The organism is Geofilum rhodophaeum (assembly GCF_002210225.1).
In the GTDB taxonomy this organism is placed as follows: Bacteria; Bacteroidota; Bacteroidia; order Bacteroidales; family Marinilabiliaceae; genus Geofilum; species Geofilum rhodophaeum.
The window spans coordinates 1-115,343 of record NZ_MWUJ01000011.1 but is presented as its reverse complement, the minus strand read 5'-3'; the positions used below and the strand labels follow the sequence as shown (position 1 = coordinate 115,343).

Here is a 115,343-nt window from a genome sequence, read left to right as displayed (position 1 = left end):
TGGTTGTGGCTACCTTTTTAAAAGTGGGGACCACCTATTTGGCTTCGTATACGAGTGTGGGACTGCGAAATGGGGTGGTACGCGATTTACGTCGCTTGTTGTACGATAAAATTTTGGCCCTTCCGATGGCTTTTTTCAGTTCGGAGCGCAAGGGGGATATCATCTCGCGGTCGACCGGAGACGTGCAGGAGGTGGAAAATTCCATTATGGCCTCACTCGATTTGGTGTTGAAGAATCCGGTACTGATTGTGGTATATCTGGTTACTCTGTTGATCTTTAGTGTGGAGCTTACCCTTTTTGTGATGGTCATGTTGCCGATAGCCGGCTTTATTATTGGTCGCATTGGTAAGAGTTTGAAAAAGAAGTCAAAACGCGGTCAGGAGAAAATGGGGGTAATTCTGGGTGTGCTGGAAGAAACCCTTTCGGGTTTGCGGATTATTAAAGCTTTTAATGCCGAAAAGCGGATGAACGAACGCTATTCGCATGAAATTGAGGATTACCGCCATATTATGAATCGTTTGATGCGCCGAAGGGAGTTGGCCCATCCGGTGAGCGAATTGCTGGGTACCATAGTTATGGTGATGGTGGTTTGGTTTGGTGGCACACTTATTTTGAGTACGGATAATCACCTTGACCCGGCTACCTTTATGTCCTATGTGGGTGTTTTTTACTTGATCATTCAACCCGCTAAGGCCTTTTCGCAGGGTTTTTTTAGTATTCAGAAAGGTTTGGCCGCCTACGACCGCATTGATATGGTGCTGAAAGCCGATGTGAGTATTAAGGAAAAGGAGGATGCCCGGACGGTGAATACCCTGGAGCACAGCATCGAATACCGCGACGTAACTTTCGCTTATCACGATAGGCCTGTTTTGAAGAAGGTGCGCCTCGAGATTCCCAAAGGCAAGACCATTGCACTGGTGGGGCAGTCGGGCAGCGGCAAATCGACCTTTGTCGATTTGCTGCCGCGCTTGTACGACATTCAGCAGGGCAGCATCTGTATCGACGGGGTGGATATTCGTGATTTGAAAATTCATGACCTGCGGGATTTGATGGGCAATGTGAATCAGGAGGCCATTCTTTTCAACGATACGATTTACAATAATATTGTTTTTGGGGTGGACAGTGCTGCTCCGGAGGAAGTGGAGGCTGCGGCCAAGGTGGCCAATGCGCACGATTTCATTATGGAAACGGAAGACGGGTATCAAACGCTAATTGGTGATCGGGGCGGAAAGCTTTCCGGTGGTCAGCGTCAACGCCTGAGTATTGCCCGGGCAGTGCTTAAGAATCCGCCCATCTTAATTCTGGATGAGGCTACTTCGGCCCTCGATACCGAATCGGAACTTCTGGTTCAGCAAGCCTTGGAAAATTTGATGGCCAATCGTACGTCGATTGTCATTGCGCACCGTTTGTCCACCGTCCGAAATGCAGATTTGATTTGCGTATTTCATGAGGGCGAGATTGTGGAAAGGGGAACGCATGAGGCGCTGCTGGCTGCTGATGGGGTTTATAAGAAATTGCACGGTTTGCAAATGCGTGATTAGGAAACTTTTAGCTTGAGGGCGACGTATAGGTTTTACAATATGTTGCTATGCGGAAAATTTGGACAACAGCTGCTTTGTTTTTGGGTTTGAGGACTTTTATGTGGGCTGCGGAGCCGACTGAAGTTGCAATGACCGACTTCTGTGGTGCCTTGCCGACTTCGTGGGAGGTACCTGAGGCCTATTGTTCACTTTTTGCTGCAGCGGCTGAATTGGTTCCCGATTTGCAGCAAGAACGCATCTGTGTAAGAGAACGGTCGTTGTCGACCACCATGGCGGCGCGCCCTGTTTTGGGAAGTATGCTTTTCCGAAGTCGTGATCAACGCAGTTATGTTATCGAAATTAATACCAATGTAAATTTTGATGGCGTTCTTTTACAGGAGGTGCCGGTAGGAGCCAGATTGGGCTTGGTTTTGCATGAGTTGATGCACATTAAGGATTATCGTGGGCGTAATGTTTTGGGGGTGGCACAAAGAGGCTGGCAGTATTTGTCGCAACGCGGAAAGACGCGTTTCGAATGGGAGATTGATCGTATGGTGCTGAAGGCTGGACTGGAAACCTATCTCTTACTGTGGGCGCATTTTGTTATGGAAGAGTCTGAGGCCAGTGAGGCTTACAAAGAGTTTAAGCGCGAGGTGTACATGACGCCTGTCGAGATTTTTTTAGATTTGGAGGAGGACGGGGTGTTGCAGGATCACCGTTTGGTTATTTGAGCGGCACGATTTCTGTTGGAAAGATACGAGGACCTTTTGGGTAGATAATACTAGATTTATGGGAGGGGAGTTATGAAGCAAGTTTTTACCGCAGTTCGTAAGCTTTTGTTTTTTTGTGTACTGTTGGGACTTTGGGAGTTTTTTGCACTGGACGTTCAAGCCGGCAATAGTATAGAGGAAAATCAGGTAAAGGTTTTTACTGATCCCTATACCGGAGAGTTGGTGATGCAAAACCCTATAGAGGGAGCCTGGCAGGTGCAATTGTTTGATCTTACAGGCAGGGAGGTCTTGAATCAAAAAGTGGCGGAAGGCACCAGCATTTATCGAATGGAGCGCAGCGCCCTGCGAAAGGGTATTTATCTTTTTCGTTTTACACCGGCTCCAGGGGCTGAAGCTGCTACCATTAAAGTGATGCTGCCTTAGTCTTCTTTATCGGGTATAAATATTAGTGAGATGCTGTTGACGCAGTGTCTGGTGTCTTTTTGGGTAAACCGTTCTCCGGTAAACACATGCCCCAAATGTCCTTTACAACGGGCACAAATGATCTCTGTTCTTCTTCCGTCGGCATCGGGAATCCTCTCTACGGCTCCTTCAATGGTATCGTCGAAGGAGGGCCACCCGCAGTGGGCATCAAATTTGTCGTTGCTCCTGTAGAGGTGTGCCCCGCATTGTTTACAGGCATAGGTTCCTTGTTCACTATGCAGGTAGTATTCTCCTGAAAAAGGTCTTTCTGTTCCCTTGTCTATAATTACCCGCTCTTCTTCGGGACTGAGCATGCGAAATTCAAATTTTTGCATGGTGGTATCGTTTTGGTGAGTTACATGCTTATTCTGTGCCGCTAAGGGCACAAGCGACAAAAGCGCACCCAGCAAAAGTGTTGTTTTTTTCCACATATCGTTCCTTTTTTCGGCACAAGTCAATATTATATAACAATTCTAAGGTGGTTTTGTTTGTCGTCTCCTTCTTAACTTTTGTTATATTTGTTGATGCAAAAATCTAAAATCTACTAAACTTTATAAAATGGGATTAAAAATCATTGTCCTTGCCAAGCAGGTACCCGATACGCGCAATGTGGGTAAGGACGCTATGAAAGCCGATGGCACGGTTAACCGTGCTGCGCTTGCGGCCATTTTCAATCCGGAGGATTTGAATGCGCTGGAACAGGCCTTGCGTTTGAAGGATAAGTATAAGGACAGCACCGTAACTTTGTTAACCATGGGACCGGGCCGGGCAGCAGACATCATACGCGAAGGTCTGTTTCGCGGTGCCGATAACGGGTTCTTGTTGACCGATAGGGCTTTTGCCGGTTCGGATACCCTGGCCACCTCTTATGCCCTGGCTTGTGCCATACGAAAAATCGCTGATTACGATTTAATCATTGCCGGTCGTCAGGCCATTGACGGGGATACCGCTCAGGTGGGACCGCAGGTGGCCGAAAAGCTGCACTTGCCCCAGGTTACTTATGCCGAGGAGGTGTTGAAGGTTGAGAAGGGTAAAATTACTATCAAACGTCGACTCGAAAGAGGCGTGGAGACGGTGGAAACACCGCTGCCTTCGGTGATTACTGTGAATAGTTCAGCACCACCTTGTCGCCCCCGGGCGGCCAAGTTGCTGATGAAGTACAAGCATGCACTGACCATTTCGGAACGGCATGCCAAGGCCGAGGATTATATTGATTTGTCGGCCGACCGGCCCTACCTGAATATTCAGGAGTGGAGTGTGAATGATGTGGAGACCGATGCCAAATGGTTGGGTTTGAGTGGTTCGCCCACCAAGGTGAAGAGCATTGAGAATGTGGTTTTCCAGGCCAAGGAAGCTAAAGTGTTGACGACCTCCGATGCCGATGTGGAGGGTTTAGTAAAAGAGTTGATGGCCAATCACACCATTGGTTAGGTAGTACCGGATAAATTATACAGACTATGAACAGTGTATTTGTAATATGCGAAATAGAAGAAGGTAAGGTGGCCGATGTGAGTCTCGAATTGCTCACCAAAGGTCGCAGTTTAGCTTCTACCCTTCAATGTAAATTGGAAGCCCTTGTGCTGGGGCACCAGCTCAATGGTATTGAGAAAGAAATATTTCCTTATGGCGCCGATGTGGTGCATATTGGAGACGATGCTCGCCTGGCGCCCTATACCACCCTGCCGCACGCGGCTGTGGTAAACGCCTTGTTTCGTGAGGAAAAGCCTCAAATTGGCTTATTGGGTGCCACCACCATGGGACGTGATTTGGGGCCCAGGGTTTCTTCGGCCCTGGTAAGCGGTCTTACCGCCGATTGTACGGCTTTGGAGATTGGCGATCATGAGGATAAAAAAGCAGGGAAAACCTATAAGAACCTGCTGTATCAGATTCGTCCCGCTTTTGGTGGCAACATTGTGGCCACCATTATAAATCCCGACTGTCGTCCGCAGATGGCTACGGTTAGGGAAGGGGTGATGAAGAAGGAAATTTTCTCTGCCACCCACAAGGGGACGGTGAAGAAGATTGATGTGGATAAGCTGCTGAAGCCCGAAGATTTGGTGGTGAAGGTGCTGGAGCGACACATGGAGAAGAGTCGGGTGAACATTAAGAACTCTTCGATTATTGTTGCAGGGGGCTACGGTATGGGGTCCAAGGAAAATTTTCAGGTGCTGTACGATTTGGCTGAGGTGTTGGGTGCCGAGGTGGGCGCTTCGCGCGCAGCTGTAGATGCCGGGTACGCCGATCACGATCGTCAGGTGGGGCAGACCGGAGTAACGGTGCGCCCTAAGTTGTACATCGCTTGTGGTATTTCCGGCCAAATTCAGCACACGGCGGGTATGGAAGAGTCGGCCATGGTCATTGCCATTAACAACGACCCCATGGCGCCCATCAACCGGATGGCCGATTATGTGATCACCGGCGATGTGATGGAAGTGGTCCCCAAAATGATCAAGTATTATAAAAAGAACAGCAAGTAGCACCTTCAACTGAACTAAGAAATGGCTAATTTTTTCACGGATAATCCCGATCTGCTTTTTCATCTGCAACATCCGCTGATGAAGAAGATTGTGGCGCTCAAGGAGCGTGATTTTGCGGATAAAGATAAATTTGATTATGCGCCCCTCGATTTTGAGGATGCGATGGACAGCTATGAGAAGGTGCTGGAAATTGTGGGCGAAATTTGTGGCGATATTGTGGCGCCCAATGCCGAAGGCGTGGATGCCGCCGGGCCACAGATTGTAAATAATGAGGTGGTGTACGCCCCTGGTACACAGGAAAATCTGGATGCCTTGGTGAAGGCCGGACTCATGGGTATTACCCTGCCACGTAAATATGAGGGCCTGAATTTTCCGATTGTTCCTTACATTATGGCGGCCGATATTGTGTCGCGTGCCGATGCGGGCTTTGTGAATATTTGGGGCTTGCAGGATTGTGCCGAAACCATCAATGAGTTTGCCGATGAGGACCAGAAAGCGCGTTTTTTGCCCCGCATATCCAATGGGGAAACGGCGGCTATGGACCTGACCGAGCCCGATGCCGGATCGGATTTGCAGGCTGTGCAGCTGAAAGCTACGCTCAATGAGAAGGACGGGAAGTGGTACCTGAATGGGGTGAAACGCTTTATTACCAATGGGGACGGACATGTGTCCCTGGTGTTGGCGCGAAGCGAAGAGGGCACCAGCGATGGACGTGGTTTGTCGATGTTTATTTACGATCGCAACCACAAGGCGGTTACCATCCGTCGTATCGAAAACAAAATGGGCATTAAAGGCTCACCCACCTGTGAGCTGGTATTTAAGAATGCGCCGGCCGAATTGGTGGGCGACCGTAAGTTGGGGCTCATTAAGTATGTGATGGCCTTGATGAATGGCGCCCGATTGGGCATTGGTGCCCAATCGGTTGGTCTTTCCGAAGCGGCTTATCGCGAAGCGGTGGCCTATGCCGATGAGCGTAAGCAGTTTGGGAAGGCCATTGTGCAGTTTCCTGCCGTTTATGAGATGTTGGCCAATATGAAAGCCAAATTGGATGCCTCGCGCACTTTGTTGTACGAGACTTCGAGGTATGTGGATGTGTACAAAACCTATATGCATATTGCTGAGGAACGCAGTCTCACCAAAGAGGAACGTGCCGATATGAAGTATTATCAGCGTTTGGCTGATTTCTTTACCCCTTTATTGAAGGGTATGACCAGTGAGTACTGTAATCAATTGGCTTACGACTCTTTGCAGATTCACGGGGGCAGTGGTTTTATGAAAGACTATCCCATTGAGCGGATTTACCGGGATGCACGTATCACCACTATTTACGAGGGGACTACCCAGTTGCAGGTGGTGGCTGCCATCCGGGGGGTTACCACTGGTGCTTATCTGGCCCGTATTCGCGAATTTGAGGAGATGTTTATTAAACCGGAATTGCATGGTTTCCGAAGGATACTTATTGGTATGACTGAGGAATATGAGAAGGCGGTGAAACAAGTTGTGGAAATTAAGGACAATGAGTACCTCGATTTTCACGCCCGTCGTCTCGTTGAAATGGCCGGACACATAATTATGGGCTATCTTTTGTTGCTCGATACCGAACGCGATGATCGATTCCGTTCCTCAACAGAAGTGTATTTGCGCTACGGCAGAGCCGAGAACAAGGCCCGTGCCGCCTACATTGCAGAGTTTTCCATCGACGATCTGGGCTTTTTTAAGCCTTAATGCCGGTTGATGTCTGAAGTTTTATTCTGGGGGGCAGTTCGGATTGTAGAACTGTCCCCCCTTTTTTTTATTTTACCCGGCTGAGCTGTTGGCATCCTTTTTGATTCTTTTGTCTGGAGCATTGCCTTGTAGGTTGATATTTTGTTTAATGTTAAATATGCCTTTATAGGGAACTCTTATTTAACCTAAGGTGGCAGGCTTAATTTGTTTTCTTGTAATCAGATAGATTAAGGCCATGGGAGCAAGGGCAAAATAGATTTTAATACAATGGATTTGCTTTTTGATTATTTTTAATACAAAAAATATCCTTTGTTTCATTGTCGTTTGCGTTTCACTTGCTACATTTGTCTTGTCGTTTTTTTTCTATATTAACCATTATTTAACATTTAAACCATGAAGAAGTTTTTTGCATTATTTGTATTTGCCGCCTTTTTAATGGCTGGTTGCGCAGGAGGTTCTGCCAAGAGTGAAGAGAAAAAGGCTGAAGAAGCTGTTGAGGCTGTAGAAGAAAAAGCTGAAGCAGTAATCGAAGAAGCTGAAGGTGTGGCTGAAGAGGCTGCAGAAGCCGTTGAAGAAGCTGCCGAAAACGTTGAAGATAAAGTTGAAGAGTTGGCCGAGTAATTGGACTTCTTGCAAAAGAAAACAAAAAAGGACCTTCATATCGGAGGTCCTTTTTTGTTTTGATACCATGGGGTTTATTCTTCGCCTGCTGCAGTGGGGGCTTTTAAAACGTGACGCAGCAGAAAATATCCAGCTAGTCCCGATACAATGGAGCCAAAGAAGATGCCGATTTTAGCCTGGTCGAGCAAGGCGGGGTCCTGAAAGGCCAGGTTGGCAATGAAAAGCGACATGGTGAAACCGATGCCTCCCAGTAGGCCTAAGCCAACAAATGCTATCCAGGGCACATGCTTGGGTTTGGCGGCGATTTTGAATTTTACTGCCAGCCAGGAAAACAGCGAGATGCCTATGGCTTTTCCAAATATCAGGCTCAAGGCTACAATCAGTGATAAGGAGGTGAAAACAGCGCTTTCTCCATTTTTGCCGGCATCTTGCGCCAATATGGTTACTCCCGCATTGGCCAGGGCAAAGAGGGGCAGAATCAGGTAGTTGACCATGCCACTCAAATGGTGCTCAATCATCTGCAGGGGGCTTTGTACTTCTTTAACCAGTTCCTCAATGTGATCGATGGCTGAGAGTTGTTCGTTACTCAGGACAAAATCAGTGTCGTCTTCCGGAAGACCACGAAATTTGCGCAAACGCCATTTGATTTTGGGGATGAACTGATTGATTTTTACTTTAGGGCGCGCAGGTATGGTAAAGGCAATGAGTACCCCGGCGATGGTGGGGTGGATGCCCGACTTAAGGAAGAGAAACCAGATGAGGAAGCCGATGCCCGTATAGAGGTGAATAATTTGAACATCAAAATAATTGGCCAGTACCAATACAAGCAATAAGCCAAAGGCGATAAGCAGGTAGCTCCAGTAAATTTGATGACTGTAAAACAGGGCAATGACCAGGATGGCACCGAGGTCGTCGACGATGGCCAGGGCGGTGAGGAAGACCTTCAGGCTAAGGGGCACCCGACTGCCCAAAATTCCAAGAACGGCCAGAGAAAAGGCGATGTCGGTGGCCATAGGAATGCCCCAGCCTTTGGACGCCTCGCCCGAAAGGCCAAATATGGAGAAGAGGAGAATGGGAACCAGCATACCTCCAACGGCGGCAATGAGGGGGAATATGGCTTGCCGAAAGCTGGATAATTCGCCGGCAATAAATTCGCGCTTGATTTCCAGGCCTACCACAAAAAAGAAAATGACCATAAGGCCATCGTTGATCCAATGCAGTACCGAATGATGCAGCTCATAAGCGCTTACACCTAAAAACAGGTCGTAGTCCCACACCAAATTATAGTATCCCTGTAAGGGAGAGTTGGCCCATAAAAGGGCTGCCAGGGTGACAAACATCAATAGGATGCCGCCACCGGAAATTCTTTCGAAAAACTTTTCGAAAGGGCGCGCAATGGTTCTTGCGACCACGCGTCTTTTCCTAAGATCCATTTTAGTAAGTTTTTTTCTTTATCCGGTCGGTTGGAGCTTGCGGGAAGCATACCCTGGCAAGATAAGGGGCCGGACTAAAAGAAGGTTCGACGTTTTTCCGGATCGCAAGATAAGAATAACTTGCTTGCCTTGTTCAATTTATCGATAGAACCTATGTCGAACCACTCGAAGGGCTGGCCGGGCAACCAGCCCTTAATGGGGTGCATTTCTGCAAGTTGTAGGTAGAGTGGGGTGATGGAAAATTTATCTTCCTTTCCCTTGATTAAATCCAGAAAGCGATGCTGAATCAACTGAATGCCGTTGAAGCCATAGGAGTGGAGTGCTGTTTGAGTTCGATCCAGACGAATTTCTTCTCCGCTGGCCGGGTTTTGCCAGCCACAAAGCTGCATGTTGTTGTCGAATAATAAATAACGGGAGGCTTTTCGTTCCTGTACCAGCAGGGTGGCCAGCGATTGGCTTTCGCGATGGAACATCAGGAGCTGTTCCAGGGGGGCGTTGGTGAGTACATCTGCATTAAGCAACAGCAGATCGGCGCCGGTTTCAAAAAGGGGGGCGGCTTTCAAAAGACCGCCGCCGGTATCGAGCAGGGCCTCACTTTCGTCGGAGATCAGGATCTCCATTTTGCCGGAGGGTCTTTGCTCAAGGTAGTCGCGTACCTGTTGTGCATGGTGATGAATGTTGACGACACAGCGCGATGCCCCCAGGCGCTCTGCCTTAGCCAGCGCAAAGGCCAACATTGGGTATTCGCCAATGGTCACCAAAGCTTTAGGGGTGTGCAGGGTCAGTGGATGTAAACGTGTCCCTCTGCCTGCTGCAAAAATCATGGCGTTTAGTGCGGTCATTTCGCTTGGTTTTCTGTGCTGCTTTCCTCTGCTTCGGGGTCGGCAGGCAAATCGTTTTTATCCAGCCACAAGTTGACCTTAGCCGTTACGTGGGCCGAAATGGGGGACAGAAAAATGAGGATGTGGAAGATGATGAGCGATTCCAGCAGTACCCACCATTTTAGGGTAAGCAGGTTGAGAGCTAAGAGCAGCAAAAGCAGCCCAAAGGAGGACACTTTGGTTACTACATGCATGCGTGCGTACAAGTCCTTGAACCGTATGATGCCGAGCGAAGCGATAAGTACGACCAATGCGCTAATTATAAGGAGACCGCCTGTAATGTATTCAATCATTGTCGCTTTTTTGTTTGTAAAGAAAACGGGCTATAATCATGGGACTGATGGCCAGTAAAAAGGATATAATCAACACCACGTCGAGTTCAATTTCGTTGCGTGAGTATATGATGTCGCAAATAATGATGCTCACAATAATGACCGAAATCTGGTCGAGCGCTACTACCCGGTCGGGCAGAGAAGGGCCTTTAAAGAGGCGCAAAAGGGGGAAGACCAGGCTTATGGTCATGATCCAGATGGCGCCGACTGCTGCGTTTTCCAGAAAAATTGCTGGTTCCATGTCAGAGTGCTTTTATCAGTAAAGATTCAATTTTTTGGGTTACGGCCATAAAATCATCCCGGTCGTCCAGATTCAGCAAATGGACCTGAATCACCTGGCCTTCTTCGTCCACATCCACAGAAAGAGAGCCCGGGGTCATACTCAGCATGTTGAATAAAATGATGAGTTGCCAGGGTTTATTTACCTGGGTGTGGTAGGCAAAAATTCCGCCGTTCTCGCCCCTGGAGCCTTTTAGGATCTGCCAGGCTACAGCCCAGCCCGATTCTACAATTTTATAGCAAAAATAGAAAAAGAGCAGAGCCAGGTAGTATTGGCGCCGTATAAACTGCCAGCTGAAGGTTTTTTTAAGAAGGTCCCAGAACATATTCTATGTATTTTGAAGGATTCAACAGATCTTGTGCCGCCGCCTCACAGTACTCTGCAATGGGGGCGGCCCATAAGCCCATGGCGACAATGGCTGCCCCCAGTGCCAGGGAAGAGAAGAGCATCCAGTGGGCTGGCTTTTGATTCACCGGCCACTCCATGGCGCTGTCCTCGGGCTGTTTTTTCCAAAAGACCTCCAGCCAAATTTTTACCATAGAAAACAGGGTGAAGAGTCCCACAAACAAAGCCAGCAGAGCCACTCCGGTGTAGCCGGCTTCAATGCCGGATTGAAGCACAAGGTATTTGCCAAAGAAGCCGCTTAAGGGGGGCAGGCCGGCCAGACTGAAGGCGGAGATGAAAAAGAGGATGCCCCAAACGGGGCTCTTTTTGAACATATCGCCCAGAACTTTTAGGTTGAGCGTCCCTTTTTCGCGATGCACCCATCCGGCTACCAAAAAAGCATTGGTCTTCGACAGCATATTGTGAACCAGAAAAAAGATGGCGGCGGTCAGGGCAGCCTCGGTAAAGAAGCCCAGCGCAATGACCACATAGCCCACCTGGGAGATGATGTGGAAGGACAGAATTTTTCGAAAATCGTATTGCGAGGAGGCGGCCACAACACCAATAACCATGGAAAGGGCGCCCATCCAAAGGACTACCTGCTGCCAAAAGCCTGCATCGTAGTACAAAAAGAGGGTGTAGAAACGAATGAGGGAGTAGATGCCAACCTTGGTCAGCAGACCTGCAAATAAGGCCGTTACTGCCGGGGGCGGAGTGTGGTACGAGGCGGGCAGCCAAAAGAAGAAGGGAAAGAGTGCTCCTTTGATGGCAAAACCTACAAAAATGAGTATGAGCGCCGGATTAAGTACGGCCAAATTGGCCCGGGCCAGCTCCATTTTTTGCGACAGGTCGGCCAGGTTGAGCGAGCCCAGTTTGCCATAGAGCAAGCCAATACCTGCAACAAAAAACAGCGAGGAAATGAGATTGAGAATCAGGTATTTGATGGAACCCTCGAGCTGCTTGCGTTCGCCACCCAGGCTCACCAGAATGAAGGAGGACATGAGCATGACTTCGAACCATACGTAAAGGTTGAAAAGGTCGCCCGCCATAAAGCTGCCGTTGACTCCCATGAGTATCCCGAAGGTGAAAAAGAAGTGTCCGTTTTTCCGTCGGGCCTTGTCGACCGACTGCGTAGCGTACACCGTGGTGAGAAAAAAGATGAAGGCGGTGACCAGCAGCATGAGTACGCTGAAGCGGTCGGCCACCAGGGAAATGCCAAAGGGGGCACTCCAGCCACCCATTTGCACCACTATGATTTCTTTAAACTGGACAATGGGTATCAAGGCCATGGCCCACAGTAGGTTGAGTGTCGAAAAGACCAGGGCCAGCCTTTTTTTGATGCCTGCTTTTTTGATCAGGAGGGCCAGCATCAGGTAGGTGAACGGAATAAGTAGTAGTGCAAACAATATCATCGTTGGTCGGTGTTTTTAAGTTGGTCCAGATCGTGGGTGCCGGTTACGTCGAAATAGCGGTATTTGAGGGCCAGGATGTAGGCAGATATGCCCAGGCTGATGACGATGGCCGTGAGAATTAATGCTTGCGGCAGGGGATCTGAAATGGTGGCCGGATCTACGGTTTCGGCACCTTCGGGAATGAAGGACGCGCCGCCACGTGTGATGCCACCCGATAAAAAGATGATGAGATTGGTGGCATTGCTGAGCACAAAAACGCCCAGAATGACTTTAACGATACTGCGGCGCAAGACCAGATAAACCCCGCAGGAATATAGTAGGCCGATAAAAATTGCAATTATGTATTCCATTTGAGAACCTCCATTATGGTGATGATTACAGAAAGAATGAGTCCAGCTACCCCTATAAAAATGCCGGTGTCGAAAATCAAGGGGGTTCCCAGGTGTATTTCACCCAGGAGCGGCCAGTTGCCCGTGTACCAAAGTCCGGTAAGCGGGTCCAGACCCAAAAAAACAGGCCAAACGGCGGCGACCAAGACCAAACCCAGTCCGATCCCCATCCAAATGCGTGTATTAAAATAGAGGATGCGCTCAATGCGTTCGGAACCGAAAATCATACTGTAAAAAATAAAGCCGATGGCCAGTACAATGGCGCCTATGAAGCCGCCACCGGGACTGTTGTGGCCGCGCAGCAATAGAAATACCGACATGATTGCCATGCCCCGCAGGAAGAGCAGTGCTATTTTTTCGAGGATGATGTTGTTCATGCTTTATTTTGTTTTTTCTTTTTCAGGGTTTTGATTTGAAAACGGAAAAGCGAATATACACCTGCCGCAGCCAGAATGAGTACGGTTACTTCGCCCATGGTATCGAGGGCCCGGAAATCGACCAGAATTACGTTGACAATGTTGCGCCCGTGTGCCTCGGTGTAGGCCGTTGCGGCAAAATATTCTGAAATGGGGGTTTGTAAATTCAAGAATTTGGCTTTAAGCACCACCAGGGTGATGAAGGTGCCGACGCCCAGGGAAATGAGTCCGTCGCGCAGGCGTGATTTGCGACTGGACAGGACCGCAAAGGAAGGGAGGTAATAAATGACCATGACAAAAAGTACCATCAAAACAGTTTCCGATAAAAACTGGGTGATGGCCAGGTCGATGGCCCCGTAGTATAGGTACAAGAGGGCGATGCCGTAGCCCACTACGCCCATGGCCAGGATGGCGGAGAGGCGCGAGGAGGAGAAAACGGCATAGATGACTGCTCCTGCAGAGATGAGCAGGAGTAGGGCGACGTGTATCTTTATGGGACTGGCAGCCAGCTCGGGCAGGTCAATTTCGGTGATGCGGAAAATTTGCAGTCCCATTAGGGCAATCACAGCCAGGAAAAAGGTGAGCAGATAAAAGCGGTGGTAGCCGTGCTGCAGCAAGTTGGTGTTTTTGGCTGCCGCGGTCAGGTATTTGTTGATAAGTTGGGCAAACAGGGTGGGCAGGTGCCACTGGTCGAACCACCTGACCATTTTTTGTATGAAGCGAGTGATGGGTGCACGTAGTATAAAAACGCTGATGCCTGAAAGTACAGTGAAAATGCTGAGCAAGAGCACTTCGTTGAATCCATGCCAGAGCGAAAGATGGATGCTTTCGGTGAGGGTGCCCATGAAAAAGAGGCCGTTGCCTACCGGCAATTCGAGAAAGGTGGGACTGATGCCCAGCAGCAAACCCGCAGCAGCAAGTAGCACGGGGCCTGCCAAGAAATAGAAAGGCAGTTCCCTTTCGCGGTACTTGAGGGTGATGACTGCCTTGTTTTTACGACGAAAAAAGAGTTCGTAGTAGACGGTAATGGAAATGGCCACCATCATTATGTTGGCTCCGACACTCAGGGGCAGCACCAGCCAGGCCACATCAGGCAGCTGCATTTTGGCCTCGTAAATGAGTTCTTTACCCAGGAAGCCCAACATGGGGGGAAGACCCGCCATGCTCACCAGGGCGAGCAGAGTGACTACGGCGGTGAGAGGCAATTGCCGCCCCAGTCCATGCAAATCATATATGTCTCTTGTCCCGGTGGTTTTATCGATGATGCCGGCAATCATAAAGAGCCCGCCTTTGTACAATCCGTGTACAATAAAGAAGACCAGTGCGGCCTTCAGCGAACTGGTGGTGTCGATACCGATAAGTAAAATCATGGTGCCCAGGGCACTGATGGTGGTAAAGGCCAAAATGCGTTTGAAGTCGCGTTGTCCCATCGAAAAAAATGCGCCCAAAAACATGGTGATGCCTCCGGTAATCATGAGGCCATACTTCCAGGGCATGGTTCCGCCCATAATGGGGTAGATGCGCATCAACAGAAAAACCCCGGCATTGACCATGGTGGCACTGTGCAGGTAGGCACTCACCGGGGTTGGCGCCTGCATGGCTCCGGGCAACCAAAAATGAAAGGGAAACTGGGCGCTTTTGGTGATGGCGCCTAAGATAACCAACGAGAGTATCAGGTAGTATTGGGGATGATTGCCCAAGTGAATGCTTTGCTCCAGGAGCTCGCTGATGACATAGGTGCCGGTGATGTTGCCGGTTAAGATGACCGCGAAAAGCAGGCAGAGTCCCCCAAATCCGGTAATCAGCAATGCTTGCAGCGCGGCCTGCCGGGATTTGTCGACATGGTGGTCAAACCCAATCAAAAAGAAGGAGGCGACACTGGTAATTTCCCAAAATATGAAAAGCACCATGAGGTTGTCGGAGAAAACGAGTCCGATCATGGCTCCCATAAAAAGGGTCAGGTAGGTGAAAAAGTGGGCCTGTCGCTCGTATTTGGCCATATAAAAGGCTGCGTAAAGCAGCACGAGTGTCCCGATACCGCTTATGAGTAAACCAAAAATGAGACTGAGTCCGTCGATGCGAAAAGCAAAATCCATACCCGGCAGCAGACTGACGGAGGTTTGGAGCAGAGCGCTTTCACGAGGGGGCAGTTGCAAAAGCTCCAGTACCAGTACAATAAAAAGTGTGAGGGGAACGATGGCCAAAAGAAGGCCTGTTTTTTTGCCGACCAGTTTGTGGATCAGCGGAGTGGCAAAACCTGCCAGGAAGATGAGGGCAATCAATAAGGATAATAGGTTGTCCATCGTATAGCTGCTTAGTATGTTTTTTTAGGTTTTTTTCATTTCCTGTTCAATGTGGCGCAATTTAATGTTCACCTGGTATTTGTTCTTCAGGTGGATGGCCAAACGTTCTGCGGCATACACAGAGCGATGCTGCCCTCCTGTACAACCAAAATTGACCATAAGATGTTTAAAGCCGCGTTCGATATATTTGTCCACCGACCGATCGACCAAATCCCCGACTCCTTCCAGGAAATCCTTCATTTCATTTTCCTTTTCGAAAAAGGCAATGACCTCGGGGTCCTTGCCCGTTTTGTCGCGGTAAGCTTCGTAGCGACCGGGATTGTGCACCGCGCGACAATCAAATACAAAGCCGCCGCCGTTTCCGCTGAAGTCGATGGGAATGCCCCGTCGGTAAGAAAAACTGTTGATGGTAACGGTGAGGGTCGATTCGGAAGAAATTTGCAGGAGTCGCTCGTTGTGGGCCACTTCGTGCAAGGCCTGCCACAGACTGGGGAATTCTTTCTGCCGGTTGTGCTGCTGCATTAAATAGCGCAGGTTTTCAAGGGCAAAAGGAATGCTTTTTAGAAAGTGCTCCTTTTTTTCGTAGAAGCCTCTGAAGCCATAGGCGCCCATCGCCTGCATGATGCGAATGAGGGCATAGCCGTTAAAGTGGTCGCGGAATTGGGCCTCGTTTACTTTGTGGCGGCGACTCAGCTCCAGTATGTAGTGGTTCAGCAGCTCCTGACGCAGTTCCTGAGGCAAATCGGCTTTGGCGTCGTAAAGCAGGGAGGCCAAATCGTAGTGCAGGGCGCCTCGACGACCGCCCTGGTAGTCGATGAAGGCGGGTTTCCCATCCACCACCATAATGTTGCGACTTTGGAAGTCGCGGTACAAAAACCAGGAGCTGTCGGCCTGCAGCAGAAAGTCTGCAAAACGATGAAAGTCGTCTTCAAGTTCTTGTTCGTCGAACTCGATACGGGCCAGTTTTAAAAAGTAGTATTTGAAATAATGCAAATCCCAGAGCATCGACTGCTTATCAAATCGGTCTCTCGGATGGCAGAGGGAAAAGTCGAGTTGGCGCCCCAGGTCCTGAAATGCCAACAGATGACTCAGTGTTTCTTTATAAAAGGCAACAATTTCATTGGGGATTTCGCGTCCGTTGCGGGTGGTCGACAGCCAGTCGAAAAGGGTGGTGTTGCCCAGGTCCTCCAAAAGATAGCAGTCCATATCGGCGTCGACGGCGTAAATTTCGGGTACGCGAAGACCTTTTTCGTGAAAGAAGCGACTGAATTCTAAAAAAGCTCTGTTTTCTTTAATGTTTTGATTGATGGCTCCTAAGACACTTACCGAGGCTCCGCTGAGGCGGTAGTACTGCCGGTAGGAGCCGGAGGGAGGCAGTTCACTGAGGGCGGCCAGCTGCTGGCCCGACCATTGTTCGAACAGTGCGACGAGTCGCTCTTTAGCCGTTGGTTCCAAGTCGAGGGGTTGTTTGGTTATACAAAACGGCTGTAAATATAGGCAAAAAGCAGGGCATAGGGTAGTGCCGGAAGCAAATCCGTTACCTGAATGCGTGTGATTTTAAGAATATTTAAGCCTAAGCCCACCAGGAGCAGTCCCCCGGTGGCCGACAGCTCGGTAATGAGTCTGGGATCGAAGAAGCTGCCCAGCCAAAAGGCCAGCAGGGTGATGCCTCCCTGAAAGAGCAGCAAGGGCACAGCTGAAAACAGCACGCCGATGCCCAGGGCTGCCGCCAGGGCAATGGAGGAAAAACCGTCGAGTATGGATTTGGTAAGGAGTAATTCTGCACCCTGACCGAGTCCCTCTTCTATGGCACCCAGAATGGTCATGGCACCCATACAAAAGAGCAGAAAGGAGGTGATCATTCCTTCTACAAAGTTTTCGCCGGTGCCGGTGAAACGCTGGCGAAATTTATTGCCTGCCTGCTCGAGGCGGCGGTTAAGTTGTAAGAGGGAGCCGGTAATGGCTCCGGCCAAAATGGCGAGGACTACAACGAGCAGCCACTCGCTTTTGATGAACATGGCCACACCCATGCCAATGGTAAAAAGGCCTATGCCTTGAAATACCACATCGATTACGCTTTGGGGAAGTTTCTTTTTAAAAGCCAGTCCAATACTGCCTCCTACAAGAATGGCTGCGGCGTTTACCAGGGTTCCGGTCATTTTACATGGTTTCTATGATGCGATTTCGTACGGTGTTGGCAATTTGTTCGTAGCTGTTTTCTTCGGGGAAAACCGGCTGGAGAAATTCGACCTGTACTTTTTTCCATGGCCGTGGAAAGATGCTGCCTTTGGGCAGAGCATCCAGGGCTCCTTTGATGGCGACCGGAACGACCGGGATGTTGAGTTCGCGACTCAAAATGGCAAAGGTCTTTTTAAATTGGCCAATGTTTCCGGTTACTGAGCGGGTGCCTTCCGGAAAAATAATCAGGTTTTTTTGGTTGCGCAGGACTTCTGCCAATTTTTGGATGGATTCTTTCAGGTTTTGGTTGAGGTCCACCACAATTACATTGTTCTTGTTGGCCAAAAAGCGCACAAAGGGAGCCTTTACGTGCTGGGCTTTGGCGTAGAAGTAGGTCTTCCCGATTTGACGGGTCCGCAGTAAAGAGGTGACAAAGAGTCCGTCGAAAAAACTCTGGTGGTTGGGCGCAATGATGCAGGGACCTTCGGGGATGTTCTCCATGCCTTTAGAGCGGTAACGGAAGTAGAGCATGAAGCCCAGTTTAGAAAGGCGCATCATGAGTCGGGTCGGGTACCACGAAACGGGCATTTTAAAGTGCACTTTTTCACGCAGGATGTCGGTCCAGTTGATTTTGATGTCCTCCATGTGGGTTTTCTTTTCTGCCACATAGTCGGCCAGGTTTTTAACCGATGGAAAATTACTGAGCTCCGAGGCTTCTATGTCCACGCCAAAACTTTGTTTGATGTAGACTTGCAGACCAACGCGGTCGAGCGAATCCATCGCCAGGTCGAGTTCGAGGTGGTGCGTGGGGCGTACTTTCTTGCCTTTTTCTACTTCGATGAAGTCGGCTATGATGCGAAATTCTTCACTCAGTTGACTTTCGGTGCTTTCCTGCTCCTGGTCCACTTCATTGGCCAGGGCAAACGCGCTGAGTTTGAAGCGTTGCAGCTTGCCCAGTCGCGTGCGGGGCAATTCGCTGTCGGTAACAAAGAGCTGAAAAATGCGTTTGTAGGACGAGACCGATTGGTTGAGGGGCTCCAGGACTTGTTCCCGCAGTTGTTCCTGAGTGGTGGAAGGGTCTTCGGGCAGTATGACCACATTTAATTGTCCCTCCCGGAAAAACACCCCGCAGTCCTTCACCAGATCCGAAACCAAAATCTTTTCTTCGAGTTCGGTGGGATTGATGTTTTTGCCGTTGGACAAGACAATGATCTCTTTTTTACGGCCGGTAATGTAAAGAAAGCCGTCCTTATCGATGTTCCCCAAATCGCCGGTGTGCAACCAGCCGTCCTTAATTACTTCGGCGGTGTCTTCGGGGCGCTTGTAGTAGCCTTGCATAATGTGGGCACCACGACTGAGAATTTCTCCTTCGTGTATGCGAATTTCTGTGCCGGGAAGTGCTTCGCCGGGTGAGCCGATGCGAACCCGGCCTGGTCGGGTAAAGGTGATCATAGGGGCGGCTTCGGTCATGCCAAAGCCTTCGAGTACTTCAAAACCCAGGGTTTTAAAATCGCCGCCCACTTCGGGGTCGAGGGCCGCTCCTCCGGATACCAGATGCGTCACTGCTCCGCCAAATTTACGGTGCACCGTTCCAAACAGAAGGCGTGAAAACTTTTGGGAGTTGATTTTGCGGGCCAGCGCAAAGAGCCCACGGGTAAGTGCCTTTTTGTTGATTTTATCGACAATGCCCTTGCGTATGGCTGCGTAGAGGCGGGGTACGCCAATGATGATGGTGATTTTGTTTTCGTTGAGCGTACGCACAATGTCCTCGGAGGTCATGGAGGGACTGATGGCTACGGAGCCGCCTACCTGGAGGGGAATGATGAGGCTGCCCATGAGCGGGAAAACGTGGTGCAGCGGCAGCAATACCATGACACGAGATTGGGGAGTGTAAATGGGAATTACGTTGGAGATGCCGTTGATGTTGGCCAGGAGGTTTTGGTACGAAAGCATGACGCCTTTGGGCGATCCGGTGGTGCCGGAGGTGTAAATGATGACCGCCGTGCTTTGTGGGTCGGCTTTGGGGAAGCTTCCGGTTGAAAGCTCGTCGGACCGGAGGGGTTCGTGGGGGTCGATGACGACCACCTGGGTAAGGATTCCGGCTTCTGTAATGGCCGCTTGCATGAGGGCCTGTTTGCTTTCCGAAACGAAAACTGCTGCAGGGGCTGCGTCCTTTAAGATGTAGGCGACTTCAGAGGCGGTGGCCATGAAATCTACCGGTACAGGAATTGCCTGCTGTTTCCAAATGGCATAAAAGGCATAAAACCAGCCGGGGCGGTTTTCCGAAAAAACGACAACGCGTTCTCCCTTTCCCATCTCACACAAGCCGGAATAAAGTTCCAGCTTAGCAAATAAGTTGCCATACGATATCTGGTCCTTGCCATAGGCGATGGCCAGTTGCTCTCCACGGTTTTGTAACATACGGTTGTTGTATTAACGAATCTGCAAAAATAGCATTTGACGACAGATTACAAAATTCCCAAAGTTAAAACGGTCGGACAAACAAATGGTTCAGTGTCAGGGTTCGAAACACTTTCTTGCTTATATTTGGCATTTGTATGGACATATCTTAGTCAGGACTTATAAACCATTGTTGTTATGAATCGTGTTTATGTTTTATTGGCTTCCGGTTTTGAGGAAGTGGAGGCGCTTACCCCGGTGGATGTGTTGCGTCGCGCGGGTATAGAGGTGCTGTTGGTATCGACTACGGGTTCGCCCTACGTGCAGGGGTCTCATCAGGTGGTGGTAAAGACCGACTGCTTTTTAGACGATGTGCGGGTGGAGGAAGCCGCCATGCTGTTGTTGCCCGGTGGATTGCCCGGTGCCACCAACCTGGCAGCACAAGAAAAGGTGAAGCAGTTGATTCGCCACTTTTATGAAGCAGATAAATGGCTGGCCGCCATTTGTGCAGCACCGATGATCCTGGGAGAAATGCTTTTGCTGGAAGGACGCAAGGCGACTTGTTATCCGGGTTTTGAAAAGCACCTCCATGGGGCCCAGTGCCTCGAAGAGCCTGCTGTCTGCGATGGGAAAATCATCACCGGCAGGGGCGTTGGAGCTGCCATGGCCTTTTCGCTCGAACTGGTGCGTCGGCTCATCGATGAAGCCAGGGCGCTGGAGTTGAAGAAGAAAATGGTGGTGGCTTAGGTGGGTTAAGGTATGTTGACCAAAGGTTTGTTTACGGTATTGTTGCTGGTGGCATCCAATACCTTTATGACTTTTGCCTGGTACGGGCACTTGAAGTTTCATGAAATGAAATGGTCGGCCAACCTGGGTTTGGTGGCCATCATATTAATCAGCTGGGGCATAGCGCTCTTTGAGTATGTTTTTCAGGTTCCTGCCAACCGCATCGGTTTTCGCGATTATGGAGGTCCTTTTAATTTATTGGAGCTGAAGGTGATACAGGAGGTTGTTTCACTTACCGTTTTTGTGGTGATTTCAGTTCTGGTGTTTAAGTCCGAACCCCTTCGGTGGAATCATGCAGTGGGCCTTCTTTTTCTGGTGCTGGCCGTGTATTTTATTTTTAAAAAATAAATTGGGGGAGATTCTCAACCTAAGCGCCCTCTGGTTGTTTAAGTTTTGTACTTAAATGTTTGAACAAGCATGAAGCAAAGTCCCCTTGTATTTTGGTTTCGTAACGATCTGCGTCTGCACGATCAGCCGGCCCTTTGCGTGGCTCTGGACAGCGGTCGCCCTGTCTTGCCCATTTACATATGGGACGCTCGCTTTGATGAGGAGCACCCTCTTGGTTTTGCCCGTATGGGACCGCAACGCAGAAAGTTCCTGGAGGAGAGTCTGCAGGCGCTGGGGGGACAAATTGCCGAGCGGGGTGGACGTCTGTTGGTGTTTAAAGGCAAGGTGGTAGAGATCTTGCAGCAAGTGCTGGTATGGAGCGGAGCCGAAGGTGTGGTGGCGCAAAGGGAGTACGCCTGGGAGGAACTCATCGATCAGGCTGCCCTTGCGCGGGTGACGAATTTGCAGTTGGTGCCCGGCAGTCTGCTTTTTACGCCCGACACGGTTCCCTTTAGCGTCGATAAATCCCCGTTTTATTATACTGCCTTTAAGAATAAGGTGCTGCCCCTGGGGCCCCTGGTGCAGTCGCTTCCCGAAGCGGAGCAATACAACTTCTATATTCCCGGAGACTTGCCGGCTGTCTTGGGGCGCCGTATTATGGATGTGGACGAGGTGGTTGTGCCCACTTACGAAGGAGGCGTTGCTTTGGTGGGAGGGGAGTCGGCAGGTCGGACCGCTCTAAAGTACTATCTGGAATCGGGTGCGGCCTTGACTTATGACCAAACCCGAAATTATTTAGAGGGGGATCATTTCTCCTCCAGGCTGAGTCCCTGGTTGGCCAATGGCAGCTTGTCGCCCCGCCTTATCTGGAAAGGTTTGGAAAATTTGAGGGCACAAAATGAAGAGGAAGTGGCGTCGCTGCAGTCTTTGCGGGAACAGCTGCTGTGGCGTGACAATTTCCGCTACTTATTCATGCGTTACGGGGGCCGCTTCTTCTGGCCCAAAGGTCTGCGTAGTGCGCCACTTAAAATGTTCGACGATAAAGAAACCTTTGAGCGCTGGCGTTTGGGTGAGACGGGCGAGGAACTGGTCGATGCGCTGATGCACGAGCTGAATGCTACCGGCTTTATGAGCAATCGCGGTCGCATGCTGGTGGCTTACCATCTGAGCAAGGTTCTACAGGTAAACTGGCAGTGGGGTGCCGCCTGGTTTGAAAACCGTCTGGTAGATTACGAGGTGTACAACAACTACGGCAACTGGGCCTATCAGTCGGGACGAGGCACCGACAGCCGGGTTAACCGGCGCTTCAATCTGCAGACCCAGGCCAAACGATTTGATCCAGACGGAGGCTTTGTTCGTCGATGGGGGAAGGTCAGAACACCCGGCTTCCAAAAATAAAGCGCTCGCTCCACCATGGATTGCTCAAAGCAGTAATGGTAACTCCTTGCGAGGAGGAGGCATGTAGAAACTGGTCGTCGCCCAGATAAATGCCCGAATGGGTAATGAACTTACTGGTGTTGTACGAGCGGATGAAAAAGACCAGGTCGCCTCGCCTCAGCTGCTTTCGGTCACTTATTATTGTGCCGTAGCGCGCTTGTTCTTCCGAGCTGCGCGGGAAATCAATGCCGTGGGTTCTAAAACTGGTGTGCAAGAGTCCCGAACAGTCCATGCAACGCCGGGTGGTTCCGCCCATGCAATGGGGCACACCCAGGTAACTGCGGGCAGTGTTTATTAAGGCCTCCGCATTTAATGCCCCGGTAGCAAGGGGCTGTCCGGCACCCTGCTCCAGAAAGCGCTCCAGTTGGCTGAGATCTCTGCGTTGTTCAACATGTTCCCACGTATGCGAGCCGTAAACACGGGGCGCACAGCTCTCTGACGCCAGCAGCATCAGTGCGAGGAAGGCTGTTTTCAAGAGCCCATTCTTAAAACGTGCAGTTTCCATCAATGGCAAGATAGAAAAGTTTCTTATTTGTGGCTACTTACGCAGCCACAAATAAACGAAAATTGAAATCTTCCGGTGATTTGGCCTTTAAGCTGGTGAGCAAGTTGTAGCTCAGTTCTTCCGCTTCATGGTCGGGAAGAGCCTGCTTTAATTTGAGGTGCACGTCAATGGTTTTTACCAAACCTTCGCCCGGCTTTTGACCTACCGAACATCCATTTTTGATGTTAACCTGGTCGATGAGATGTCCATATTGTGCCATGCAAAAGGAAGTAATGTCCTCTACAGAGTATATGGCTCCCCGGGATATCAGAATGTTTCTGAACCGTCGTTTCTTTTCTTCCATACTTGGGGCATCCTTTCCTCCACGCGTTGCAGAAAGAAACTGTATGGTGGTGGGCAGTAATTCGGCATCTCCATTGTAACTTAAAGGCTCTGATGCATTAAGTCCGTTAGCCAGGGGCCCGTTGGTTAACCAGTAGGTGGCTTCCACATAAAGGGACTCTTTTTCTTTGTGGTCGATAATTAAGTAGGAAGGCAAGTCCTCCCGATCTCCCTTTAAGTTTATTTTATGCTCCAGGTGGTTGATGTGCTTCAACATAGATGCCGTATTCTCGTCCAGCGTATCGCGTTCCACATTGGTAAAGGCTACGCTTTCGTCGCGCATTAAATCCAATAGTCGGGTTAAGAAAAGACGTGCGTCGGCATGACTGAATCGTTCGGTTCCGCCACGTCGCAGCGCATAAGTTCCGTTTATAGAAGGGTGAAACCCGCCCGCCTTATCCTCCAGGTAGATTTTTCCCTTTTCATCGCTTACACGATCAACTGTCAAAAGTGCTTCATTCCCTGCTTTGGTAAGCGGGATAATGCTGTTGATGGTATCTACCCGTCGGTCTGTTTTTTGAAGATACTTATTGGCGGCCGGTATGGCGTTACAGCTGATGAATGTTTCCTGAATAACCTGGTTGTTGATGTGCGGGGGGAATTGAATTTTGATCCATAAAAGATCCTGATCCATGCTGGCTTTTAAGCCCTTGTCGAACAATTCGTCCAATTCCTCCGGCAATAAGGCTTTGTCGCCGGGTTTAATGGGGCGGTTTTCAGCAACCGTCAGGTAGCGGCTGTTGTAATGGGCCAGTATTTCTTTCTGAAGGCCTTGAATTAGGTCGTAGTGCTGTAAAAAGCCTTTGTCGCCCTCCTTTTCCTCCGGGTTTAACAAGGGCAGACCAGGCTGCATTGTCAGCGGCGATTGATTAAGGCTCCATTGGGTGTGATTCAGTAACTGAAAATATCTCGCTTTATTCTCCAGATAAGGGAAGTCGAAGTAAAAGGAAACCTTGTTTAAATTGTCCACGGCAGCGTCGGTGTCCAGCCCAATCCAGAGACAATGATTGAAGAGGGGAGAGTGCCGGGGTAATCTCAGAATCTTATCCTTCATGTTTTTGGCGTTGATTTGATATACTTCCCCATCGGCAATTAACGTGGCAACTCTCAGGTTGTGCAAGAGACAAGGCGTTACGGGAGAAAACACCATGCGCTTAAGGTGGTGCTTCTTCATCAGTGCCGGATTTTTATAATGGAATTCATGGGTGGTAGGCAGGAGAAGCTGTGGCTCAAAAGGCTGGGCATGGACGATGCCGTGTGCGGGCATGGCTGTTGAGAAGGCGGTTGGGGTCAATTGTAAGGCCAGTTTGTTGAGCAGGCGCTCTTCCATATCCTGCATCTCACCCGAGAGAGAAAATACTTCGCTTGCAAGCGCTTCAATCATTAGTCTTACAATGGGATCGAGGTTGTCTACGTCTCTGATGTCCCATAGGGCGGCAGCCCGTTTGAACATTCTGTTTTTAATGTTCTCCTTGCTGTAACTGAACGAATTCATAATGTTGGGTTTATTGGGAATGTTTTATTCACTTATTCGGTGGCCAGGGGGCCCATGTAAAGGGTGTAGCGAAAGCCACATTTTTGTCCGTTTTCACGAAGATAGCCCATGACGATTACCTCTACTCTTTTTCGTACAGTCGTGGTTTTAAATAGGGCATCGTCCCATTGAATGTCCTTCATCAGGATTTTTATTTCTACTTCAGTAATTCTTTTCTCAAAATTTATTACAGCTTCTTTGATGTAGCTGCTGAACGTCTCTTCCCACTGGCTCTTGGACAGTACGCGCTCAAAATCCATGTCCCATATTTTGCAGCCGTATTCGGCATCGAATGCGTGCTCACCGGGACAGGTCGTTAGTAATAGTTCGAGGTGTTGGTCAATACTCTCCATTAAAGTACAATGGGCCAGTTGGTGATTGCCGTCCTCAAAAAGAGATTTGAAATGCAAAGGGGCTTGATAATGGTTTTGGGTCATGTTGGGTGTTGTTAAAATAGGGTCAAACTCTAGTGGACAAAAGCACTTAAGCATTCAAGTTAACAAAATGAAAATTTTTAGTATTTGATTTGTCTGCTGCCTTGTGAAAAAATATTTCAACAAAGTTAAATAAAACTTTTCTTTTTTGTTTTATTTATCCCTAATTTTGTTGACGACAATTCTCCCCAATGCCTTCGGGTGTTTAATGAGGAGATGTTGTTTTTGGGTATGATCAGGCCTGAGCGATACCTTGAATTATTCTTAATGTTTAATTTTTAAATTGAAATCTTATGGCTTTTAGGGCATCATTACAATTGGCCGGCAAAGAGTACGATGTACTCGATTGCGATTACAAACTGGAGCGCGACGTTGACAGCAAGGGACGTCCTGCATCTAACGTATATGGTGGAAAAATCCGTGTACAGGTAGAATCAACTGAAGACACTGCTATTTTGGAGCAGATGGTAAATCAGTTCAAGCCTATTTCGGGCAGCATCATCTTTAAGAAAGGTGACGAAGAGGCTAAAATGAAGGAATTGCTTTGGGAGAACGGTTACATCGTTTCTTTTGAAGAGTCTATTGATGTTGTTGGTTCACGTCCGATGACAACTTCCTTTACTGTTTCGGCTCAGGTGCTTAAGATGGGCGGTGCCCAGTTTGAGCAAAACTGGCCTAAGTAAACCCTTGCTTTTGAAAAACCTGTCCGTGTCTTTATGTAGACCGGCAGAAGCAACGACAGTATTTCGCTGTTGAGTTTTTTAACAGAAGAGGCTGTCTCAATTTTTTATGGTGTCCCTGATTTTTGGGGATGCAGAATGCTGAACCTTAATCCTATAACCCTGATTCGTCCCTGGTTTTCCTCCATAAGAACAAGGGGATGTTAAAAGCCTCCCATAGCTTTTGGGTTCAAGATGGTGTTTTGGTGTTACTCCTGTACGGTATAAACTGTTGAGGCGGCCTCATTTTCTTAACCCCTGTTGCGTGTAGGTTTCTACATTCAACACAAAACCAATGTTATGGGAATTTTAGATTATGAAATTGGAGGCAATGAAATTAAAGTAGATGCCTCGGAAGGAATTGCCGATATCCCCGAAAATCGGACGCTCCTAATTGAAAAACTTACCGCCGATGACCCGGTTAATCCTGAGGTTGTTCAAAATCTTTCGACGATCGAAGAAGTTTTTGCTCACTTTAAACCCAATGTGGATGTTGAGTTTGAAGATGAGGAGGGACAAAGTGTCAAGGAGAATTTTAAGTTTCAGAACGTCGGTGATTTTAGTGTAAAAAACATGACTGAGCAAAGTGATTTTTTGAAGTCACTAAATCGTCAGAAAGAGTTTTACGATTCCCTGATTAAGCAACTTCGAACCAACAAGGTTTTGCAAAAGGCTTTGGAGGATCCTGCTTCTAAGAAAGCTTTTATTCAGGCTTTAACCGAGCTTCGAAAAGAGCTGGATGTAGATTAGTTGTGCGCTGACGCCCTATTTACTATATGAACTTTTTGATTAAGTAGATATTTTAATGACTGTTGTGTCTAATATTTATCAAAATTGTTTAACTGTAAAGCGGCGTTTCTCACAATCTATTAAACAAAGTTGTTTTAATGTAATATACAAATACTAAGATTACCAGTTATGGCAAGTGAAAAAATTCAACAAGCGAAAATACAGGATTCACAAGATGTGCTGGTGGCGGATGCGGTAAAACCCAGCCAGGAGGTGCTGACCTCTGCCCTCCATGAATTGTCACGTTTTGGCGGTTTTAATTTTTTGGAGTCATCCGTTGATGGCATTCAAAATCTTAATCCAGAAAGAAAAGCCCGGAAAAAGATTTTCCTAACCGATGAGCAAAAAGCAGCAGAACGCAGTGCGCTTCGGAGTAAAATTGATCTTTGGATTGATTTGCTGAGCAACAGTGAATCCACCACCGATATGTTGGAGGTGTGTAAAACCAAAGGCGTAAGCGTTGCCGATAAGCTGCAGGAGAACCAATTACAGGCAGTTAATGCCGTGCGCTCTCTGGAGCAGTCCTATCGGGCTGTTATGCTGTTTTATAAAAATACAGAGCTGGATAAAGTAAGCAATATTACCCTGGTCAATGCCTCTATGGAGCAGTTGACCGATTTGGACAACTCCCGCTTTATTGACCACGTGGCCGCTGAGTTAAAGCAGAATTTCGATAAGCTGGACTTGCGGATGAACTATTCTCTTCTGGTTTTACCTGGCTATTTGGGGTCGAACAAGGTCGTTGAAAAATGGTCTAAAATTGCACACGACAATAAAGTGATGCTCTTCACCGATTTTGCGGATTTGGACAAACCCGATGATGTAGTTGAAATGTTTTTCCTCTCCAACCTGGCTGGTGGCGATACCTTTAAAAGCAACACCACCATGAGTTGTAACTGGTTGGTTGGTAGAGGTGCCTATAAAGAACTGGGCGAGGAGGATGATTTGCATGTATCTCCCTCTGCCGCGCTTGCTGGTAAGGTGCACAAAACACTTATGTCGCAGGTTACTGCCGGTAAAAAGTTCGGTGGAATAAATGAAGTGGATGGCGTTGTTTTTCAATTGAAAAAGAGTGAGATTTCCCAATTGGAAAAGATGGGCCTGATTCCTATGGTTAATGAATATGGGAAGGTCATGGCTTTTTCGGCAAAGACCTTGTTCAATGGCGATAATCTGGGATTACAGACCTATTCGGTAGTTCGTGTATTCGATTACATCACCAAGGTGTTGTTCGACTTTCTTAACCGTCGTTCTTTTGAAAATTGGAGCAGCAAAACGGAAAGAGATTTGCGCTCGCAAATTGTTAAGTTTCTTGATGGGGTTCAAGGACCCGACCGTCTTATTGAGAAGTTTCGTATCCAGCGTTTTGAACAGGATCCGAATCAAAAAGATCGCATCTTTTTGGATATTCATCTAACGCCCTATTTCCCCGCCAAGAGTTTTGTAATTAAACTGGATGGTATTAAAGGAGACGATGGCGCAACCTGGAACAGCGAGTACGAGCAGGGTTGATGCCGCTTTTCTGAATAGTTCTTTTCAATAGCTGATGCCTCTGTGTAACCAGAAGAGGTGTCGGCTATTGGAGCTTTGTTTCAGTTTAAAATTACAGGATAATGGATTTTTTAAATCTGAATGAATCGGTTAAAACAAGTATCCGTATTGCTCAGGGCTTGGCCCGTGATTTGGGCAATGGTTGCTATACCTCTGCCCATTTGTTAAAAGCCTTATTGCATAAGGAAATTGGGTTGACCGGCTTTTTGCAGAGTATGGATAAGGATGTGGCCTATATGGATGAATGGGCAGATGTACGCATAGACGATTTGCCCAAATCGGGAGTTCATGGAGAGATGGTGGCTGCTCCTGAAATTGCCGGTGTATTTGAGGAGGCGGACAATGTGCGCATTAAGTTGGGTTTACTGGAGGTGAATCCCATTTGTGTTTTGACTGCTTTGGTAAAACCCGGGATTGGCTTTGATGTGGGACATTTGAAGAGTTTTCCCGTCCGGGAAAATGAAATACTGGATCTTTATCTTTCCGGAGGCCCGGCTAAAGGGGCTCCGGTATTTCCCGGAATGGATGCCGACGATGTGGAGGCGGGTATGCCGGCTACTTCACTTATGAAGTATTGCATCGATAAAACAGCGCTGGCGCGGGAAAGCAGCAGCTCCTCCATTGTTGGGAGAGAGGGCGAGCATCGTATGATGGTCGAAATCCTCGGTCGCCACAGCCGTCCCAACGTACTGATTACCGGAGATCCGGGAGTGGGGAAGACTGCTTTGGTTGATGGTCTGGCCTGGGATATTGTCAATAAGAAGGTGCCGTCTTTTTTGGAAGATGTGGTTTTGTATGAGTTGGACAATGGGGCCCTGGTGGCGGGAGCGACCTATAAAGGGGAGATTGAAGACCGTCTGAAGGGCATCATCAAAGACCTGAGAAAACTTCATCGTGCCATCTTGTTTATCGACGATATTCACACCCTGCTCGATCCCAAATCTGGCAACAGTGGGGCAGGTAGTATTTTAAAACCTGAACTTTCGCGGGGTGACTTGATCGTTATTGGTGCCACTTCAGTGGATGAGTACCGCAAAATTATTGAGCCCGATCAGGCCTTTGGTCGACGCTTTGAGGTGCTCATGCTTCAGGAGCCTGCCGAGAAGGTGGCGGTGGAGATGTTGCAGTCTGTTTCGGCCCGCTATGCCGATTACCATCGTTTGAAAGTATCGCCGGATGCATTAAAAGAGTGTGTGCGTTTGTCGAAGCGCTACATTAAAGACCGAAAATTGCCTGATGCAGCCATCGATTTGTTGGACCGCAGTATGTCGGCTGTGAAAATGATGAATGAGACTTCAAAAGGCGATTTACAGGAGTTTCAGGCTGAGCTGGCCCAGGTGGAGGGAGCATTTGAATGCAGCGAAGAAGAGCGGGTGGCCGATTTGCGTCAATTGTACCTGGCTATGCAGAGTCGCTTAAGTCCCGTTTTGCTGGGTATGTTGACTCAGGAGACCGATCCGGAGACTTTGAACAGTGTGGAAGACTGGCTGCCGTTTTTGGGCGCGGTGATCGAAGAACTGCAAGCCTTTTGTAAGGAGGCGCACACCGAACTGCAGCCCCAGGAGATTGCGGCGGTAGTAGCCAATAAAACCGGTATTCCCATCGGGAAGATTCAGTCGGGAGAGCGGGAGCGCTTATTGAAAATGGAAGATTTATTGCGCAAGAGGGTGGTGGGGCAGGATGCTGCTTTGAAATCACTTGTAGACGCCATTCTTGAATCGCGCAGTGGTATGAATAAGCCTGGGCAGCCCATTGGTTCCTTCTTTTTACTGGGACCGACAGGTACGGGTAAGACTGAGCTGGCCAAGGCTTTGGCCGAGGCTTTGTTCAACGACGAAAAAGCGATGATTCGTTTCGATATGTCGGAGTTTAAGGAGGAGCATTCTGCTGCTTTGCTTTATGGTGCCCCTCCCGGATATGTGGGTTATGAAGAAGGGGGTATGTTGGTCAATAAGATACGCCAGCAACCTTATGCCGTCGTACTCTTTGATGAAATAGAGAAGGCGCACGCTTCGGTGTACGACATATTTTTGCAGGTGATGGATGAAGGAAAGTTGCACGACCGCTTGGGTAAGGAAGGCGACTTTTCCAATGCCATTGTATTGTTTACTTCGAATGTGGGCAGTCAATGGTTGCTTGAGCAGCGCGAGGCTGGAAAACAACCCAGCGTCACCGAAATGATGGACGTGATGGGGGCGCATTTCAGGCCGGAGTTTTTGGCGCGACTTTCAGAAATTGTTCCCTTCTATCCGATTACTGAAGAGGTGTTGCTGAAAATCTTTGACATTCAAATGAAGGACGTTCATGCCCTTCTGGAGAAACAGGGCGTGACGCTCGTTGTGACGGAGGAAGCCAGAAAAATGTTGGCTTTTAAAGGATTTACACCACGCTACGGCGCCCGACAAGTCTCCGGTATCATACGGAATTACATTCGACGACCCTTATCCCGTTTTCTTATCAGCGGGCAGTTGAGCAAGGGCTCTACTATGGTTGCTGAATTGGATGAGCAGGGCACACTGAGTTGGAAGCAGCAGGAAGCTGAGCTTGCTGTGGTTTCTGACCTCTCCTTATAGCAGGAAGGATTGTGGCGGCAAAAAAAGGAGTCGGGCCCATTAGGGTCCGACTCCTTTTTTAACTGCAGCTCATTGTGTTCTTTGTTTTAGGGTAAGTCGTTGCTGTTGATCCAGAAATACTCTTGCTCGAGTGATTGAAATTTGTTTTTTTCGGAGATACCGTTCTCGAGCTGCAACTTCTTTAGGTTAAAGTATTCAAGTAATAGCTCCAGGCGTTCATCCGATATCCTTCGTTTTTTACTTAGACTTTTGATGGTCACAGGATTGCTGGTATCCAGTTCGTTGGGCGAATTGGTAATCGTGTTCAATGCGGCTTTTAAAGTTTGCTTTTTCAAATGACGCTGTTTGGGGGGATCATAACTGTTTTCCTGCAATTCGGTCAGCAGCAAATCCTGTATGTCTTTTCTGGTTTTTCGGGTGGAGCGATAGCGCCACTTGTAGTCCTCTTCTTCCTGCACCCTGCTTCCCCGCTGGAGTTCTTCACAATCACAATCTGCCGTTGCTACAGTATTCTTGCTCTTTCTCCTAAACAGCGGCAGCTTTTCTTTCTTTTCCAGCTCAAAGGCCGTTAGTTTCTCCATGAACGATAAGAGGTTGTCGTATTCAACGCCGGAAAGCAGCAAGTAGTACTCGGGGTGTTGGTCTGCAGCAAAAAAGACCGAGTCGCTAACTGAAAAGGACGATCTCAGGAACCAGCCGGGGGTGTGTGAAAAGAATGATTTGAACTCGTGAATGCTGCTGTTTTCTGTGGCAAAAGAAAAATGTTGGGACAACGATTGGTCGTATTTGTCGCGGTGGCTGCCAAAAGTCTTAAATGCTTCATTTAGATTCTGCACGAGGAGGTTGTTGTCGCTTTTTACCTGAATAAGAAAAGTGTCTATGGCGGAAGTGATCAGGTCGAGTGACAGGCTTTGTTCTTTTTCTGGAAAAAGAATGGCGCCCTGGGTCATGCTTCTGTCGGGGAAATCCAACATGTAGGCGTTTTTGTGACTTTCTTTAAAGGCATTTTCTTCTTTTATTAAGGAGGGAAACAGGATGACCTCTCGTTTGGTCTTCGCCACCTTGGGGGCGTAGGCTTTGATGAGGTTACTGGTCTGAATGACAAAATTGTTGTAATGGTTGGCGTGACCGGCATACATTTGCAGGCCCAACAAGCGACAGTTGAAATTGGCCAGATTATTACCAAGTTTCTCTTCGGGCCATTCCTGGTCGTTGCCGGTTTCTCCCAATAGGATTATGACATGGGTGGCCTCGGAGTTGTTGTTGCAGAGTTCAATTCCTTTTTCCAAACCGTGCCAAGCCTGATTCTTCTTTAAGGGAAGGTAGCTTTCTATGTTGGCCGATCGTGCAATGAGCGCCTCTAAAATACTGGCAAAATCGGGACTGAAAGGCTTGTAATCAACCACCAGTTTTTGTTCCTGATCTCCCATGGAAATGACCGAGGCATATTGGTAGTTGAATTCGTCGGATTTACTCTCCAACAAGGTTTGCATGTTTTGCATGGCATTGACCAGTGTTGGGAATTTGTCAAGGGTTTCAGCACCTGCTTCTATAACAAAAACAATGTTTATTTTTTGCAGATTTTCTTTGATCTTTTTACTCTGCCGATAAGTTATGGACGAACCATTGACATTAAAAACAAAATTATCGGTTTTGTCGACAATCGGCATAAAAAAACCTGTTTGAATAATGGTCGAGTCTTTTTCGCCCTGGCGGTTAAAAACCGGATAATAGGGTAGTATATCGGGCTGAACCATCCACAAATCGTCGACCTTTAATTTGGCTAAGATGGGTTTCATATCCCAGAACAATTGTTGGCCAAGGCTTTGGACCATTGTTTTGTTGACCCAGCCGAGAATGTCGTTTTCTGCTTCTTCGGGAAGCAGGCTTTCTTTGCGTGAGAGCAGAACCTTTTTCCCATCGTCTGAGTATTTCATCAGGTACACCAGCTCATGCAAAGGGAGTGTCTGATGCTCAATGCGCAGATTGGGGTCTTTAAAAAGTCTGATCGAGTCTTTAATAAAAAAACTCTCCGTCTTTTGAAAAGCGGTGGTGTCGGTCAGGGCCAAAAGGTGCTTGTTGGATAAGTTGTTGCTGGTATTGGTGGCCGCACTGGCGCTGAGCAGCATCCGGGATTGGTGTATCCATCCGTAGTACTCCGCCTTTTTGAAATCGGTTAATTGGTCGTCTTTGATGATATCTGGCTGATATTTAATTAATTGCAGAAAATCACCTTTTTGGCCGATCACCAGAAAGGCTTCCATGAAATTTAGGTCCTTTTGCTTGTGTCTGCTTCCAGGTTTTCGGTAACTTACATTGTTGTCGCGGTCTGAATAGACCACCCAGGCACTCTTGTTTAATACCGATTTCGGCGCTTTTAAATCGGTGGCACAATAATTCATCGAATGCTCACGTGGAATTTCGGTCAGGCGGGTCAGACGGTTTACCGGCGCACAGGCCGCCAAAAGAGAGACAATAAGTAGGAGGTAGAGTTTAGGGGCGTTCATGACTTGGGTCGTTTTGATTCACTTTGTAACGGTCGTTTTGGATCACATAGATGACGGAAAGGCAGTCGGTGCTTCCATCGCCAGGGGTGTCCACTACGACGCGTTCAATAGCCGTTTTATTGCTTTTACCAGTTATTTTAAGTCCTTGACAGTACGAATAGAAATCGTTGTATTTGGTGTTGTTGACGACCACCAGAGTTGATGGGTTGTTGCATAGATAGCGCGACAGCATGTAGTTGTAGTTGCTGTTGAAGGCTTTGCCATCGGCCAAAGCCTGGAGTTTACTTTTTATATCTATCGCAATGAGCGATAAGACATCGGTTGAGTCGTTGTCGCTGTAGCGTGGGAGAATTTCAATTCTGTGGCGGGCAGGGTAGTGGTTTTTGTCGGTAGTCAGTAGTACCTCATATACCCCAGGCTCGCGGAAGGCGTAAATGGGGTTTTTCTCCCTGGAGTCTATAAGGCCACTTTCTCCAAATTCCCAGCGCCAGATGTTGGCTTCTCCTTCGGACTTAAATACAAGATACTCGTCCTGCAAGGCCGTTTGGGGACCGTGTATGGTTATAAACGGGCTTTGCTCCTTTAATGGAGAGTCGTCACTTACATTAACCAGGAAGTATTTCTCGTACTTTTGGTCAACGGTTAGTTTTACACGGTATTTTCCGGGCTCGGTGAAAATATATGTGCCTTCTCTCTCTCTGGCCTGATCGTTGTTTCCAAACTCCCATAGCCAGCTTTTGGCACCACGCGTGCTGTCGCAAAAATGAAGGGGCACATTTACGCTGATGTCGTGGCTCGATAATGCTGCTTGCAAGGTTTTTTCGTCGGAGCAAGTCCGTAGAAATACCATAAATCCGACCAGGTACAGGACCAGAAGAAGGAGGGTGATTTTTAAATATTTTGCCATTGGATAGGGGTATAAGGGGTTCTTACTTTTGCAGGTTGTTGATTTCCTGGATTTTTTGTTCCAGACCAATTTCGCAGTCCTGAAGGTTTTGCTTAAAAGTGAGGGTGTTTTGTGTTACACTCCACAGCTTCTTTTTATCGATGAACCACATCTCGTACAAGTCGGCTACCTGAGCAAAAGCTTTATGTCTGTTGTCCCAGGTGTTTTCGTTGTATTGGTTCCGGAGATCGCTAATCAGGAATTTGATGTCGTTTTCTTCGTAACTGGCATTGATGCCTGGTTGGAATCGCTTAATTTTTTGATAGATGGAGTCACAAACCAGACTTTGCTTGTTTTGTTCTTCCCGAAACTCAAGAATGCGGTCCATTTTCTTTATAACAAGCGTTTTGTCGGGCATGTTGAGCCAGTGTTGCTGGTGTTTAAACAGCAGGTGAACGGACAGGCCGCTGAGACAAAGAAACAATAGGGTCACATATAAAAAACCCAGTTTTTTTTCTTTTGAATTCACGTATTTTTTCTGACTCATGGTTTTTCTGTTTGATTTTCGACCCCGGTAGTGGCTGAGCCTATCGACAAACGACGGGCAGCCAGTTTATTGTTGTTGATGCATCTGAGCAGATCCTCCCGAATCAATTGTTCTTCCTGAAGCATATAGCGGATGCTGTCCTTGGTATCTAAAAAGCCATTGAATTGTTGCGTAAGCATCCGGTACAAGCGGGCATCCGATTCGGGCATTTTGTCGAGTTGGAGCATCAGCCCCATTTTTTTATCGCTGATGACTTCTTGTAAATGAAGGTCGTTGATGCGTTCATTGGTGTTAAGTAGTTGCGTAAGTAGTACCAGGGAGTCTGCTCTTTCAGTTGTCTCAACTTGGAGACTGAAGATGCGGTCGAAGGCCAGGGTTTGTTGTTCTATTTTTTTGAGTTCCACTTTTGAGGTGTGAACAAAACCAACCAACAGCACTAAGGCTGTGGCTACCGTGGCCAGGAGTACACAAATGAACTTAAGCCAGGCCAGAAGTACTTCTTTTCTGTTTTTTGCTTTCATGGTATTGGGGGTTAAGAAATCCAGGTGTTGCGTCCCAGAAAGTTTCTGCCAGCACCTGTTTTGTACAGTACAAAAGGGTTCTGAAGGGGACTGGTTATAAAATGAATCTTGGGCGAGGAGGATGCCGGAAGTAAGTTGTTCAGTAACAAGGTGAGAATGTTGTGAATGGGTGCTTCGGGCATGCAAAGAGGAAGCTTTTCCGGTGAAACGGGCCCAATTTCAATACTTAAGTCAGTAAAGTGCAAAGGCGAAATGCCATCCAAAACAAAATCCCTGCCTAAGGCGGCTTGTCCCAATTTTTTTGTGCTCTTGCTTAAGTGGTCGCTTTGGGAGGACGCTCTGCTTTTGATGCGCACCGGAATATCCAGAATAATTTCCACAGCTTTTGCTATCCTGGTCTTCGAGAGACGGATTTCGGGCAAAACCGGAATCAGCTTCATAAATAATACGGCCTTACTGATTTCCATATCCTTTAAAATGGGCCAGTATTGTTTGAAAACACTAACGTATTCGGGATATTCGTTCTTTCGGTCGTAATGCAGTTCCAGTTGTTGGGCTAAAACACGATGTGCATCTGCCTCTGTTTCGAACAGACGAAAATAGTTGCGAATGAAAAATTCTTCGGCACGCTGCCTGTTCATATCGGCCAGAATTCTCTCTTTTGAACGTTGGCCCGGAGAAGGGCTTGTCCGGTGAAAGAGTCCCTCCGGCAGTTGATCGTACAAGCCTCTGCGGCGTGTGTGGATGACCAAAGAGGTGTCGGTATTCTTATAACGTCCGTATTGTACACTGGCAATGTCCTTGGCTACTCCACGTTTCCCGGCTCCATCACGAATAATCAACAGCTCCTCCATGGATAGACCCTGCTCCAGCAATAGGGCAGCAATGAGCTCGGCCCTATAGTCGGACATTCCCTGGTTGATGGGCGCGCTGTTTATGGTCGGTTGTGCTTGCATAGCTGTAAGTGTGCTTAGTCGAAAATGCTGTAATTACCTGCTTTGCTTTGTTTGGGAGCGGTAAAACCCGAAGTCTCTGAAACCACGATGCTCTCCTTGTGTTGACCAATGTATTCCAATTGGCTCAGCTTGCTCCAAAGTTCGCCAATGGTATTCAGAAGGATGTCTGCTTCGAGCATAGTCGTTCTTATATTGCCATGTTCGTAGAGTATTTGCATGGATCTGGCCAGCATGTCCTCAAAGGAACCCGGAGTAACATCGCTCCATTCGTAAAAGTAGTTCAGCAATTCCTCTTTGTGTGGACCGCTTATGGTTGAAATGCTGATGTATAGGGTATGGGCCAGGGTGGAGATGAAATTGATGGTGTCCACCGGTGCCATGTAAAGGGCCTTATTTCTATAATTGAAGTAAATGCCTGAAAGGTAGCTCAGCAGGTCGCGGCATACGTGCATGATGTTGACTGCCAGTTGGGTCTCGTTGGAGCGACTGTATATTTTGGCAATGATGTTGCGCGCATTCTTTTCAATGTCAATCAGCTGGTGTGCAAATTTATTGTGGTACTCCACCAATTCAGGATGGGCGTTCATAGAGGTACAGGGCGGTATGTAGTTGTGGTCGACCTCGTATTGATCGCCTTTTTTACGAATTCGGCCTATAATCAGGTGGTGATTGCCAAACTCCAGGGTGTCAATTTCACCTGATGGCACAACCATTAAATCGTAATTGTTTTCTGCGTCAGGGTGGCGGGGAGGGTTTTCTTCCGGATCGGGTTCTCCCGTAGGAATCCTTTTAAAGGGGTCCGCCACAACTATGATGTCCCAAAGCGTAATTTCCCGGTCTTTATTTCGGTCTTTATCTTTGGCGGGGTCGTGGCGTCGAACCAGGGGATTCTCCGGATCGGGATGAAAGGCTATTCTTAAGCCTGACCGGGTGATGGCATTGCAGTGCAAAAGCCTGATTTCAATATGTCCGGAAGGGTGTTCACTGATTTTTATACCATCGGTGTCGCGTTGTTGCCCGTTGGCCGGGAGCAGACCAAAATTATGCTTGTTGAGCCCCTGGGTGCTTACATCCCTTAAGGCCTCAATAAAGTAGTTCTCGGTTTGTAAAAAGTGTTTGGCCGACACATTCATGCTGTCTTGCCAATTGACCAGTTTGTTGTTGCTGTTCTTCATTTTTTTGCGGGATTGGGTGTGGTTTCCGTTTTAACTCTTTTGGCGATGATGGTACGTCGCTCTTTTATTTTATTTTCTCTAAAACTTTTGTTGAAATCAATGTGTCTTTTTGAGCGGAATAAGGATGGACGGGTGTAGAACATCCAACCCATCTCGCTTTCTTTGGAAAAGTGCTCGATTGGAGCCAGCGGAGATTTTATGTTGTAATCGTTGATAAGTCGCTTGAACCATACACCAAATGGTAAGTCTCTTGGCGCTTTGGCTTTTATTTTCACCGGATGGGCATCTCCCATCCGCTTCATCAACTCTATTTCCAGGACGATAAGTGCGTTGTAATCTATGCTGCCCGGTTCTTCCGGTGTTTCGTTGTTGTTGTAGTACCAAACACGATATACTTCTGCAGGTATGGAAATGAAGCTTTGATGGGCTTTGACGAACAGCGAGGGAAAAATAAAGGCCAAAAGGCTTCCTCCTGCCCATAGTCCGTACTGTAATTCGTTACACAAATTAAAAATCAGCACAAATAAGCCGTAGGCCGGCAGAAGGGTCAGACTTAAAATCAGGAGTTCAACCCCGTAGTTTTTGTCGGGATGTAAAGCCGGGAGGAGCAGCTGTGCAAATATGCAACCCAGGGACCCGGCAAATATCAGGGTCAAAAGGTAGCCGTGTGGCATGTATTGGTATTGAAGGAATCCAGCCAGGGCCGGAAGGCAAAGCAGCAGAATGCCCAACAACACACTCAGCAGGGTCTTTTTCAGTTGGGGCAGTCTTAGTTTTTTTAGAATAAATAGGCCAATCAATAGAAGAACAAGTCCTAGTATTGGCCATAATAAGTATGATGTTAATAATTCCATCTTGCTTTAAAAATGTGGGTTAGTGGAAAGTTGAAGCCGGATTTTACGGATTTTTCTGCACCGTTGTAGAAGAGACTGCTAGGTTTGGTGCGTTACAACAGGCGGGTGCCCGAGAAGAGTGTGTAATGTTCATCATTTGGGTGCTTGGGTTAAAGATTAATTTTGTGTGGACAGATTATCGCTTTTGGATTGCCGTACTAACGATAATTATTTCACGAGTCAAATATATGAAATGTGCTTCAGAAAAAAAATATTTGCAGAAATTTTATCCTTATCTGGTGCTTTTGTTTAATTTGTTGGCTTAATGTTTTTATGACCAATTACAATAGTATGAGAGTTACCATTATCGGAAGCGGAGGCGTAGGTGGATATTTTGGTGCGCGATTGGCCCAGGCGGGCAACGATGTTTGTTTTGTGGCCCGTGGCGCACATCTTGAGGCGCTGCAGAAAAAGGGGTTAATACTAAAAAGTATTCAGGGTGATGTGCAGATCAGGCAGGCGCGTTTTGTTTCGAATCTTGCTGATGCCGGGCCGGCCGATTTGATTTTGCTGGCTGTTAAGGCTTGGCAAGTGGCAGAACTTGCACCTCAAATTGCACAATTGATGGGGGAGGAGACGCTTGTCCTTCCGCTTCAAAACGGGGTGCTGGCTACCGAGGAACTGACGGCAGCTTTGCCAGCTGACCAGGTGCTTTCGGGACTTTGCCGCATCATCAGCTATGTAGAGGGCCCCGGAGTTATTCGTCATACAGCAGTAGAACCAAGCATCGTTTATGGCTTCCGCGATCCCGCTTTAAACACCAAAGCTGCCCGGCTTAAGACCCTTTTTGAGCAGGCAGGGATAAAAGCCCGTTGTTCCGAACATATTGAAGCCGATTTGTGGAAGAAGTTTATTGCGATATGCGTAAGTGCATACCTGGCATTGACCAGGTCTACCTATGGTGAGCTGCGCTCGTGTAAGGAGACGCGCGCCATTATGCAGGCTTTATTTGAAGAAGTGGCCATGGTAGGCCGGCGTTCAGGAGTTCTTATTGAGGAGGATTTTGTGGGCAAAACAATGGCCCTTATTGATACCTTTCCTCCGGAAACCACCGCCTCGCTCACCCGCGATATTTGGGAAGGTAAACCATCTGAACTCGATTATCAGAATGGGGCAGTGCTTCGTTTGGCCGACAAGCTTGGTGTGGATGTTCCCGTAAATCGTTTTATTTACCATTCGCTGCTGCTCATGGAGCGCAGGGCACGGAAGGAATTATAGGCGGGGGTGGGCGCTGTTTGCGTTATAAGGATCAGTGATGGCGAGACAAGCTGCCAGTTTAAATTCTTGAAAGATTAAAGGGTTTGTTTATTTAAGCATTTTGTTTAAGTTTAGATGTTTAACCAATCAAACTGTATTATGGAAACTATTATTGGACTGGTAGCACTTATTTGCGCCATTTGGGTGATTTATGATGTTTGGGCCAAAGGAAAAATGGGTGCAGGCTCAAAGATTTTGTGGACCATCTTTGCTCTGCTGTTCAGCATCATTACCGCCATCGTTTATTACTTTGTTAAGAAGAAGTAGTTCATTCTTAGCATCAAAAAAAAGCTGCTCCTTTTGGGGGCAGCTCTTTTTTTTCGTATGAAGTGCACTAGTCGCGAACCTCTTTTAAGGCAGCTTCGGCTGCCTTAAGCATGGGCTGGATGTCCATATCGGCACCCACCGCCTCTCGCATCCAATGGTTGGGCGTCAGGCGCCCCAACTGGTAAATGCGGTCGGTTTCGTCGGCAAAGTTTTTTCCTTTCAGATGGTCTTCGAGCTGAAATTCAATGATGTTGCCGTAGGCATAGGCCGACAGGTAAAGCGGATAGCTGATCATGTGCGAGTAGATGGCCAGTACAGGCTGGTCTTCAATGCCGTAAACCGGTGCAAAATAATCGTTCCATATCTCATTGGCCAGTGCAATGGTCTGGGCCTTCAACTCTGCAGCGCTGGCTTCGGGATGGGCATAAAGCCATTTCCACACCCGCATATCGAGCAGAGACACGCCCATGATTTCGTAGGTCGACCACAGCAGGTCGATGGTTCGGAAGGCCTCCTCCGCCGGATTGCTTGAGGGCATGCCCAGTACATCGAGGTCCCTTTTCTGATAGATAAAGGCCAGGGCCTCGGTAAAGGCGGTGTTGGGCACTCCGTTGAGCAGATAGTGGTCTACGTTGTAAAGCGAAATCGTTTGCTCCACATTATGGCCCAGCTCATGCATGGCAATGTTGTAGCCCTTGTAGTCCATCCCCTTGTCGGGCACCCTGGTGCGGAGGTAGGACTGCATGCCGCGCATGGCGGCTCCCCAGGCATGACCCGAGCCGCGTGCCGGCTCCACCGAAATCTTTCCGGCCAGGAAGTCGGCCCGCTCCCGGGAATAACCCAGTCGCATCAGCACCTGCGGTAAGTCCCCTTCAAAGGCAGCTGCATCGGGATAGCGTTGCCGGGTCTGCTCACTCAGCAAGTCCTCGTTGATGGTGCTGCGCGCCTTAAAGCCATCGTACCACAGGTCAAAGGCCTCCAGCGGTCGGCCCAGTCGCTCTGCAATAAAGTCCCCCGTTTGCTTCAGTACCTCAGAGCTTAAAAACTCCATAAAGAGGGCTTCTACCTCAGGTTGCGCAATCTCCATGCTGCCTTCAAAATTCCGACGGATGTAGGTGTCGAGGGGCGAATAAGCGTCCATAGCCTGCAGCGCCTTAAAATTATTGATGATGTGCTGATAGCGCGTGTCGGGTTCAGCGGCAAGCTCGACGCGCTCGCCGTCTTTCCAAACCTCATTGTTGTATGGATTCCACTGGTAGTCGGGGTTGTTGACGATTTTCTCGGGAATGCTTTGGTCGATGATGCGTTTCATCACCTCGTAAATCATGCGCTGTTTCTCCAGGCCCTCTTGGCCCAGCGGATAGTTGGCCTTGAGCTCGTCGCGCAAATTCCAGTGCGATAAAAGGGAAAGCTCCTCGGGAAAGAGTGCGCGGTTTTCGTTGTTACGCAACTCACCGGCGCGAATGTTGTAGTGACTGATGTACATTTCGGATTGGGCGCTCACCCGGGCATAGTCCTGTTGCAGGGCGGCGGGCACCCGCGCTGTAAAAACATCGCCCAGTCGGGCATAGGCCCATTCCAACCGACTCCAGTCCCCACCCAAATCCTGCTTTTCTTCCAGCGAATAATAGGGGAAGTTGAGTGCTACAAAGAAGGCTATTTTGTTGGCGTACAGATCGTCCTGAAGGTGGGCGGCGGCATCAAATCCGGCAAATTGGGCATCGATGGGCAGCACTTCCCCGTACTTGAGGTGCAGCGGCTCCTGCAAGTGGAGACTCATTTTGTTGAAATGCCCCCAGATGGTTTCGAAATGCTTGCTGAGCTGTGCAAAGCTTTGTTCTTTTGCGACTGCGTCGGCGAGGAAGTTTTCGCTGCAATAGGCAATGAAATCTTCCGCAGAGCCGTCCTCAGCCCACCAGAGGGAGGCGGCGTGGCGTAGGCCTTTTTCGGCCATATCCCGATCTGCCTGGGGATGTTTTTCCGTCAGGCGTTCCAGGGCTGTGCCGATGTGCTCGTCGTTTATGATGGAACCAGAGACGGATTCCGTTTTGGTTGTACAATGCGTCATAGTGAGTACAATTAAAAGACCAAGGGTGAGTTTTTTCATGTTTAAGAAAATTAATAGGGCTGAGGCAGGAGGCGACTTGTGCTGTTTAAGCTTCCCACCAGGCCCAGGCCGTTAACAACGTTGGTGTAAATGTTGATTTTTTCGGCAAAGGGGTTGTCGCCAACCTCTTCGTCCTGGGCCAGGGAGTACATTTGCTTGTACAGTTCCTCGCTGTAACTGTCGATGTATAGGGTAAGTTGCTGATTGTCCTCTTGCGAGGGTGGGTTGGCATTGGTTCTGATCAGAAGGGAAAGCTGGGATTGGTACTTATCGGGGCGACCAAAATAGTGTTTTTCGTAGAAATTATCAACACCCCGCTCGCCCATTTCAAAGTAAGACCAGCCTGAGCGAAACTGAATAAAGTCCTGCGGGGCAATGGAGCTTGTCGTACCACGGTAGTTCTGTGTAAGGTAGTCTCCGGTCCAGTAACAACTGTCCTGCGTCCACATGTAGCCGTTGAAGAAGGGTTCATCCAAGGTAACACACTCCCATTCTTCGGAGGTGTAAGTGCCCTCGCTGATGAGACTCACGCCGTGCCAGGTGTCGACACCTTCCGGAAGCTTAAGTACGATGCGGTATTCCTCCAAATCTTGAGTGCGGTGTTCCCAACCGTCGTAGAGCGGGTAGGAGGGTAGAAATTCCGATTCTATCTGTTCGATGCGGAATCCTTGCGGAATCCTTGTTTCACCATAGGCGGTGGCATAGTCCTCTGCGGAGGCTTCAATGCGGTAGGTGGCGCCTGCCTGGGGACGTACATCGGGCAGTAAATAGTAGCCCATGCTGTCGTGCAGCATGGTGCCCAGCAGATTGCCGTTTTCATACACCTTTACCTCCGCTTCGGTTAAATAGAAGCTGGGGCGAGGTGGATTCAGTGTTTTGCTGGTGCTGACGTGGACGGTAATAACGCTGTCGGGGTTCAGCAGGGCGTTGATGACCAGACGGGCCTCCTTCTTTTCAAAGTCAAAGTCGGTGACGTATTTTTCGCAGGAGCCCAGGCAGAGGCCGATCAGCAGCAGGGGAATAAAGAGAAACGGGATGGATTTTACAGCTTTCATAACAAAAATGCTTTTGGGTTAAAATTGGATGCTCCAGCGCAGGTAGGGAATCAGATTGAAGATGCTGAGCTGCTTGAGTTGCGTCGTTGTTCCCTGTTCGTCCCACTGCTCATCGGGATAAACCATAAAAGGGTTGTTGCGGGCATAGGCATTGTAAAGCCCAAAGCTCCAGGTACGGTAAACTCTTTTTTTCTGTTTGTGGAAGTTGAAGCCCACATCGAGACGATGATAATCGGGCATGCGGTAGTTGTTGCGCTTTTCAAAATAGTCAATTTCGCCTGTATCGGTATTGGTACCATCGGGGGTCTTAAAAAAGCTGCCGGTGCCGTAAAAAGATTCGTCTTCCAAAGTAAAGGGCATGCCCGTTCGGTACACCCAAGTAGCCCCAAAGTCGGTCCGCTCGCTTATTTTAAAGGTGCTTACTATCGACAAATCGTGGCGGGCATCGAAGCGGTAGGGGTAGGTCTCCCCAAAATTAATCTCGGCAAATGTTCGGTTGGTCCATGATAAGGTATAGCCCACCCAGCCAGTCAGTCGACCGTTGTGCTTTTGGGCCAGCAGTTCAATGCCGTAGCTTTCGCCTTCTCCCACCGTCACCAAATCTTCCCAGTTGCCGCGGTCCAGCTCAAAAAAGCTGGAGCCCTCCGCGTAATCGATGAGTTGGGTCATTTTTTTATAATACGACTCCAAGCTTAATTCCAGACTGTTGTTGGGGGTGTACGACAAGCCCAGCGCCACTTGTGTGGATTTTTGTGGTTTAATGCGCTTGGTTGCAGGTACCCATAGGTCGGTAGGCAGTCCCATGGAAGAATTGGCCAGCAGGTGCAGGTACTGTTGCATTTTGGCGTAGGACAACTTGGCAGCAAGCTGGTCGCTGAGCATCCAGCGCAGCGATGCTCTGGGCTCGAGGGAGTGGTACTGGGTGCCTTGTACGTGAAAGTTGGAGTAGTGCAGACCGGCATTCAGTTTTAAGCGCTTGCCGATATGGAAGTCGTCCTCGACATAGAGCATGAGTTCATTGGCCAGTATGTCTTTGTTTCCGTAGGTGGTATCCTGCGCCTGTTCGCCAAACATATTGTCGCGCGCTACGGTAACGCCCGGAGAAAAGCTGTGCAGGGTGTTGTGCAGCCCAAAGCGGAGGTAGTGGTTGGGAGAGGGCAGGTAGTCAAAATCTGCTTTTATCCCGTAATCCCTGATGCGCGAGTAGTATTCGTAGTAATAGCTTGATTGGCCGTTTTCCTGCTCATTGGTACTCTTACGCTCTTCCTTGTAGTCCTCAAATATCTTAAATTGGTAGTTGCTGAGTGTGCCGGTGAAATTGGCGAAGAGGTTTTTCGACAGGATGCTGTTCCAGCGCAGGGCCCCGGTGGTATTGCCCCATTCGAGACCTGCTTTGTCGTTGTTGCTGTAGGAAACCACGTCGTCGTTCTGGTAACCATCCGGACCGTAAGAGCCGCCTTCATACTTGTATTTATCTCGCATGTAAAACTTGTCCTTGCCCGTATAGAGACTCAAATAGAGCCGGTTTCTGTCGTTGACGATGTGGTTCACTTTTAAGTTGAAATCTTGCAAAAAGTAACCCAGCCAGAAACTTTCTCCAGGCCCCAGGTCTTTGTTGTTCTGCATTTGAATGGGGTAGGATAAGAGGTCGAAGTAGGAGCGACGCCCGGAAAACATAAAAGCCGTTTTGTCTTTAATTATAGGGCCTTCGAGGGTGAGTTTGGAGGACAAAATGCCCATGGAGGCTGAGCCTTTAAATTCCTGATTGTTGCCCTCTTTCATGCGGATGTCGAGGACAGAGGACAAGCGGCCTCCGTAACGGGCCGGAAATCCTCCTTTTATCAGCGTTACGTCGCGCAGGGCATCGGTGTTGAAAACCGACATAAAGCCAAATAGGTGGTTTACGTTGTAAACCGGAACCCCGTCGAGCAGGATGAGGTTCTGGTCGGGCCCTCCGCCCCGTACATAAAAGCCACTTGTGCCTTCGGAGCCGCCTTGCACACCCGGCATGAGCTGAAAGGCTTTGATGAGGTCGGACTCTCCCAGCAGCATGGGGATTTGTGCGGCTTTTTGAGGATTCAGCTGTATGCTGCTCATTTGCGTGCTGCGCAGATTGGCGATGGGGCCCTGACCTTGAATCACTACTTCGTCGAGGGCAATGACCGGCTTTAGTCGGATGTTGATTACCGTGTCCTGGCGCAGATTTAAGTCGGCCGTGAAGCTTTGGTAGCCCGTATAGCTGACCACCAGCGGAAGCGGCCCCTGGGCTTGTCGCAGACTGTAAAAACCGTAAACGTTGCTGGAGGTACCACGCAGGGTGGTCGAATTGTAGATGCTGGCGGCCGGTAGGGCTTCGCCGGTGCTGGCGTCGGTAATGGTGCCACTGATGGTGGCATCCTGAGCCCATAGCGTGGTGCCTGCGGTTAGCAACAGCAGAACCTGTAGGAATTTCATTGGCTTTAGAGTTTAAGGATACTTGTTAATAAGATCCTCAAAAAGCAAAATTCGTTCCCCAAATGCAGGAATATGGCGCCGAAGTGTTAATAAAGCTTATTTTTCTTCCAGGTTTTTGTTGATTTGGGTCTTTGGTCTTCTTTCGTTGTCGTCGCTGTCTATCTGATACTCCATTAGTCCCGCTCTGCGGATAAGATAATAGGCTACAGCCAGAGCTGTGATCATGGCTGCCAAACCCAAAAGCATTTCTCCACTGTACTCATCAATGCGCAGGACTACAATCTTCCGCGCCAGTGCAATAATGGCCACCAGTACCACTACCTCAACATGTACCAGGTTGCGCCGGAGATATACTTTAATGGTGTCGAGCAGCTCAATGCCAATAAGCACCAATAAAAATGCGCCAAAAACATCGATTAAGGCATCAAAGTCCATGAGAAAATATTCCGCATTGTAGATGCTTCGGAACAAATACAGTCCCAAATCTATGGTGGCTGTAATAAGGACCAAAAACATCAGGAAAATGAGCACCATTATGATGGCTTTTTCTACTTTTCTGGCGATTGCTTTCATTTTTGCGGTGTTATTCGGTTTGTTGCTTGAGTCCTTTTATCTTCTTGTAAAGATAACAAGGAGTTGGGTAATCTGTTTACTGTTTTTGTGTAAATCAAAAAGCGGACTGCCATAATGTGCGCGCGAACTGTTATTTTGTCACTCCCGGGGCTTTGGCACAGGCTTTGTCCAGCTGGAGGAAGAATTTTTAAATGCAACCAAACATTACAAAATACTGAGTTATGCAAAAAGGAAATATTGGTGTAAGTACCGAGAACATTTTTCCCATTATTAAAAAGTATCTGTATTCGGATCACGAAATTTTTCTGCGTGAGTTGGTTTCGAATGCCGTTGATGCGAGTCAAAAGCTGAGAACGCTTTCCAGTGTGGGAGAGTTTAAAGGTGAGCTGGGCGATTTAACCGTTAGGGTCAAGCTCGATGAGAAAAAGAAAACCATCACCATCAGCGACCGGGGTGTGGGCATGACTGCCGATGAAATTGAGAAATACATCAATCAGGTGGCCTTTTCGGGTGCCAATGAATTTCTGGAGAAATACAAGAAAGACGCCAATGCCATTATTGGACACTTTGGTTTGGGCTTTTATTCCTCCTTCATGGTTTCAAAGAAGGTGGAAATTGTTACCCGTTCGTTCCGCGAGGATGCCCAGGCGGTAAAATGGAGCTGTGATGGTACTACCGAGTACACCCTGGAGGAGGTGAAGAAGGACGACCGTGGAACCGACATTGTACTTTACATCGACGACGACAACAAAAACTTTTTGGATAAGTCGGAGATTGACCGTCTGCTGAAGAAGTACTGTCGCTTTTTGCCGGTGGAGATTGCCTTTGGCCAGGAAACCGAGTGGAAAGACGGTAAGGAAGTGGAAACTGGAAAGGACAAGGTAATTAATGAGACCAATCCTTTGTGGACCCGGATGCCGGCCGATCTGAAGGAGGAGGATTATCAGCAATTTTATCGCGACCTTTATCCCATGGCTGAGGATCCGTTGTTCAACATTCACCTGAATGTGGACTATCCTTTCAACCTGACGGGAGTGCTGTATTTCCCCAAGATTAAGAACAATATTGAGATCCAAAAGAATAAGATCCAGCTCTACAGCAATCAGGTTTATGTAACCGATTCGGTAGAAGGTATTGTGCCGGAGTTTCTGACCCTTTTACATGGGGTGCTCGACTCGCCGGATATTCCGCTGAACGTTTCGCGCAGCTACCTGCAGAGCGATGGCAACGTGAAGAAGATCTCAAGTCACATCACCAAAAAGGTGGCCGATCGCCTGGAAGAAATTTTTAAGAACGACCGGAAGACTTTCGAGGAAAAGTGGGACGACCTGAAGTTGTTTATCGAGTACGGCATGCTTACCGAAGAGAAGTTTTACGACCGGGCGGCCAAATTCACCCTCTTTAAGAATACCGAGGGCAAGTATTTCACCTTTGAGGAGTACAAGGACCTTATTAAGAGTAATCAGACCGATAAGGACGACAGTCTGGTGTACCTGTACAGCACCAACAAGGACGATCAGTACACCTTTATTGAGGCGGCTAAGAATAAGGGTTACGATGTTTTGTTGATGGATGGTCACTTTGATTCACACTTCATCAACCACCTGGAGCAGAAGTTTGAAAAGAGCCGTTTTGTGCGGGTCGACAGCGATGTGGTGGAAAAATTGATCCCCAAAGAAGAGAACCAGGAGTTGAAGTTGAGTGCGGAGCAGCGCGAGCAATTGACTTCGGTATTTTCTTCCCAGTTGCCTAAAGTAGATAAAGCCCATTTTGTGGTAAGTTTTGAGGGCTTGTCGGAACAAGACACGCCGGTAATGATTACCCAGCAGGAGTTCATGCGCCGCATGAAGGAAATGAGCGCTTTGGGCGGGGGCATGATGTTTTACGGCGATATGCCCGACAGCTACAACCTGGTTGTAAACGGCAACCACCCCCTGGTCACCCGTATTGCCGAAGGGGTAGAGGCAGAATTGGGCGAAAAGCTGAAGACCATTAATGGTCGAATGGCCGGTCTGGATAGCCGCAAAACCGAGTTGGAAGCGGCCAAAAAGGATAAGAAGGAGGAGGAAGTTCCTCAAGCTGAGAAGGAGGAATTGGAAGATGTGGAGAAAAAGTTGGACGAGCAGCGCCAGAAGAAGGAAGAACTGCTGAATACTTTTGCCGGTGGCAACAAGCTGGTGTCGCAACTCATCGACCTGGCCCTGCTTTCGAACAACATGTTGAAAGGGGAAGCCCTCAACAGATTTGTGAAGCGCAGCATCGAGTTGATTTAATTGCTGTTCAAGTTTCCATATATACAAAGGGGAGTTGGCCTCAGGGGCCAACTCCCCTTTCTTTTTTGTTTAGTCAGGCACTGCGTACTTTATACAACTTTTCAAGAAAAGCGCCGTTTTCTTAAACATATCGAGATTACAGCTGTTACAAATCTGTTAACTTTAGCATATACCAAAGCAACCTTTTATGGCTTATATTACACTTAACCGGACCAAACTGCGGGAAAATTACAACTACCTGAACGATCTTTTTAAAAAGAACGACATTCAATGGGCGGTGGTGACCAAATTGCTTTGTGGCAACAAGACTTTTTTGCAGGAAGTTATGGATTTGGGGGTGCAACAGGTGTGCGACTCCAGGGTGACCAACTTAAAGATCATCAAACAAATGGCTCCCAATATGGAGACCATTTATATTAAGCCTCCGGCCAAGCGCTCAGTAAAGAGTATAGTACAGTATGCCGACATCAGCTTCAATACCGAATTGTCGACCATTCGCCTGCTCTCCGAGGAGGCCGGGCGTCAAAAAAAGGTACACAAGGTCATTATTATGATTGAGTTGGGGGAACTGCGCGAAGGAGTCATGCGCGACGATCTGCTCGAGTTTTACAGTCAGGTTTTTGAATTGCCACACATTGAGGTGGTGGGACTGGGTGCCAACCTTTCGTGCTTGTACGGGGTACTGCCCAACGACGACAAGCTGATTCAGCTCAGCTTGTACAAACAGTTGATTGAAGCCCGTTTCAACAGGAAGATTCCCCTGGTGTCGGGTGGTTCCTCGGTAACCATTCCCCTGCTTCTGCAGAGTCAGTTGCCCAGTGGCATCAATCACTTTAGGGTGGGCGACACCTTGTTTTTGGCTTCGGATGTTTACAACAACAGCACCTTCCCCTTTATGAACAGCGATGTGATACGGCTGTATGCCGAGATTATTGAACTGACCGAAAAGCCCAAGGCGCCCTCGGGCGAGTTGGGACACAATGTGGAAGGGCATACCTACGATTTCAGCAATGTGGATCCGGATGCCACCTCTTGCAGGGGCCTTATTGATATTGGCATTTTGGATGTAGAAGTAGAGCATTTGAAGCCGGTAGATCCCAAAATGAAAATAGTCGGTGCCAGCTCAGATATGGTGGTTATAGATGTGGAAGAAAATCCAAGAAATTATAAAGTAGGGCAGTTGGTCGAATTTGAACTCGATTACATGAGTGCACTGCGTCTGCTTAACTCGCGTTATATCGACAAAAAGGTGATCGACTAGGGTGCGCTCGTAGTTTCCTTTTTTTGTTGTATCTTTGCACCACTTTGGGAGCTGCCCGTTGGCAGCTCCTTTTTTATTCAGATTTAGTTTATGACATTTGACAAGTTAGACCTTATCGACCCGATAGCCCAGGCTGTGCGGGAAGAAGGTTATGAAACACCTACCCCCATTCAGGCTGAAGCCATTCCGGAAGTACTTCAAGGACGAGATTTATTGGGTTGTGCCCAAACCGGTACCGGTAAAACGGCTGCTTTTTCCATTCCAATATTGCAATTGCTCTATAATCAAGGCCTGAACAAGAGCCGTCGCCGCCCCATACGTGCCCTCATCGTAACACCTACTCGTGAGTTGGCCATTCAAATAGGGGAGAGCATCGAAAACTATGGCCGACATACCGGTTTGAGCAGTACCGTTATCTTTGGCGGTGTAAACCAAAACAGTCAGGTCAACGCCCTCAAAAACGGCGTGGATATTTTGGTCGCCACCCCTGGTCGCTTGCTCGATTTGATGAATCAGAAACTTTTATCGATTAGGGAGATAGAGATTTTCGTATTGGATGAGGCCGACCGTATGCTCGACATGGGCTTTATTCACGATGTAAAACGGCTCCTGGCCGTTTTACCGGCAAAGCGTCAATCGCTCTTTTTCTCGGCCACCATGCCTCCAGATATCGTGAAGCTGGCCAACACCATTCTGCACCAGCCGGTGAAGGTCGAGGTGACCCCCGCATCGTCCACAGCCGAGACCATCAATCAGTTTGTGTATTTTGTGGACAAACCCAACAAGATTAACCTCTTGAAGGAAGTCCTTAAAAATGAGGCCATCCGTTCGGTATTGGTCTTTACCCGTACCAAACACGGGGCCGATAAGGTGGTGCGTGTGCTGAAGAAGAGCAAGATTGCGGCAGAAGCCATACACGGCAATAAGTCGCAAAATGCCCGGCAGAATGCACTGAGCAATTTTAAGGAGCAGACCACCCGCGTTTTGGTGGCCACCGATATTGCCGCCAGAGGCATTGATGTAGACCGTCTGGAGTACGTCATCAACTACGATTTGCCCAACATTCCGGAGTCTTATGTTCACCGCATTGGTCGCACCGGTCGCGCCGGGTCCGACGGCACCGCCTATGCCTTTTGCGACAGCGAAGAAAAGGCCTATCTTAAGGATATTGAGAAACTCATTAAGCGCAAGATTGCAGTAATAGATGATCATCCTTTTCCGCTGGGCAGCGTAGAACCTCCTGCTCCGGCAGAAAGCTCAAGCGCCCCGACCGGACAAAATCGTGGTTCCGGATCACGGCCTCCCCGCAAAGCCAAATTTAATGGTGCATCGTCGCGCAGGCGTTCGACTAGATAACTTCCAGATGCTCGGCATGCATCCAACCCACATTGCCGTCTTGCAGTTCTATTTCGTACCAGTTGTTGAGTTGCTGAAGCAACTTGACTCTGGTGCCTTCGTGCAGCACAAAGAGTTCGGTGCCACCGGCTTCAGGTGCACTGCGTACCGTTACTGAGGGGGAGAATACAATGGCCCTGTCGCGTTGTACCAAGTGTTGCTTCTGTTGGGCCGAAAACACAAAAGTGGTAAGTGCCACCAAAAAGGCCAGAACGCCCACAAAAAAGGACAACTTTTTATAGAGACTGGTCTGCGCAAAAAAGTAAAAAAACAGTCCTGCAAGAAAGAGCACAAAGCTGACTATGGAAATGATGGCCCAGGTGTCGGACTTGCTGCTGTTGCGAAAACCCGCAAACCATTTGCTCAGGAAAAAGACCCCCACCGGCTCTATTTTATCGGTAATTTGGCCATAGGCCAAATTCAAATTATAGCGTACGTCCTTATCGTGGGGCGCCAGCAATAGGGCGCGTTCGTAATTGAGGATGGCTGCCGGTAAAAGGCCCTGCCGGTAATAGGCATTGCCCAGGTTGTAATAGAGTTCCGGGGCTTCCAGTCCCGACTGCAATACTGCTTCGTACTGCGCAATGGCTTCCTCAAACTGACCGTCGGCGTACATTTGGTTGGCCCTTTCGACCTGCTCACCGGGTTGTGCCCACAGCGGCAGGGACGACATCAGCAGGATAAGACCCAGCACCATTCGCAGCGGGGCCGCACTCCGTTTTTTCATTTTCAATTGTTCTTCGAGTTGACTGATGTTTTTCATGGTTTTTTGGTAGAGCTGATCGCGTTCGCTGTGCTCGTTTTGAGGTGCATAACGCGCGTATTCGCAAGTGTCGAGGATCTGCAGAAATTCTTCCGTACTCTCAGCTGAGGCCCCGTTGTCCATCAATACACTGCGTACATTGTCTTTGGTAAGAGAAGCACGGGGTATGGAGAGCTTGTCGCTGACATAGCCCCATAAGGCCCGAGCCAGCTCTTCGTAAAAGCCTTCCTTATCGCCCTTCTTAAGCAGGACCGCCGATTTTTTGAGTCGTTTGTGCGCCACCTTATTGGCCTTGCGGTTGCGGACGCGACTCAGGTCGGCATTTTCCTTAATGCGCTTTTGATTAAATAGGAAGAGTAGGATAAACAGCGCCAGTGGGAGTAGGTAACCTAATATAAACCAGGTAGATCCGAACAAAAAGCTGTTGGCCGCCTGCAAGTCCATCGCCCCTGTTTTCAGATAGCGGATGTCCTGTCCCAGATAACGCACCCTTTCTTGCGTGTTGTTGGTTGCGGGTCCGGCACTTACAGTGCCTTCCTCCATTTCGCTTCCCCGTTCCACAGCAATGGTGATGGGCCGACTGCGCAAGGTTTGGTAACGACCTGTAGCGGTGTTAAAGAAGCTGTATTCCACGGCAGGTAGTTCAAAGGTCCCCGCATGTCGTGGAATAATCAGGGTCTCTATGGTTCTGCTGCCCTGTCCCCCGCCGGCAGTCTGACGGATGTTGTTGCTCACATTGGGGTCAAAGACATCAAAATCCGGTGGAATATTTAGCTCGGGATTGCTGGCCAGGCGATGGTTGCCCGTACCTGTAACGACTGTTTTGATGGTGATTCCGTCGTTCACTTCGGCTTCGGTTTTTGAGGCGCTTACCTCCATATTTACCTCGCCAACAATGCCGGAAAAATGTGCCGGACGTGGACTGGGCAAGGCCTTTACTTGCAAGGTAACCGGCTTGCTGCGTACCGTTTTTCTAACGGTGCGGTAGCTGTCAAAAAAATCGTCGAAAATACTGGCCGAACGACGGGCCTGGCGCTGACGAATCAGGAAATCGATGGAGGTGGGTTCTATGGTATGTCTGCCTGCGGTTTGCGGATAAATCACCCTTTGGCTGAAAGTCCCCACCCTATAGGTTTTGCCCCCCACGTTTTGCATTTCCCACTGTATGCTGGTCGATTGGGCAGGCAGTTCCTCCACCACAAAATTACGCAGCTCGGGGTGCTCAACGTCCGACACCCCTTCGAGGTTTACCCGCGTATATATTTTGGTGGTCAGCAAAACGGCCTCATCTTGCCAGACCTCTTTCTTATTGGTTGTTGTAGTTATGAATACGTCTTCATCAGATACCACTCCAGGGTCAGAAGCTGAAGAGTTCGCTTGTGCGCCTTGTGCCGGTGCAGCACTATTGTCATCTCCTGCAATCACCTCAATACTTAGTTTGTTGCTTTCAAGGGTTTTTCCATCCACAACAATGGTAGCCGGGGGCAGTTCAAAACGCCCCACTTTATCGGCACGAAGAATAAAAGTATAGGAGAAATTGATCGAGCGACTGACCGTTCCATTAATGATTTGCGTGGAGGAACTTTGGGAGGTGGAGGGTCCCATCAACACCTGAAAATCTGGTAAGTCGGGTACCCTTAAGTCGCTTCCACGCTCATTGAGGGAATACACCAACTGAAAACGGCTGCCCTGTGTTACGGTGGTGGGCGCACTGGCCTTAAATTCTGCTTCCTGAGCCTGAATTAAAGAAAGCGGAAGTAAGTATAATGCTGCATATAGGATGAAATATCTCATCTTCTTGTTGTTTTTTTTGCTAAAACTACCAATTTTTCTCGATGCGTACCGGTTGTTTTTCTTGATTCTGGTTCATCTGCTCAAGCAGTTCTTTTTCATCTTCTTCCAGTGCCTGCAGCAGGCGTTCCGCATTTTCGCGACTGATGCCTTCACTTTCCTGTTGCTGCTGCTGTTGCTGCTGCTGTTGCTGTTGCTCTTGTTGTTCCTGCTGTTCCTGCTCTTGTTGTTCCTGCTCTTGTTGCTGCTCCTGCTCCTGCTCCTGCTCTTGTTGCTGCTCCTGTTCGTCCTTTAATTTCATCGCAGCAATCAGGTTGTAGCGTGTTTCATCGTCGAGCGGATTATAGCGCAGAGCCTGCTTGTAGGCTTCAATACTCTGATCAATGTTTTGGCCATAGAGGTAGCTGTTGCCCAGGTTATGGAACAAGCTGGCCAAACGCTGTTTGTCGTCGTTGGCAAAGGGCGTAGTAGCCTGCAACTGCTGTAGGGCCTCATCGTATTTTTCCTGACGAAACAAAGCTGTTCCCAAATTGTAAGCCGCTTCGAAAGACGAGGGTTTTAGTTCCAAGGCCGCTCGAAACTCCGCTTCAGCTTCGGCAAAGCGCTCTTGTTCGAGCAGCGCAACTCCCCGTCGCACATGAGGTCTTTCCTCCTGAGCAGTCAGCTTGCTCCCCAGGCCCATCAGTAATAAAAGGAGAATTAAGCAAGGTGTGATTTTATTTCGCATGGTTCCGTTAAGTTAATCCGATTAGGCTTCTTCTTTTTTCACTTTCTTGTCTACCGTAAACAAATCAATTTTCTTCAACAATTTGTTTTTGCGCTCCAATATCAAAAAGTCGATCAACAAAAACAGCAGGGCCAGCAAGGCAAAGTATTGAAACTGATCCTCAAAATCGGTGTAAACCCTGGTTTCAAATTCTGACTTTTCCAGGCTCGATAATTCATTCATTAATCGATTAATGCCGGCCCGGATGTTGTTGGCCGAAAAGTATTCGCCTTCACCCGTCTCAGCAATTTGTTTCAACATGGCTTCATCCATACGCGTGATCACCACATTGCCTTCCCTGTCGCGCAGGAAATTTCCCGAACCGCCTGCCGGAATTGGTCCCCCTCTGGAAGACCCCATCCCTACAGTATAGACCTTGACCCCCTGTTGCGCGGCCTCAGCCGCAGCACCCATGGCGTCGTCTTCATGATTTTCTCCATCGGATATGACAATGATGGCCCGGTTGATGTCCTCTTGTTGACTGAAGGATTGCAAGGCCAGGTTAATGGCGGCTCCGATGGCCGTTCCCTGGGTAGGCACCACATCGGTGGTGATTTTAGACAGAAACATTTTTGCCGATGCGTAGTCGGAGGTAATGGGCAGCTGCGTGTAGGCCTGCCCGGCAAAAACCACCAGTCCGATACGGTCGTTCACCAGTCGGTCGGTCAGTCGTGCAATCGCCTGCTTGGCCCTTTCAAGTCGACTGGGTTCAATATCCTGGGCATTCATGCTGTTGGATACATCCAAGGCTACAATCACCTCAATGCCTTGCCGTTGAACGGTTTGTAGTCGCGTCCCGAATTGCGGGGCAGCCAGGGTGAAAATCAATGCCGCCAGTGCCAGCATCAGGAGATAAAACTTCAGGGTGGGACGTATCTTGGATACGTCGGGCATCAGGTGGACAAGCAGTTCGCTGTCGCCGAAACGTTGTAGGGCCTTTTTACGCTGATACAGAAAATACAGCTGCACAAAAGCCATAAGGGGCAAAAGCAACAGCAAATACAAATATTCCGGATTTCCGAATCGAAACATACTTGTTTAATTTTGGTTCCAGTTCTACTTACAATGGTTTTACGGCAGGGTGCGCAGTGCGGTGTTGCGCAGGGCCATTTCCATCAGGAGAAAAAGCAGGGCCAGCAATACGTAGGGTAAAAATTCTTCCGAATGACGGGTGTATTCCTGCACCTGAATCTTATTTTTTTCCATCTGGTCAATTTCTTCGTAAACAGCCTCTAGTGCTGCTTTATCGGTGGCCCTGAAATATCTTCCGCCGGTGATTTCTGCGACTTCTGTCAACATAGCTTCATCAATACGCACCTCCACGTCCTGCACTTGCTGGCCAAATACGGTGTTGATGGGGACGGGGGCAGTGCCGATGGTGCCTACCCCAATGGTATAGACACGAATGCCGAAGGTACGTGCAATTTCAGCTGCTGTCAGCGGTGCAATTTGTCCCCGGTTGTTTTCGCCGTCCGACAAAAGGATGATGACTTTGCTTTTTGCGTCGCTGTCCTTAATACGGTTGACTGCTGTGGCCAGTCCCATACCAATGGCTGTACCGTCTTCAAGCATACCTATACGCACATCTCTAAACAGATTGGTAAGCACGTTGTGGTCGAGCGTCAGCGGACACTGGGTGAAACTTTCAGCTGCAAAAATGACCAGTCCCATCCGGTCGTTGGGTCTGCCCTTAATAAATTCAATGGCCACCTCCTTGGCAGCTTCCAATCGGTTGGGTTTGAAGTCCATCGCTTGCATACTGCTTGAAATGTCGAGGGACACCATGATGTCGATGCCCTCGGTGCTCACGTTTTGGAGCTGGTTGGTGCTCTGAGGACGCGCCAGGGCGGTAATGATCATGATCAGAGCCAGGATGCGCAGCACGAAAGGGGCATGCCGGATGTAGGTCTTCCTGGACTTGCGGCCCAGGGAGAAAAAGCGAAGACTGCTGATTTGCAGGGTGGCATGCGCTGAGTGCTGTTTCCAAACATACCAGCCAATCATGGGCAGCAGTAAAAGCAGCAGGAAGAAGTATTGCGGATGTAAAAATGTATGATTCATCATTTGGCTTACTTTACCATTTGTTTTTCTTCATCATTCTTTGCCTTGGTTTTATCCTGGCTTTCCGGACTTTCGGGCAGCGACTCCAACTTGGTCTGGTTCACAAAGAAATAGGTGTTCGCCAAGGCCGTGTTGTTCTCGTCGGCCAAGGGTTCAAAACGGGCGAATTTAGCCAAGTCGGCGGTTTCCAGAACGGTCCGCAGCTTCGGCAATAAATCGCTGCCTGCTAAGTCCTCGTGTTTCATCTGGCGCAGAATCTCCCCGCTGGTCTGTTCCAGAGCCGGAAAATGGTAGCGGTCTTCCAGGTAGCGCCGCAGCACTTCGGTCAGTTGCGAATAAAAAGTCTTCACCTGTCCCGTTTGCCAAAGTTTTTCACTCTTGATGCGCTCCAATTCCCGAAGGGCTACCACATGGGCCGGCTCTTTCGGTTTTTCGGGAATGAAAATCTGTTTTATGGTCTTTTTGCTTCGCTGCAGGTAGATGACAAAGGCCGCCACCAACAGCTGCAAAAGGTTAAAAAGTATGAACCATTTGAAGTAGGGTAGGAGTTCAGCCATAGAAAAAGGCAGATTCATAGCTTCTTTCAAATCCATGAAACCTTTCTCCGGATCAACTTCTTTAAAAGGATTAACGACCATAAGGGCTTGTTCCCGTGTAGCCGCTCTGCGCTGTTCGCTCCCCTCCCTGTATTCGAAATACAAGGGCGGAATATAGTGCAGTCCACTGTCAAAGGAGGTAATGGTGAGCGCCTGAGAGATTTGCACACGTCCATCGCCCATGATGGTGGAGTCGATGGGTGCGGCACTTACAATCTCTATTTTCCCCGTAAGTGTGTCGGTCAGCTGTGGAAAACTTACCTGCAGTCCCTCAGGTTGGCGAAGCTCCAATTGCAGTTGCATTTGGCCGCCAATAACCATCAGGGTGGAGTCGAGTGTAGCCGTTGCAGAAACAGACTGCGCCTTTGCCGTTGTGGGCAAGACCCACCCCGATACTGCTGCGGCAAAGAACAACTGTAAGGCTATTTTGTATGGGAATTTCAACTTCATTTCAACTGCGTTTTTTAAAGAGCGAGATCAATGCTTTTACATAGTCCTGGTCGGTGGCAATGGCCACGTGATCGACGCCGCATTTGCTGAAAATGGTTTTCAGCTGCTGTTCGTTCTGTTGCCACCACTGGCTGTAGGCCTCACGCGTTTTTGCACTGGAGGTGTTGATCCATTCGAGGGCACCCGTCTCAGCATCCTTGAATTTTACAAAACCAATATCCGGCATTTCTGCTTCACGTGCATCGTACACCCTGAGGGCCACCACATCGTGCTTTTGGTTGGCTATGCGCAGGGCATGTTCAAATTGATCATCCAGAAAATCGGATATCACAAAGGTGGTGCACCTCTTTTTAATGGCATTGGTCAGATAACGAAACGCCTCCGAAAGGTCGGTAGCCCTTTGTCCCGGAGTAAAACCAATCAGCTCCCGAATGATGTGCAGAATGTGCTTTTTGCCTTTTTTGGGCGGAATAAACTTTTCGATGCGGTCTGAAAAGAGGATGACGCCCGCCTTGTCGTTGTTCTGTATGGCAGAAAATGCCAAAACGGCAGCAATCTCGGTAATCAGATTTTTTTTGAAACGCCAGGAACTTCCAAATTCTCTGGAGCCGGAAACATCGATGAGCAGCATCACCGTCATTTCCCTTTCCTCTTCGAACACCTTCACAAAGGGGTGGTTGAAACGAGCGGTTACATTCCAGTCGATGTTGCGGATATCGTCGCCGTACTGGTACTCCCTAACCTCGCTGAACATCATGCCCCGGCCCTTAAAGGCCGAATGGTACTCGCCGGCAAAAATGTGGCTCGACAAGCCCCGGGTCTTTATCTCTATTTGTCGTACTCTTTTTAGAATATCCGTGGTTTCCACAGGCAAGCGGTTTAAGCGTTATAAACTCGATTTATAGGCTTAGCCCGTTGACTAGGGCACTTCCACCGTGTTCAGTATTTCGCTGATGATTTCTTCGGTGCTGAGGTTGTTGGCCTCGGCTTCGTACGACAGCCCAATGCGGTGGCGCATAACGTCGTGGCAAACAGCACGTACATCCTCCGGAATAACGTAACCCCGACGCTTGATAAAGGCATAGGCCTTGGCGGCGGCAGCAAGACTGATGCTGGCACGTGGCGAGGCGCCGTAGGAGATCATTTCCTTAAAACGTTCGAGTTTGTAATTTTCGGGGAAACGGGTGGCAAATACAATGTCTACGATGTATTTCTCAATTTTCTCGTCCATGTACACATCCTTAACAACTTTTCGGGCACGGACGATGTCGTCGGGCTTCAAAATTTTAGAAGCCTGGGGAAAGGACTGGGCCAGATTATGGCGAATGATCTGCTGCTCTTCGTTTTTTTCGGGATAGGAGATGACCACCTTCAGCATAAAACGATCCACCTGCGCCTCGGGCAGCGGATAAGTTCCCTCCTGCTCTATGGGGTTTTGGGTGGCCAGTACCAAAAAGGGCTCGGGCAATTTGTAGGTTTGGTCGCCCAGGGTAACCTGGCGCTCCTGCATGGCTTCGAGCAAGGCACTCTGCACCTTGGCCGGTGCACGGTTGATTTCATCGGCCAGTACAAAGTTGGTGAAGATGGGCCCCTTTTTCACCACAAAACTTTCGTTTTTTTGACTGTAAATCATGGTTCCCAGCAAGTCGGCCGGCAAAAGATCGGGGGTAAACTGAATTCTGCTGAATTGGGCATCAACGATGGTTGCCAGCGTGTTTATGGCCAGGGTTTTGGCCAGACCCGGAACCCCCTCGAGCAGAATGTGGCCGTCGGCCAGCAGTCCCGTCAGCAGACTTTCAACCAGGTGTTTTTGACCTACAATGACCTTGTTCATTTCCAGGGTCAGCAGGTCCACAAAGGAACTCTCTTTCTGGATACGCTCATTAAGCTCTTTAATGTCAACAGTTTGATTCATGGTATGTGTTATTTTATACAGTTAACCCGCAGGCACAGGTAGTCAAAGATAACAAAGATGCGCCTATGTGCGGGTGATTGTTTGTATTTTCAAGGCTTGAAGCATACAAGAATTGTTCCAAAATCGGGGTTTGGCAGTCGATTGTGCTATCAGGATATTTTAATCCTAAAAAAGCTTGCTGTTTTAATGTGGAGTTTGTAATCTTGTATTCGAAAAATCTTGATTTAATTTTATTAAAACGAAGCAAATGAAAAAATATTGGTTTTTGATCTTTTTATTGATGATGAGTCTCGGATGGGTTGCCTGCAGCGACGACGATGAAGGGCTCAAGGATACCGAGAAAGAGGCGGAGCTGGTTGGCACCTGGGAAGTGGCCTCCTATTACAGTGATGTAACCATGCCCGGTTCGGAGCCGGTGGTTACTGAAGACGCCAACCCCGATATACAACTGACTTTTAATGCCGATTACAGCGGCACCGCCTCTACAGGAGCCGAATTTACCTGGGCCCTTGAAGGGGATGAGCTGACCGTTACTTTTGTTCAGGACGAGGAGGCCCAGGGACCACCTTCAGGTGGCGATGACGGCTATGGTTTTGAGTTTGTTGCGGGACTAAGTTATCCCATTGTCTTTGAGATTGTGCGCTTTGATGCCGTTCTGCTGGACTTGAAATTTGCCTATACCAACACCATGGGGATTTCTGTATTGGTAGAATTGGCCTTGGAGAAATAGTCGGCAAGGGCCTTTCCTTAGCCGTGTTTTACGCCTACTAAAAAATGGTCCGCCAAGGACCATTTTTAGTATCTTGCGTTTTATAAAATGTGAAATTAATCCGATTTTATTGATATGGAAGATCACGATTTGGTATGCAGGCATCTGCAGCTGACGAAAGCCGACATTGTTAAGGTGATACGGGAGAAGGAGCTCTCCTCCTTTACCGAAGTGCAGGACGAAACCGATGCCGGAACCATTTGTGGGACCTGTGTGGGCGATGTAGAGGAAATTCTGGAGGAAGAGTTGGAACGACGTCGTTCCAACAACGCCTCAGCGGAGAATCAGTGAGCTGTCGCCATAGCTCAGAAAGCGGAAATCGTGGTCGAGGGCATAGCGGTAAATCTCCTTCCAGCGTTCCCCTACAATGGCCGCGATGAGCAAGAGTAAGGTGCTTCGTGGCTGATGAAAATTCGTAATCAGTCCGTCCACCACCCCAAAGCGATAGCCCGGGGCCACAATGATGGAGGTGGCCGCTTTAAAAGTGGGGAGCTTGTTGGCTTCCAAGTAGCCGATGAGTGCTTCGAGGGCCTCCTGTCGGCTTAAGTCGCCCGACCCGCCGAAACCATCCCACTGCCTTATTTGGTGCGGGTCTTTGCCGCATTTCAGATGTTGGGCGGCGCGGTACAACGATTCCAGGGTACGTACTGAAGTGGTGCCTACCGCAATGAGGGGCCCTGTATGTGCGGCCAGGCGTCGAAGGGTCGCTGCATCTATTTCAAAATGCTCGGTATGCATCTCGTGGCCATCGATGGTTTCGGCCTTTACGGGCTTAAAAGTCCCCGCCCCAACATGCAGGGTTAATTCGGCCACCCGGGTGCCGCTGCGCTCCAATTCGTTCAGCACGGTGGGACTGAAATGGAGGCCTGCCGTGGGTGCCGCCACGCTGCCCAGATACTTTGAATACACGGTTTGGTAGCGTTCCTTATCGATGTCCTCTGCCGCCCTTTCGAGGTAGGGCGGGATAGGGGTCTGACCCAAGCCCTCCATTATTTCGGCAAAACTCAGCTCCTCCTGTTCCCAACTGAACCGTACAATGGCCCCATCGCCCAGTTTGGCGACCCTTTCGGCAAAGACTGTAATGGTTCCCAGACTTGTTTCTGCCAGGGCTTGCACCTTGCCTTCCTTCCATTTTTTGGCATTGCCTATGAGGCACTGCCATTGTACCTCTTTTTTGGCTTCGAAAGCCAGGGCGGCCTCGGTCGGCGCATGGGGCTCCAGGCAAAAAATCTCGATTTGCGCCCCCGTGGCTTTCTGAAAACGCAGTCGGGCCCGTATGACTTTGGTGTTGTTGAAAATCAGCATTGCGTTTTTGGGAAGGAAGCTCCTCAGCTGCTTAAAGTGCCCCTGTTCAATCTTTTGCTGGCGGTAAACCAGGAGCTTAGACTCGTCACGCCGCGCTAAGGGATATTTGGCTATGCGTGCCGATGGCAGGTCGTAATCGTACTCGGCTATGCTTATTTGTGGAATTGACATGTGCTATTATGGCTTTAAGGGGGCAAAAATAGTTAACTTTGTGGCAAATTAATCGATTAAAAGACAACAAATGCGTGTAGAAGCAGGTGATCGTGTTCGGTTTTTGAACGAAGTAGGCGGAGGTACCGTTACCCGTACAGAGGGCAGTCTGGTTTTTGTAGAAGATGAAGACGGCTTTGAAGTCCCCGTAGCCATGCACGAAGTGGTGGTGGTAGAGAAAGGACGTGTGGAAGCCGCTGCTCCGGGCCGAAGTCCGGTTGAGGAGGACAGGCACCATAACGAGGCGATCTCCGAACCCGAAGCCTATCACGAGGAGCTGGAAGAGGAAGGGCACGATGATTTTAATCCCCGCTTGTATTTGGCGTACATAAAAACCGGTAACAACCAAACGGAGACCGGGAAATTGCAGGCCTACCTGATTAACGACAGCAATTATTACTGTTCCTATTTGATTTCGGAGTTGGGCGAGGACGGTTTTATGCACGCCCTGCACCAGGGAAGCATGGCGCCCAATTCGAAATTGGAGCTGGATGAGCAAGAGGCCGCAGCCCTGGATAAGCGTTTTCACTTACAACTCTTACTCTATAAAAAGGGCAAGCCCTATCCTGCGCTGGATCCGGTTTCCATAGTACTCACCATCAAAGCCCGTAAGTTTTACCGCGACAACAGCTTTAGGGCCAACGACTTTTTTTATCAGCCGGCAGTGCTTTTCCCTCTTATTAAAAATGAGCTGGAACTAAAGATGGAGGCGCTCAGCGAACGGGAAACGCGTGCCATTATTCGCGAGAAAGAAGCCGGAAGTGTTCAGCCCGAAAAGAAAGCCAAGCGAAAGTCCACCCCCGAGTTGCTGGAAGTAGACTTACACATTCATGAACTGATCGACACCAGCAACGGCCTTTCCAACGGGGAAATATTACAGTTGCAGATGGATAAGTTTCATGCCGTCATGCAGGAGAATAAAAGTGCCAAAGGCCGCCGTCTGGTTTTTATACATGGTGTGGGCAACGGTGTGCTGAAAAACGAAATTCGGAAGCAGTTGGAACGCAAATACAAAGGTGTTTCTTATCAGGACGCTTCCTTTAAAGAGTATGGCTACGGCGCCACTATGGTGCTCATTTAAGCATTTATTTATAGTCTGTTATTATGGTTTGGATACTCCTGACCATCGCTTCGGCCTTTTTCCTGGGTATTTACGAGGTGGTGAAAAAGCACGCATTGCGCGACAATGCTGTGTGGTTGGTTCTGCTTTACGGTACTGTAAGCAGTGCCCTCTTATTTTTACCCCTGGTGTTTTTTTCGCATCAGGGAATTATTGCCAAGGATGCCCTGGCCTATGTACCCACCATTACTCTGCAGGAGCACCTGTATGTTTTGCTCAAGACCCTTATCGTTCTTACGTCCTGGATCTTTTCTTATTTTTCGCTGAAACATTTGCCCCTGACCATAGCCTCACCCATTAGGGCCACAGCGCCGGTATGGACCTTGCTGGGCGCCCTGGTTCTATATGCTGAGCGCTTAACCCCCTTGCAGTGGGTGGGTTTGGTAGTGACCTTTACCTTTTTCTATTTGTTTTCCACCGCAGGGCGGAGAGAGGGCATTTCCTTTCGTAACAACAAGTGGGTTTGGTTTGCTGTATTGGGTACCCTATTTGGCTCGGCCAGTGCCCTGTTCGATAAGTTTTTGATTCGTTCGGTCGATCGCATGGCCGTGCAGGCCTGGTTCTCCATTTATCAAGTGGTGTTGTTGGCTCCGGTGGTTTTTATTCTGCGCCGCAGTATGCGCAATCCGCTGCCGTTACTCTGGCGATGGAGCATACCAATGATCGGTCTCTTTTTAGTGGTGGCCGATTTTCTGTATTTCTACGCGCTGGATTTTGAGGACTCCCTGATATCTGTGGTATCTATTGTCCGACGCAGCAGTGTTATTGTATCCTTCTTTTTTGGTGCCCTCTTGTTTCGAGAGCGCAACATCGGTCGCAAAGCCCTGTTTTTAGCAGGTATCCTTATCGGTATTATTGTGCTGATGTTGGGCTAGCGCGGCCCTTTAAAATATAAAGAAAACCGAAACACCGGCAACAGCCAGCAGGGCTCCCAGTATTTCGCGGGTGGTAATTTTTTCCTTGAACCAGAACCAGGCAAAGGGGATGATTAAAACCGGTGTGAGGGAATTGAGGGTGGCGGCAATACCTGTAGAGGTGTGCTGAATGGCGAGCAGACTGAGCGAAACACCCAGGAAGGGGCCGAAAAACGCACCCGTAGCTATGCGGCCCAGGGCCGAACGGTTTTGCAGGGCTTTTACAATCAGCGGCCAGCGTCCACTCAGCGTAAACAGTACTGAAAAGCCTGCAATACCGGCAATTACACGAATTTGTGTGGCCATAAAAGGATCGCTGTCGCCCATGCCCAGTTTGCTGAGCACCAGTCCCATTCCCTGTCCGGCTGCGCCGCCCAGGGCCAGTAATATGCCCTTGAGCGGGTAGTGAAATTGCATCTGCAGGCCTTTTTTCTGAGCCCTGCCCACAACCGCCAGCGCAATGCCCCAAAGCGTTACCAACATACCCAGTCCCGCACTCAGCGACAATTTCTCACTCAATATTAGCCAACCGAACAAGGCCGTAAGGGGCGGGGAGAGCGACATCAGCAACATAGAAATACGGGCGCCTATTACCACAAAGGCCTGAAAAAGGAGCAAATCGCCGATGACAAAACCAATGAGGCCGGACAAGCTCAGCCAAAACCAGGCATGTGCACCTGCCTGAAGGGGCAACAAAGAGCCTTGGGTTACCCAGGTGTAGAGGCTCAATAAAACCAGGGCCATGATCAGGCGAATGAGGTTCACCGATAAGGAACCCACTTTTTTGCCGGCCGATTCAAAGGCCATACTGGTGAAAGTCCAACAAAAAGCCGTGGCCAGTGCCGCCAGTTCGCCTATGTGGGTGCTCAAATACGTATTCATACTTTTTCAGCTGCTTGCCTGCAAAGAAAATCATTTTGGCGCACAAAAAAACGACCTGTCCGCCTTAATTGGCCCCCAGGTCGTTTCTTTGCGAAGAAGTGTGTTTCAGTCAACGCAGCTAAGTGGCTTACTTGCAGGAGCAAGAGCCTCCACAGCCGCATTCTTGCTTGCCGCCCGATTTGCAGGCGCAGTTACCGCCGCAGGCACAGCCACTTTCTTCCTGTTGCGCGTTTCCATTGTAAATAAAAACTTCGCCTTTTTCGGTTTCATACTGATTTCCCATGGCTACAGGTATTAAAATTGGTTGTACAAAGTAAACCATTAGTTGCAAAAGAAACAAGACAAAACTGTCCTAAACAAGAATTTTTCTTTGAGGTACGGTTGTTCGGGGCTGTTTTTCCTATATTTGAGGCTACAAGCCCATCAATAGAATTATGAGCCATCTTATGGAAAAAGACTATGTAGCCACCGACCTGTCGTGCTACGACAACAGTTGGTACCATCCGGGTAGAGGCGCTTTGGTGCGCAGCCTCTGGTTTTTGTTCAATGCCCTGTTTTTCATAAACCCCTTAAATCCTTCTTCGGGCATCAAGGTTCGTCTGCTGCGCCTGTTTGGGGCACGAATATCCACGGGAGTGGTGATTAAGCCCGGCGTTAATGTGAAGTATCCCTGGAACCTGGAAGTGGGGCCCCACAGCTGGATTGGAGAGAAAGTCTGGCTGGACAGTCTCGCCCCCATAAAAATCGGTGCCCATTGTTGCCTGTCGCAAGGCGTGGTCATCATGACCGGCAACCATAATTACAAGCAGCCGACTTTTGATTTGCTGGTGAAGGAGGTGGTTTTGGAGGACGGGGTATGGTTGGGAGCCGGCAGCATGCTGGCGCCCGGAACCTGTTGTCGTTCCCACTCGGTGTTGTCCTTGCTGAGTGTAGCTTCAGGCGAACTGGAAGCCTACAGCATTTACCGCGGTAATCCGGCCCTTAAAGTCAGAGAAAGGCGCGCTAAAAATTAAGATAGAAAGCCCGCAGCGAGGTGCGGAAAGCAAAATTTAGAAGGGTGCTTTCTTCGCTGGCCAGGTCGCTCTCACTTTTGCGCATACGCAATCCCACACTTAAGTTCATGTTGTTTTTCGGGTTAATCAGATAGGAAACCGAAGCGGCGGCGTGTTGAATGGTGGTTTCCATGCCCTGTCCGATTACGTGTCCGTGAGAGTCGAATCGATTGTTCACAGACACAAAAATATCGCCGCCCCAACTTATTTGCTCGTCGGCGGGCCGGGAAGCATCGTAATAGTCCTTACCGTGGATGGCGTACATGGCTTCCAGGTGCAGGTGCCAGCGTCGGTGTCGATAAGTTAAAAAGGAGATGCTTTCTCTGAAGTTGGCACCCAGCGGATGGGCCAGTTCCTGATTCATGTGTCCGAAATTGGTGATGGGACTGTAATGGGCGTAGGTAAAAGGGCGCACCTGGTTGTATTCGGTCTGCACGTCGAGGTTGGGGATACCCAGGAAATTGTAATGTTTGTAGCCCACCTGAAAACCCTGCTTGTTGGCCCACCACTTTTCCCCACTGGTAATTTCGTCCAGTTTAAATTCATTGATTACAATTTGCCCGTACAGGGCAGCATCCTTCCACGGAATGAATTTTAGATTGAATCCCATGGTCACATTGTCGGGCGAGCCCACGCTGTACTCAGCCGGCCGGTATAAAATAACGGGAACCACATAGCCCAAATCAATGCCGCGGTAGCCGGTTTGGTCTTCGGCGGCCCAGATGACGTTTTCGTAAAGGCCCAGCGAGAAACGCGAGCCGATGTTCCAGTTGAGGTAGTGAAAAACACCGTATTTGTAGGGGAAGCGTTCGTCGCCGGCGCGCTGCAAGTCGTCGTAGTGGGCAAACTGAGCCAGCATAAACAGGTACTCGACGTTCCAAAAGGTGGTCTTCATTTTAACATGCGGATAGCTGTAGCTGTTGTCCGACAAGAGCAGACTGCGGTAGCCGTCGCCAATAAAGTTTTTACCATAGGCCAGGGTTAGGTTGACCCACTCTCCGGCGTTGTAGGAGAGGTAGCCCGATGATTGGGAATAGTCCCAGCCCTCATCACCAAAGGTCTTGGCGCGGCCCTGACCGGGAACTACGCCACGGCTGTTTATAAAGTCGTTGATGTAGGTGGGCTGTACCGACTGGTTTTCGAACAGGGCGGTATGGAAGGCCAGGTTTTTGCCCAGTTTTCCATCCACCAGACCGCCTCTGGTGTTGGTCCATATGTTTCTTTCGTAGCCGCGATCCTGACCCAGCTCAAAATTGAAATAAGGGTTTACCGTAACTACAATCGGGGAAGACCCCGGTTTCTCCCAACGAATAAAGTCGTCGTGAATAATGCGTTGCCAGATATTCAGTCGGCCCTCAGGCTTTCTCAGTTGGCGCTGAATCAGCGAGTCGGTGTTAAAGCTCCCTGCCAGCTGGTCCATCCGCAACGGACGTATGGAGGTATTGGCTTTTAGTCCCGGTTGGTAGAGCTCGCGGGTCAGCGGATCAAATCCGGGGTTGTTGTAGCGACTGTAATCCTGGGCCTGCAGGCCCAGGATGGAGAGTGCTCCGCCCAGGAGCAGCAAGGCCGTCTTCTTAGTCTTCATAATACCCGTTTCCATATCCATTGCCGTAGCCGTAACCATAGCCGTATCCGTAGCCATAATTGTAGCTGAGCAGGCCTTTCTTAATTTGAATGTCGTTGAGCAATACTCCAATGTTTTTGATGCCCTCTTCTTGCATTTGTTGAATGGTGTGTGCAAAAACATCCCGGATGGTGAAATCCTGCCGGGTAATAAACACCACCGAGTCGGCATGCCTCGCCAGGAGGTAGCCATCTGCCACCACGCCCATGGGCGGCGTGTCGAGGAGGATGATGTCAAATTGTTTCTTGAGTTCTTTAAAGAGCTCCTCTGCTTTGGGCGAACCAATAAGCTCCGAGGGGTTGGGTGGAATGGCACCGGAGGGCAGTACGTAAAGGTTGCCGGGCGAACTTTCCTGAATAATGTCTTTTAGGCGCACCTGGCCAATCAAGTAGTTGGAGAGTCCGACATGCTCCTCAAAATGTAGCACCTTGTTGAGACCTGGTTTACGCATATCGAAGCCCACCAGCAGGGTCTTTTTGCCTGAAATGGCAAATACACTGGCCAGGTTGAGGGCTGTAAATGTTTTGCCTTCACCCGGCATGGAGGAGGAAACAGCGATGATGGGGCAGTGGGTGTCGCCCACCATATAATCGAGTCGGGAGCGAATGCGCCGGAAGGTCTCTGTAATGATGGATTTGGGGTGCTTATCGACCACATTGCTGTGTTCCTTGCTGTTGTGGATGATGTGACCAATCACAGGAACCTTTGTGATGCGTTCGATGTCCTCGGAGGTGTGAATCTTGTTGTTCAGCAATTGACGGATCAGCAGGAAGAGTGCGGGCAGCAGGAAGCCAATCAGCAGCGCTTTCTGCCGGTCGCTGTTGACGGTCGGTGAAACCTGTCCCACCGGTCGCGCCGCCTCCAATATGCTGTGATCTGGGGTGTTGGAAGCTTTCTGGATTTGTGCCTCACTGCGCTTTCTTAAGAGAAAGGTGTACACTTCGTTGTTGAGGTCAAATTGTCGCTCAATACCAAACAGCTGTCGTTCCTTCTCGGGAAACTGATACAATTCGGCAGTGGTTTTGCGTCGCTCTTCCTCAATTCGGGCCAGTTCCTGATCCACCATCTCTGTTTGGTTTTCCAGGGCTTTCAGCAGGGTGAGTCGCCCTACTTCGAGCTTGTTTTGGAGTTCTACCAGGTAGGGGTTGGCACCAATTTGGCCGGGACCGCCACTGATCGACTGGCGCTCGATGTTCAATTCCATCAGGTTTTGAATTTGGCTGCTTATGGCAGGGTGGTCAACCGGATAGCTGGCGGGGGCAATGGTCCCTTCAAACACACTGTCGCTGCTGAAATAGTGGCTCAGGTATTCGTAGTATTTTTTCATGAGCATCTTTTCCGATGTCTGCTCTGCCAGATTTTCGAGTCGGGTAAAATAGATGCCGGCCTGGGCCGATACGCTCTGGATTTGATGGGTGGTTCTAAAACGACTGAGTTCGTTGCCGGTAACGGTGAGACTGTCTGAAATGACCAGGAGTTGTTCTTCGATGAACTGGATCGTATTGGTGGCAATTTGGTTTTTGCGTTCCAGGTTGTTTCGTATAAACACTTCGGCCAGTTTGTTCAGAAAAACCACGTTTTTGGCGTTGTTGTGGCCGGTAACAAACATGCGTACAATGCTGGAGTTGTCGTTGGACCGGCCGTGGGTGAAACTGGTTTTGTAGGCCGAGGCCAGGGCATCGGGACTGTTGAAGTGGAAGAAGTAAGCTTTTTCTTCGGGACGGGAAAGATCGTGGTTGATGATGCGTATCCGCATCCAGGGTGTTTCTATCCATTCTCCAAAACGGAAGCTGCCACTGAAACTGATTGGCCCGGTGCCCGATGCGTTACGCTGCTGCAGGTAGTTCCAGGTGCTGCCACTTTCGGCATCGATATCCAGACGAAAGGTTTGCGCATCCTGAACGCTCAGGTAAATGGGGATGTTGAGCAGTTGAGCTGCATCCCTGTCGTATTCTACGGTGAAGGGGATAGAGCCGTAGAGTTCTGTGCTTTTTACCCTTCCGGTTTTGTAGTAGGCGAGCTCGAAGTCGAGTTCGCCTATGGCCATCCGCATCATTTCCCAGGAGGTGAGTATGGCCACCTGGTTTTCGATGCTGCGCATGGCCGAACTCAGGCCAAAACCTTCCATCATATCGCTTTGGGGCTTGTCGCTGCCTCTTTCTTCCACCAACAGCGTAAGTGAGGCACGGTATACCGGTTGGGCATAGCGATGCAACATATAAACTACAAAGAGCGATAGCGCAATGGTTGCCACAAAGAGCCACCAGAATCGGAGGGTGTCGGCCAATAACTTTTTGTAGTCGATGTTAAAACCCGTTCCGGAGGAGCTGGCGTTGGGAATGCCCTGCGGGTGACTTTGCCTGATGTCCTGATTCATTTACTGGTGTTTATTTGAAGAGCGCATTGAGCGTAAAGTACATCGCTAAAACGGAAGAAAATACCCCAAAGGAGAAGGATTCTCCAATGCCCCAGGTCTTTGCTTTCATGGGACGGATGTAAATGATGTCGTTGGGGTAGATGTAGTAGTGGTCCGAATCAACAAGATTGTTGTCGGTTAAATCGACAAAGAAGGTTTCGGATCCCTCCTGGTTGGGACGAATGATTTTGACGGCCCGTTTTTTTCCGAAGGGACGAACGTCGCCCGCCAGGGCAATGGCCTCGTAAATGGTTACCTGGTCTTTCCCCATAGCAATGCGCCCTCTGCTGGAGGTCTCCCCAAGGGCGATAAAGGAGGGGTTGGAAAGGCGTACGGTGAGCTGAGCATCGGTGACATAAGGCAGTAGGGCCTCCCTGATTTTTTCGGTGGCCTGCGTACGGTTACAGTTTTTCAAGTTGATGTTGCCCACAAAAGGGAAGTCGATGTTGTAATCATCGTCAATGGGATAGGTGTAGAGTGGAGAGGTGGCCGTGGTGGATGTTTGGTTGTTGCCCCCTGGGTTAAAAAACTCGGAGAGTAACGGATTAGAAGTGCTTACTCTTATAAACAGGGCATCATTGGGCCGTAAAATGTACTTTTCGGTGATTCCATCCTGTTCCCCATAAGGGTTTTGGTAGTTTTTTCGAGATTCATGATCCTGAAAATAGACGGTTTCCTTTTGCGGAATGCAACCGTTTAGAACGATCAGCGTAAGCAGGTTCAACAACAGGATGCGAAAGCTTGTTTTTGCCATGGATGCTGCATTTTGTACGAATATGCAAATTTAGGCTTTCTTTTTCAAAAAAACAGGACGCCAATTTTATAAAACTCCGCAGAGGAAGGATTAATGATTCCGGATTTTCATTGCCTTTGCTTTTTTCTTAATTTTGTTGCGATTATTAATAGCGTTATGGTGGTTGATTACAATGTAGTGCTGCAGATTTTTTTTGCCGGGTTGGTTTCTTTTGTTCTGGTATTTATGTCCATCCCTACCATTTTAAAAGTTTCCTACTCCAAAAATCTGTTCGACGAACCCGGCAGGAGACGGGTGCATAAGCAAAAAGTTCCAACCCTGGGTGGATTGGGTATCTTCTTTGGTATTTTGTTTACCTATTCGGTCTATCTCGATTGGTTCGATTATCAGGCCATTCCTTATTTAATACCGGCGCTCTTAATTATTTTTAGTATTGGTATTAAAGACGACATTTTGGTGACTGCACCCATCATGAAGTTGATGGGGCAGATTGCTGCCGCTCTTATAATTGTCGGCCTCGGTGATTTACGCATTACCGATTTTCATGGATTTTTTGGTCTCACCCCCGACTATTTTGGTAGTCTGGCCTTCTCTCTTTTGTTTGTGGTGTTTATAGTCAACGGCTTCAATTTGATTGACGGGGTAGATGGTTTGGCTGCTGTTACCGGCATAGTTACTCTGCTGGGCTTTTCGTTTTGGTTTTACATTAATGGCGAGGTGATACTGCCGGTTTTGGGCGCCATTGTTACAGGGGCCCTGTTGGCATTTTTGTATTTTAACGTGTTTTCGCGTACGCAAAAGATATTTATGGGGGATACGGGTTCCCTGCTCATTGGATTTATTGTGGCGGTTTTTGCCATTCGCTTTATGGAATACAATGTGGATGCCCTGGCACCTGCCCACCTTTATACTATGAAGTCGGCACCCGCAGTTGCCCTTGCCATTTTAATCGTACCGGTCATCGATACCATCCGGGTGTTTTTTCTTCGTTTGTCGCGGGGCCATTCGCCCTTTGCTGCAGATAAAACCCATATTCATCACCGTATGCTTACGCTGGGGTTTTCGCACATTCAAATAGCGGTGGTGTTGGCTGTAGTCAATGCGCTTTTTATACTTATGGCCTACTGGTTGCGGGATTTTGGTACCATTCGCTTACTGATACTGGTTTTGGTCTTGGGCCTGGCTGTTTTTCATTTGCCTTCATTGGGCATACGATATCGCCTGCGTAAAATGAAGCGGCAAAAGAATTTAAGGCGTTAAATATCTATCTGCACCCTATGTTGCCAAAGCTCACCTTAATCACCATCAGCTACCAGGCCTGCAGGCAATTGGAAGCAACCATACGTTCTGTAGCGGCCCAGGACTGTGCGGAACTGGAGTACATTGTGGTAGATGGCGGTTCGGACGACGGCACGGTGCAGATGTTGGCGCAATACAATCATGTGGTTCATGCCTATGTGAGTGAACCCGACCAGGGCATCTACGATGCCCTGAACAAGGGACTTAAAATGGCCCGGGGCAGTTTATTGGGTTTCCTGCATGCCGGCGATCGCTTTGCCCATGAGCAGGTGCTCAGCAGGGTACTCAGCAGTCATGAAACAGCGCCCTGGGATTTATTGTATGGCGATTTGCAATACGTCACTTCCCACGAGCCCTTGCGCGTTCTTCGTTTATGGAAAAGTGGCGTTTTTAAGACCAAAAGCCTGCGCCACGGTTGGATGCCTCCGCATCCAAGCGTTTATTTCACTCGGGACCTGCTGGAGCAGATCGGAAACTTTGATACCTCCTTTCGCATCGCTGCCGATTACGACTGGCTGCTGCGGGCCTTGTCGGTGAAGGACCTGCGTGTAAACCATCTGCCTGAGGTAATGGTAAATATGCAGGCAGGCGGCGTCAGCAACGGCAGTCTCCGGGGTTTGCTTCAAAAGTCCCTCGAAGATTACCGGGCCCTTCGCAAAAACAGGGTTGGCGGCTGGTACAGCCTGCTGGCTAAAAACCTGCGCAAAATCGGGCAGTTTTTTCAGCGGAGCAAAGCCCCCCTGGCTTAGATTATGATTATAAGGTGTTTTTTTATAGTTTAGCGACATATTTAACGCAATACGGTACATGGCCATTCCTGTCAATCAACCCCATCCACAAGCTCCCGGGCGCCCCGGTGGTGATGGTTTTTCCGACATTCGGAAAATTCTTCGTCTGGTGCTGCGCAATTGGTATTTGTTTGTCATTTTTGTGCCGCTGGGTTTGGGTTCGGCCTGGGTTTATCACCGCTATACCGTTCCGGTTTACCGGGCCTCCATCACCATGTTGTTCAAGGTCGATCAGGAGCGGAATTTGTCGGCTTCGGTGCTTACCGAAGGCTTTGGGCTTTCACCCGAGATGCGCAGTTTCGAGAACCAAAGTTTTATCATTCGCAGTCACGCCATGGTTTTACGTGCCGTAAACCGGCTCGATTTTGGGGTGAGTTACTTCTCAAAAGGACGTTTGAAAGATACCGAATTGTACGACCCGTTGCCCTTTGTGGTGGCCTTTGACTCCCTGCATCCACAATTGTTGAATGCCAATTTTAATGCTGCCGTGTTGGATGATGGTCGCATTCAACTCTCAGTACGCTCCGAGGGCAGCCCCTTACACAACTACAACAAGGCAAGCAATGTTGGTCATTCCGGACCAATAGAATTTGACCAGGTGGTACAAGCCGGAGAAGCGGTTCAACATTCGGCCTTTTCCTTCCGCATTATGGCTGCACCCGGCCGAAGTGCACCTGTTCCCGGTACCTACATGTTTCGTTTCAACTCGCATTCGGCCATTGCCTCTTCTCTTAGGGGAGCACTCAATGTGGCACCCTATCGGGAGGGCTCTTCCATCATCTTTATTTCCACCACCGGTCAACAGCCCCAAAAACTGGTCCGCTTTCTCAACACCTTTTCCGAGGAGGTGATCGACAACAACCTGGAGCGCAAGAACAATATGGCCAACCGGTCCATAGAGTTTATTCAGCGGCAGTTGTTACAAGTGGCCGACACTTTAAAAGTCACCCAGCAAAAGCTGATGGATTTTCGTCGGGAAAACCGCTTTATGATGCCTTCTGAAATGTCGTCGCGACTTTCCGAAGAGTTTTTCGAATACGAAAAAGAACAACGTCTGATGGAAGTCAGTCTGACCTACCTCAGCGACTTGCACCAGCGTTTGTCGACCAACGATTTGGACGACAACGACTATTTGTTGCCTGCTTTTTCAAGTGAACCAGCAGCGCTTATCCAGTCTGTTGTAAAGGAGCACATCGATTTGCTTAAGGAAGCTGCCCTGGTGGCCGCTGAGAGTGGGGGCAACAACCCCTATCGCTTGGAGTTGGCCAGGAAAATTGAAATGTCGCAATCCTCGTTGCTTACAGCTGTTGAAAAGCAAATGGAGAGCATTCGCATGAAACAGAGCGAGCTGCGTAGGCAGCTTGGACGACTGACCAGTCGCATCGGCGATTTGCCCGAGCTGGAAAGAGATTTCCTGGCCTTGGAGCGCAGTCACAAACTCAACGATGCCATTTACACCTTCCTTTTGCAAAAAAGTTCGGAGATGCAGATTGCCAAAGCCTCCAATGTACCCGATAATGAGGTATTGGATCAAGCCAGCGTCTCCAGCCCGATATTGCCCAACAAAAAGAGCAATTACAGTAAGGGATTGATGGCGGGACTGATACTTCCGGCTCTCATTATTGCACTGCGTGAGCTTTTCAATACACGGATTCGCGGACGTGAAGACCTCGAGGGCCATTTTCGGGATGTGCCCATTGTGGGCGAAATCTTACGTGCCAAGGACAGTCCCGAAAATGTAGTCATTGCCGAAAGTAACTCGGTGGTGGCCGAGAGTTTCCGTTCGCTGCGTGCACGGTTACGTTTCCTTCTTTCGCAAAATCCCGGTAAAATCATTTCCGTTACCTCTACCAACACCGGTGATGGAAAAACTTTTTGTGCGGTTAATTTGGCTACCGCCTTTGCGCTTACCGGCAAGAAGACTGCCCTGGTTGGTTTCGATTTGCGCAAACCCCGCTTGTCCCAAATATTCGGCCTTTCCAATATGCCCGGTATCAGCAACTATCTTATTGGGCAGGTAGGTTTTGAAGACATACGCAAACCATCGGGACAAGAGAATCTTTGTATTATACCGGCAGGCGTTATTCCCCCCAATCCCTCTGAGTTGATTTCTTCGGCCCAGACCATTCGCTTTTTTCAGGAACTGCGTGACAATTATGATATTGTTATTGTAGATACGCCACCGGTGGGACTCGTATCTGATGGTCGCCTCTTGATGGATTTGGCCGATTGTCACCTGTTTGTAGTGCGGTCGGGAGTGACCCAGAAGGAGCACTTTAACCTGACTATGAGTAATTTGGTCACCGAAGGGGTGAAGTGTATTGGTCTGGTTTTGAATGATGTCACCACCACACACAAAGGCTACGGTTACTACACGTCATCGGGGTATTTTAATTGATTTGAGCTTTACTTTAAATGATACTACACCACGAGAATCATTCGCTGAAAGACCTGCATACCTTTGGTCTGGATGTGAAGGCCAGATATTATTTGGTCTACCACAACGAAGAGGAACTAAAAGAGCTCCTGAATGGGACCCTCATCAGGCAACATTCCTTGTTGCTGATGGGCGGGGGGAGCAACCTCTTGTTTTTGAAGGATTACGACGGTGTTGTTTTGCATTCTGCCATTGATGGCATTCAAGTTGCTGAAGAAGACAATGAGCAAGTACTGCTGAAAGTCGGTGCCGGAGTAGAATGGGATGCGCTGGTGGCCTGGAGTGTAGAAAAAGGCTATGGCGGCATTGAAAACCTGTCCTACATTCCCGGAGACGTAGGGGCTGCCCCCGTACAGAATATAGGAGCCTACGGGGTGGAGTTTCAGGATGTTTTTGTTCGTGCAGAAGGTTACTTCGTCGACAGTGCCTTGCCCTTCTCCCTGAACAAGAAAGAATGTGCCTTTGGTTACAGAGACAGCATATTTAAAAAGGAACTGAAAGGGAAAGTCGTTGTTACCCAGGTGTGGATCCGGCTCAGCAAGCAACCCCGCTTTCTTTTGGATTATGGACCCGTACGCAGTGCGGTTGAGGACCTGGGCAGCATCAATCTCCACAACATCAGGAAGGTTATAGTAGCCATACGTTGCAGCAAGTTGCCCGATCCCAAAGAGGCAGGGAATGCAGGGAGTTTCTTCAAGAATCCGGTTGTTCCCCTTGCTTTTTTTCAACAGTTGCAAGCCATCCATCCCGATGTTCCGCATTATGAATTGGCAGGAGGAATGGAGATAAAGATTCCGGCAGGCTGGCTCATTGAACAGGCCGGCTGGAAGGGCCGACAAGTGGGGCGTGCCGCTGTGCACCAAAAGCAAGCCTTGGTTTTGGTTAATTTGGGCGGAGCCACAGGTAAGGAGATCTATGCTTTGGCCGAAAGCATACAAAGGGATGTGCAGCAGAAGTATGGCATCCTTTTGGAGCCCGAGGTAAATGTGCTCGCCTAAGCGAGCATTTTATTGACCTTGTAACGGAAGCGGAGCAAGAGCTGCGCACCCACCACCATCAGTCCCACCATGTAGCCCATCCAAATACCTTGCGGGCCCCAGTCCAACACAAAACCAGCCACATAGCTTACCGGCAGAGCAATGGGGAAGTAGGCAATTACCAACATAATCATGGGTGCCTTTACGTCCTCTAAACCCCGCAAGGCCCCCAAAGTCACCACCTGCATCCCGTCGAAGAGTTGAAACAAACCACCTACCAGCATCAGTCCACCAGCAATGGCCACCGTTTCATGATCGGGGACAAAGAGCGCCGGAATCTTGAAGCGAAGCAATAAAAAGGCGGTGAGACTGAGTGACATAAATACAAGTACCATGTGCAGGGAGGCATGGGCCGACCTTTTCATGGCAAGCAGGTTCTTTTGGCCCCTGAACTGACTTACCTTTACAGTGGTGGCAGCCGCAAAACCAGCTGAAACCATGTAGGTAAAGCTGACCAGACTCATCACAATCTGGTGGGCCGCCAAAGGTCGCTCTCCCATCCAGCCCATCATGATGCTGCCGAGACTAAAAGTCAACATTTCTACAATGTACTGGCCCCCTATGGGCACGCCAATTTTAAGCATGTACCAGGCTTCGCGAAAGTGAAATCGCGTTTGGCGCCACAGTTGCCTTTCGGGCTTGAAAAATTTGAGACTGAAAAACAGGAGGGTGAAGGCCAGGGGCATGAATATTCTGGATATAAGCGTAGCGTATCCGGCCCCCATGATGCCCATGGCCGGAAAACCAGCTTTCCCGTAGATAAGGATATAATTCAGCACAATGTTGATGACATTTGATGCCAGCGTTATCAGCATGGCAATGCGCGTATTGCCCAGACCTTCGGCATACTGCTTATAAATAAAGAAGAAATTCATGGGCAGCAGCGTACCCACTAAAACCATATAGTAAGGAAACGCCACTTCCACCACCTCCTCCGGTTGCCCCATGTAGGGCATTGCCAGTCCCACCGCCGCCATTAAAGCTGTTTGCAAAAGGGCTATTGTAGGATGAATGTAGGCAGCCTGCTTCAGCCAGCTCACCGCTGTAAGCCTGTCTCCACCACCAAAAGCCTTTCCCGCAAGGGGCGTAACAGCAGTTATTAGACCAATGCCAAACATCATGCCCACCACAAAGATGTTGTTGGCAAGAGCAACCGCAGCCAGGTGAGTAGCCCCCAGCTGACCAACCATTAAGTTGTCTGCAAGTCCCACGACCATCTGACCTGCGTGTGATAGAATCACAGGCAGTGCCAGTGCAAAATTAGCGCGATAGTGGTCGCGATACCTTCCAAAAAATGCCGTCATGCAAGGGGAAATGATTCATTTTAATGAGCTGCGCAAAGATACATAGGATTTCCGGTTTGCGGAAATCCGGCTTTTCTGATTCAGCTATTTGGTGACAATTAAAAATTTTGAAGTCTTGATATAAATTATGCTGTATTGTATGAAATTCCCTAATCTTTTATAAGTGATATCTATGATAGTGATAAATTGTTTAAATGAAATAAATATGGCAAATATGAAACTTTATTTTTTATGCCTTTAGTGAATAATATTTATCTATTTCTAAATTTTTATTAAAACTTTGAATACAGATAAAAAAAATTAATCTATTTTTGTAGATTATCAGGACGAATAAAAAATTTTATAAATGCATTTTACAAAATTGCCATTTGATGCATATATTCAAAGTGTAGACAGGATGTTGACTTTGGTTCAGGAGAGTCAGGACTTGTTGAAGGCTCTTGCTCGTTTTGGCTACAATACATCCCGTTTGGAGGAGGGCAGAAGTGTTTTTGTAGACCTTGTCAACATGCAGCAAAAGCAGGAAGCCGTTATGCAGGCCAAGATGGATGCTCATGAAACACGTAAGCAGTTGCAAGTGGCGGTCAGAAAAGACTACATGAAAATGCTTCAGATTGCCCGAATCGTTTACGATAAAGATCCCGTGGTCAGTAAGGCCTTACAGCTGGAAGGCGCTCGCGCCATTACCATTGATGCCTGGATCGATCAGGTCGAGCTTTTCTGCAGTCGACTGATAAAGGAAAGTCGTTGGCAGAAAGTGCTTCAGCAGTATGGGGTTTTGGTTGAGGATTTGGAAAAACTCCTGGCGCGTGCCCAAAGCCTGAGAGAAGTATCCCTGCAATGCGATCAGTTGAAACAGGATGCCAAACTGCAAACGGCTGAGAAGAAGAAACAGTTGAAAGTTCTCCAGGATTGGGTCAGTGATTTTATGAAGATAGCCAAGATCGCCTTGGAGGATCGTCCCAATTGGTATGCACGGCTTAAGAACCCTGAGAATGCAAAAATTAAGCAATGAAACTTAATTGCTGTTGAACCGTAAAAACTGGGAATTTATAGTTGTTCTAAAGAGGACAACAAGATATAGAAAACAGGTGCTTGGCGACATGATTTATTTGCTGATAGTGAGCAGTTTCGTGTTTGTTTGAGGGGAAGGATGTGCTTAATTTTTGAGTTTTTTTGATCAAAAGATCAACATTATTTTAAGCAGGGGGACAAATTGTTGATAAAAAGCAGACTGTTTGTGTGTTTCAAGCCTTGTAGATAGGCGAATTAGATTATTTTTGTATGTTAAATATTTACCCGACAGACTTGTCTTACCCTAATTATTAGGTTATGATTGACAGATATTTACTTAGAATAGTTGTTGTTTTATTACTGGCAGTTCTTCCTTTGGCGGTTTTCGCACAGGTTGATTACCCTCTTGATCTGCCTGAGTCAGAGTATGTAGAGATGACTGAGCGTATCAAGATGGCCAACGGATTCTTCCTAAAAGGGGGATCCGGAGACCTTTCCAGTGTGCCAGTTACATATTGTTCAGAGGGTGGTTACTTTGATGTGGTTCCATCTGCATGGCTCCCCGAAGCCGATGGATTAGCTGTTGAGGTATATTCAACATTGGGAGGTGAGCAAGTGTTGCAAACTGGCTGGGGTGAAATCATTGGATCCGGCCAGGCGTCTGTATATCGATTCTATCCAGATCTTGTTGAGGAAGAATTTTATGGAAGTCGAATTTACTTCTACGTTTTCCAGACAGAATTTGATGGGGAAATTGATGTTAGAATTACCATTGAAAGCGATTATACCCGAATTTTTGAATCTCCCACCGAATTTGAACTTACGAGACTAGACCCCGATCAGTGTGCCGGGAATACAGTAACGCTGCAGTTGTCCGGTAGTGAACCGTTTGTTGAATATCAGTTGGAGAGGGGTGGCACTGCTGTGGGGCTTCCTCTGTCAGGTAATGGTTCCCCTTTAACCTTCGCTGCTGATCAAACAGGCACCTATACTGTGACAGCCATTAGCCAAATCCAAACTATTTGTGAGACCCCAATGGATGGGGCCATAGAAGTTGAGATTTTTCCCTTACCGGATCCCACTGCCAGTAGTGATGCTTCTGCCTATTGTGAAGGCGATCCCATTCAATTGAGTGGGGGACCCGATGATATGGTCAACTACAGCTGGGCCTATCCCGATGGAACAATTGTAGAGGAGCGTAATCCATTGATTGCATCCGCAGATTATGGCTCGCACAATGGTACTTATACGCTCACCGTGGAAAGTGCCGATGGTTGTATTAACAGTACGACCCTTGATGTTGAAGTTAATGAGAATCCTGTCGCCACCTTGCCGGCAGACTTTGACGTTTGTGAAGACGCTCCCCTTAATTTTACTGCTACTGTAACGGGGGGCGCAGGATCATACAGCTATGCATGGACCAAGGAAGGAAGTCCAATCGGTACAGCAACGGCCAGCATTTCTGTTCCCAACGCATCTTTGGGTGATGCCGGCGTTTATGAAGTAACCGTAACAGATGCCAATGGTTGCGGAGCTGCTACCGCTTCCATTAGCATTGGCGTAAACGAGCGACCGGTTATTGGTGCAGTTTCGAACGATGGACCGGCTTGTGAGGGTGAAAGCATACAGCTCTCATCTTCCGGTGTTACAGGTGTTGGTATATTAAGTTATGCCTGGACAGGTCCCAATGGCTATTCTTCAAGTGACGAGAATCCCCTAATTGACCCTGTTACTTCGGCCGATGCCGGAGTTTACACTTTGGTGGTGAGCGATGAGAGTGGATGCTCCAGTGATCCTGCTACCACCACAGTTGTTGTTGACGCCCTACCGGAGGCTACCCTAAGTGGTGATGCTGCTGTTTGTGTGGGTGCAACAGGAAGCTATACCGCTGGAGGAGGCGATCAGTACACCTTTACAGTTTTGGATGCGTCCAACACCACCGTTGAAAGTCAGGGGCCTTCGGCGTCAAATACTTTTGAGACTTCAGCACTTGCCGTCGGAAGTTATACCATTAATGTGTTGGTTGAAAATGCAGCCGGCTGTACAGCCGAGGAGTCTGTGACTTTGACGGTAAACGCAGCCCCGGAGGCTACCATAGCTTTTGATCCCGCGGTTATATGTGAAGGAGAAGGCAGTGAGTTGGTCGTGGAATTAACCACCGGTGCAGCACCCTGGTCCTTCAGTTATAATGATGGCTCCGGCTTAGTTTCGCGCAGTGGTATTAGCGGTCTCACACATAGAGAGGAAGTTAACCACACCAGCAATGTAACTTATACTCTTTTGAGTATTACCGATGCCAATGGTTGTACCGTAAATCCAAATACTACGGCTGCGCTTACGGTAAACGAGCGACCGAGCGTTTCGGTGAAAAGCGATAACGATCCCAGCAATGAGGTTTGTTTGGATGGGACCATGGACTTAACAGCCACAGCCTCGGACGGTATTGCCCCTTATGGGTATCAATGGTATTTTGAAGGAAATCCCATAAGCGGGGCAACTGGTGCGACTTATACCATCAGCAACGCAGAGGCAGCAGACGCTGGTGCCTACAGTGTGGTGGTAAGTTCCTCCAATGCCGGAGTGACTTGTGACAGCGATCCGGCAAGTCTTACGGTTACTGTTGTTGAAGTGACTGCTGCACTTGATGGTGCAGCAGGGTATTGTCTTGGGGGCACCGAAACCTATACAGCAAGTGGGGGAGACAGTTATACCTTTACCTTGTACGATGCTGGCAATAATGTGATTGCTACGCAGGCCACATCTGTCAACGACAGCTATACCACCTCTGCCGCTCTTACTGCCGGAGACTATACGCTTGAAGTCGAGGTGGCGAATGCGCTGGGATGTGGCGATGTCGCCACTTTGCCCTTCACCATATATCCAGAACCTGTAGCCAGCATTTCCTTTAGTGAGTCTGTTGTCTGCGAAGGAGACAATACCACTCTGGAGATTGAACTTACTAGCGGAAGCACGCCCTGGTCGGTAACCTATAACAATGGCGTTGGTGACCAAACGGTTAATGGTATTACAGAAACTAGCTTCAGCCTGGAATTTTCTCCTACCGGGGATGTGACCTATACCTTAGTCAGCATTACCGATGCCAATGGTTGTACTGCAACACCAGGAACTACTGCTGAGGTGACTGTAAATGAAGTGCCTACGGTTGGTTTGTTAAGCGATAACGATCCCTCTAATTTGGTTTGTCTGGGTAATGATATGCTCTTGACGGCTACAGCTTCAGGAGGAGCCGGTAATTATGTTTACCAGTGGACCCATAACGGAGTAGTGATTCCTGGAGTAACCGGTGCGACCTATACCATTTCAAATGCGGAAGCTGGCGATGCAGGAGAATACAGTGTGGTTGTTACCGATACCGACAACGGACATGCTTGTGAAAGTGCCCCAGCCAGTCTGATAGTTGTTGTAACAGAAGCTGTTGCCGACTTGAGTGGAAGTGGAGAAATTTGTGCGGGCACCTCTGAGGAGTATACCGCCACAGGTGGAAGCTCTTATCTCTTTGAATTGTTGGATGCTGCCGATGCTGTAATTGATACGCGTGCATGGGACAGCGATGCGACTTACTCTACGGATCTTGCTCTTGCAGTGGGCACTTATACCTTACGCGTAACTGTAGAAGATGCCAACGGCTGCCAGGCGCAAAGCGAACTGCCCATTGAGGTTAAAGGGAGTCCCGATAACACCTTGACTTACAGTGCTACAGATATTTGTTCTGGCGAAAGCATCACGCTTGCTGCTCAAAGTGGTTACAGTACCTACATTTTCTATGTTAATGGGGATGAAGTACAGAATGGCACCGACCATGAATACACCAGCAACACTTTTGTGGATGGCGATGTAGTTAAGGCCGAGATTATTTTAGGTGCCTGCTCAACCGAGTCGGCCGAACAAACCATTACCGTTCGCCCGCTTCCAGTTGTCGAACTGGTCAGCGACCAGCCCGACAATGTGGCTTGTCCCGGTGAGACAGTTCTACTCACCGCCTCCGGTGCCGATCAATACGCTTTTGAAGTAAACGGTGTTCAAGTCCAGGCGCCTGGTGCCACAGCTACTTACAGTGCGGTGTTTGCCGACGGCGATCAAATCATCGTTTATGGTGAAGCAGCCAACGCTTGTGTTGCTTCGGATACGCTCACCATTTCAGTTAATACACCGGTGGCCACCCTGGCTTTGTCGTCCAGCGAATTGTGTGTGAATGAACCCCTTACGCTGACTGCCGGGGGAGGCGTTCAGTACGAATTTTTCCGGAACGGCGTTTCTTTGGGTGTTGCAGGAAGCGCGTCCACTTTTGAAGTGAGCGATCCTGCTGATGCTGATGTCTTTAGCGTTAGTGTTGTAAATGAATACGACTGTGTTGCTTCCGAGGTAGCTGCCGCAATTGTGGTTCACGACCTGCCCACAGCTACATTGAATTCAGATCAAACCGTGTTTTGTCATGGTACGGAAGTCACCTTCACCGCCGAAGGGGGAGATGCTTATGCTTTTTATAGGATCAGAGGCGGAGTAGAAGAGCTGGTTCAAGAAGGTAGTTCTGCCACTTATTCTGCAACAGACTTTGAGGATGGCGACCAAGTTTATGTAGAAGTAAGCGACGCCAACAGCTGTGCCGCTGCATCTGCAAGCATCACGCTTACTGTTAGGCCCTTGCCAGAAGCAGGTATTACGGTTGCCCCACAGTATGCCGGCGAGGGTGATGATGTAACCATAAGCGGTAGTGGTGGAGATGATTACCTCTTCCTTGTTAATGGGGAGCCTTATGATGGCGATCTCAATGGTTGGATTACCGGACCGATTGTATTAACCACCCTTCAAAATGGTGATGAATTGTCTGTTACCGCTCGTAATGAATTTGGTTGTACCGACAACAGCGAGGTGGTCACAATGACCATTGATACTTATCCCATCGAGTTTGACTTACTTCCGGTTTATTCTGAATATTGTGAGAACGATGGTGGTGCAACGCTTTACTTGGAAGAGCACGAACCTTTGACCAACGTAGAATACGATTTGTTCGAGGTCAATGAAGCCAATGAACTGATTGGTCCTGCAGGGATTACTCCGATAGAAGATGGAGACTTTCTCATTTGGACAGGAGTAACTGAAGGCAGTTATAAGGTGGTTGCCCGTCGATTGCCAGGTGGATTGGAAAAAGAATTTGCTGCTGTCGCAGAAGTGAAAATGAATTCGAATCCTACTGTATTTGATTTAGTTGCCGTCGAGAATACGACCATCTGTGAAGTAAGCATTTCTTTGTCAGGCTCAGAGACTGGGGTCTATTACTATTTGCAACTTGATGGTTCTCCTTTAGTGGAAGATCCAATTGAAGGGAATGGCAGTTCTTTGGATTTTGGTACTTTCTCTTTTGGTGGGACTTACTCCATACTTGCTGTGTCTCTCAACGGCTGTAGCACAGAAATGAATAATCCTTATTTGAAGGAGGTTACCCCAAACAGTGCTCTGTTTACCGTAAGCTCTGATCCGGTAGATGGATCTTATTGCGAAGGTTCAGAAGGTGTTATCATACAAACCGATGGTTCTGAGGATGGAGCAGCCTATCAGGTATATTACAATGGTGCATCCTTAGGTGAAGGTGTTAATGGCACCGGAACCCCCTTGTCCTTCGGACCCTATACCAACGAAGGTACTTATAGGGTTGTAATAGCAGGTGCCGGAGGCTGTTTGTATGTGCTCGATGACGCCATAACAGTCAGTGAAATCGCACTCCCGGATCCGGTAGCACTTTCTGCCGAAAATGAAGGTCACTTTTGTGAAGGGGATACAGAGGGTGTTGCATTGACCCAGACCGGCTTCCAAGCTGACGTTAATTATGCCTTATATTATAATGGGGCCTTGGTTACTGGTTCTGAGTGGACTGCCAGCAGCACCGATATGTCTGGTTCCTATTCGTATGGAGACTTTAGTCAAGCTGGAACTTACACCATTCAAGGCACCACAATAGGGGGAGGATGTTCGCAGCAGGTCGCTGAAATCGAATTGGTAGCTGATGCCTTGCCGACTGTTTTCGAGTTGAGCGGAGATGATTTTTATTGTGGTCCTGATGGCCAAACCATTCTGGCGCTTTCCGGGTCTCAATCAGACGTGGAATATACCTTGTATCGCGATGATGTTCCTGTAGCGACTCAAAGCGGAAATGGTGGTCTTTTGAATTTTATCGTTGATCAGGAAGGAGAATATCGGGTGGAAGCGGTTTATATACATGAACATACCAGTTGTCCCCTGGCCATGAATGGCATCATTCAGGTGGACGAGCGACCTTTGCCGGATTTAACCAAGCTGGTAAATGTAGATGTTTCCACTGCAGATTGCACAACGGGTGCAGAGGTTACTCTTTTGGCCTCAGAGCCTGGTGTAGAATATGAAATCTATTGGTGGGCAGACGAGGACAATAACGGTCCCACCGGCAGTATATTAAGCGGAGATGGTTCAGATCTTGTTTTTAGTGCAGCCATTATAGATGGTGGTGGCAGCTATAGGGTTCAGGCCATAATGAATGGCTGTCCTGAATTTTTGGATGAGATCTTTACTGTGGATATTCCCAATGTGCTTGAAAGGTTCAATATAACTGGTGAGGGCACCGTTTGCGAAGGAGACGGAGGCGTAGAAGTAGGTCTCTCAGGGTCCGAAGCTGATGTTACTTATAGCTTGTTGGACAGGGACTTGGGAAGTGTTGTTGGATCGCCCATTAATACTGCTGAGCTGGTTGGCTATACAGCAGGAGATGCTTTGTCCTTTGGAATTATCGAAGAGGCAGGGAACTACATTGTTGAAGCGGTCAGTAATGATGGTACATGCATCCTTGAAATGAACGGCGACTTTGAACTTCGTTTTAATCCTCTTCCCATAGCCTTTCAGCTGACTGGTAGTGGGGTGTTCTGTGATGCTGGATCGGGAGCCGCTATTGGTCTTGATGATTCTGAAGAAAACGTATTATATACTTTGATTTGGGATGATGCAGGCGTGCCCAGGACGCGTGGTACCGCTATTGGTTCTGGTGAGGCCCTGTATTTTGCTGGCGTTTCTGATGAGGGTGACTATACCGTTTATGCACGTAATACCCTCACTGGTTGTACCTCCAGTATGAATGGTACTGTAGAGGTAGAACAAAGGCCGGCTCCCTCGGAAGCTCTTACCATCACGGCTAACGATTATTGTTCCGATGGTTCAACAGGTGAACTTACTGTAGCGGGACATGAGACTGATGTATTTTATCATTTGTACAGTCCGGATGCTTCCGGTAGTTTGATTCAAACATTGGTGGGCACTGGTGGAACAGAAGATTTGGTATTTGAAGGACTTCAGGAGGGCAACTTGTACACGCTCTATGCTTCTTGGGAAGATGAGGCTTGTATGGTAGCACTGTCGTCGGATATTTCTGTAAGTCTCTTGGATAGTCCGGAGGTTCCCGTTTTGGATCCCATTGTAGAGAATCCAACTTGTGCGGGTGAGGCCTTTATATCGGTTACCAATGCCCAGGAGGGTGTGGTTTACACGCTTATTAATGAAGAACTGGGTACTCAGTTTGAGATAAATGATGAACCCGTTTTATGGGATTATACCTTTTTGGAGAACGAAGGCCTATTATCTTCCTTTTTGCAGGTTGTCGCGGTACATGAAACGACTGGGTGCCGTGTCGGCAGTGACCTTTTCCGGATTGAGGTGTTGGATGCTCCTGGCGACTTTGTGTTGGAGAGCAATGGTACACCTGTCACCCGGGATGTTCCTGTGGTCAAGTGCTCCAATTCTCCCTTCGACTTGCGCATACCGGTGTCTGAAGACGGTGTTTTGTATCGTCTGTACAGACGTTCAGCCTCAGGTGGAGTGGATCGCCTGGCTACGCTCGAGGGCAATGGTGCCGAGATTAGTTTTAGTAACATTAATCAATGGCCTGCTGGTGATTACTATGTTGAGGCAACTTTTGCGTCTTCAGGTTGTGTGGGTAGTGTAGCAGAGTTTACTATTCAGTTGTTGTACAGCCCACATCATTTTGTGCCCTTGGTTTTGAACTACACAGACGGTCGTCTGGTTGTCGAAGAGAAAGTTCTTAATGCTACCTATACCTTGTACTTTAACGGAGAAGCACATCCCTTGGCTCCAATTCAGGTGAGTGTACTGACTGATGATGTTGTATGGGAAGTGGGTGAGCCTGGAACCTATTATGTAACTTCTCGAAGTAATGAGGGTTGTATCGACGAATCCAACCGCATTACCATAACCGATGTCACTCCGCCAGTTGCTGAATACAGTTTGGATATTGACCAGGTGTTGGAGTACTGTTCTGGCGATGCCAGCGGAATTGATGTCGTTTTGACTGGAACAACGGCTGGTGCATTTTATGAGTTGGTCAAGCTGGATGACCCCGATAATCCTGAAGTGGTTCAAATTAAGAAAGGTAAAGGCATTACTGACGGGGGCGACGTTGTCTTTAATGGCGTAGAAGGTACGCATACTTACAGTATATGGGTGGATGGTTCGGCCGATAAGTTTGAAGATGCCTCCTTCGTAGTTACTGAATACGCCACTCCTTCCTCCTTCTTGTTGAGTCGGGGAGGCGCAGTAGGTAGTCATGAAATAACACTTACCGGATCTGAAGAGGACGTATGGTATTGGTTGATTCGCAACGGAGATATTGATTTTGAGGAGATGCCTCTGATTGGTTCAGGCGAAGCCTTAAATTTTGGTACTGTTGACAGGCCTGGTGATTATTTTGTTATGGCTTTTGGTGAAGGCGGTTGTGAGGCAGTGATGGAAGGAATGGCCAACATTTACCAGAGTGAATTGGTGGCTGTTAACGATACCCTGTTTCTTTCACCAGATGATTTGGCAGGAACCCTTGATTTGGTAGAAAACGACCGGTTCTCGTTTATTGGAGGCCTGGATCGATTTGGACCTGGCGGTAATCTTAGATTCAGTATGGTACAAGCGGCCAACAGTGGTGCGGAGACTGCACTGGATGAATTTAGCGGATTGCTGAGTTATCAGAAATTACCCAGTTTCTATGGCGAAGATTTCCTGGAATACCGCATTGAAAACCTGGATGTTCCCGGCCGTGTTTCCGGAATAGCCCGTGTGGTGATAATGGTTGGTAATAAAGACTTTAATGAGAATCAGAGTTTCTTACTGCCCAATGCCTTTTCACCAAACGGCGATGGCATCAACGATAGGTTGGTTATTAGTGGTTTGGGTGAGACTGAAGAGTCGACACTTGAGGTATTCAACCGCTGGGGAACTATTGTCTACCGTAGTCAGGGTAAACAATACGACAACAGTTGGGATGGTACCTCCAACGTTGGCGCCATGGTTTCTATTGGCAAAGACTTGCCCAATGGCGTGTACTTTTACGTGTACACTGTTAAGAAGAATGTGAACGGAAGCATTCAGACAAGGAACTACTCGGGCTATGTAGAACTTAGAAGATGAGGATGTTGCACGAATTAAACAGAGCAGGAATTATTATAAAGGATAGTAACCCAAATATGCCGGAAGGCTTGGCCCTTCCGGAACTTGAAAGACCCATGATTATGGTAAAGAAAATTCTTATCCTATTAGGGCTGTTTATGATTACAGGAGGCTACGGTCTGTTGGCGCAGAATCAATATCAGTTTAACCACTATATTGCCAACCAGGGCTTACTTAATCCTGCTTACAACGGCACAAGGGATGTTATCAGCGGATTGATGATCCATCGCAGTCAGTGGATTGGTATTGAAGGTGCCCCTATGAATCAGGCATTAAATGTACACGGGGGTATTGAAGATACCGATATAGGAGTGGGCTTGGCCCTGGTAAACGACCGTATTGGTTTTTCCAACACCTTTGATTTGTTTGGAGCTGCCTCCTATAAAATCCAGCTCGATCGTGATCGCAAATTCCTGTCTTTTGGTTTGCAGTTTGGCTTCAGTTCCCTGGTTTATGATGGAACCAAGTCCGTTACCGGAGAATTTGGAGACCCTGTTTTTGATGGTAAGGAATCACAATTGAATTTTAATTTTGGCTTTGGTAGTTATTATTATGCCGATGATTATTTTCTGGGTTTCTCGATACCGAAGTTTTTCAGCAATCAGTTTGACGAGGGAAGTGCCGGATTTAAAAATACCATTGACTTTAAGAACCTGCACATGTATTTGTATGGAGGTTATGTGTTCGATTGGTATCCGGTAAAGGTGAAACCCACCATGCTCGTGAAGCACGTATATGGCGCACCCATGCAAGTCGATTTTTCTGCCAATGTTTTGTTGGCCGAGCGTTTGTGGGTCGGCGCTTCGTATCGCACCATTTCAGAGGCCGTTTTGTTGATGGAGTACATCATAAATCGTCAATTTACTGTTAGGTACTCCATGGATTATTCATTTTCTGCCATCAATCAATATGCCAAAGCAGGTTCACATGAAGTAAGTCTTCAGTTCGATTTCTCGTTCAATCGTAGGGCCGGTATGCGATCGATTCGTTATTTTTAATTCATTAAGCGGACAGTTTTTGACAACCAAAATACCAATCTCATGAGACTAGCCTTTAACTCACTTTTAGTTCTGATATTTCTCTTTGTTGCTCAGAGCGTTGTTGGACAAGGTTCACTTCGTCGGGCAATAAATCAGTTCGAACGGGGAGAGTATTATGAAGCCCTTCAGTATTATAAAACACTTATGGAAAACGATTACCCTTTGGAGGTAGAGGATCGTATTCGTATTGCACATTGTTATTATGAACTGAATGATATCGATGAAGCTTTTTCCGCCTTTATGGATTTGGAAGAGCATTTGTCGGGTTACGATTTATATGTTTATGCCTCAGCGACGCATCGATTTGGTTTTTATGAAGGTGCGATTGAGTTGTATCAACGCGCCCGGCCACAGAACCCCAGTTTACAATCTCAAATCGATGAGTTTATACGGTCCTGCGAATGGGCACTGGAAAACGACGAGTTTGTTTCCAATGTTCGTGTTAACCCATCATCCATCATGACCTATGGTCAGTCTTTTGGGATTTCATATTATGGCGATGGGGTAGTGTATTCTTCTGCATCTCCAGAGAGTTCCGGTCGTAATCACGACCGTTCGGGAAGAGATTTTTTGAGTCTCTACTATTCCGATATTGAAAACGATCAAATTGTAAACACGCGTTTGTTTTCTGAAAATTTGGTTTTCCCTTATCACGTTGGAGCCATTTCCTTTACTTCGGACAACAAAACGATGTATTATACCCGCTCAGTGCGTGTACGTGGTGGTAATTCCATCATTAAATTGTTTTCAGTCGTTTACGATGGTAATGATTGGGTAAATGAGCGGGAACTGCCTTTTAATTCGGATGAATTTGACAATGCGCACCCAGCTGTATCGCCAGATGATAAATACTTGTATTTTGTATCGAATCGTCCGGGCGGTTATGGTGGTACCGATTTATGGAGGGTGGAACGTCGTCCCAATCGTACTTACAGTGCACCCAGTAACCTTGGGCCACGCGTCAATACCTTTGGTGATGAACGCTATCCCTTTGTTAGTCAGGATAACACCTTATACTTTGCCAGCGACGGTCACATGGGATTTGGTGGTTTGGACTTGTTTCAGGCCCACTACGAGAACGGTATATGGGGAGATACCAAGAATATGATGCGTCCCTTTAACTCGGAGAAGGATGATTTTGGCTATGTGATTAATCCCACTGATTCAAACCGTGGTTTTTTGTCGACCAACCGCCAGGTTGGAGGAGAGGATGTGATTTTTTATGTCCAGTTTAATGAAGACACACCACAAGTAGTTGAGCCCGAGCCGGATATTGTTCCCGTACAAGAACTGGTTCGGCCGGTAGAAACGCTGCCCGCTGAAAGACCTGCTGTGGTTCGGGAACCTGAGCAGGAACCGGTGCCTGAACCTGAGCCGGAGCCAGTAGTCGAAGAACCTAAGGTTGATCTGAGCCTCTTTCCGTCGTCCGTTTCTTCCTTAGTGAGCAGTTCTTTTAATAATGAAGCAATTGGTGGTGCGCGCGTGGTCCTTTCAGATGCTTTTACAGGCAGCGTGGTAGGAGAGGCATCAACCGGGAGTAATGGACGTTTTAATATTACTATTCCCGACACCTACCGCAGAGAGGGACAGGAATTTGAAGTAAGTGTAGAAAAAGATGATTTTAACACGCGAAAGACCGTTGTTGGCATCCTCGATTTACAGGAGGTAGGTGCCGGAGGTTTTGCCCTTCGACCTGTTTTTAAGGAGGCCGACTTGAACGAAATCAGTGGTTTATCCATTCCCTACAGAAACGACGAGATTACTCCAGAGGGCTTGGCTTTATTGGATAAAATTGCCGCCTATCTGCTGGCTAATCCCAACATCGTTATTAAGTTGAACGGACACACCGATGCCAGAGGCAATCGTCTGACCAACCTGCAGACTTCTCAGGAGGTCGCCGAAAAGGCCAAAACTTATCTGTTGACTAAAGGGGTGCCCGATGCAAACGTTATTCCTCGCGGTTATGGGGAGCGTTATCCCGAAAATTCCTGTCGAAGAGGAAAGGTTTGCAGCGAGCAGGAACATTTGGTGAACCGTCGCCTCGAAGTAGTGGTTTGGCGTTCCCTTAACTGAGATGTATATTTAGAATTTTGAATAAAACTCACTTGCAATGAAGCTGGTAAAAACCTTAATAAGCCTGATGTTTATGTTTTCAGTCTTTTCGGCTCAGGCCGATAAGCTGGCTCATTTACGAAGTTCAAGAAAGATAGTCACCGAAGATGTTGTTCGTGCACCGCATTATACCATCCAGGTTGTTGCACTTAAGGAGCCTCCGCAAAACGCTTCCTTTTTTCAACAGTTGGATCAGGTACGGGAATTTGTTTGTACCGATGGTTTTGTGCGTTACACCGTTGGTGCTTTCGCCTCCTTTTCGGATGCAGCCCGTGAACTGGAAGCTTTTAAGGCACAGGGCTATACCGATGCCTTTGTTTTAAATACCCGAAAAATTTCTTTGAAGAGTTCGGCTCAAACACCCGTGGTCGATAAAGATGCAGCACCCGTTCCTGGCACCCAGTATACCGTGCAATTGGCTGCGTATCGTTTTCCGGTATATGTTTCTGAGTTTTCAGAATTCGACAGTGTTCAGGAGTATTATATGCGCGATAAGATTTATCGCTATTGTGTAGAGAATGTGGATGGGGCAGATGCGCTCAGGGTCTTGGCAGAGGTTCAGGCTAAGGGTTATCCGGATGCCTTTTTGGTACCCCTGGAGAAGTATCGTCCTTTCCGAATTGAATAAATTGTACAGCAAGCCGGTCTGTCGCTGACTGCTTCGGCAGTGGGAGGAAAGTCCGGACAACACAGAGCACCACACTTCCTAACGGGAAGATACTCGCGAGGGTATGCAAGGCGTAACAGAGAATAACCGCCACGCTTGTCGTGGTAAGGGTGAAAAGGTGGGGTAAGAGCCCACCGGTACTGCGGGCGACCATGGTAGCCGTACGTCCTGTGGGTTGCAAGACCATGTATATTCCGGTTCCCCTTTGGGGTACAGGGTTGCTCGTCCTGGTGGCAACAGCCGGAAAGGGTAGGTCGCTAAAGGCAAGGGGTGACTCTTGCCGCAGATTAATGACAGGCACCGGCCTCGTGTCGGTACAGGATCCGGCTTACAGGCTTGCTGTTTCAATTTATTTTTACTGAGTGGATGTCCCCTTTATGTGGCCCACTTTCACTTCTATAAAGGGTATTAGTGTGATAATAGATAAGATAAAAAAAATCCGCCAGTTTGTAGAGGAAGACATTTGGCGGGTTCGAAAGGATGCTACCACCAAAAGACAATTTTGGTTGATCAGAATCTTTCGAATTTTTGTTTTGGCCATACGTCGCTTTTTGGTGGATGACTGTCAGGTTAAGGCTTCCGCCTTAACCTATTACTCCTTACTTTCGGTGGTCCCTGTGGTGGCCCTGGCTTTTGCCATTGCCAAAGGTTTTGGGTTTAGAGAAACCCTGGAAGAACAATTGCAGCAACGCCTCGTTGGGCATGAGGAGGTGGTGCATTGGGTGCAGGAGTTTGCCCTCAGTTATCTCGACAACACTAAGGGGGGCATGATAGCCGGTGTAGGAGTGGTGGTTTTGTTATGGAGTGTGATGAACATTCTGGGTAACATCGAAAAGTCGTTCAACGATGTGTGGGACGTAAAGACGCCACGGAGTATCGTTCGTAAGTTCAGCGATTACATATCCTTTGTGTTGGTAGCCACCGTTTTGCTCATGTTGTCGTCGAGCTTCATGATTTTCATTACCAATTCCATCGAAGTCTTTGATTTGGGTCGGGTAGCTACCCCCATTATTACCTGGGCATCGCCTTATATTTTAATATGGGCCGTTTTCTCCATCATGTTTTTGCTGATGCCCAATACCAAAGTACGGATTGCATCGGCCATTTTTGGTGGAATAATAGCCGGGTCGCTGTTTTTAGGGCTGCAATTTGCCTACATTACCTTTCAGGTAGGTATGTCAAAATACAATGCCATTTATGGTAGTTTTGCTGCCCTGCCCTTGTTTCTAATCTGGATGCATTCCTCATGGCTGGTGGTTCTTTTGGGGGCTGAGTTGTCGTACGCCCATCAAAACGAGAAGAGCTATGAGTTTGAGGCCGATACCCAGCGTATCAGTCACGATTACCGAAAACTGGTTAGTTTATTGGTGGTCAAAAATGTGGTTGATGCCTTCAAATCGCAACAGCCGGCGCCTTCAATGGCCGATTTGTCGGTAGATTTGAAGTTGCCCATTCGCCTGGTGTCTGATTTGTTGCGGAAACTGGAAGATGCCGGTGTATTGATTGAAGTGGTGGCGTTTGATGAAGAAAGGGAAATTGGATTTGCTCCGGCTTTTGATATTGATCAGATGACCGTTGCCAGTATTATTCAGCGCCTGGAAACTTCCGGAACGTCGGACTTCCATTTTGAGGAAACCGAAGACTATCAAAAACTCAGAGGCATTCTGGATCAATTTGGAAAAACCCAGGCACAGTTGGCCGACAATCGCCTCCTGCGTGATTTGTAGCCTTGTTATGGCGCCGGACAAAACAGAAAAAGCAGCCTACGCTAACGCACAGGCTGCTTTTTTATGGGGGACCGCACCAGCTAAGACTAATTAAACTCCTATTAAACAGGAATTTGAGTGCACCCGTATCGCGAAGATCCTCCGTATCCGAAGATAAACCCGAAGGTTGAGGCCTGTCCTTGAAACAGATAGCTTACTCGGTATGTTATTAGTGTTGAGTTTAACAATCACCAGCAGCTGATGCGGTTTCTTTTATGTCAATGATCGTGCTACAAAGATAAGCTTTTGCTCTGCCCTGTGCAAGGTTCTGCGGGCTATTTCGGAGGGCTTTTTCTATTTGCCTTTGCGCCAGGGAAAAGAGCCATAGCCCCGCATGACCGACCGCGAAGGGAATACCCCCTGATTGGCAAAGCGGATGTCCTCAATGGTGTAGAAAGCCCTGGGGTTGTACTCTTTGATGATCTCAGACACTTGCTTGTAATCGCTGCGCTTAATTACGCAGTAAATGATGTTGACTTTGGAGCGACTGCCCATGGCTTCGGTAGAGGTAACCCCAAAGCCATCGTTGGCCAGGCGCTTGATAAGGGCATCGCCCAATTCGTGCGTGATGATGCGCATATTAACAAAACCCAGTGCCAGGCGTTCCTCAATTAAAAGGCCCACGTAGTTGCCCACCGCAAAGCCTCCTGAATAGGCTATGTAATACAACCAGTAATCGAGGTTCTGAATAATCCGGCTCATGGCCAGGAGCCAAATAAAGACCTCGAAAAAGCCCAGTATGGGAGCCAGTATTTTAAATCCTTTAGAAACAAAAACAATGCGTAAGGTTCCTATAGTTACGTCAGCTACACGTGCCAAAAAAATTAAGAGGGGTATGATGACCCAGGTAATCCAGAATCCTTCTGCCAAATCCATAAAAATTACTTTAGTGCGGCTTCAAAAGCCTTTTTGTTTACAATGTAGCGGCAATGTGCTCCAATGGCTACTTCGTCGTGATTATGGTCAAATACGGCAATGTCGAAAAAGAGCTTGCGCTTTTCAATGTACTTAAGATGCACAATGCAACGTACTTTGTGCCCCACACCAACGCCCTTAATGTGCTTAATGTTGATTTCAGAACTTACTGTATCTTCCGTTTCACTGAGGTAGGGAGCCAGCAGATTGGCCACCGCTTTTTCGATAAAGAAAATGAGGGCCGAACTCGACAAGGCGGCAATACCGGATGTGGCACGGTTAATGGCCAAATCCCTTTCTTCTACCATTTTCTCCAGGGTAAGTCGCAGTCCCTCCTCCAAGGTATTGGTGCTCATAGTGTACCAGCTTTGGTTGCATATGCAAGGGGGCCTTTTTGCCCCCTCCTTGAGTAAATTTAGTGCTTTTGTGCAGAAATACCAAGGATATTCAGCCCCTTAAAACTCCGAAGTAAAATGAAACTCGATGTCTTTAAAACTCTCCTGAGCCATTTGCAGCATGTACGAAGAGTCGGCCAGAAAAACATCCCGTCCGTGCTTGTCCTTGGCCATAAACTGCACCTTCCGCTTTTTGAAATCCTCGAGTTGGGCCTTATTGGTTGAGCGAATCCAACAAGCTTTGTAAAGGTTAATGGGTTCGTAGCGACAGGAGGCTCCGTATTCGTGCAGCAATCGGTATTCAATAACCTCAAATTGCAATTGTCCCACCGTGCCAATGATCTTGCGACCATTAAACTGATTGGTAAACAACTGGGCCACGCCCTCGTCCATCAACTGGTCGATGCCTTTGGCCAGCTGCTTCGATTTCATGGGATCGGCATTTTCGATGTAGCGGAACAGCTCGGGTGAAAAGCTGGGTAAGCCCTTAAAATTGAGCACTTCTCCTTCGGAAAGGGAATCGCCGATTTTGAAGTTGCCCGAATCGGGTATGCCCACAATGTCGCCCGGAAAAGCCTCGTCGATGATCGATTTTTTCTCAGCCATAAAGGCGGTGGGACTGCTGAATTTCATTTGCTTGCCCAAACGGACGTGCTGATAGTTGGTGTTGCGCTGAAAATGGCCGGAGCAAATCTTGACAAAAGCCAGTCGGTTACGGTGGTTGGGATCCATATTGGCGTGAATCTTAAACACAAAGCCGCTGAACTTATCTTCGTCGGGTTGTACAATGCGTGATTCGGCCTGAGAGGGGCGGGGCGAGGGCGCAATTTTTAGGAAGGCATGCAGGAGCTCGCGCACCCCAAAGTTGTTGAGCGCACTGCCAAAAAATACCGGAGCCAGCTCTCCCTTGAGATAAGCTTCCTTGTCGAACTCCGGATACACACCCTGTATCAGTTCCAACTCGTCACGGAGAGACTCCGCTGCATTTTCTGGAATATGTTCCATTAAAGCTTTGTCGTTGATGTCCTTAAATTCAATGCCCTCTTCGAGCGACTGCTTGTTGGGGGTAAACAGATAGAGGTTTTCCTCAAAGATGTTGTACACCCCATTGAACTCGGTGCCGCTGCCCATGGGCCAGGCCAGCGGACGTACCTTTATTTGGAGCTCTTCTTCAATTTCGTCGAGAATGTCAAAAGGATCGCGGCCCGGACGGTCCAGCTTGTTTACAAAGACCATCACCGGCGTTTTGCGCATGCGGCAGACTTCCATCAGCTTGCGCGTTTGGGCTTCCACCCCTTTGGCCACATCCACCACCACAATTACACTGTCTACCGCCGTGAGCGTGCGAAAGGTGTCTTCGGCAAAATCCTGGTGACCCGGTGTGTCCAAAATATTGACCTTATAGCCCTCGTAGTCAAATCCCATTACTGAGGTGGCCACGGATATACCCCGCTGTTTTTCAATTTCCATGAAGTCGGAGGTGGCCGTCTTCTTAATTTTGTTTGATTTTACCGCTCCGGCCACGTGAATGGCACCCCCGAAAAGCAGCAGCTTTTCGGTCAGCGTAGTTTTACCGGCATCGGGGTGACTGATGATGGCGAAGGTGCGTCGCCGCTTTATTTCGTCTTTAAAGGTCATACCATATTTTTAAGGCTGCAAAAGTAAGGATTTTAAGGCAGAGCAAAAAGCCCCGGCGCACTTTTGCGCCGAGGCTTTAAAACTTTGCGAGAGTCCATTAAGGCTTTAAGCCTTAATGTCGATCATCAACTGGCCGTCTTTCACCAAGTCGTCTTCTTTTATGGCTATTTTGCTGACCACGCCCTTGCCTTCGCTGCATATTTCGTTCTCCATTTTCATGGCCGAAAGCACCACCAGGGGCGTACCCTCTTCAACGGCATCGCCTTCCTTCACTTTGAGCTTCACAATTTTGCCCGACATGGGTGCCTTAATGCGCTGGTGACTGTCTTTTTTAGCGCGACCGTTGCCCGCCAGGTTGAGGGCGGGCACCACATCAATGTTGTACGACTGGTACAAGGTATTTACCTTGTAATTGCCGGGTTGGTCGCTGCCAATCATTTCCATGTTGATGCTTTCGCCCTGGTGCAGAATGGAGTAAACCCCTTCTTCCACCTTTACAATGTCGAGTTCGTAAGTGCGGTCGCCCACCATAATGGTGAACAAATCGCCCTCTTTCTTAAGTATTTTAACGGCTTTTTCCTGCTTGCCTGATTTTACCAACATCTTCATAATACAAACGATTTAATAGGGGTTGTGGCGAAACAAACGACCAAAATTTTTCCAGTTGGACTGGTTGCCGGCCTTTTGGCCAAAGTCCATACGCTTGTGCTGCCGGTTTTGGAAATCGAGATAGGCCATAATCATAGCAATATCCTCGTACTGCGTGTTTTCTGTCTCGGGCTGCAAGAGCTGCTCCAGATTGTCGTCGATGAAGTGAGTGTTGTAGTTGCCCTTCACAAAAGCCTCGGCCTCCATAATGCGCTGCACAAAGGGGATGTTGGTCTTTACCCCGGTAATTTTGTACTCGTACAAGGCCCTTTTCATGCGTTTGATGGCCTCGGCCCGGGTGGGTGCCCACACAATCAGCTTCGAAATCAAGGGGTCGTAATACACCGGAATTTCGTAACCCTCGTAGGCATACCCGTCGGTCCGCACCCCCAGACCCAGGGGCTGGGTGATGTGACGAATGAGTCCGGGACTGGGAATAAAGTTGTTGGCAGGGTCTTCGGCATAAATCCGGGCCTCAATGGCATGGCCGCGTTGCGCAATGTCCTCCTGCTTAAAGGCAAGTACTTCGCCACTGGCCACCTTAATTTGCGCCTTTACCAGGTCGATGCCTGTTACCCTTTCGGTAATGGGGTGCTCCACCTGCAAACGCGTATTCATTTCCAGAAAATAGAAGTTGCGGTCCTTGTCCACCAAAAACTCCACGGTTCCTGCTCCCGAATAATTCACCGATTTGGCTGCCGCAATGGCCTGCTCGGCCATGGCGGCCCTGATTTCCTCCGTAATAAAGGGCGATGGGGTTTCCTCAATTACCTTTTGGTGACGCCGCTGTACCGAACACTCCCGTTCAAACAAATGCACCACATTGCCGTGATTGTCGGCCATAATCTGAAATTCAATATGGTGGGGTTCCAGTAGGTATTTTTCCATATAAACCGCCTCGTTGCCAAAGGCATTGCGTGCTTCGGAACGCGCCCTGAGCAGGGAGGGGAGCAATTCTTTTTCGGTCTTTACCAGGCGCATACCCTTTCCACCACCACCGGCCGAGGCCTTCAACATCACGGGGTATCCAATTTTCCTGGCCAGGGCCTTGATTTCGTCCTCCGATTCGGGCAACTGGTCGGTGCCCGGCACAATGGGTACCCCGGCCTTTTTCATCATTTCACGGGCCGTCATTTTGTCGCCCATTGCCGTAATGGCCTCGGCAGAGGGACCAATAAAAATGAGTCCCGCTTCCCTTATGCGGTTGGCAAATTCGGTGTTCTCCGACAAAAAGCCATAACCGGGGTGAATGGCATCGGCTTTTGACTCCTTAGCCACTTGAATAATCTTATCGATGTTGAGATAGCTTTCGGTGCTGGGCGCAGGCCCCAGTCGCCATGCTTCATCGGCATAGCGCACATGCATCGACGAACGGTCGGCATCGGAATAAACCGCCACACTTTTAAGACCCATCTCACGACAGGAGCGGATGATGCGAACGGCAATTTCGCCACGGTTGGCTACTAATACTTTTTTTATCATACGATGTGCTTTACCTAAACCCCAGGGAGCTGTATGCTTTAATCACCAAGGGACTCAGATGTGTAAATTTGTTAATAAAAACAGCTTGCTTCTAAAAATCTCCTAATAAACACGCATAAGCGCAACTTGTTTAATTAGAATACTTCCAAATAGGGTAATGCATTACCGAATTATTGAACAAAGGGAGGTCTTACTCCTTATATTTGTGTAGTTAAACCCTTTAAAAATAATAGTCATGCTGAATAAGAAAGTTGAAAAGGCACTGGTTGCCCAAATAGAAAAAGAGGGCTACTCATCGCATTTGTACCTGGCCATGGCCGGTTGGGCCGAAAGCAAGGGTATGGCAGGCATCGCCAAGTGGTTGTATGCTCAGGCCGATGAAGAAAGAGAGCACATGCTTAAGTTTATATACTACGTGAATGAGCGTGGCGGACGTGCCATTATCCCTGGTTTTGAGCAGCCGCCGGTCGATTTTGACGGCGTACAAAAGTTGTTTGAGCAGGTGCTGGAGCACGAGCGCTATGTATCCAAGAGCATCAACGATATTGTAGCCGTATGTCTCGAAGAAAAGGACTTTACCACCCACAACTGGATTCAGTGGTTCGTGGAAGAGCAAATTGAAGAAGAAGCCTCGGCCCAAACCATTTTGGATAAGTTGAACCTGGTGGGCAACGGCAGTTTGTACATGTTCGACCGCGACATTATGTCGATGCGCAGTGCTGAAGACACGGCCGAGTAGTATCGCCTTATTAAGTACAATTTAAGTTCCGTTAAACTCCTGAGCCGGCACAGCACCGATGGGAGAACAGAAACAGGCAGGATGGCTTTGATGGAAGTCGTCCTGCTTTTTTATTGCCACATTCGTCCGATGTGTTACTTTTGTAGCTTCAAACGAAAACAACGATAGTGAAGTTAGTAGCAAAAACATTTCATGGCCTGGAGCAAGTGCTTGCGGGAGAGTTGGAGGCCTTGGGGGCCACCAACATCAATGTGTTGAAAAGGGCCGTGTCCTTCGATGCCAATAAGGAATTGTTGTACCGAAGCAACCTGCAGTTGCGCACGGCCATACGAATTCTGCAGCCCCTTACCACCTTTAAAGCGCGCAACGACGAAGAGCTTTACCGTGCAGTAAAAGCCTACGACTGGTCGCCCTACCTGCGCGACGATCAGACCCTGGCCATCGATCCGGTGGTTTTCTCGCGTTTCTTTACCCACTCCAAGTATGTGGCCTTGAAAGTGAAAGATGCCATCTGCGATCAATTCAGAGACAAAAGCGGAAAGCGTCCTTCGGTAGATTTGCAGCGTCCCAATTTGATGATTAATGTACATGTGGCCGAGGACCAGTTTACGCTGTCGATGGACAGTTCGGGCCAGCCCCTGAACCGCCGCGGTTACCGCACCAAGGAGCATCCGGCACCCATCAACGAAGTGTTGGCAGCAGGTATGGTAATGCTGTCGGGTTACGACGGTTCACAACCCTTTTTAGATCCCATGTGCGGATCGGGCACCATTGTGATGGAAGCCACCATGATAGCTGCCCGCATGGCACCCAACCTGAAGCGGAAGGAATTTGGATTTATGCGTTGGAACAATTACGATGAAAGCTTGTGGAAAAAGATTTTCGACGAAGCCCAGGCTCAGGTACGTACCCCGCCCCAGCGCATCAACGGCAGCGATATGGCCCTGAGTGCCATTGATGTCTCGCGCCATTCGGCCCTGGATTTTGGGCTGAAGCAATACATCGATTTTGAGGTGGCCCCCTTTAACGAAGTACTGCCAAAGGGCAAAAACGGCATTGCCATTATGAATCCGCCCTACGATGAGCGCATGAAATCGAAAGACATTGTAATGCTGTATACCCAGATTGGCGATCAGCTGAAGCAGCGCTTCAGCGGCTGGAACGCCTGGGTCATCAGTTCCAATTTTGAAGCTTTAAAAGTAATCAGCTTAAAGCCGGCCGAGCGCCACACCCTGTTCAACGGCTCACTGGAGTGTCGTTTTCAGAAATTCGACCTCTACGAAGGCACTAAAAAGCGCAGGGTTCGAAATGCGCCCGACCATCATCCAAGCCAATCTTAAACTTTTTAAATCATGAGTAAAGTAATCATCAACAGCTTCGACGAACTCGAAAAGCTGGTAGGCAGTGAATTGGGTATTTCAGAATACCACGAATTTACCCAGGAGCAGATCAATCTTTTTGCCGATGCCACGCTGGATCACCAGTGGATTCATACCGAGCCCGAACGTGCCAAAAGCGAGTCGCCCTTTGGCGATACCATTGCTCACGGTTACCTGACCCTTTCGCTGTTGCCGCACTTGTGGAACCAGATTGTGGAAGTGAAAAACCTGAAATTGCAGGTAAACTACGGCATTGAAAAGTTCAAGTTCAACCAGCCCGTATTGGTAAACAGTCGCGTCAGGCTGGTGGCCCGCGTAATTTCGGCCGTAAATTTGCGGGGCGTTTGCAAAGCCAACATTGGGGTGAAACTCGAAATCGAGGGAAACCGTAAACCGGCTTATGAGGGAGAGATTGTTTTTCTTTATCACTTTTTGTAGTCTAAAAAAAACTTAGTTATGCGACAACTATGGATGGGAGCATTGGCTTTGCTGCTCACTTTTTCGGCTTGTGACGACGGTAAGGTCAATTTTTTTACAGTGGACCAGGATAAGGAGTTTGGCGAGGAAGTCTTTGCCGAACTTTCGGCCGATCCGGAGATCTATCCCATTTTGCCCCGCGAGGGAAATGAGGCGCTGTACGAGCGGGTAGAGGTCATTAGGGACGAGATTCTGGCTTCGGGAGAGTTGCGCCATGCCGAGACTTTCGATTGGGACATTTACCTGATCGACGACGATGTGCTCAATGCCTTTGCCATACCGGGCGGTAAGACTTTCTACTATACCGGCTTAATTCGCTTTCTGGATAATGAGGCTTCGCTGGCCGGGGTTATGGCCCACGAAATGGCCCACGTAGATCGTCGCCATTCTACCGCTATGATGACCCGTCAGTACGGTTACCAAACCCTTTTGGCCGTATTGTTGGGCAACAACGAAACCGTAGTGGGCGAACTGGCCGGCTCGCTGGCCCTGGGATTGGGGAATATGGCTTACAGTCGCGACAACGAGTACGAGGCCGATGCCTATGCCGTTAACTATCTGTACAACACCAAGTACGATGCGCGTGGCGTGGCCTATTTTTTCGAAAAGATGGGTGCCGAGGAGCAATCGCGGGTGGAGACCTATTTCAGTACGCACCCTTCGCCCGACGACCGGGTGGAAAAGATTCACCAGGAGCACCAGAAGCTGGGCGGAAAAGAAGGCGGCAAATATGAGACAGAGTACAACGAGTTAAAAACACTTTTGCCTTAATCGGTCCGGGTTTTTCTGTAAAACGGTTCTGTAGTTTTCGTAAATACAGTCCATCTTCGACAACAACAGCAGGGCAACAATCCTGAGTTTGAAATTTCAGACAGCAAAAAAGCATAAAAAGAGGGAGTCCCGGATTTTTGGGACACCCTCTTTTTGATTTCCGGCAGTTGTTCCGGATGCTCGTATATGCCTTATTCCAGTCCCAGTACCCCGGCACCCTGCTTAAAGCGGATGTCCACCGGAATGCCCGAAGCATTAATACGGTCCAAATCGGCCTGCAGTGCCTCCCGAATGAAGCCCTTTTCGGCCAACAACGCCTGCGCACCGTCGTAATCGCCATCGCCCTGCAGGGTTAAAATGCGCCGGGCCAGCTTGTCCACCGCCGCCTGCATTTTTTCAAAGTCCACCCGATAGCGACCGGTTTCGGCATCGCGACCGAAGGCGCCCTCTTCTTCAAAAAAGTAGAAGCTGAGCATATTGCTCTTTCCGTGGGCCGAAGAGGCACCGAAGCGCACAGAGCGGAAAATGCCGGCCATAAAGGTGACGTAATTGTCCATCAGCGCTCCTTCTTCCAATTCGCCCATTTCAACCAGCTGGCGCACCATTTGTAAGCCCAGAATGTCGGCCTTGTTTTCTTCAATGGTGCTGTACAAGTCCCGGTGGGCATCGCGCACCGTGCCTTTGTTGTTGATGGTGTTTTTAATGCCTAAGCCGTGGGCTACCTCATGAAACATGGTGTTTTCGAAAAAGGCATCGAAGGAGATGTGCGTTTGCTGATCGCTGGCGATCAATTTTTCGGCAATGGGTACCAAAATATGATCGAATTTGTAGCGCATGGCATTTTTCAACTGCAATTTGCGGCTGCCTTTTTCGAGGTGTACCACCGGATCGTTGGGCAGGTTAATGGCAATGGTTTTGCTCCCTGCATTACAGTCGCCCGCATAAAAAATGGCGTCGTAAACCCCCATGTCGCTGTCGCTGCCCGGTTGTTCCGCTTTGTAGGCTTCACTTACCGGTAAGCCCTGTTGCAGTTGCGGCAAAAGGGCCGTAAAACGATCGAGGCGTTGGCTCCATTCCAAATCCTTAATCAGTAAATAGGCCTCATGGGCGGCCTTGTAATTGTAGCGGGCATCTTCGTAGTTTTCGATGGGCCCCACCACAAAGTCGATCTTGTTCTCGCGTATATCCATCCAGGCCAGGTCGCTGGCCAAATAGTTGTCGCTGAGCAAGGCGTCGGCCCGCAGATTGAGGTAATTCTTCAAGGGTTCGTACTCGGCCAGCATGGCCGCTTTACGCAGCAATTCGGCCGCTTTTTGGTGCTCTTCGCGGTAGGCCACACTGTAGGGTACGGTCTGGAGCTCGCCCGCTTCGTTGCGGCGTACCAGGGTGTAGAGACTGGTTTTGTCGATGGCCTTGAAGGCCTCAAATTCTTCGTCGCTCATGTCGGCTGGATAGAAATTTGCGCCGGCTGGCTTGGGACCCACGCCCGGCATAAAGGGCGTATTGTTGTTCAGGCGTTCCCAGGGACCGTAATTCAGGTGGATGAAGGCACGGGTGGCTGCATCGTCGACCGAAGCCAACAGAGCTTCCTTATCGCCATAGGCCTGGGTCCAAAAGATGTTGTCCATTAATTGTGCGGCCTCCAGCAGCAAGGGCAGCATCTGCTTCTCCTTGGCACTGAGGTGACCCAGATCGGTGGTCAGTTCTACTTCTACAAAGCGATCTACTTTCATTTGCATGGGATTCTTGTTTTCCGTTTGAGGTTGGCAAGCGCTGAGCCATCCGGCCAATGCCAAAAGACCAAGGCCTGCAAGTCTGTTTTTTTTCATAGCCAAATAGTTTTACCGCACCACCATTTCGAAATTATGTCGGGCTGCGGCCGGGTTGTTCTTGCAAAGTTAATAATTTCGGGTGGACTTGCTTAAAAGTTCGCTTTGCGCTAAATTGATATTATTTAAGACAGGTGCTATATGGGCTATTTCGAACCACAAATATTGTTGGTCGACGACAGCAAGGTTAATCTGGAGATATTGAAGGACGTGCTGAAACGTTATCGGCTGATGACTGCCAGCAGTGGGGAAGAGGCTTTGCGGTTGGCCGGTGACCTGCATCCCGACCTGATTCTTTTAGATGTGGTGATGCCGGGTATCGATGGCTACGAAACCTGTCGGCGTTTGAAACAAACGCAGGCAACCGCCAGTATTCCCGTTGTGTTTTTAACGGCGCAGACCGAGGCAGCGTACATCATCAAAGGCTTTGAAGCCGGTGCGGCGGATTATATTCCCAAGCCCTTTAACATACCGGAATTGCTGGCACGGGTTAAGAATCAACTGACCTTAAAAATGGCACGCGATCAAAACGGCCGACTCATGCAAAGGATTGAGGCGATGAACAATCAGCTCACTGCCAGTCTCCGTTACGCCCGCAAAATACAAAAAGCCAGTCTCCCTCGCGATCACTACCTGCAGACTTTGTTGCCCGAGCATTTTGTTTTTTTGCAGCCCAAGGATATGGTCAGCGGGGACTTTTATTGGGTTGGTGAGGTCGGTGATCGGGTGGTGGTGATAGCCGCCGACAGCACCGGGCACGGTGTGCCGGGTGCTTTCATGAGTATGTTTGGCATGGCCTTGCTCAACCAAATTGTAGGACGCCAGCAAGTCCATTGTCCCGCTGTCATTCTCGACCGCCTGCGGCAACAGGTCATCGCCTCCTTTCAGCAAACCGAAATCAGTGAAATAAAGGACGGTATGGATATTTCGGTGGTGAGCATTCATCCGCCCAGCTGCACCCTGGAGTTTGCCGGCGCCTTCAATCCCCTCTACCTGGTGAGCAATGGCGAATTGCAGGTGGTTCCGGCCGATTCGATGCCCATTTCCATTGGCGAAGTGGATCGTCCGTATAAGAACCACAGCCTCAGCTACCGGCCGGGCGACTGTCTCTATTTGGGGTCAGACGGCTATGCCAGTCAGTTTGGCGGACCTTTCGATAAAAAGATAAAAACCTCGGGACTCAAAAAGTTGATGTTGGAGTACGCGCCTTTGTCGATGGCGGAGCAAAAGCAGGCTTTTTCTCAGTATTTTGAGGACTGGAAGGGCAGGGCAGAGCAGATCGACGATGTGCTTTTGCTGGGGATACGCCTGAAATAAAGCAGAAGCCTGCTGAAATCAAAGTGTCGAGTCAGCCCCTTGTGGATGTTCCAGCCTCGATTCAAGGCCATTTTTGCCTCAATTTTTGTAATATTGCAGTACGTCTTAAGCTATTTTTATGTCATACACCTTACAAATAAACAGCACCAGCATGGGTGCCGGCAGTCAGGAATTGGGTGAAATGCTGCTGCGCTCCTTTCTCAACAATCTTTCTACCCTTGAAGAACTCCCCACAAGCATAGTGGTTTACAATGCAGGGGTGGGACTGGCCCAGGTGGGCAGCGACACGGCCGGGGCCTTGCAAAAAATGGCCGATAAAGGTGCGGAAATTCTGCTTTGCGGCACCTGCATCGATTATTACGGTCTGCGCGATAAGGCGCTGGTGGGACAAATCAGCAATATGGCCACCATTACGGATCGCCTGTTGAAGGCCCCTAAAGTAGTAAGCTTGTGAATACCTATTTCGACAATTCCGGTACCTCCTATCCCAAGCCGCCCCAGGTGGCTGAGGCCATTGCACGCTACCTGACGCACGAAGGAGGCACCTACGGCAGGGCCGCCTATCCCAGAGTTTTTTCGGCCACCGCCAAGGTGGAAAATTGCCGTGACCTGCTGGCGCAGAAACTGGGTGTGGGCGACCCCGCCCACCTCAGCTTTACCGCCTCGTCCACCCTGGCCTTGAATACCCTTATTAAGGGCCTGGATTGGAAAAAGAAAGGGCAGGAGGGAAAGCGGCGCGTGTTGGTCTCCCCCCTGGAGCACAATGCCGTTATGCGTCCCCTTACCCGTCTGAGTCACGAACTGGGACTGCAATTGGAGCAGTTGCCCGCCCTAAAGGACGGCAGCATCGATGTAGCCGCCCTGTCTAAAGTGCCCCGTGACGGAATTGCTCTGGTGGTGGTGAACCACCAAAGCAACGTAAGTGGCCTTATTCAGCCCCTGGCCGAGATCGGCAACTGGTGTGCCGAAATCCCCTTTCTGGTAGATGGCAGTCAGGCCGTGGGGCATTTCCCCATGCAACTGGAGGACTGGGGGGTAGATTTTTATGCCTTTACGGCGCACAAGGGATTGTTGGGACCGACCGGACTGGGTGGTTTTTACGCCCGGGAGCCGGACTTGCTGCAAACCCTTATTGAAGGGGGCACCGGCAGCGCGTCGGACAGTTACGACATGCCCCTGAGCATGCCCGACCGCTTTCAGGCTGGCACGCCCAATATGGTGGGTATTGTGGGCCTCCTGGCTGCGCTGGAACATGCGCCGCTGCCCGACTCCGGGCAGCAAGCGCAATGGTGGCAGCTGATTGAGCACCTGAGGACTTTGCCCGCCTACCGCGTGCTCAGTGCCAACCATGCCGCGCAACAAGGCAGTGCTTTTTCCGTAGTGCACCAGCACAAAAGTCCCTCAGAGCTGGCCCAAAAACTCTTTGATGATTTTGGTTTGGAAGTCCGCCCCGGCCTCCATTGCGCCCCGGCCGCCCACCGCTTTTACCAAAGCTGGCCCCAGGGCAGCACCCGTTTTGCGCTTTCGGTCTATCACAGCGCTGCCGAGCTCGACTACCTGGCCACGGCACTCGAAAAATTGGCACAGCCATGGTAGCAGACGCTGCGTTTTCTGAATCCGTATTCACCTTTAAAAATGTACGCGAAGTCATTAAGGCCGAAGCATTGTTGCGCCGTCACGGTTTCAGCTGCAAGGTGGTGCCCTTGCCCAAAGCCCTTTCTTCCGAATGTGGTATGTGTCTGCAGCTGCCTGCAGATAAATATGCTTTGGCCTTGGCCATTTTGCAGCAAGAGGGCCCTTTGCCTTTTCGTTAAGTCCTGCCTTAAGTGCCTTTTATACGGTGCTTAGATGATCTGACTTTGTTTTTGTTTAATCGAATAAATTAACATATTGTCTGAATAATAAACACAGTTGAATTATGTGAAAAAGGGCTTGACAAGCCTGCCCATAGTGTTATAAATTGCATCTGTTTACAGTGATTGCTTACCCCAGGCAATTCTGTGCTTGTGGATTTATTTTACATCTTATAGTTTTTAGTAAAATAAAGCGACCCCGCTTTAATTCATTCATTCACTAAAATAAGGAGGTACACTATGAGCAGAGTCAGTATTAACGGCTTGTTAAAGCCTAAAACAGCAACTACCGCAGCCAATGCATATTTGGGGCATTTTGTGAAAGTGGGGTATCAGCAATTGATCGAGGGGAACCCCATTTATTCATTGGATCGGGTAGAGGTAGCAGAAAACGGGAGTTTTCGGTTTTTCCTGCCCAAAGGAGAGTTGTTGAGTGAGCAAAGCATTAAATTGCAGGTGTATGCGCCCGATGGGCAGTTGCTGGGCAGTCAAATTTACAGCTATGGCAGTCTCTACCCGTCCGAAATTGATCCCAGTGCCCAGGACAACAGCAAGGCATTTGAGTTGGAAGTTGATCCCAAGCAAATAAACTTTGGCGATGCCGGACCTGTTGCCAACAGTCACAATAAGATTACCGGCAAGCTGGTTGATTTATCGGGCAGCAAAAAGGTAGGCGGTTTGCAAGTGCTGGTTATGGCCGCAACCGATGCCCATGCCGAGGTGGGAAGCGAGGATTTTTCGGCTGTTTTCTCCGCATTGACCGATGCCGGCGGGTATTTTTCGGGCAAAGTTAAAAACACCAGTTATGGTAAGGCCTATGCCTGCATTGCCGGTCTCGAAGGGCACTTTATTCCCTTTGAACTGGACGATCAAAAGATTCCCGCTCAACTCTTACTGGTAGCCGATTTAACAGACCTTCCCGAAGGTGTGGCGGTGTCAGCCGGCACACCCAATCAACCCGATGGCGTAGATCTGGTTCGCAATCCTTCATTTTCTCAGGATTTGGGCGGGCGTTGCATAGATTTTACCGTCCCCAACCGTACCCTGGAGGAATTCAGCTTTTACCAAACCGTACGTACCACCGAGCCCGAAATTAAGGGGCTGACCATTAACGCCTCTGAGACCAGAAACCTGAAAGTGCAAATGCTGGAGATTTCTGATGAAATGTTTGCCGTGTTTGGACGGCTTAAAGAATCGCTTAGTTCGATGCATTTGGTAGAGTACACTGTGGACGAAGACGAAACCCAGGGTAATTTGAGTACCTACATCAGTCATGAGGATGCTAAAAAGGCTGCAATTTCGGACATCTACCAGAAACCGGTTTACCGATTGAAGGTGGCCTCGGGTTTAAGCCATCTTAAAATGAGTACCAGGGACCTTGGCTTTGAGAAAAAGGGACTTGATTTTGTGGGGGTGATTAACATTCTGGCCGAACAAGGGAAGCGCAAGCAAAAACTCGATGATTTGCACCGAAAACTGGCTGCAGCCTATTGCGGAAAAAAAGGTTGGCAGGAAGCGGGCGGCTTTTGCGATCAGTATGTGGCCATAGACGTACTTAACCGGGAAAAAGTTAACGCTCTGCTGGGTCACATAAAAAAATACGATAAGTTTGTTTCAGTTAATGCGGCTCTGGCTAAGAGTTTCAAAGGTTTTGGCGAAGATGCCGAGGCCATGCTGAAGTTAAAGACGGCCGATTCGGGATTGCTGTCGGTAATGAAAACCCGAACCGAAAAGCTGCTGGCAGATGTTGATGTAAAAACCACCGAATCGCAAGACCAGGAAGAGTTGTTGGGCTACCTTCGGCGAATGGTTAAGGAATTGGATCAGGCCGTGGCCGGGGCCTATGATTTTGAACCCTGTCCACCCCCAAAAAAGATTGAAACCATAGGCATCATGTGTCTTTTGCAGGAATTTGAGCAAACAAGAGACCTGTTGCGGAATAAGAGCGTTTTCACCTTGGGTGAAATCTATAAATTACGGGCCAATTACGAGAAATACGCCGCCAGTATACGTTCCTTTCTCAGTCTCTTAGACCAGTACTACAGCTTTTATCATTCGGGGCCCAAGATGTTTTTAACCTTGGAGAACGACTATTTTATTGAGCAGTATTCACAAATCAAGAGCGCACTCAACAACCTAAAGCGACAAGTCGGTCAGGCCACCCGAAAAATTGAGGACATTGAGCGAGCCTACATCAACAATCACCCCGGCAGGCGGGAGCTGACTGTTGAGTATGGTGTGGATTGGGACGAGACGCCAACGGTTTATGAAAACACCACCATTGCCCACGGCCATATTCTGCATTTTAAACAGGCCTGGAAAGCCGATGGCTACTCCCTGGGCGATTTATTGTACAGTCTGCCCCTGGCTCCCTGCCAGGAAAAGCAAATTGCCATCATCGACTGGGACCGTTCCGAAAGGGCAGCCCGTACCGAGTCTCAGGATGTATCGGAAGCCATGCAGGCCGATATTTCGCACGACAGGGACATCAGTGAAATCATCTCCTCCTCCTTTAGGGAAGACATCAGCGCCAACTCTTACAATAAAACCAAGAGTACCAGTGCCGGTCTGGGGGGAGGCATTTTTGGGAGCATTGGCGGTCTGTTTGGTGGCGTTGCCCACTCCGGGGCCACCTCGTCCTCCTCGGCCAACCAAAACTCCGCCCGCTCGCTCAGCGCCAGTTCGCTGAGTCGCTTGCAGGACAACGTTTCGCAGTCGGCTTCGTCCCTGCGCACCCAGCGCAACACCGTTATTCAAACAGTCGGGCAGAATGAAAATATGACCGTTCAGACCGAAGTGGTACGCAACAACAACCACTGTCACGCCCTTACCGTAGAGTACTTTGAAGTGCTGAAGCACTATGCCATTGAGCAGCGCCTGGTAGATGTACAGGAGTGCTTGTTTGTACCCCTGCCTATGAGTGTTTTCGATCATGCTAAAATACTGCGCTGGAAAAACACCCTGCGTCGGGCCGTTTATGGGGCCCAATTACAACGAGGCTTCGATGCCATTGAGCGCATCGCCAATAATTATGCCGATTCGGATTTGCCCACCGGTACGTATGCCGATGAGCCCATTGAAGACCTCTATGGCAATTTCTCCCTTACTTTTGATTTAAAGCGCCCCTACATCAGCGAGATTGATGAAGCCACTAAAACGGAAACCATTGTTTTAAGCAATCATTTTCCGTGGTTTTTTGGCGCCATGAAATGGTCGATCGACCGGGAAGTGCCACTGACCGAGTCCGAAAAGGATGCACTGTTTGAACGGGACTTTGCGCCCGACATCGTACGCAGCTTTATCGACAAAATTGAAGTCTACGCCATTGACGGCAATGGCACAGAAGTGCCGCTTGAATTGGATTTTACCCTGCTGTCGACCTATCGGCGAAATGTGCCCCTGCAAGTGAGCATTGCGCCCAAATCGATTCCCACGCTCAGCCGCAGTAACATTAAGCACCTTCGATTTAGGGCCGGCACCGTTGTTAAGCCCGAGTCCAAAATAATTTTGCGCAGCTTTTATTTGTATTATCGCACCCGTCATTTGAGCGAATCCATCATTCGTAATGCCAAGGTTAACAACGATGTAATCAACACCGTTGAAGTACAAATCTCTTTTCCCGCTATCCAGATTGTACAAAAAACCGATGCGGCCTTGTTGTACACGCCCATGAATGCCCGTGAATTGAGAAATCCCAGGAAGGAGGACCGGGAAGCAGCCAATGCACTCACCAATTTCCTGAATGAACACATGGAAATGGCCCATAAAGCCATTTGGTCGGCCATGGATTCCAGTCGCCTCTTTGGTTTGCTGGATGGCTACATAGCTCCCAATTCGGGCAGCAGAAGTGTCGCCAGCGTGGTCGACAATAAAATTATGGGCATAGTTGGGAACAACCTGGTGTTGAAAGTCGTTCCGGGCGAACGGTTGGATCCCGTATTTAAAAATGTTGAGGACTTGCTGGCTTATTACCAACCTACCACCGAACCCGATCCCTTCCGCATCAGCGTACCCACCAAAGGCGTTTATGCTGAAGCCGTATTGGGCAGGTGCAACAGTTGCGAGGTAATTGATGAGAGTCGCCATTGGCGCTTTGATGAAGCACCATGTGGGTGTTCAGGTGCTACCCCCATTCAGCCGATATCCACCGACAGCAGAAGGTCCGATACCGGCGATATGCAGGTGAAAGACCTCCCGTCCAGCATCATCAACATGCAAAACGCCCCATCGGCACCCGATCCTACCGGTCTGGGCGCCGCCTTTAGTCTTCTGGGACAAAGCAATGCCTTTAAAGACATGACCGGTTTGGCCGGCACACAGGCCAATGCCATAAAGGCACTGGAAACCACATCTAAGAGTGTGACCGATTTGGCCGGAATGGCGGTTGACCTTAAAAAGCAGGAAGCCATGAAAAAGGACATTGACCGTACCATGAAATCCATTCAGGAGGCAGAAGGCAGCGGACAAATTACCAAGGAGCAGGCCAATCAGTTGCGCATGAGCGCCCTCGGGGCTTTGGTTGGTGAGCCAACCAAACGCAGCACCGCAACATCCAGCACCAACGATGTTAAAGAGCTCACTAAAACCGCTGGCGAAAACAAAGCAGCTGTTAAGGTGAACAAACCCGGCGGCGAGCAAATCGAAGTAGATGCACGCATCCCCGATTCAAGTGCCAATGCTGCAGTCGGCATTCAACTATCCGCAGCCACAGGCACGGCCGAAAACCGCGCTTTTAATCCTTCCATTAACGACAAGTCGGGATGCATAGAGTTGGAAGCCCTGGTAAGCAACGCCCCGGCAGGCGCCACCTACCGCTGGTCGGCCGCCAATCCGCAGAACATCATTGTAGAGCAGGGCAACACCACCCGCGCCCTTATTAAAGCCCTGCGACCCGGAAGGACCGATGTGCGCTTTGAAGTATTTGACAACGGCGGTGCTCTGCTGGCCAGTAAATCTTTTGGTCTTTCGGCCCCCCAGTTTGTGACAGTAGGAGAGGACCAGTCCGCATTTGATGGCGTATTGGCCGATTACATGATGGACGATGTTAAGGAGGCCGTGGTGGAACATGCCAAACAGGTGTGCGACCATCTGTTGAACAAAGCCAATGTACGCACCATTTGGCAGCTGGGTGGCTATAATGAAGCCCTGCCTGCACATTTGCCCGCCGGCCATTTCACCAAAGCCACCTTCAGGGGAAATCCGCCCAAGCCTAATTTACTGGGCGAAACCAAAGGTCCGGGTGGTGCTGCCGTACTCAACGAAATCATCGAAATTTACCCCGGAGCCTACGACGATCCCATTCCCGTTGGCGATAAAAACGTAGATGTTGATGTGGAAACCCAGGCTTTGGTTATGCAGCTCAAGTCCGCCAACTTCACCGATGTGGCACTTAAACAATTTGCCATTAAAGTATTTGGTCGCCTGTTTGGCGAAACACTTGCCCACGAAATTGTGCACAGCCTATTGTGGATGGTAATTCCCACCGGTCACAACGCCCCGACAGTGCCCAATGATTTGATGAACAACGGATTTGAGAGGCATTTTAGCCAGCGTACCGGTATTGAAGACACCGCCTATACCTCGCCGGTTGAGCCCGATAACTTTGTAGATCATGGCATCGCTGCCATTGGTGGACTGCAAAGCACCAACCAGAGCCGGATCGACAACCACTTTCCGGTACCCTCTGCTTTTAAGTGATTTTTTGGGGTGGCTTAGGTTTCAGGGTGATCTGCTTGCAGGTCACCCTGATTTTATTCCAAAGTATCCAGTATTTCAAATTTGAAATTAAATACCCCACCTGTTCGAAATAAAAAAATCATAGCCGTCCTCACGAGGGCTGTAGGAAATGGATGTCATAACTTGCTCTTTTTTTAGTTATCCAATTATACGGTCTAATATAGCTATAAATGAGCATGAATGATTTTGAAATACGTGACTACGGGGTAAATTTTTGTTGCTGCGCTTAAGTATTAGCACATGCTGCAAGATAATAGCATTTTGATGTGCGTTTTTTGTTAGGTTTTAAGAGGAGCAACTACTAGGTTTGGTAGATTTTCAGAAAAGGAAAGTTTCCCACTTAAATATCAGAAAAGAAACAAGGTAGTATCTTTTTTTATCGGTAAGTGGTAGCAGTTGATATCCTTGTTAAAATGCATCGTCGGATTGACCATTTGGCTGGGCACATGGTGGCTGACAACAATTTTGTGTTTGGCCTTTGATTCGTACAAGTTGGTGGAAGCGCTTTCTTTATGAAATATTGCACTGTGATAGTGCAATTATTTACAAAAAACGCACTGTTGTAGTGCGTTTTTTGTAAGTTTGTATAAATAAATATCATCAAAATGGAGCAACTATTTGTGATCTTTCGCAAACTCGTAAAAGAAACAGATACCAGTTTCTTAAGATATAAACATGCTGATATTAATTGGAATAATCGCATGATTGGACTTACCGGGCCAAGAGGTGTAGGGAAGACTACTCTTATTTTGCAACACATTAAGAAAAATCTGAATCCTGCCGATACTTTATATGTTACTACAGAAGACTTTTATTTTGCTGATAACCGGCTGCTTCATCTGGCTGAGGCTTTTGCAAAGCGAGGGGGAAAGAATCTTTTTATCGATGAAATTCATAAATATCAGGATTGGTCAAAGGAACTAAAGCTGATTTTTGACTATCATCCTGATTTAAAAGTTGTTTTTACTGGTTCTTCGGTTTTGGATTTGAAAAAAGGATCTTCTGATTTGAGTAGAAGAGCTGTTATGTATTACATGCAAGGGCTTTCGTTTCGGGAGTATCTGGAACTTTTCCATCAAATCACGACTTCTGCCTATTCACTGGATGAGATATTGAACCATAAAGTTGAATTGCCGGAAGTAGAGCATCCATTGCCTTTGTTTGAGGATTACTTAAAAACAGGATATTATCCTTTTGCGCTGGACGACGATTTTGAAATACGCCTTCAACAGGTGGTAAATCAAACCCTGGAAACGGATATTCCCATGTATGCCGGTATGAATATGGCTACCGGACGGAAACTGAAACAGCTGTTGTCAATAGTAGCACATAGCGTGCCTTTTAAACCTAATATGACCAAAATTGCTGCGTCTCTCTCTTCAAGCCGGAACAATATTGCTGACTATTGCCTTTTTATTGAAGAAGCGGGAATGATTGCGCAACTGAGGAATACAACCGGCGGTATTAGAGGACTTGGAAAAGTGGATAAAATCTATCTGGACAATACCAATCTGATTTATAACCTGGCCAGTAAAAATGTCAATACGGGCAATGTCAGAGAAACATTTTTCTTTAATCAACTAAGGGCAAAACATGATATAATCATGTCTCCGGTTGCCGACTTTTTAGTGGATAATTATACTTTTGAAATAGGTGGCAAGAACAAAGGTATGCGACAAATTCAGGAGGTTGAAAATGCATTTGTAGTTAAAGATGATATTGAACATGGCTTTTTGAATACGATACCGCTGTGGCAGTTTGGGTTTTTGTATTGATATAATACTCCCCATTCGTTGGACAGAAATGTTTTTGAAACTAATGCTTAAAAATACGCCGTTATGGAAAGTCTTTTTGATCAAATTAAAGGTCATTTATTGGAAAGTCCTGAAGCAGGTAAATATGGGACCATAGAGAGCTTTAAAGCCGGGTTTCCCGTGGTATATGGTAGTGCAGATTATCCTGAAACGCTTGATGAGAACGGGAATATTGTTGTTCAGCAGTTACCGGATGGGAGCAGATCCCTGGTGGATGTCGATCTCGAAACCAAAGCACTTACGATGCTTAAATCGCTGACTAACCCTGATTTGAAATAACTGATGGTCATGAATAACAGCCCATTTTTAATACTGGTTACCGGGCCCAATGGTGCCGGTAAAAGCACGTTGGTTTTGGAGTTATTCGCTAACAACATATTCCCCAGTGAACTTCCCCTGGTTAACCCGGACATTATTGCCTACGAAGAACAGGTGACTCCGGTGGTTGCCGGCCGAGAGGCGTTGAGGCGGCGGGAGGAGCTGCTTCAGCAAAAGAAAAACTTCATTCTGGAAACCACCTTTTCGGGAAATTCAGAAATGAGGTTGATCCATAAAGCCAAAGCACAGGGATATCAAATAATGCTCCATTTTGTGTCACTCGAAAGCAAAGCGCTATCTATAGCCAGAATAAATATGCGGGTTGCCAAAGGTGGTCACGATATTCCGGTAGCAGATGTCCATCGGAGATTTGAGCGTTGTTATGCCAATATGCATAAAGCCCAGCCACTGGCCGACAGTTTTTTCCTTTATGATAATTCGGGCCTAAAGCGGAATACTCTTCTGATAACACGAGAAAAGGTAGTGCATCATAAATTTGAGTGTTATGAGGGGCGTCTCAAGGAGTATCTATCAACTTATTAGCCCTTACTGTCCCAAATCAATATAGGCAGAGTGTC

Annotated in this window: 92 protein-coding genes and 1 other RNA gene (1 of these 93 running past the window's edge); 47 read left to right on the top strand and 46 right to left on the bottom strand. The window is 48.6% G+C overall.

Going from position 1 to position 115,343, the window contains the following annotated elements:
- From B4W65_RS11280 to B4W65_RS11270, 3 genes are all read left to right on the top strand, one after another.
- On the top strand, window positions 1-1,541 hold the 3' portion of the coding sequence (locus B4W65_RS11280) for an ABC transporter ATP-binding protein (RefSeq protein WP_088655265.1). Its footprint begins 304 nt before the window's first position; 1,541 of the gene's 1,845 nt are visible here — the last part of the coding sequence; the start codon falls outside the window, past its left edge; its stop codon occupies window positions 1,539-1,541.
- Between the two features lie 47 nt (window positions 1,542-1,588).
- Window positions 1,589-2,251 (top strand): hypothetical protein, encoded by a 663-nt coding sequence (locus B4W65_RS11275; protein WP_088655264.1) that lies wholly within the window; start codon window positions 1,589-1,591, stop codon window positions 2,249-2,251.
- 72 nt (window positions 2,252-2,323) lie between these two features.
- Window positions 2,324-2,674: a T9SS type A sorting domain-containing protein gene (locus tag B4W65_RS11270; protein ID WP_088655263.1), complete on the top strand. Its 351-nt coding sequence runs from the start codon at window positions 2,324-2,326 to the stop codon at window positions 2,672-2,674.
- Here B4W65_RS11270 and B4W65_RS11265 read toward each other — a convergent pair.
- Window positions 2,671-3,144, bottom strand: a complete 474-nt coding sequence (locus tag B4W65_RS11265; RefSeq protein WP_088655262.1) for a methionine-R-sulfoxide reductase — start codon at window positions 3,142-3,144, stop codon at window positions 2,671-2,673. The genes B4W65_RS11270 and B4W65_RS11265 overlap by 4 nt on opposite strands.
- A 127-nt stretch (window positions 3,145-3,271) precedes the next feature.
- On the opposite strand from B4W65_RS11265, the gene B4W65_RS11260 reads away from it, so the two are divergent.
- The 4 genes from B4W65_RS11260 (at window position 3,272) to B4W65_RS11245 (ending at window position 7,536) form a co-directional block, all read left to right on the top strand.
- Window positions 3,272-4,144, top strand: coding sequence for an electron transfer flavoprotein subunit beta/FixA family protein (locus tag B4W65_RS11260; RefSeq protein WP_088655261.1), 873 nt, complete (start codon window positions 3,272-3,274; stop codon window positions 4,142-4,144).
- Window positions 4,145-4,170: 26 nt separating this feature from the next.
- Window positions 4,171-5,190 carry an electron transfer flavoprotein subunit alpha/FixB family protein gene (locus tag B4W65_RS11255; RefSeq protein ID WP_088655260.1) on the top strand — a complete coding sequence of 340 codons (1,020 nt, stop codon included), beginning with the start codon at window positions 4,171-4,173 and terminating at the stop codon, window positions 5,188-5,190.
- A 21-nt stretch (window positions 5,191-5,211) separates the two neighbouring features.
- Window positions 5,212-6,915, top strand: coding sequence for an acyl-CoA dehydrogenase family protein (locus tag B4W65_RS11250; RefSeq protein WP_088655259.1), 1,704 nt, complete (start codon window positions 5,212-5,214; stop codon window positions 6,913-6,915).
- A gap of 393 nt (window positions 6,916-7,308) precedes the next feature.
- Window positions 7,309-7,536: a hypothetical protein gene (locus B4W65_RS11245; RefSeq protein WP_088655258.1), complete on the top strand. Its 228-nt coding sequence runs from the start codon at window positions 7,309-7,311 to the stop codon at window positions 7,534-7,536.
- 74 nt (window positions 7,537-7,610) lie between these two features.
- Here B4W65_RS11245 and nhaA read toward each other — a convergent pair whose 3' ends face one another.
- The 12 genes from nhaA to B4W65_RS11185 form a co-directional block, all read right to left on the bottom strand.
- Window positions 7,611-8,969, bottom strand: coding sequence for a Na+/H+ antiporter NhaA (gene nhaA / locus B4W65_RS11240; protein ID WP_088655257.1), 1,359 nt, complete (start codon window positions 8,967-8,969; stop codon window positions 7,611-7,613).
- Between the two features lie 74 nt (window positions 8,970-9,043).
- Window positions 9,044-9,811 (bottom strand): sugar phosphate nucleotidyltransferase, encoded by a 768-nt coding sequence (locus B4W65_RS11235; RefSeq protein WP_088655256.1) that lies wholly within the window; start codon window positions 9,809-9,811, stop codon window positions 9,044-9,046.
- Window positions 9,808-10,143 carry a monovalent cation/H(+) antiporter subunit G gene (mnhG, locus tag B4W65_RS11230; RefSeq protein WP_088655255.1) on the bottom strand — a complete coding sequence of 112 codons (336 nt, stop codon included), beginning with the start codon at window positions 10,141-10,143 and terminating at the stop codon, window positions 9,808-9,810. Before mnhG ends, B4W65_RS11235 begins: the two co-directional genes overlap by 4 nt.
- On the bottom strand, window positions 10,136-10,423 hold the full coding sequence (locus tag B4W65_RS11225; RefSeq protein WP_088655254.1) for a monovalent cation/H+ antiporter complex subunit F: 288 nt from the start codon (window positions 10,421-10,423) through the stop codon (window positions 10,136-10,138). Before B4W65_RS11225 ends, mnhG begins: the two co-directional genes overlap by 8 nt.
- A 1-nt stretch (window position 10,424) precedes the next feature.
- Window positions 10,425-10,787, bottom strand: coding sequence for a Na+/H+ antiporter subunit E (locus B4W65_RS11220; protein WP_088655253.1), 363 nt, complete (start codon window positions 10,785-10,787; stop codon window positions 10,425-10,427).
- Entirely contained in the window at window positions 10,768-12,258 is a 1,491-nt protein-coding gene (locus tag B4W65_RS11215; protein WP_088655252.1) for a proton-conducting transporter transmembrane domain-containing protein, read from the bottom strand. The genes B4W65_RS11220 and B4W65_RS11215 overlap by 20 nt, the downstream gene beginning before the upstream one ends.
- Window positions 12,255-12,608, bottom strand: a complete 354-nt coding sequence (locus B4W65_RS11210; RefSeq protein ID WP_088655251.1) for an NADH-quinone oxidoreductase subunit K — start codon at window positions 12,606-12,608, stop codon at window positions 12,255-12,257. Before B4W65_RS11210 ends, B4W65_RS11215 begins: the two co-directional genes overlap by 4 nt.
- Window positions 12,596-13,024 (bottom strand): MnhB domain-containing protein, encoded by a 429-nt coding sequence (locus B4W65_RS11205; RefSeq protein WP_088655250.1) that lies wholly within the window; start codon window positions 13,022-13,024, stop codon window positions 12,596-12,598. Before B4W65_RS11205 ends, B4W65_RS11210 begins: the two co-directional genes overlap by 13 nt.
- A complete protein-coding gene (mbhE, locus tag B4W65_RS11200) occupies window positions 13,021-15,366 on the bottom strand; it encodes a hydrogen gas-evolving membrane-bound hydrogenase subunit E (protein WP_088655249.1) in 2,346 nt (781 codons plus the stop codon). Before mbhE ends, B4W65_RS11205 begins: the two co-directional genes overlap by 4 nt.
- A gap of 24 nt (window positions 15,367-15,390) precedes the next feature.
- Window positions 15,391-16,821 (bottom strand): RapZ C-terminal domain-containing protein, encoded by a 1,431-nt coding sequence (locus tag B4W65_RS11195; RefSeq protein ID WP_088655248.1) that lies wholly within the window; start codon window positions 16,819-16,821, stop codon window positions 15,391-15,393.
- A gap of 17 nt (window positions 16,822-16,838) precedes the next feature.
- A complete protein-coding gene (locus B4W65_RS11190; RefSeq protein WP_088655247.1) occupies window positions 16,839-17,525 on the bottom strand; it encodes a DUF554 domain-containing protein in 687 nt (228 codons plus the stop codon).
- A 1-nt stretch (window position 17,526) separates the two neighbouring features.
- Window positions 17,527-19,965 (bottom strand): AMP-binding protein, encoded by a 2,439-nt coding sequence (locus tag B4W65_RS11185; RefSeq protein ID WP_088655246.1) that lies wholly within the window; start codon window positions 19,963-19,965, stop codon window positions 17,527-17,529.
- 177 nt (window positions 19,966-20,142) lie between these two features.
- Here B4W65_RS11185 and B4W65_RS11180 point away from each other — a divergent pair, with 177 nt between their 5' ends.
- The 3 genes from B4W65_RS11180 to B4W65_RS11170 all read left to right on the top strand — a co-directional run bounded on the left by B4W65_RS11180 (window position 20,143) and on the right by B4W65_RS11170 (window position 22,455).
- Window positions 20,143-20,691: a DJ-1 family glyoxalase III gene (locus B4W65_RS11180; protein ID WP_088655245.1), complete on the top strand. Its 549-nt coding sequence runs from the start codon at window positions 20,143-20,145 to the stop codon at window positions 20,689-20,691.
- A gap of 12 nt (window positions 20,692-20,703) precedes the next feature.
- Window positions 20,704-21,078: a DMT family protein gene (locus B4W65_RS11175; protein ID WP_088655244.1), complete on the top strand. Its 375-nt coding sequence runs from the start codon at window positions 20,704-20,706 to the stop codon at window positions 21,076-21,078.
- Between the two features lie 69 nt (window positions 21,079-21,147).
- Window positions 21,148-22,455 carry a DASH family cryptochrome gene (locus tag B4W65_RS11170; RefSeq protein ID WP_088655243.1) on the top strand — a complete coding sequence of 436 codons (1,308 nt, stop codon included), beginning with the start codon at window positions 21,148-21,150 and terminating at the stop codon, window positions 22,453-22,455.
- Here the strand turns inward: B4W65_RS11170 and B4W65_RS11165 are convergent.
- Genes B4W65_RS11165 through B4W65_RS11155 form a run of 3 tightly spaced genes read right to left on the bottom strand, consistent with a single transcriptional unit; the run spans window position 22,430 to window position 25,351 of the window.
- A complete protein-coding gene (locus B4W65_RS11165; protein ID WP_240509558.1) occupies window positions 22,430-22,999 on the bottom strand; it encodes a C40 family peptidase in 570 nt (189 codons plus the stop codon). The genes B4W65_RS11170 and B4W65_RS11165 overlap by 26 nt on opposite strands.
- A 37-nt stretch (window positions 23,000-23,036) precedes the next feature.
- Window positions 23,037-24,875 (bottom strand): type VI secretion system baseplate subunit TssF, encoded by a 1,839-nt coding sequence (locus B4W65_RS11160; protein ID WP_088655242.1) that lies wholly within the window; start codon window positions 24,873-24,875, stop codon window positions 23,037-23,039.
- Window positions 24,876-24,907: 32 nt separating this feature from the next.
- Window positions 24,908-25,351, bottom strand: a complete 444-nt coding sequence (locus B4W65_RS11155) for a GPW/gp25 family protein (RefSeq protein ID WP_088655241.1) — start codon at window positions 25,349-25,351, stop codon at window positions 24,908-24,910.
- A gap of 290 nt (window positions 25,352-25,641) precedes the next feature.
- Here B4W65_RS11155 and tssD point away from each other — a divergent pair, with 290 nt between their 5' ends.
- The 4 genes from tssD (at window position 25,642) to B4W65_RS11135 (ending at window position 30,980) form a co-directional block, all read left to right on the top strand.
- Window positions 25,642-26,031: a type VI secretion system tube protein TssD gene (tssD, locus tag B4W65_RS11150; protein WP_088655240.1), complete on the top strand. Its 390-nt coding sequence runs from the start codon at window positions 25,642-25,644 to the stop codon at window positions 26,029-26,031.
- Between the two features lie 336 nt (window positions 26,032-26,367).
- Complete coding sequence (locus B4W65_RS11145) at window positions 26,368-26,817, top strand: type VI secretion system contractile sheath small subunit (RefSeq protein ID WP_088655239.1); 450 nt, start codon at window positions 26,368-26,370, stop codon at window positions 26,815-26,817.
- Window positions 26,818-26,985: 168 nt separating this feature from the next.
- Window positions 26,986-28,368, top strand: coding sequence for a DUF5458 family protein (locus tag B4W65_RS11140; protein ID WP_088655238.1), 1,383 nt, complete (start codon window positions 26,986-26,988; stop codon window positions 28,366-28,368).
- A 101-nt stretch (window positions 28,369-28,469) separates the two neighbouring features.
- Window positions 28,470-30,980 carry an ATP-dependent Clp protease ATP-binding subunit gene (locus tag B4W65_RS11135; protein ID WP_088655237.1) on the top strand — a complete coding sequence of 837 codons (2,511 nt, stop codon included), beginning with the start codon at window positions 28,470-28,472 and terminating at the stop codon, window positions 30,978-30,980.
- An 86-nt stretch (window positions 30,981-31,066) separates the two neighbouring features.
- Here B4W65_RS11135 and tssR read toward each other — a convergent pair whose 3' ends face one another.
- The 7 genes from tssR to B4W65_RS11100 are packed head-to-tail and all read right to left on the bottom strand — an operon-like array spanning window position 31,067 to window position 38,426.
- Window positions 31,067-33,487, bottom strand: coding sequence for a type VI secretion system protein TssR domain-containing protein (tssR, locus tag B4W65_RS11130; protein WP_088655236.1), 2,421 nt, complete (start codon window positions 33,485-33,487; stop codon window positions 31,067-31,069).
- Window positions 33,474-34,394, bottom strand: a complete 921-nt coding sequence (locus B4W65_RS11125; RefSeq protein WP_088655235.1) for a PKD domain-containing protein — start codon at window positions 34,392-34,394, stop codon at window positions 33,474-33,476. The genes tssR and B4W65_RS11125 overlap by 14 nt, the downstream gene beginning before the upstream one ends.
- 22 nt (window positions 34,395-34,416) lie before the next feature.
- Window positions 34,417-34,920: a type VI secretion system transmembrane protein TssO gene (locus tag B4W65_RS11120; protein ID WP_088655234.1), complete on the bottom strand. Its 504-nt coding sequence runs from the start codon at window positions 34,918-34,920 to the stop codon at window positions 34,417-34,419.
- Window positions 34,917-35,441 (bottom strand): type VI secretion system TssO, encoded by a 525-nt coding sequence (gene tssO / locus B4W65_RS11115; protein ID WP_088655233.1) that lies wholly within the window; start codon window positions 35,439-35,441, stop codon window positions 34,917-34,919. Before tssO ends, B4W65_RS11120 begins: the two co-directional genes overlap by 4 nt.
- A gap of 11 nt (window positions 35,442-35,452) precedes the next feature.
- Complete coding sequence (locus B4W65_RS11110) at window positions 35,453-36,397, bottom strand: hypothetical protein (protein ID WP_088655232.1); 945 nt, start codon at window positions 36,395-36,397, stop codon at window positions 35,453-35,455.
- Window positions 36,398-36,411: 14 nt separating this feature from the next.
- Window positions 36,412-37,572, bottom strand: a complete 1,161-nt coding sequence (locus tag B4W65_RS11105; RefSeq protein WP_088655231.1) for a type VI secretion system membrane-associated complex protein TssK — start codon at window positions 37,570-37,572, stop codon at window positions 36,412-36,414.
- The gene (locus B4W65_RS11100) at window positions 37,569-38,426 is read right to left on the bottom strand and encodes a TssN family type VI secretion system protein (RefSeq protein WP_158522841.1); all 858 of its coding nucleotides are present in this window, start codon (window positions 38,424-38,426) and stop codon (window positions 37,569-37,571) included. Before B4W65_RS11100 ends, B4W65_RS11105 begins: the two co-directional genes overlap by 4 nt.
- A gap of 330 nt (window positions 38,427-38,756) precedes the next feature.
- On the opposite strand from B4W65_RS11100, the gene B4W65_RS11090 reads away from it, so the two are divergent.
- On the top strand, window positions 38,757-39,683 hold the full coding sequence (locus B4W65_RS11090) for a ketopantoate reductase family protein (RefSeq protein ID WP_088655228.1): 927 nt from the start codon (window positions 38,757-38,759) through the stop codon (window positions 39,681-39,683).
- Window positions 39,684-39,821: 138 nt separating this feature from the next.
- Window positions 39,822-39,989, top strand: coding sequence for a PLDc N-terminal domain-containing protein (locus tag B4W65_RS11085; RefSeq protein WP_158522840.1), 168 nt, complete (start codon window positions 39,822-39,824; stop codon window positions 39,987-39,989).
- Window positions 39,990-40,056: 67 nt separating this feature from the next.
- On the opposite strand, the gene B4W65_RS11080 is transcribed toward B4W65_RS11085, so the two are convergent.
- The 4 genes from B4W65_RS11080 to B4W65_RS11065 form a co-directional block, all read right to left on the bottom strand.
- Complete coding sequence (locus B4W65_RS11080; protein WP_088655226.1) at window positions 40,057-42,096, bottom strand: hypothetical protein; 2,040 nt, start codon at window positions 42,094-42,096, stop codon at window positions 40,057-40,059.
- A gap of 11 nt (window positions 42,097-42,107) precedes the next feature.
- Window positions 42,108-43,151 (bottom strand): DUF4249 domain-containing protein, encoded by a 1,044-nt coding sequence (locus B4W65_RS11075; protein ID WP_088655225.1) that lies wholly within the window; start codon window positions 43,149-43,151, stop codon window positions 42,108-42,110.
- 18 nt (window positions 43,152-43,169) lie between these two features.
- Window positions 43,170-45,605, bottom strand: a complete 2,436-nt coding sequence (locus tag B4W65_RS11070; protein WP_088655224.1) for a TonB-dependent receptor — start codon at window positions 45,603-45,605, stop codon at window positions 43,170-43,172.
- 96 nt (window positions 45,606-45,701) lie between these two features.
- Window positions 45,702-46,178 carry a phosphate-starvation-inducible PsiE family protein gene (locus B4W65_RS11065; protein WP_088655223.1) on the bottom strand — a complete coding sequence of 159 codons (477 nt, stop codon included), beginning with the start codon at window positions 46,176-46,178 and terminating at the stop codon, window positions 45,702-45,704.
- Window positions 46,179-46,399: 221 nt separating this feature from the next.
- On the opposite strand from B4W65_RS11065, the gene htpG reads away from it, so the two are divergent.
- The 3 genes from htpG to B4W65_RS11050 all read left to right on the top strand — a co-directional run bounded on the left by htpG (window position 46,400) and on the right by B4W65_RS11050 (window position 51,068).
- Window positions 46,400-48,451, top strand: coding sequence for a molecular chaperone HtpG (gene htpG / locus B4W65_RS11060; RefSeq protein WP_088655222.1), 2,052 nt, complete (start codon window positions 46,400-46,402; stop codon window positions 48,449-48,451).
- Between the two features lie 187 nt (window positions 48,452-48,638).
- Entirely contained in the window at window positions 48,639-49,712 is a 1,074-nt protein-coding gene (locus B4W65_RS11055) for an alanine racemase (RefSeq protein WP_088655221.1), read from the top strand.
- A gap of 90 nt (window positions 49,713-49,802) precedes the next feature.
- Window positions 49,803-51,068: a DEAD/DEAH box helicase gene (locus B4W65_RS11050; RefSeq protein WP_088655220.1), complete on the top strand. Its 1,266-nt coding sequence runs from the start codon at window positions 49,803-49,805 to the stop codon at window positions 51,066-51,068.
- On the opposite strand, the gene B4W65_RS11045 is transcribed toward B4W65_RS11050, so the two are convergent.
- The 7 genes from B4W65_RS11045 to B4W65_RS11015 are packed head-to-tail and all read right to left on the bottom strand — an operon-like array spanning window position 51,061 to window position 59,449.
- Window positions 51,061-53,664, bottom strand: a complete 2,604-nt coding sequence (locus B4W65_RS11045; protein WP_088655219.1) for a BatD family protein — start codon at window positions 53,662-53,664, stop codon at window positions 51,061-51,063. The two genes, B4W65_RS11050 and B4W65_RS11045, sit on opposite strands and share 8 nt — an antisense overlap.
- A gap of 25 nt (window positions 53,665-53,689) precedes the next feature.
- Window positions 53,690-54,388 carry a tetratricopeptide repeat protein gene (locus B4W65_RS11040; protein WP_088655218.1) on the bottom strand — a complete coding sequence of 233 codons (699 nt, stop codon included), beginning with the start codon at window positions 54,386-54,388 and terminating at the stop codon, window positions 53,690-53,692.
- A 21-nt stretch (window positions 54,389-54,409) separates the two neighbouring features.
- Window positions 54,410-55,459 carry a VWA domain-containing protein gene (locus tag B4W65_RS11035; RefSeq protein ID WP_088655217.1) on the bottom strand — a complete coding sequence of 350 codons (1,050 nt, stop codon included), beginning with the start codon at window positions 55,457-55,459 and terminating at the stop codon, window positions 54,410-54,412.
- Between the two features lie 39 nt (window positions 55,460-55,498).
- Window positions 55,499-56,491 (bottom strand): vWA domain-containing protein, encoded by a 993-nt coding sequence (locus B4W65_RS11030; protein WP_240509557.1) that lies wholly within the window; start codon window positions 56,489-56,491, stop codon window positions 55,499-55,501.
- A 5-nt stretch (window positions 56,492-56,496) separates the two neighbouring features.
- Complete coding sequence (locus tag B4W65_RS11025; RefSeq protein WP_088655216.1) at window positions 56,497-57,534, bottom strand: hypothetical protein; 1,038 nt, start codon at window positions 57,532-57,534, stop codon at window positions 56,497-56,499.
- 1 nt (window position 57,535) lies between these two features.
- On the bottom strand, window positions 57,536-58,402 hold the full coding sequence (locus B4W65_RS11020; protein ID WP_088655215.1) for a DUF58 domain-containing protein: 867 nt from the start codon (window positions 58,400-58,402) through the stop codon (window positions 57,536-57,538).
- 51 nt (window positions 58,403-58,453) lie between these two features.
- Window positions 58,454-59,449 (bottom strand): AAA family ATPase, encoded by a 996-nt coding sequence (locus B4W65_RS11015; protein ID WP_088655214.1) that lies wholly within the window; start codon window positions 59,447-59,449, stop codon window positions 58,454-58,456.
- A gap of 247 nt (window positions 59,450-59,696) precedes the next feature.
- Between B4W65_RS11015 and B4W65_RS11010 the strand changes: the two genes are divergently transcribed.
- Together B4W65_RS11010 and B4W65_RS11005 are read left to right on the top strand one after the other, a co-directional pair.
- On the top strand, window positions 59,697-60,179 hold the full coding sequence (locus tag B4W65_RS11010) for a lipocalin family protein (protein ID WP_088655213.1): 483 nt from the start codon (window positions 59,697-59,699) through the stop codon (window positions 60,177-60,179).
- A 114-nt stretch (window positions 60,180-60,293) separates the two neighbouring features.
- Window positions 60,294-60,509 (top strand): (2Fe-2S)-binding protein, encoded by a 216-nt coding sequence (locus tag B4W65_RS11005; protein ID WP_088655212.1) that lies wholly within the window; start codon window positions 60,294-60,296, stop codon window positions 60,507-60,509.
- Here B4W65_RS11005 and B4W65_RS11000 read toward each other — a convergent pair.
- Complete coding sequence (locus tag B4W65_RS11000) at window positions 60,492-61,694, bottom strand: S-adenosylmethionine:tRNA ribosyltransferase-isomerase (RefSeq protein ID WP_088655211.1); 1,203 nt, start codon at window positions 61,692-61,694, stop codon at window positions 60,492-60,494. The genes B4W65_RS11005 and B4W65_RS11000 overlap by 18 nt on opposite strands.
- Before the next feature lie 70 nt (window positions 61,695-61,764).
- Between B4W65_RS11000 and B4W65_RS10995 the strand changes: the two genes are divergently transcribed.
- Window positions 61,765-62,814, top strand: a complete 1,050-nt coding sequence (locus B4W65_RS10995) for a Smr/MutS family protein (protein ID WP_240509556.1) — start codon at window positions 61,765-61,767, stop codon at window positions 62,812-62,814.
- A 23-nt stretch (window positions 62,815-62,837) separates the two neighbouring features.
- Complete coding sequence (locus tag B4W65_RS10990) at window positions 62,838-63,728, top strand: DMT family transporter (protein ID WP_088655209.1); 891 nt, start codon at window positions 62,838-62,840, stop codon at window positions 63,726-63,728.
- A gap of 9 nt (window positions 63,729-63,737) precedes the next feature.
- Here B4W65_RS10990 and B4W65_RS10985 read toward each other — a convergent pair whose 3' ends face one another.
- Window positions 63,738-64,649, bottom strand: a complete 912-nt coding sequence (locus B4W65_RS10985) for a DMT family transporter (protein ID WP_088655208.1) — start codon at window positions 64,647-64,649, stop codon at window positions 63,738-63,740.
- A gap of 446 nt (window positions 64,650-65,095) precedes the next feature.
- On the opposite strand from B4W65_RS10985, the gene B4W65_RS10980 reads away from it, so the two are divergent.
- Entirely contained in the window at window positions 65,096-65,662 is a 567-nt protein-coding gene (locus B4W65_RS10980; protein ID WP_088655207.1) for a WcaF family extracellular polysaccharide biosynthesis acetyltransferase, read from the top strand.
- Here the strand turns inward: B4W65_RS10980 and B4W65_RS10975 are convergent.
- The 3 genes from B4W65_RS10975 to B4W65_RS10965 are packed head-to-tail and all read right to left on the bottom strand — an operon-like array spanning window position 65,652 to window position 70,495.
- The gene (locus B4W65_RS10975; protein WP_240509555.1) at window positions 65,652-67,343 is read right to left on the bottom strand and encodes a hypothetical protein; all 1,692 of its coding nucleotides are present in this window, start codon (window positions 67,341-67,343) and stop codon (window positions 65,652-65,654) included. The two genes, B4W65_RS10980 and B4W65_RS10975, sit on opposite strands and share 11 nt — an antisense overlap.
- The gene (locus tag B4W65_RS10970) at window positions 67,276-69,702 is read right to left on the bottom strand and encodes a polysaccharide biosynthesis tyrosine autokinase (protein WP_088655206.1); all 2,427 of its coding nucleotides are present in this window, start codon (window positions 69,700-69,702) and stop codon (window positions 67,276-67,278) included. The genes B4W65_RS10975 and B4W65_RS10970 overlap by 68 nt, the downstream gene beginning before the upstream one ends.
- Window positions 69,703-69,712: 10 nt before the next feature.
- Window positions 69,713-70,495, bottom strand: a complete 783-nt coding sequence (locus B4W65_RS10965; RefSeq protein WP_088655205.1) for a polysaccharide biosynthesis/export family protein — start codon at window positions 70,493-70,495, stop codon at window positions 69,713-69,715.
- A gap of 156 nt (window positions 70,496-70,651) precedes the next feature.
- Between B4W65_RS10965 and B4W65_RS10960 the strand changes: the two genes are divergently transcribed.
- From B4W65_RS10960 to murB, 4 genes are read left to right on the top strand one after another with little or no spacing between them, the layout of a single operon-like run.
- On the top strand, window positions 70,652-71,755 hold the full coding sequence (locus B4W65_RS10960; protein WP_240509554.1) for a glycosyltransferase family 4 protein: 1,104 nt from the start codon (window positions 70,652-70,654) through the stop codon (window positions 71,753-71,755).
- A 17-nt stretch (window positions 71,756-71,772) separates the two neighbouring features.
- Window positions 71,773-72,543: a glycosyltransferase family 2 protein gene (locus B4W65_RS10955; RefSeq protein WP_088655204.1), complete on the top strand. Its 771-nt coding sequence runs from the start codon at window positions 71,773-71,775 to the stop codon at window positions 72,541-72,543.
- A gap of 58 nt (window positions 72,544-72,601) precedes the next feature.
- Window positions 72,602-74,980, top strand: a complete 2,379-nt coding sequence (locus B4W65_RS10950; protein WP_088655203.1) for a GumC family protein — start codon at window positions 72,602-72,604, stop codon at window positions 74,978-74,980.
- Window positions 74,981-74,997: 17 nt separating this feature from the next.
- Window positions 74,998-76,017 (top strand): UDP-N-acetylmuramate dehydrogenase, encoded by a 1,020-nt coding sequence (murB, locus tag B4W65_RS10945; protein ID WP_240509553.1) that lies wholly within the window; start codon window positions 74,998-75,000, stop codon window positions 76,015-76,017.
- On the opposite strand, the gene B4W65_RS10940 is transcribed toward murB, so the two are convergent.
- Entirely contained in the window at window positions 76,014-77,360 is a 1,347-nt protein-coding gene (locus B4W65_RS10940) for an MATE family efflux transporter (protein WP_088655202.1), read from the bottom strand. The genes murB and B4W65_RS10940 overlap by 4 nt on opposite strands.
- Before the next feature lie 346 nt (window positions 77,361-77,706).
- Between B4W65_RS10940 and B4W65_RS10935 the strand changes: the two genes are divergently transcribed.
- From B4W65_RS10935 to B4W65_RS10905, 7 genes are all read left to right on the top strand, one after another.
- A complete protein-coding gene (locus tag B4W65_RS10935; protein WP_088655201.1) occupies window positions 77,707-78,375 on the top strand; it encodes a hypothetical protein in 669 nt (222 codons plus the stop codon).
- Between the two features lie 317 nt (window positions 78,376-78,692).
- The gene (locus B4W65_RS10930; RefSeq protein WP_146697775.1) at window positions 78,693-87,830 is read left to right on the top strand and encodes a T9SS type B sorting domain-containing protein; all 9,138 of its coding nucleotides are present in this window, start codon (window positions 78,693-78,695) and stop codon (window positions 87,828-87,830) included.
- A gap of 101 nt (window positions 87,831-87,931) precedes the next feature.
- Window positions 87,932-88,867, top strand: coding sequence for a PorP/SprF family type IX secretion system membrane protein (locus B4W65_RS10925; RefSeq protein ID WP_088655282.1), 936 nt, complete (start codon window positions 87,932-87,934; stop codon window positions 88,865-88,867).
- A gap of 42 nt (window positions 88,868-88,909) precedes the next feature.
- On the top strand, window positions 88,910-90,982 hold the full coding sequence (locus B4W65_RS10920) for an OmpA family protein (protein WP_088655199.1): 2,073 nt from the start codon (window positions 88,910-88,912) through the stop codon (window positions 90,980-90,982).
- Window positions 90,983-91,019: 37 nt separating this feature from the next.
- A complete protein-coding gene (locus tag B4W65_RS10915) occupies window positions 91,020-91,649 on the top strand; it encodes an SPOR domain-containing protein (RefSeq protein WP_088655198.1) in 630 nt (209 codons plus the stop codon).
- A 5-nt stretch (window positions 91,650-91,654) separates the two neighbouring features.
- An RNA gene (rnpB, locus tag B4W65_RS10910) (RNase P RNA component class A) lies at window positions 91,655-92,035 on the top strand.
- Between the two features lie 66 nt (window positions 92,036-92,101).
- A complete protein-coding gene (locus tag B4W65_RS10905) occupies window positions 92,102-93,415 on the top strand; it encodes a YihY/virulence factor BrkB family protein (RefSeq protein WP_240509552.1) in 1,314 nt (437 codons plus the stop codon).
- A gap of 333 nt (window positions 93,416-93,748) precedes the next feature.
- Here B4W65_RS10905 and B4W65_RS10900 read toward each other — a convergent pair whose 3' ends face one another.
- The 5 genes from B4W65_RS10900 to accC form a co-directional block, all read right to left on the bottom strand.
- Window positions 93,749-94,330: a DUF2179 domain-containing protein gene (locus B4W65_RS10900; RefSeq protein ID WP_088655196.1), complete on the bottom strand. Its 582-nt coding sequence runs from the start codon at window positions 94,328-94,330 to the stop codon at window positions 93,749-93,751.
- Window positions 94,331-94,335: 5 nt separating this feature from the next.
- Window positions 94,336-94,725: a thioesterase family protein gene (locus tag B4W65_RS10895; RefSeq protein ID WP_088655195.1), complete on the bottom strand. Its 390-nt coding sequence runs from the start codon at window positions 94,723-94,725 to the stop codon at window positions 94,336-94,338.
- 99 nt (window positions 94,726-94,824) lie between these two features.
- Entirely contained in the window at window positions 94,825-96,402 is a 1,578-nt protein-coding gene (locus tag B4W65_RS10890; RefSeq protein ID WP_088655194.1) for a peptide chain release factor 3, read from the bottom strand.
- Between the two features lie 105 nt (window positions 96,403-96,507).
- Window positions 96,508-97,011 (bottom strand): acetyl-CoA carboxylase biotin carboxyl carrier protein subunit, encoded by a 504-nt coding sequence (locus tag B4W65_RS10885; RefSeq protein ID WP_088655193.1) that lies wholly within the window; start codon window positions 97,009-97,011, stop codon window positions 96,508-96,510.
- A gap of 12 nt (window positions 97,012-97,023) precedes the next feature.
- Window positions 97,024-98,532: an acetyl-CoA carboxylase biotin carboxylase subunit gene (gene accC, locus B4W65_RS10880; RefSeq protein ID WP_088655192.1), complete on the bottom strand. Its 1,509-nt coding sequence runs from the start codon at window positions 98,530-98,532 to the stop codon at window positions 97,024-97,026.
- Between the two features lie 235 nt (window positions 98,533-98,767).
- On the opposite strand from accC, the gene B4W65_RS10875 reads away from it, so the two are divergent.
- The 4 genes from B4W65_RS10875 (at window position 98,768) to B4W65_RS10860 (ending at window position 101,898) form a co-directional block, all read left to right on the top strand.
- Window positions 98,768-99,271, top strand: coding sequence for a ferritin (locus B4W65_RS10875; RefSeq protein ID WP_088655191.1), 504 nt, complete (start codon window positions 98,768-98,770; stop codon window positions 99,269-99,271).
- 167 nt (window positions 99,272-99,438) lie between these two features.
- Complete coding sequence (locus tag B4W65_RS10870; protein ID WP_088655190.1) at window positions 99,439-100,611, top strand: THUMP domain-containing class I SAM-dependent RNA methyltransferase; 1,173 nt, start codon at window positions 99,439-99,441, stop codon at window positions 100,609-100,611.
- Between the two features lie 12 nt (window positions 100,612-100,623).
- Window positions 100,624-101,088 (top strand): MaoC family dehydratase, encoded by a 465-nt coding sequence (locus B4W65_RS10865; protein ID WP_088655189.1) that lies wholly within the window; start codon window positions 100,624-100,626, stop codon window positions 101,086-101,088.
- Window positions 101,089-101,106: 18 nt separating this feature from the next.
- Window positions 101,107-101,898 (top strand): M48 family metalloprotease, encoded by a 792-nt coding sequence (locus B4W65_RS10860; RefSeq protein ID WP_088655188.1) that lies wholly within the window; start codon window positions 101,107-101,109, stop codon window positions 101,896-101,898.
- A gap of 191 nt (window positions 101,899-102,089) precedes the next feature.
- Here the strand turns inward: B4W65_RS10860 and B4W65_RS10855 are convergent, their stop codons facing one another.
- Window positions 102,090-103,727: a Zn-dependent hydrolase gene (locus tag B4W65_RS10855; RefSeq protein ID WP_088655187.1), complete on the bottom strand. Its 1,638-nt coding sequence runs from the start codon at window positions 103,725-103,727 to the stop codon at window positions 102,090-102,092.
- A gap of 141 nt (window positions 103,728-103,868) precedes the next feature.
- Here B4W65_RS10855 and B4W65_RS10850 point away from each other — a divergent pair, with 141 nt between their 5' ends.
- The 8 genes from B4W65_RS10850 (at window position 103,869) to B4W65_RS10815 (ending at window position 115,308) form a co-directional block, all read left to right on the top strand.
- Window positions 103,869-105,044: a PP2C family protein-serine/threonine phosphatase gene (locus tag B4W65_RS10850; RefSeq protein ID WP_088655186.1), complete on the top strand. Its 1,176-nt coding sequence runs from the start codon at window positions 103,869-103,871 to the stop codon at window positions 105,042-105,044.
- 118 nt (window positions 105,045-105,162) lie between these two features.
- Window positions 105,163-105,498, top strand: coding sequence for a sulfurtransferase-like selenium metabolism protein YedF (gene yedF / locus B4W65_RS10845; RefSeq protein WP_088655185.1), 336 nt, complete (start codon window positions 105,163-105,165; stop codon window positions 105,496-105,498).
- On the top strand, window positions 105,495-106,640 hold the full coding sequence (locus tag B4W65_RS10840; protein WP_088655184.1) for an aminotransferase class V-fold PLP-dependent enzyme: 1,146 nt from the start codon (window positions 105,495-105,497) through the stop codon (window positions 106,638-106,640). The genes yedF and B4W65_RS10840 overlap by 4 nt, the downstream gene beginning before the upstream one ends.
- On the top strand, window positions 106,634-106,858 hold the full coding sequence (locus B4W65_RS10835; protein ID WP_088655183.1) for a DUF3343 domain-containing protein: 225 nt from the start codon (window positions 106,634-106,636) through the stop codon (window positions 106,856-106,858). The genes B4W65_RS10840 and B4W65_RS10835 overlap by 7 nt, the downstream gene beginning before the upstream one ends.
- A gap of 279 nt (window positions 106,859-107,137) precedes the next feature.
- Window positions 107,138-112,594, top strand: a complete 5,457-nt coding sequence (locus B4W65_RS10830; RefSeq protein ID WP_088655182.1) for a hypothetical protein — start codon at window positions 107,138-107,140, stop codon at window positions 112,592-112,594.
- 644 nt (window positions 112,595-113,238) lie between these two features.
- Window positions 113,239-114,408, top strand: coding sequence for an ATP-binding protein (locus B4W65_RS10825; RefSeq protein WP_088655181.1), 1,170 nt, complete (start codon window positions 113,239-113,241; stop codon window positions 114,406-114,408).
- 63 nt (window positions 114,409-114,471) lie between these two features.
- Window positions 114,472-114,726: a hypothetical protein gene (locus B4W65_RS10820; protein WP_088655180.1), complete on the top strand. Its 255-nt coding sequence runs from the start codon at window positions 114,472-114,474 to the stop codon at window positions 114,724-114,726.
- A 9-nt stretch (window positions 114,727-114,735) separates the two neighbouring features.
- On the top strand, window positions 114,736-115,308 hold the full coding sequence (locus B4W65_RS10815) for a zeta toxin family protein (RefSeq protein WP_158522839.1): 573 nt from the start codon (window positions 114,736-114,738) through the stop codon (window positions 115,306-115,308).
- The last annotated feature ends 35 nt before the right edge of the window (window positions 115,309-115,343 follow it).

Bases quoted from the DNA above. Each gene is read 5' to 3' on its own strand.
- B4W65_RS11275 (WP_088655264.1), top strand. From the start codon at position 1,589: ATGCGGAAAATTTGGACAACAGCTGCTTTGTTTTTGGGTTTGAGGACT.
- B4W65_RS11270 (WP_088655263.1), top strand. From the start codon at position 2,324: ATGAAGCAAGTTTTTACCGCAGTTCGTAAGCTTTTGTTTTTTTGTGTA.
- B4W65_RS11265 (WP_088655262.1), bottom strand. From the start codon at position 3,144: ATGTGGAAAAAAACAACACTTTTGCTGGGTGCGCTTTTGTCGCTTGTG.
- B4W65_RS11260 (WP_088655261.1), top strand. From the start codon at position 3,272: ATGGGATTAAAAATCATTGTCCTTGCCAAGCAGGTACCCGATACGCGC.
- B4W65_RS11255 (WP_088655260.1), top strand. From the start codon at position 4,171: ATGAACAGTGTATTTGTAATATGCGAAATAGAAGAAGGTAAGGTGGCC.
- B4W65_RS11250 (WP_088655259.1), top strand. From the start codon at position 5,212: ATGGCTAATTTTTTCACGGATAATCCCGATCTGCTTTTTCATCTGCAA.
- B4W65_RS11245 (WP_088655258.1), top strand. From the start codon at position 7,309: ATGAAGAAGTTTTTTGCATTATTTGTATTTGCCGCCTTTTTAATGGCT.
- nhaA (WP_088655257.1), bottom strand. From the start codon at position 8,969: ATGGATCTTAGGAAAAGACGCGTGGTCGCAAGAACCATTGCGCGCCCT.
- B4W65_RS11235 (WP_088655256.1), bottom strand. From the start codon at position 9,811: ATGACCGCACTAAACGCCATGATTTTTGCAGCAGGCAGAGGGACACGT.
- mnhG (WP_088655255.1), bottom strand. From the start codon at position 10,143: ATGATTGAATACATTACAGGCGGTCTCCTTATAATTAGCGCATTGGTC.
- B4W65_RS11225 (WP_088655254.1), bottom strand. From the start codon at position 10,423: ATGGAACCAGCAATTTTTCTGGAAAACGCAGCAGTCGGCGCCATCTGG.
- B4W65_RS11220 (WP_088655253.1), bottom strand. From the start codon at position 10,787: ATGTTCTGGGACCTTCTTAAAAAAACCTTCAGCTGGCAGTTTATACGG.
- B4W65_RS11215 (WP_088655252.1), bottom strand. From the start codon at position 12,258: ATGATATTGTTTGCACTACTACTTATTCCGTTCACCTACCTGATGCTG.
- B4W65_RS11210 (WP_088655251.1), bottom strand. From the start codon at position 12,608: ATGGAATACATAATTGCAATTTTTATCGGCCTACTATATTCCTGCGGG.
- B4W65_RS11205 (WP_088655250.1), bottom strand. From the start codon at position 13,024: ATGAACAACATCATCCTCGAAAAAATAGCACTGCTCTTCCTGCGGGGC.
- mbhE (WP_088655249.1), bottom strand. From the start codon at position 15,366: ATGGACAACCTATTATCCTTATTGATTGCCCTCATCTTCCTGGCAGGT.
- B4W65_RS11190 (WP_088655247.1), bottom strand. From the start codon at position 17,525: ATGACCGGAACCCTGGTAAACGCCGCAGCCATTCTTGTAGGAGGCAGT.
- B4W65_RS11185 (WP_088655246.1), bottom strand. From the start codon at position 19,965: ATGTTACAAAACCGTGGAGAGCAACTGGCCATCGCCTATGGCAAGGAC.
- B4W65_RS11180 (WP_088655245.1), top strand. From the start codon at position 20,143: ATGAATCGTGTTTATGTTTTATTGGCTTCCGGTTTTGAGGAAGTGGAG.
- B4W65_RS11175 (WP_088655244.1), top strand. From the start codon at position 20,704: ATGTTGACCAAAGGTTTGTTTACGGTATTGTTGCTGGTGGCATCCAAT.
- B4W65_RS11170 (WP_088655243.1), top strand. From the start codon at position 21,148: ATGAAGCAAAGTCCCCTTGTATTTTGGTTTCGTAACGATCTGCGTCTG.
- B4W65_RS11165 (WP_240509558.1), bottom strand. From the start codon at position 22,999: ATGGAAACTGCACGTTTTAAGAATGGGCTCTTGAAAACAGCCTTCCTC.
- B4W65_RS11160 (WP_088655242.1), bottom strand. From the start codon at position 24,875: ATGAATTCGTTCAGTTACAGCAAGGAGAACATTAAAAACAGAATGTTC.
- B4W65_RS11155 (WP_088655241.1), bottom strand. From the start codon at position 25,351: ATGACCCAAAACCATTATCAAGCCCCTTTGCATTTCAAATCTCTTTTT.
- tssD (WP_088655240.1), top strand. From the start codon at position 25,642: ATGGCTTTTAGGGCATCATTACAATTGGCCGGCAAAGAGTACGATGTA.
- B4W65_RS11145 (WP_088655239.1), top strand. From the start codon at position 26,368: ATGGGAATTTTAGATTATGAAATTGGAGGCAATGAAATTAAAGTAGAT.
- B4W65_RS11140 (WP_088655238.1), top strand. From the start codon at position 26,986: ATGGCAAGTGAAAAAATTCAACAAGCGAAAATACAGGATTCACAAGAT.
- B4W65_RS11135 (WP_088655237.1), top strand. From the start codon at position 28,470: ATGGATTTTTTAAATCTGAATGAATCGGTTAAAACAAGTATCCGTATT.
- tssR (WP_088655236.1), bottom strand. From the start codon at position 33,487: ATGAACGCCCCTAAACTCTACCTCCTACTTATTGTCTCTCTTTTGGCG.
- B4W65_RS11125 (WP_088655235.1), bottom strand. From the start codon at position 34,394: ATGGCAAAATATTTAAAAATCACCCTCCTTCTTCTGGTCCTGTACCTG.
- B4W65_RS11120 (WP_088655234.1), bottom strand. From the start codon at position 34,920: ATGAGTCAGAAAAAATACGTGAATTCAAAAGAAAAAAAACTGGGTTTT.
- tssO (WP_088655233.1), bottom strand. From the start codon at position 35,441: ATGAAAGCAAAAAACAGAAAAGAAGTACTTCTGGCCTGGCTTAAGTTC.
- B4W65_RS11110 (WP_088655232.1), bottom strand. From the start codon at position 36,397: ATGCAAGCACAACCGACCATAAACAGCGCGCCCATCAACCAGGGAATG.
- B4W65_RS11105 (WP_088655231.1), bottom strand. From the start codon at position 37,572: ATGAAGAACAGCAACAACAAACTGGTCAATTGGCAAGACAGCATGAAT.
- B4W65_RS11100 (WP_158522841.1), bottom strand. From the start codon at position 38,426: ATGGAATTATTAACATCATACTTATTATGGCCAATACTAGGACTTGTT.
- B4W65_RS11090 (WP_088655228.1), top strand. From the start codon at position 38,757: ATGAGAGTTACCATTATCGGAAGCGGAGGCGTAGGTGGATATTTTGGT.
- B4W65_RS11085 (WP_158522840.1), top strand. From the start codon at position 39,822: ATGGAAACTATTATTGGACTGGTAGCACTTATTTGCGCCATTTGGGTG.
- B4W65_RS11080 (WP_088655226.1), bottom strand. From the start codon at position 42,096: ATGAAAAAACTCACCCTTGGTCTTTTAATTGTACTCACTATGACGCAT.
- B4W65_RS11075 (WP_088655225.1), bottom strand. From the start codon at position 43,151: ATGAAAGCTGTAAAATCCATCCCGTTTCTCTTTATTCCCCTGCTGCTG.
- B4W65_RS11070 (WP_088655224.1), bottom strand. From the start codon at position 45,605: ATGAAATTCCTACAGGTTCTGCTGTTGCTAACCGCAGGCACCACGCTA.
- B4W65_RS11065 (WP_088655223.1), bottom strand. From the start codon at position 46,178: ATGAAAGCAATCGCCAGAAAAGTAGAAAAAGCCATCATAATGGTGCTC.
- htpG (WP_088655222.1), top strand. From the start codon at position 46,400: ATGCAAAAAGGAAATATTGGTGTAAGTACCGAGAACATTTTTCCCATT.
- B4W65_RS11055 (WP_088655221.1), top strand. From the start codon at position 48,639: ATGGCTTATATTACACTTAACCGGACCAAACTGCGGGAAAATTACAAC.
- B4W65_RS11050 (WP_088655220.1), top strand. From the start codon at position 49,803: ATGACATTTGACAAGTTAGACCTTATCGACCCGATAGCCCAGGCTGTG.
- B4W65_RS11045 (WP_088655219.1), bottom strand. From the start codon at position 53,664: ATGAGATATTTCATCCTATATGCAGCATTATACTTACTTCCGCTTTCT.
- B4W65_RS11040 (WP_088655218.1), bottom strand. From the start codon at position 54,388: ATGCGAAATAAAATCACACCTTGCTTAATTCTCCTTTTATTACTGATG.
- B4W65_RS11035 (WP_088655217.1), bottom strand. From the start codon at position 55,459: ATGTTTCGATTCGGAAATCCGGAATATTTGTATTTGCTGTTGCTTTTG.
- B4W65_RS11030 (WP_240509557.1), bottom strand. From the start codon at position 56,491: ATGATGAATCATACATTTTTACATCCGCAATACTTCTTCCTGCTGCTT.
- B4W65_RS11025 (WP_088655216.1), bottom strand. From the start codon at position 57,534: ATGAAGTTGAAATTCCCATACAAAATAGCCTTACAGTTGTTCTTTGCC.
- B4W65_RS11015 (WP_088655214.1), bottom strand. From the start codon at position 59,449: ATGAATCAAACTGTTGACATTAAAGAGCTTAATGAGCGTATCCAGAAA.
- B4W65_RS11010 (WP_088655213.1), top strand. From the start codon at position 59,697: ATGAAAAAATATTGGTTTTTGATCTTTTTATTGATGATGAGTCTCGGA.
- B4W65_RS11005 (WP_088655212.1), top strand. From the start codon at position 60,294: ATGGAAGATCACGATTTGGTATGCAGGCATCTGCAGCTGACGAAAGCC.
- B4W65_RS11000 (WP_088655211.1), bottom strand. From the start codon at position 61,694: ATGTCAATTCCACAAATAAGCATAGCCGAGTACGATTACGACCTGCCA.
- B4W65_RS10995 (WP_240509556.1), top strand. From the start codon at position 61,765: ATGCGTGTAGAAGCAGGTGATCGTGTTCGGTTTTTGAACGAAGTAGGC.
- B4W65_RS10990 (WP_088655209.1), top strand. From the start codon at position 62,838: ATGGTTTGGATACTCCTGACCATCGCTTCGGCCTTTTTCCTGGGTATT.
- B4W65_RS10985 (WP_088655208.1), bottom strand. From the start codon at position 64,649: ATGAATACGTATTTGAGCACCCACATAGGCGAACTGGCGGCACTGGCC.
- B4W65_RS10980 (WP_088655207.1), top strand. From the start codon at position 65,096: ATGGAAAAAGACTATGTAGCCACCGACCTGTCGTGCTACGACAACAGT.
- B4W65_RS10975 (WP_240509555.1), bottom strand. From the start codon at position 67,343: ATGGCTACGGATACGGCTATGGTTACGGCTACGGCAATGGATATGGAA.
- B4W65_RS10970 (WP_088655206.1), bottom strand. From the start codon at position 69,702: ATGAATCAGGACATCAGGCAAAGTCACCCGCAGGGCATTCCCAACGCC.
- B4W65_RS10965 (WP_088655205.1), bottom strand. From the start codon at position 70,495: ATGGCAAAAACAAGCTTTCGCATCCTGTTGTTGAACCTGCTTACGCTG.
- B4W65_RS10960 (WP_240509554.1), top strand. From the start codon at position 70,652: ATGGTGGTTGATTACAATGTAGTGCTGCAGATTTTTTTTGCCGGGTTG.
- B4W65_RS10955 (WP_088655204.1), top strand. From the start codon at position 71,773: ATGTTGCCAAAGCTCACCTTAATCACCATCAGCTACCAGGCCTGCAGG.
- B4W65_RS10950 (WP_088655203.1), top strand. From the start codon at position 72,602: ATGGCCATTCCTGTCAATCAACCCCATCCACAAGCTCCCGGGCGCCCC.
- murB (WP_240509553.1), top strand. From the start codon at position 74,998: ATGATACTACACCACGAGAATCATTCGCTGAAAGACCTGCATACCTTT.
- B4W65_RS10940 (WP_088655202.1), bottom strand. From the start codon at position 77,360: ATGACGGCATTTTTTGGAAGGTATCGCGACCACTATCGCGCTAATTTT.
- B4W65_RS10935 (WP_088655201.1), top strand. From the start codon at position 77,707: ATGCATTTTACAAAATTGCCATTTGATGCATATATTCAAAGTGTAGAC.
- B4W65_RS10930 (WP_146697775.1), top strand. From the start codon at position 78,693: ATGATTGACAGATATTTACTTAGAATAGTTGTTGTTTTATTACTGGCA.
- B4W65_RS10925 (WP_088655282.1), top strand. From the start codon at position 87,932: ATGGTAAAGAAAATTCTTATCCTATTAGGGCTGTTTATGATTACAGGA.
- B4W65_RS10920 (WP_088655199.1), top strand. From the start codon at position 88,910: ATGAGACTAGCCTTTAACTCACTTTTAGTTCTGATATTTCTCTTTGTT.
- B4W65_RS10915 (WP_088655198.1), top strand. From the start codon at position 91,020: ATGAAGCTGGTAAAAACCTTAATAAGCCTGATGTTTATGTTTTCAGTC.
- B4W65_RS10900 (WP_088655196.1), bottom strand. From the start codon at position 94,330: ATGGATTTGGCAGAAGGATTCTGGATTACCTGGGTCATCATACCCCTC.
- B4W65_RS10895 (WP_088655195.1), bottom strand. From the start codon at position 94,725: ATGAGCACCAATACCTTGGAGGAGGGACTGCGACTTACCCTGGAGAAA.
- B4W65_RS10890 (WP_088655194.1), bottom strand. From the start codon at position 96,402: ATGACCTTTAAAGACGAAATAAAGCGGCGACGCACCTTCGCCATCATC.
- B4W65_RS10885 (WP_088655193.1), bottom strand. From the start codon at position 97,011: ATGAAGATGTTGGTAAAATCAGGCAAGCAGGAAAAAGCCGTTAAAATA.
- accC (WP_088655192.1), bottom strand. From the start codon at position 98,532: ATGATAAAAAAAGTATTAGTAGCCAACCGTGGCGAAATTGCCGTTCGC.
- B4W65_RS10875 (WP_088655191.1), top strand. From the start codon at position 98,768: ATGCTGAATAAGAAAGTTGAAAAGGCACTGGTTGCCCAAATAGAAAAA.
- B4W65_RS10865 (WP_088655189.1), top strand. From the start codon at position 100,624: ATGAGTAAAGTAATCATCAACAGCTTCGACGAACTCGAAAAGCTGGTA.
- B4W65_RS10860 (WP_088655188.1), top strand. From the start codon at position 101,107: ATGCGACAACTATGGATGGGAGCATTGGCTTTGCTGCTCACTTTTTCG.
- B4W65_RS10855 (WP_088655187.1), bottom strand. From the start codon at position 103,727: ATGAAAAAAAACAGACTTGCAGGCCTTGGTCTTTTGGCATTGGCCGGA.
- B4W65_RS10850 (WP_088655186.1), top strand. From the start codon at position 103,869: ATGGGCTATTTCGAACCACAAATATTGTTGGTCGACGACAGCAAGGTT.
- yedF (WP_088655185.1), top strand. From the start codon at position 105,163: ATGTCATACACCTTACAAATAAACAGCACCAGCATGGGTGCCGGCAGT.
- B4W65_RS10835 (WP_088655183.1), top strand. From the start codon at position 106,634: ATGGTAGCAGACGCTGCGTTTTCTGAATCCGTATTCACCTTTAAAAAT.
- B4W65_RS10830 (WP_088655182.1), top strand. From the start codon at position 107,138: ATGAGCAGAGTCAGTATTAACGGCTTGTTAAAGCCTAAAACAGCAACT.
- B4W65_RS10825 (WP_088655181.1), top strand. From the start codon at position 113,239: ATGGAGCAACTATTTGTGATCTTTCGCAAACTCGTAAAAGAAACAGAT.
- B4W65_RS10820 (WP_088655180.1), top strand. From the start codon at position 114,472: ATGGAAAGTCTTTTTGATCAAATTAAAGGTCATTTATTGGAAAGTCCT.
- B4W65_RS10815 (WP_158522839.1), top strand. From the start codon at position 114,736: ATGAATAACAGCCCATTTTTAATACTGGTTACCGGGCCCAATGGTGCC.